Source organism: Pseudomonas sp. WC1 (assembly GCF_050586565.1).
In the GTDB taxonomy this organism is placed as follows: domain Bacteria; phylum Pseudomonadota; class Gammaproteobacteria; order Pseudomonadales; family Pseudomonadaceae; genus Aquipseudomonas.
On sequence record NZ_JBOBDQ010000008.1, the window covers coordinates 1 to 112,118 of the forward strand.

The following is a 112,118-nucleotide window of genomic DNA, read 5'->3' on the forward strand; positions in this document are numbered from 1 at the left end:
GGCCTGTACGGGCAACAAAAAGCCCACCGCGAGGGTGGGCTTGGTGCCGTTACCGGTCCAGTCAGCCTTTCGGTGTCTGGATCGAGGCTTGCTGCTGGGTCTGCTCGTACCAGCCGCCGCCGAGGGCCTTGTACAGGTTGACCTCGCTGACCAGCTGCGACAGGCGATCACCGATCAGCGACTGCTGGGCGCTGAACAGGTTGCGCTGTGCATCGAGGAAGGTCAGGTTGCTGTCGATACCGATGCGGTAGCGGCGCTCGGCCAGGCGGTAGTAGTCCTGGTTGGCGGCCACCAGGTCACGCTGGGCCTGCAGCTGCTCTTCGAACGTCTTGCGTGCGGCCAGGCCATCGGCGACTTCCTGGAAGGCGGTCTGGATGGTCTTTTCGTACTTGGCGACGTTGATGTCCTTCTGGATCTTCGAGTAGTCCAGGCTGGCCCGCAGGCTGCCGGCGTTGAAGATCGGCAGATTGATCTGCGGCTGGAACAGCCAGGTGCCCGAACCGCCCTTGAACAGCCCGCCCATGTCCGGGCTCAGGGTGCCGGCGTTGGCGGTCAGGCTGATGCTCGGGAAGAACGCTGCCCGCGCCGCGCCGATATTGGCGTTGGCGGCCTTGAGCAGGTGCTCGGCCTCCTGGATGTCAGGGCGGCGCTGCAGGATGTCGGACGGCAGGCCGGCCGGCACTTCGGCCAGCTGGTCGGCATTGAGCTCCAGCGGCTTGGGCAGGTTGGCCGGCACGCCGGTACCTACCAGCACGGTGAGGCTGTTCAGGTCCTGGGCGACCAGGCGCTGGTACTGTGACAGCTTGACGCGAGCGCCTTCGACGGCAGTGCGCGCCTGGCTCAGGTCCAGGGCCGAGGCGACACCCACCTCATTGCTGCGGCGGGTGAGGTTGTAGCTCTCTTCGTACGTCTTGAGCGTTTCCTCGGTCAGCTTCAGCAGCGCCTGGTCGGCCTGCCAGGTGTAGTAGGCGTTGGCCACGCTGGCCACCAGGCTGATCTGCGTGGAGCGGCGCGCCTGTTCGCTGGACAGGTAGGTTTCCAAGGCCTGCTGGGTCAGGCTGCGCACCCGGCCGAACAGGTCCAGCTCATAGGCGCTGACACCCAGGGTGGCCGAGTACTGGCTGCTGATGGTGGATTCGCCGGTCTGCGACATGTTCGCCGGCATCCGCTGGCGGCTGCCGCTGCCATTGGCGGAAACCGCCGGCAGCAGGTCGGCGCGCTGGATGCGGTACTGCGCGCGGTAGGCGTCGATGTTCAGCGCCGCGACCCGCAGGTCGCGGTTGTTTTCCAGCGACGTCTGGATCAGTTGCTGCAGTGCCGGGTCGTGGAAGAACTGGCGCCAGCCCTGTTCGGCCGCAGCGACGTCGGCCGATTGGGCCGGCGAGTACGCAGGGCCTTGCGGCCACTGCGCGGCCACCGGCGCCTCGGGCGTCTGGTAGTCGGGGATCAGCGAGCAACCGCCGAGGATGAAGGCGGTTACCGCCAGGGACAACAAAGACTTGGTCATTGCCCAGCCTCATAACGTGGAGTTTCAGGGGTGGCGTGTTCTTTCGGCTCTTTGCTGCCGAACAGCGACGACACTGCGACGAAGAATAGCGGTACCCAGAAGATGGCCAGCACGGTGGCGCTGATCATGCCGCCGATCACACCGGTGCCGATGGCGTGCTGGCTACCGGCACCAGCGCCGCTGGCGATGGTCAACGGTACCACGCCGAGGATGAACGCCAGCGAGGTCATGATGATCGGGCGCAGACGCATGCGGCAGGCCTCGATGGCTGCGTCGTACAGGCTTTTGCCCTGTTCGTGCAGCTCTTTGGCGAACTCGACGATCAGGATGGCGTTCTTCGCCGCCAGGCCGATGGTGGTCAGCAGGCCGACCAGGAAGTACACGTCGTTGGACAAGCCGCGCAGGCTGGTGGCGAGCAGGGCACCGATGATACCCAATGGCACCACCAGCACGACCGCGATCGGGATCGACCAGCTTTCGTACAGCGCCGCCAGGCAGAGGAACACGAACAGCACCGAGAGGGCGAACAGCGCCGGCATTTGCGAGCCGGAGAGTTTTTCCTCGTAGGACATGCCGGTCCAGGAGAAGCCGATGCCGGTTGGCAGTTCGCCGGCGATGCGTTCGACTTCGGCCATGGCCTCACCGGTACTGTAGCCCGGCGCCGGGGTACCGAGGATCTCGACCGCTTCCACGCCGTTGTAGCGCGACAGCTTCGGCGAGCCATAGCTCCATTCGCCCTTGGCGAACGAGGAGAACGGCACCATCTCGCCCTTGCCGTTGCGCACGTACCACTTCTGCAGGTCTTCTGGGCTCATCCGGGCGTTTGGCGCACCCTGGATGTAGACCTTCTTGACCCGGCCACGGTCGATGAAGTCGTTGACGTAGCTACCGCCCAGGGCGATCGACAAGGTGTTGTTGATGTCGGCGATGGTCACGCCCAGAGCACTGGCGCGTTCGTCGTCGATGGTCAGCTGGTACTGCGGCTCGTCGTTCAGGCCGTTCGGACGCACGGCGCTGAGGATCTTGCTCTGCGCGGCCTTGGCCAGGAACTGGTTTCGCGCTTCCATCAGTTTTGCATGGCCGACGCCGGCGCGGTCCTGGAGGAACACGTCGAAGCCGGTGGCGTTACCCAGTTCGAGTACCGCCGGCGGGGCGAAGGCGAACACCATCGCGTCGCGGAAGCTGAAGAAGTGCATCTGCGCGCGCTGGGCGAGAGCGAACACGCTGTTCTCCTTCGAGCGCTCGCCCCAAGGCTTGAGCATGATGAATGCCATGCCCGAGCTCTGGCCGCGGCCGGCGAAGTTGAAGCCGTTGACGGTGAACACGGATGCCACGGTATCGGCTTCCTTGTCGAGCAGGTACTCGCGCATCTGGTCGACCACCACCTGGGTGCGCTCGGCACTGGAGCCGGCCGGGGTCTGTACCTGGGCGAACAGCACGCCCTGGTCTTCCTCTGGCAGGAATGCGGTCGGAATGCGCGCGAACAGCCAGATCATGCCGACCACGATCAGCGCGTAGGCCAGCAGGAACGGGATCTTGTTGCGCAGGATGGTGCCGACGCTCCGCTCATAGCCGACGACGCTGCGGTCGAAATTGCGGTTGAACCAGCCGAAGAAGCCGCGCTTGGCCACATGGTGCTCGCCCTTCTTCAATGGCTTGAGCATGGTGGCGCACAAGGCCGGGGTGAAGATCAGCGCGACCAGCACCGACAGGCCCATGGCCGAGACGATGGTGATGGAGAACTGACGATAGATCACACCGGTGGAACCGCCGAAGAAGGCCATCGGCAGCAGTACCGCCGACAATACCAGGGCGATACCCACCAGGGCGCCCTGGATCTGCTCCATGGAGCGCTTGGTCGCCTCCTTGGGCGGCAGTCCTTCCTCGGACATCACCCGCTCGACGTTCTCCACCACGACGATGGCATCGTCCACCAGCAGGCCGATGGCCAGGACCATGGCGAACATGGTCAGGGTGTTGATGCTGAAACCGGCGGCGGCGAGGATGCCGAAGGTACCCAGCAATACCACCGGTACGGTCATGGTGGTGATGATGGTGGCGCGGAAGTTCTGCAGGAACAGGTACATCACCAGGAACACCAGGACCACCGCTTCGATCAGGGTGTGGATTACCCCGCTGATCGATTCGGTGACCACCGGGGTGGTGTCATACGGGAACACCGCCTTCACCCCCGGTGGGAAGAATGGCTCGAGGCCGCTGATGGTCGTGCGCAGCGCTTTGGCGGTATCCAGGGCGTTGGCGCCGGTGGCCAGCTTGACCGCCAGGCCCGAGGCCGGCTTGCCGTTGTACTGGGCGCTGATGGCGTAGTTTTCGCCGCCCAGGCCAACCTGGGCCACGTCGCCCAGGCGTACCTGGGAACCGTCGGCATTGACCTTGAGCAGGATCTTCTCGAACTGCTCGGCTGTCTGCAGACGGGTCTTGCCGATGATGGTGGCGTTGAGCTGGGTACCTGGCAGCGCCGGCAGGCCGCCGAGCTGGCCGGAGGATACCTGCACGTTCTGCGCGGCGACCGCGGTGCGCACGTCGACCGGGGTCAGCTGGAACTTGTTCAGCTTGGCCGGATCCAGCCAGATACGCATGGCGTACTGCGCACCGAACACCTGGAAGTCGCCCACGCCTGCGGTCCGCGAGATCGGGTCCTGCATGTTGGAGACGATGTAGTTGGCCAGGTCGTCCTTGGTCATGCTGCCGTCTTCGGACACCAGGCCGATCACCAGCAGGAAGTTCTTCACTGCCTTGGTGACGCGGATACCTTGCTGCTGCACTTCCTGCGGCAACAGCGGGGTGGCCAGGTTCAGCTTGTTCTGTACCTGAACCTGCGCGGTGTCCGAGTTGGTGCCCTGCTCGAAGGTGGCGGTGATGGTCATGCTGCCGTCGGAGTTACTTTCCGACGACACATAACGCAGGTTGTCGATCCCGTTGAGCTGCTGCTCGATCACCTGCACCACGGTGTCCTGCACGGTCTGCGCCGAGGCGCCCGGGTAGGTCACGGAGATGGCGATGGCCGGCGGGGCGATGCTCGGGTACTGGTTGATCGGCAGCTTCAGGATCGACAGGGCGCCGACCAGCATGATCACCAGGGCGATCACCCAGGCGAAGATCGGGCGATCGATAAAGAACTTCGACATGGTTTACTCCGCTTTGGCGTCAGCTTTGGCCGTGTTGGCCTGAGCAGCGCTGGCCGGCTTCTTGACGTTGGTGGCTTCGCTGACCTTGACCTCGACGCCTGGTCGCACGAACTGCAGCCCTTCGGTGATCAGACGGTCGCCCGGGTTCAGGCCTTCCTCGATCAGCCAGTCACTGCCCAGGGTGCGGCTGGCCTTGAGCTGGCGCAGTTCGACCTTGTTCTCCTGGTTGACCACCAGCGCGGTCGGCGCACCCTTGAGGTCACGGGTCACGCCCTGTTGCGGGGCCAGGATGGCGTTGGCGTTGACGCCGGCCTTGAGCCGCGCATGCACGAACATGCCGGGCAGCAGGGTGTGGTCGGGGTTGGGGAAGATCGCGCGCAGAGTGACGGAACCGGTGGTCTCGTCGACCGCGACTTCGGAGAACTCCAGGCGGCCCTGTTGCTTGAACAGGCTGCCGTCTTCCAGCACCAGCTGAACCTGGGCGGCGTTGTCGCCGGCCTTCTGCAACTGGCCGCTTTCCAGGTCACGGCGCAGCTTGAGCAGCTCGGCGGTGGACTGGGTGACGTCGACGTAGATCGGGTCGAGCTGCTGGATGGTGGCCATGGCGTTGGTCTGGCCGTTGTTCACCAGGGCGCCTTCGGTGACCGAGGAGCGGCCGACGCGGCCACTGATCGGGGCCAGCACCTTGGTGTAGCGCAAGTCGATCTGGGCGCTCTTGAGCGATGCCTCGGCCTGCAATCGTTTGGCATTGGCGTCATCGTATTCCTGCTTGGAGACGGCCTGCTCGTCGATCAGTTGCTTGTAACGCTCGGCCAGCGAGCGGGTAGCCTGCAGGTTGGCCTGGGCGTTGGCCAGGTTCGCCTCGTAGACGGCTGGGTCGATCTGGTAGAGCTGTTGCCCTTCCTTGACGTCGCTGCCTTCCTTGAACAGGCGCTTGAGAATGATGCCGTTCACCTGTGGGCGGACCTCGGCCACACGGTAGGCGCTGGTGCGCCCCGGCAGTTCCGAGGTCAGGGTGAAGGCTTGCGGTTGTACGGTCACGACGCCGACCTGAGGAGCCTGCGGCGCAGGCGCTGCTTCCTCTTTCTTACAGCCACTGAGCAGGGTTGCCAGGGCCACGGCGGAAACCAGGGCGGTTACGGCTGGCTTGAATTGCATGAGGATCCTCGGGTCGCAGGAGCAGGGGAGCTCAAGAATATAGTGGAAGTGCTTTGTCAGAAAAACGCTATCCGGTGGATAAATAGCTTGCTAAGGAATATACTTACATTCATGGTTGTTTGTAAATAGTGCCGGTGCGTCGTGGGTGACCACCGTCTATCGCCCAAATCCACCCGGGAGCGGCCCTGAAAGAGCCTGCCCCGGCCTGATTCCCGCCCGCAAGATTGAGCGCGCGGGGCCTGATGAGGTTGTACTGCCATGGTCCGTCGAACCAAAGAAGAAGCCCAGGAAACCCGCGCCCAGATCATCGAGGCGGCGGAGAAGGCCTTCTACAAGCGCGGGGTAGCGCGTACCACCCTGGCCGACATCGCTGAGCTCGCCGGCGTCACTCGCGGGGCGATCTACTGGCACTTCAGCAACAAGGCCGAGTTGGTGCAGGCGCTGCTCGACAGCCTGCACGAGACCCATGACCACCTGGCCCGCGCCAGTGAAAGCGAGGATGAACTCGATCCGCTTGGCTGCATGCGCAAGCTGTTGCTGCAAGTGTTCAACGAGTTGGTGCTCGATGCCCGAACCCGGCGTATCAACGAAATCCTGCATCACAAGTGCGAATTCACCGACGACATGTGTGAGATTCGCCAGCAGCGTCAGGGCGCGGTGCTGGACTGTCATCAAAGCATTGCCCTGGCCTTGGGTAATGCCGTACGCCGCGGCCAGTTGCCTGCCGAGCTCGAGATCGACCGGGCTGCGGTGGCCATGTTTGCCTATGTGGATGGTCTGATCGGCCGCTGGCTGCTGCTGCCGGAAAGCTTCGACCTGTTGGGCGATGTCGAGAAATGGGTCGACACCGGGCTGGATATGCTGCGCTTGAGCCCTGGCTTGCGCAAATGACACTTTGTTAACGATTGTGAGGAAGTGTTATCCCTTTTCGGTTAACGCAGGATTAATAACCTGGAAGCGGTCTTGCCCGGCAATGACAACCTTCAGGCCGTGATGTCGCCTGGGCGGACGCTATCGCGGGGCAAGCCCGCTGCCACGCCTTTCAGCGCCCGCGCAACTGTCTGTCCGGCAAGGCCAGCGCCGCCAACAGGCCGATCAGCGAAGCCCCGGCACTGACCAGCAACAGGTCGCGGAAGGTTTCCAGCAAACGCGCCTGGGTGTGCGGATCCGCCTCGCCCGCCTTGAGGCTGCCCAGCAGCGGGTTGCCCAGCACTTCGAAGCCACCCTGGTGCAACCACGCCAGCAACAGGCTGGACATGCACGCCACCCCCATCGCCCCGCCCAGCGAGCGGAACAGGTTGGTGGTGCTGGTCGCCACGCCGATGTCCTTGCTGTCCACCGCGCTTTGCGTGCCCACCAGCGAGGTGGGAAATTGCAGGCCGCAGGCAATGCCTGTCAGCAGCATGAACAGTGCGCTCTGTAACCAGGCTTGCGGCGGCGTCAGTGCCATGGCTGCGATGGCCATTGGCATCAACAGCGCGCCTGTGAGGATCTGTGGCTTGAAGCGCCCGGTGCGGCTGGTCATGCGTCCACCGGTAAAGGCGCCGATTGGCAGCCCCATGGCCAGCGGCAGCAAGTGCAGCGCCGCGCTGTCGGCGCCGGCACCGGTGATGCCCTGGTAGCGCAGGGGCATCAGCATGGTCAACGAGATTGACTGGAAGCTGGCAAAGAAGATCACGCACCAGCACAGCACCGCGACCCGGTTGCCGAACAGGCCCAGAGGCAACAGTGGCTCGCGACAGCGCCGCTCGTGGACTATGAACGCCGCCAGCCCCAGCAGTGCGCAGGCCAGCAACGCCAGGACCTCGGACGACCGCCAGGCATGCCCCTGGCCGACCAGGGTGATGCCCAGCAGCAGGCTACCCAGACCGAGGATCATCAGCGCCGCGCCGAGGTAGTCGACCTGTGCCTGGCGATGCTTGACCGGCAACCCGTCCAGCGCCCGGTGGATCACCCACAGCGCGATCAGCCCCAGCGGCAGGTTGATCCAGAACACCCAGCGCCAGGACAGGTACTCGGTCAGCCAGCCGCCCAGCACCGGCCCGGCGACGCTGGCCAGGGCATACATGCTGCTGAAATAGCCCTGGTAGCGGCCGCGTTCACGAGGTGGCACGAAGTCGCCGATGATTGCCTGGCTGACCGACACCATGCCACCCGCACCGATACCCTGGAGCACCCGCGCCAGCACCAGCTGCGGCATGTCCTGGGCCAGGCCGCAGGCCACCGAGGCCAGGGTGAACAGGGCGGTGCCGGTGAGGATCATGCGCCGCCGCCCATAAAGGTCACCAAGCTTGCCGTAGATCGGCACGGCGATGGTCATGGCGACCATGTAGCCAGAGATGACCCAGGCCAGCAGGCCGACATCGTCGAACTGGGCGGAGATCGCCGGCAGCGACACGGCGACGATGGTCTGGTCGAGGGCACCGAGGAAGATCGCCAGCATCAGGGCGGTAAGAACGCTGCGCAGAACGGTGGGGGGCAGGGCGGCGGTCACGGTGGATACCTTGTGGTCAGAGCTGGCGCGATCGCGAGGCATCGAGGGAGCGGGCTTGCTCCGTGATGGGCTCATTCGTGGTGGGGCATTGTACCCTGAGTTACATAGCTACCTATGTACTCCGTGCATCCCCTATGCAAGATCGGCATTGGCGCATTCATCCAGCGCTGCATGGCCGCGTGATATCGTGGCAGGGCCGCAGAGGCTGAAATTCGTGGCCTGCACCAGCTTGGTGCAACTATTTTCCACAGGTTTCGCGTCGCTGTATGTCCACGCCTTCTATTCCTCTGCCTGCATGTCGAGCATGACCGCCCTGATGGCGACGGTTGGAACAGTCAGGTAGACCCGATACAGGGGTCGGTTGTCAGCCGTTCACCATTTCTCATTACAAGCGGAGTGATCATGCCCAAGGCTTCCCACCACGATCTGCGTTTTGCCTTCCGCGAACTGCTTGCTTCAGGTTCGTGCTATCACACCGCGTCGGTCTTCGACCCGATGTCAGCCCGTATTGCCGCCGACCTTGGTTTTGAAGTCGGCATTCTGGGTGGTTCGGTCGCCTCGCTGCAGGTCCTGGCCGCGCCGGACTTCGCCCTGATCACCCTGAGCGAGTTTGTCGAGCAGGCTACCCGTATCGGCCGTGTCGCCCAGTTGCCGGTGCTTGCCGACGCCGACCACGGCTACGGCAATGCGCTCAACGTGATGCGCACGGTGATCGAACTGGAACGCGCTGGCGTTGCCGCGCTGACCATCGAGGATACCTTGCTGCCGGCCCAGTTCGGTCGCAAGTCCACCGACCTGATCTCGGTGGAGGAGGGCGTGGGCAAGATCCGCGCGGCACTGGAGGCGCGGGTCGATTCGGCCCTGGCGATCATTGCGCGCACCAATGCCGGCGTGCTGACCACCGAGGAAATCATCGTGCGCACCCAGAGCTACCAGAAGGCGGGCGCCGATGGTATCTGCATGGTGGGGGTCAAGGACTTCGAGCAACTTGAACAGATTGCCGAGCACCTGAGCGTGCCGTTGATGCTGGTGACCTACGCCAACCCGAGCCTGCGCGACGACGAGCGCCTGGCGCGCCTGGGCGTGCGTATCGTGGTTGACGGCCATGCCGCCTACTTCGCCGCGATCAAGGCCACCTACGACTGCCTGCGCCAGCAGCGTGGCCTGCAGCACAAGTCGGACAGCCTCGGTGCCACCGAGCTTTCGCACACCTACACCCAGCCCGAGGACTACATTCGCTGGGCGAAAGAGTACATGAGCGTCGAGGAGTGATCCGACCTACCTGACGGCGCTCAGCGTGGCGCTGTGGGGAACGCAATGCTCATGGACGCAACTGTTGGCCGTGTTGGGCTGGCTGCGTAGCAGCTCCACCCGCCAGCAGGCCGAGCCATAGAGCCCGGCTACCGCGAGCAGGGCGAAGACGAGGGCGCAACGCCTGGATTTGATACTCATGGTGCGGACCTCCTGTTGGTGCAACAGGTGATACCTTCAAGCATAGGCCCAATGCGCGTATCTGCACCGTCTTGACTCAGCTCAACCCCTTGTCCCACTCCGGTTCGTCGCCAAACCGCTGCGCGAGAAAGTCCAGCATGCTGCGCAATGTCGCCGGCATGTGCTTGCGCGAGGTGTACACCGCATTCAGGGTAAGTTCCCGCGGCTTGGCTTGCGGCAGCAATCGCACCAGCTCGCCACTGCGCAGTGCGGCTGCTGCCTGGTAGGTGGGCAGCATGGCGATGCCGGCATGGGCCAGGGCGGCTTTCTGCAGGGTCATGGCCTCGTTGGCGCTGATGTTGCCCTGCACCGGCACGGCGACGCTCTGCCCGCCCACCTCGAAATGCCACAGGCTGTGACCGAAGTAGGCGTGGGTCAGGCAGTTGTGCTGGCTCAACGCCTCGACCCGGTCCGGCGTACCGTGCTCGCGCAGGTAGGCGGGGCTGGCGCAGACCACCGAGCGGCACACGCTCAGGCGCCGGGCGATGAGGTTGGGGTCGACATCGTTGCTGGTGCGGATCGCCAGGTCGATGCGCTCGTCCACCAGGTTGACGGTGCGGTCGAGCATCTGCAGCTCAACCTTCACCCCGGGGTAGCGTTTGACGTAGGCCGCCAGCGCATCCACCAGCTGGGCTTGGCCGAACGAGGTGCTGACGCTGATGCGCAGCTCGCCACGGGGCGCGTCGTCCGGCTGGCGCACGGCGCTTTGCAGGTCGCCGGCCAGCTCCAGCATCTGCCGACAACGTGGCAAGGTCTCGAGGCCTGCCGCCGTCAGGCTGAGCTTGCGGGTGGTGCGTTGCATCAGGCGTGCCCCGACCCAGTCCTCCAGCTCCGCCAGGTAGCGGGATACCACGGGCCTGGAGAGTTCCAGGTGGTCCGCGGCGGCCGACTGGCTGCCCAGGTCGACGACGGTGACGAATACGCGCATGGCGTTGAGCCGATCCATGATCTGTCCGATTTCAGAAACAAACTATGTCGAAGCATCGCATTTTTTGTATTGGATCGGGCAACTAAGCTTGCACCCATCGTCCCACTCACAGGATCTTGCAATGTCTCTCTTCACGCCCCTTCGCGGCCTGCTGCTGGCCTGCCTTACCCTCGGCGGCCAGGCCATGGCTGCCGAACCGCTCAAGCTGGACGCCTACAACCCCGGTCACGCGGCGATCTTCCCGGTCAGCTCGGTGATCGTCAGCGGTGCCCACGACGCCATCCTGGTCGACGCCCAGTTCGGCAAGGCCCAGGCCGAGCAGGTGGTCGAGCGCCTGCGTGCCAGCGGCAAGCAACTGACCACCATCTATGTCAGCCATGGCGACCCGGACTTCTACTTTGGCCTGGACACCATCACCCAGGCGTTCCCCAAGGCCCGCGTAGTCGCCTCGGCCGCCACGGTCGAGCATATCCGCAAGACCATGGATGCCAAGCTGGCCTATTGGGGCCCGCAGATGGGCGCGGACAAACCGGCACGTCTGGTTGTACCGCAGGTATTGCAGGGTGATCGCCTGGAACTGGAAGGCCAGGCACTGCAGGTCGTCGGCCTGGACGGTCCGCAGCCGGACCGCAGCTTCGTCTGGATTCCCTCGATCAAGGCAGTGGTCGGTGGCGTGGTGGTTTCCGAGCACATCCACGTGTGGATGGCTGATACCCAGACCGCGCAATCCCACGCCGACTGGCTGAAGACCCTGGCGAACATCGAGCAGCTCGCGCCGCGCACGGTGATCCCGGGGCATTACCTGGGCGACAGCAGCCGTTCGCTGGACGCGGTGCGCTTTACCGCCGGCTACATTGGTGATTTCGACATCGAGACCGCCAAGGCTGCCAATGCCGCCGCGCTGATCGCGGCGATGAAGCAGCGCTACCCGAACCTGGGTGACGAGAGCTCCCTGGAATTGGGCGCCAAGGTCGCCAAGGGCGAGATGAAGTGGTAACCCCTTTCAACCTGTTGGAGTGTTTCCCATGAGCAAGATCGCAATCATCGGCGCCACCGGGCGCGCCGGCAGCCAGTTGCTGGAAGAGGCCCTGCGTCGGGGCCACAGTGTGGTGGCCATCGCCCGCAATCCGAGTGCGTTGCAAGGCCGTGACGGTGTGACGGTCAAGGCGCTGGATGCCAAGGACAGTGCCGCCTTGCAGGCGGCGGTGACGGGCTGTGACGCGGTGCTGAGCGCGGCGCATTTCTCGACCATCGAGCCTGGCGCGATCATCGAGCCGGTCAAGCGTGCCGGGGTCAAGCGCCTGCTGGTGGTGGGCGGCGCTGGCAGCCTGCTGCTGCCGTCCGGGCACCGGGTGATCGACAGCCCGGATTTCCCGGAAGCCTACAAGGCCGAGGCCAATGCCGGTGTGCGCTTCCTCGATACGCTGCGCCAGGAGCCGACCCTGGACTGGACCTTCCTGTCGCCGTCGGCGGAGTTCGTCGAAGGTCAGCGCAGCGGGCACTACACCCTGGGCAAGGATCACCTGCTGATCGGCGCCGACGGCAAGAGCTGGATCACCTTTGCCGACTATGCCATCGCCATGCTCGACGAGCTGGAGAAGCCGGCGCATTCGCGGGCACGGTTCACGGTCGGCTGCTGAGGCGTCTGCATCGCGGGGCAAGTCGGGGCCCCGCGATTGATGTCATGTGCGGGCACGCGCCTGCAGCCACTCCATCAACTCGACCAACCCCGTGGGCATGCTCTTCGACGGGCTGACCAGGTAATACCCCTTCCCGGTCGTCACCTTCAGCTCGAACGGCATGCACAAACGCCCGGCGCGCAGGTCGTCGCCTATCAGCGAGAAATCGCCGATGGCGATCCCGGTCCCCTGGGAGGCCATGGCCATCGCCATGTCCAGTGTCTCGAAGTGCTGCTTCGGTCCCTGGGGTTCGACGCCGGCATTGGCCGCCTGCAACCACAACCGCCAGTCGTGCTCGTCCCGAGAGGGGTGCAGCAGCATCTGCCGCGCCAGGTCCTGCAATTGCAAGGGGACGCTAGATATCGATGGTGCGCAGACCGGTGTCAGTTGTTCATCGAACAGCTTGCGTACCTGCAGCCCATGGTTCGGCACCGCGCCATACACAACGGCCGCATCGAAGCCCTCGCGGCGAAAATCCACGCCATGCTGCACCGTGGTGGTCAATTCCACCGGCACATCCGGGCGTAGCGCCTGCCATTCCAATAGCCGCGGCAGCAGCCAGCGCATCACGCAGGTCGGCGCCTTGAGCTGCAGTGTCGTACTGCGCCCGCCGACTTCGCGCACGCCTTGCTCGATCAGGGCGAAGACCTGCTGCACCCGAGGCAGCCAGTCCTGTCCTTCGCGGGTCAGGGCCAGGCCACGGGCCTGGCGCTGGAACAGCGCATAGCCCAGATGTTCCTCGAGCCCGGCGATCTGTCGGCTGACCGCGCCCTGGGTGATATGCAACTGTTGCGCGGCACGGGTGAAGTTGCAGTGCTGCGCGGTCACCAGGAAGGTGTGCAGAGCGGGGAGGGGCGGCAGGCGTTTCATTGTGACAAGCCATGATATGAGGTCATGGCTAGTATGTGTTTTTTTGCATTGTGGCGGTAGTCGGCACTTGGTTCCATGAGCACCAGTCTCAACAAGAATCGGGTACTCGATGATGGCAACCTGTGGCGAAGTGCTGGTCAAACTCCTCGAAGGCTATGGTGTCGACCATGTCTTCGGCATTCCCGGCGTGCATACCGTGGAACTCTACCGCGGCCTGGCTGCCTCCTCGATCCGCCACATCACCCCGCGCCACGAGCAGGGCGCCGGGTTCATGGCCGACGGCTACTCGCGTACCCGGGGCAAGCCTGGTGTGTGCTTCATCATCACCGGCCCGGGCATGACCAACATCACCACCGCCATGGGCCAGGCCTACGCCGACTCGATCCCGATGCTGGTGATTTCCAGCGTGCAGTCGCGCAGTCAGTTGGGTGGCGGGCGCGGCAAGTTGCACGAACTGCCCAACCAGGCCGGGCTGGTGGCGGGGGTGGCGGCGTTTTCGCATACCTTGATGAGTGCCGATGACTTGCCCGAGGTATTGGCCCGTGCCTTTGCCGTATTCGACGGTGGCCGCCCGCGCCCGGTGCATATCGAGATCCCGCTGGATGTGCTGGTGGAGCCCGCAGATCACCTGCTACCGGCCCGCCCGGTGCGCACCGCCCGGGCGGGCGCGGCGCCGCAGACCGTGCAGCAGATGGCCATGCGCCTGGCCAAGGCGCGCCGGCCGTTGATCCTTGCCGGCGGTGGTGCCCTGGACGCCGCCGCCGGGCTGGCCAGGCTGGCCGAGCACCTGCAGGCGCCGGTAGCGCTGACGATCAATGCCAAGGGGCTGCTGCCGGCCAACCATCCGCTGCAGATCGGCTCGACCCAGACTTTGCCGGCCACCCGTGCGCTGGTGGCCGAGGCCGACGTAGTGCTGGCCATCGGCACCGAGCTGGCCGAGACCGATTACGACGTGACGTTCAAGGGTGGTTTCGAGATTCCCGGCAGCCTCCTGCGGATCGATATCGACCCGGACCAGACGGTGCGCAACTACCCGCCCGAACTGGCCCTGGTGGCCGATGCCGCACAGGCGACCGAGGCCCTGCTGGTGGCCCTGCACATGCAGGCGCAACCACTGCGTGATGGTCACTGGGGCGCTGCTCGGGCCGCCCGACTGCGCCAGGAAAACGCAGCCACCTGGGACCAGCCGACCTTGAGCCAGACCCGTTTGCTGAACAGCATCCTGGAAACCCTGCCGGATGCCGTGCTGGTGGGCGATTCGACCCAGCCGGTCTACACCGGCAACCTGACCCTGGACATGACCCGGCCACGCCGCTGGTTCAACGCGTCAACGGGCTACGGCACGCTGGGCTACGCGTTGCCGGCGGCCATGGGCGCCTGGCTCGGCAGCGCCGAAGTGCGCGCCGCGCGTGCGCCCACGGTATGCCTGATCGGTGATGGCGGGCTGCAGTTCACCCTGCCCGAACTGGCCAGTGCAGTCGAGGCGCAGGTGCCGCTGATCGTGCTGCTGTGGAACAACCAGGGGTACGAGGAAATCAAGAAGTACATGGTCAATCGGGCGATCGAGCCGGTCGGTGTGGACATCCACACCCCGGACTTCATCGGCGTGGCGCGGGCGCTGGGGGCCGACGCCGAGTCGGTGGCTGACGTGGCGCAGTTGCAGGCGGCGCTGGGCCGAGCGGTGGAGCGCCCGGGGCCGACGTTGATCCAGGTGGATCAGGGGCAATGGCAGTTGGCGGTGCAAGGCTGACTGCGCCACGAGGGCTGTGCCCTCGATTCGCCGGCAAGCCGGCTCCCACCCCTATCGCGCCGCCTCAGGTTAAGCGCCATCCCTGTGGGAGCTGGCTTGGCAGCGATGAGGCCATTACAAACCACACAAGATAGTTGCTCCCTCAAGTGTGGTTGGTCACTCAGCTGGCGCTGGCGCGCAACCTTGCCACGTCGCGGATCGGCGGCGCGCCATACAACCGGCTGTATTCTCGGCTGAACTGGGACGGGCTCTCGTAGCCCACCCGGTAACCGGCCACGGCAGCCTCCAACCCCTCGTTGAACATCAGGCGTCGGGCTTCCTGCAGGCGCAGTTGCTTCTGGTATTGCAAGGGGCTCATCGACGTCACCGACTTGAAGCGGTGATGCAGGGTGGAGACGCTGAGGTTCACTTCCCGGGCGAGGTCTTCGATACGCAACGGCTGGTGATAATGGTTGTTGAGCCAGGTAATCGCCTGGCAGACCCGATGGGTCTGGCTGTTGGCCAGGGCGATTTCGTACAGACGGTAACCTTGGGGGCCGCGCAACAGGCGGTAGAAGATTTCCCGGCGGATCATCGGCGCGAGGATGGCAATGTCGCGTGGCGAGTCCAACAGTTTGATCAGGCGGATCAACGCGTCCAGAAGCTGCGGATCGCTTTTCTCCACGTACAGGCCGAGACCTGATGGCCGGTTGGGCACGACCATCGGGCTGCTCTCGGCGATCAGTTGGCTCAGTTGCGCCGGGTCGATGTCCAGGCGCAAGCCCAGCGCGGGATGCTCGGGACTGGCCTTGAGCAGGGCGCCGCTGATCGGCAGGGTGACCGACACCACCATGTAGTGCAGCGGATCATAGGCGTAATGTTCGTCGCCGAGGATCAGGGTCTTGCTGCCTTGGGCAAGAATGCACAACGCCGGTTGAGCCAGCGCGGGCATGCCGCGGATCTCCTCTTCGTAGCACGTAAGGTAAAGGTCCTCGATGGCCGACGCCGGGCCATGGGGCTGGCCGGCGTGGCGCTGGATCAGCGCGGCCAGTTCCTGGCGCTGCAGCTCAAGGGGCGAGTCGGGTGGCGGGAGCGTGGTCATGGCGTGGTTCCTCTACTGACCGGGCCAGCATAGGTATGGGCAATGTCGGGCGCTAGTCGAATGCTGTCGTTCGATTGCCTGATCCTGTCGCGCGGCAGGATCAGGCAATCGCTCGGCAGTAATGGCCTAACGTCGCGCGAGGGCAGGGCCCTAATCTTGGCAGCCTGTTTTCCCGTCCGTAGCGCTTCAAGGAGATCGTTCATGACCCAGCCTCAACCGGTCACTCACCTGGCTTTCATCCGCGCCAGCAACGGTCGTTCGGCGGAACTCGGCATGCGCCTGCGCGACCTGCTGGAGCCGTCGCTGCGGGCGCCCGGCTGCCTGAGTTTCAGTGTGCAGCGTTCGCAGGTCGATACCGATCTGTGGCTGCTCAGCGGCAGCTGGAGCGACCAGCAGGCGATGAGCGGCTATTTCGCCTCGCCCACCCTGGAGGTGTTTGGCGAGCTGGTCCAGGCGCAGGTGGTCAGCAGCCTTGACCTGCATACCTTCGCCTGATGTGTAGAATGCCGCCCCTACATCATTCAGGCGGAGTGCAGCATGGCACGTAAAGAATTCCCCCACTTCGAAGCGGTCTCGGCGATGGTCCCGGTGCAAGGCGGCGGCTACCACGCGGCGATCGCCGTGAAGGCCCTGGGCATGGGCGGTGCGCCGCGCTTTCACAAAGTGCTCGACGGGCAGGTGTTCCAGTCGGCGCTCGCGGCCGACGAGGCCGCTTGTGCTGAACTCGAACGCCTACAGGGTGTAGGCGAGGAAGGCGAACTGCTCTTCTGATCAGACCTGTGGACGGGCCATCTTGAACAGCTCGCCCAGCGCAAAGTAGTCGGCCGGGCCGCCGCCACGCAGGATCGGCTCGGCGGCGGCGGTGTCGTAGATGCCGTCCTTGAGCAGGTGCTCGGCAATGTGCACCGCCACTACCTCTCCGAGGATCAGCCAGCTGGGGACAGTTTCCTGGTCGGCGCGTTTGAGCTGGACGATCTGGCTGACCTTGCATTCGAAGCTCACCGGGCTCTCGCCCACACGTGGCACCTTGACCACGTTGGACAGGGCCGGGGTCAGGCCACTGAGCGCGAACTCGTCGATATCTGCCGCCACCGCGGCACAGCTCTGGTTCATCTGCTCGGCCAGCGGCCGGGTAGCCAGGTTCCAGACGAACTCGCCGGTCTGCTCGATGTTGTTCAGGCTGTCTTTGCGCCCGACGCTGCAGAAACCGATGATCGGTGGGATGTAGTTGAAGGCGTTGAAGAAGCTGTAGGGCGCCAGGTTCAGGCGGCCTTCGCGATCATGGCTGGAGATCCAGCCGATGGGCCGTGGGCCGACGATGGCGTTGAACGGGTCGTGGGGCAGGCCGTGGCCTTTGGCGGGTTCGTAGTAGTACATCTGCGCAAGGCCGCGAGGCCCTTCCTGGTGGGGGACGAGGCGCCTAGTGTGCCAAGGCTTGGCTCAACTGCAAATGATCAAGCCCGGCCGAAGCCGGGCTGGTAGCGCGCATCAGTGATCAGCTGATGCGGTGGCCGTTGGTGCGGTCGAAACCATCCTCTGCGAAGCGCTGGCCGCCAGTACGGTCGAAGCCGTCTTCAGCAAAGCGCTGGCCGCCGGTGCGGTCGAAGCCATCTTCGGCGAAGCGCTGGCCGCCGGTGCGGTCGAAGCCGTCTTCGGCGAAGCGCTGGCCGCCAGTACGATCAAAGCCATCTTCTGCGTAGTTGGCCGACTGGCTCTGTGCAGCGGCAAAGGTGTGGGCGTTGGTGCGATCGAAACCGTCTTCGGCGAAGGCGCCAGTAGCCAGTACCGACAGGGCGAGGGAAAGGATCAGTTTGTTTTTCATGGTCGTTGCTCCGATGAGTGCCAGGGGTTGTTGTTTCTATGGGTTTAATATTACGCCTGCAAATTTGATTAAAAAGCGCAAAAAATAATGGATAAAAATCTAATAATTAGATTGGTTTGGGCGTGAATGACCTTCAATGCAGTCTTCTGGCGCCCTGCTCGCCGATCAGCCCTGGAACTCAAGAATGAAAAGCGCAGACCGACGACAGGGCCATATCAGCATGTGCCCAGACAATTAATGGGAAATTAAGGCGTGGCGGCAGCGGTTCCTGGGGAGGCATGCACAGACCGCAAGGCGGCTTGCACTTGGTCCGGTAGCGTCATTTCGTGCAAGCGTCAGGTCGCTTGGGTGTTCACCGTATAGCGGGTACTTCGCCCGCCAGCGGGCAGACGAACCAGGCAGTTTTTCTGCAGCAGGTCGGCCAGGTGCCGGGTGGCCGTGGCCTTGGAGACCTTGGCCACGGCCTGGTACTGGCTGGCGCTGATGCCATCCTCGAAGCCGCTAGACCCGCCATCGAGCAGTCGATTGAGCACCTTGACCTGTTCGGGCAACAAACCATCGCCCCGATGGATCAGCCAGAAGCGCGACTTGGCCAGCACCCGGTCAATGCGCACCAGCGCCTGCTGGAGGCTGCGCAGCAAGGTGGCAAGGAACCAGGCTAGCCAGCGTGTGACGTCCAGATCGCCGCGCTGGCTGCTTTCAAGGGCTGCGTAGTAGCCGGAGCGATCTTCCAGGATACTGCTGGACATGGCGTAGAAACGCACCGCTCGCTGCTCGCCCTGGGCCAATGCCAGGTCTGTGATGGCGCGGGTCAGGCGGCCATTGCCATCGGCGAAGGGGTGCAGGGTGACGAACCAGAAATGGGCCAGGCCCGCACGCAGCAGGGGATCGAGTTGCCGATCATGGCGGCTGCTCTCGAACCAGTCGAGGAACTGCTGCACCTGCTGCTCCAGGCCGGCGCGTGGCGGTGCCTCAAAATGCACCTTGGGCTTGTCGATACGCCCCGATATCACCTGCATCGGGGCATGGTCGCGCCATGCGCCGATTGGCAGGAGAGGTGCGAGCGAGTCGTCGGTTTCGGGGAACAGCCAGCGGTGCCAGAGGAACAGGCGCGGCTGATCCAGTGGGCGAACATAGCCCATGGTCGCGTCCACCATCAGCTCGGCCAGGCCCTCGCTGCGTGTCGTGGTTGTTCCCGGCTCGGCAATGCCAAGCCGTCGGGCGAGGGAGGAGCGAACGGACTCCACATTCAGCTGTTCACCCTCGATGGCCGAGGACGTGACAATGTTCTGCAACAGGGTATCGAGCGTGTCCAGGTTGGCATTGGCCTCGGTCACTGCTCCCGCTCTGCCCAGCAGGCAACCCTGCGCCTGGACGCAGTCCCTGAGCAAGGGGGCAAGTTGCGACTCGTTCCAGCGAAAGCCGGGCCAGTCGGCCTGCTGCCACACCCAGAAGGTGTCTGCAGCGGTGTGCTGTTTTGAGGTCATGAGCCGAATAATAGCGCTATTCAGCTCATGTTGTGAGCCGAATAGCGCTATTGTTTGGGACACGCCTATTAAAAAGGGGCGCTCCGTCAACCGTAGCGCCCCTTTTTCACGTTTGGCGAGCAGGGATCAGTCAGTGGTGATCCGCGAATGCTGCTTGGTGTCCTTCATCGTCGCGTACACCAGCAGCGAGCAGGCGATGCAGGCGGTGACGTACCAGTAGAAACCGGTCTCCATGCCGTTGCTCTTGAACCACAGGGCCACGTACTCGGCGGTGCCGCCGAAGATCGACACGGTCAGCGCGTAGGGTAGGCCCACGCCCAGGGCACGGATCTCGGTGGGAAACAGCTCGGCCTTCACCACGGCGTTGATCGAGGTGTAGCCACTGACAATGATCAATGCGGCCATGATCAGGAAGAACGCGCCCCACCACGTCTGGATGGTGTGCAGGGTGCTGAGGATCGGTACGGTGAACAGGGTGCCGAGCACACCGAAGGCGATCAGGATCGGGCGCCGGCCGATCTTGTCGGACAGGCCGCCGATCACCGGCTGCAGGCACATGAACAGGAACAGCGTGGCCGCCGAGATGGTGGTCGAGTCGCTGATGCTCATGCCTACGGTGTTGACTAGGTACTTCTGCATGTAGGTAGTGTAGGTGTAGAAGGCCAGGGTACCGCCCATGGTCAGGCCGACCACGGTCATCAGTTCCTTGGGATGACGCATCAGGGTGCGCATCAGGTTCTCTTTGGACTTTTCCTTCTTGGTGAAGGAGGCGGTCTCTTCCATGCCACGGCGCAGGTACAGGGCGACCACCGCGCACAGCGCGCCGATCACGAAGGGTACGCGCCAGCCCCAGGCGTACAGCTCCTCGGTAGTCAGCGTGTTCTGCAGGACGATCAGCACCGCCAGGGCGATGAGCTGGCCGGAGATCAGGGTGACGTACTGGAAGCTGGAGAAGAAGCCGCGGCGCTCCTTGCTGGCCATCTCGCTCAGGTAGGTGGCCGAGGTGCCGTATTCACCCCCTACCGAGAGGCCCTGCATCAGGCGGGCGATGACCAGCAGGACCGGTGCGGCGACGCCGATGGTCTCGTAGCCCGGCGTCAGCGCGATGACCAGCGAGCCGGCGCACATCAGCAGCACCGAGGCCATCAGCGCCGCCTTGCGGCCCTTGCGGTCGGCGTACAGGCCCATCAGCCAGCCACCGATCGGGCGCATGAGGAAGCCCACGGCAAAGATTGCGGCGGTGTTGAGCAGTTGGGCGGTGGTGTCGCCGGCGGGGAAGAAAGCCTTGGCGAAGTACAGCGAGAATGCGGCGTAGACGTACCAGTCGTACCATTCGACCATGTTGCCGATGGAACCACTGAAGATCGATTTGAGGCGGCTGGCGGTGGACTTTTCCGCGGCGGGCGCAACGGCCGCCCCGGTGGGCAGAGTGCTGGCGTTATCCATCAGGGATACCTTCTCGTTGTTTTTGTGGAGCGCGCTCGGGGCGCAGCTTGAGAAGGGTTTTGCAGGAGGTGTGCCAAATGGGGGCTTGGTGGTCCATTTGGGGGCGTCTTGTGCCCTGTCGCTGGCAACCCAGCTCCCACCGTATCTGGCTTGCATGGTGCCTGGGGGGCGCTGGCTTGCCAGCGATGGGCTGCCAGGCAGTCCCGGCGATTCAGCATGCAGTGAGCGAACTTCCGCTCATTTGCCTGGACAGATAAGCGGAAATCCGCTCATTCGTTGCCGAGAAAGTCCTCACGCACCAGGCCATGGCGCTGCATCTTCTCGTTCAGCGTACGCCGCGGCAGTTGCAGCGCCTCCATCACCCCCTTGATCTCGCCCCGATGCTGGCGCAGCGCCGCACGCAAGCATTGGGCTTCGAACGCCTCCATCTGTTCGCCCAGCGACTGCCCGCCTGGCAGGCTCTCAAGGTTCTGCGAATCCAGCCCCAAGGCATGACGTTCGGCAGCATTGGCCAACTCACGCACATTGCCCGGCCAGTCGTGGGCCAGCAGCTGCGCCAATCGTCCTCCGCCGACCGGTGGGGCATGGCGGCCCAGGCGTTCGGCAGCGGTGCGAGCGAAGTGTTCGAACAGCAGCGGGATGTCTTCACGGCGCTCGCGCAGCGGTGCCAGGCGCAGCTCGGCAACGTTGAGGCGGTACGCCAGGTCTTCGCGAAAGCGCCCAGCACGGGCCTCTTCAAGCAGGTCCGGTTTGGTCGCGGCGATGATGCGCAGATCGACGGCGATGCTCTGGTTGGCCCCCAGGCGCTCAAGCCTCTGCTCCTGGATCACCCGCAACAGTTTGGCTTGCTGGGCCAGGGGCATGCTCTCGATCTCGTCGAGGAACACCGTACCGCCATTGGCGTACTCCAGCTTGCCGACGCGCTTGCCCTGAGCGCCGGTAAAGGCGCCGCTTTCATGGCCGAACAGTTCGGCTTCGAACAATGTTTCGGGGATGGCCGCGCAGTTTAGCGCGACAAAGGGTTTGTCGGCGCGCGGGCCGAAGTCGTGCAGGCAGCGCGCCACGCGCTCCTTGCCGCTGCCAGTTTCGCCACGGATCAGCACGTTGACCGGCAGGCTGGCCAGCTCCAGCACCTGTCGGCGCAGTTGCTGCAACCCCTGGGACATGCCCAGCAAGGTGTTCTCCAGCTGGGCCTTGAGGTCGGCCTGCTCATGCAGGCGGCGGTTTTCCAGGACCAGCTGGCGTTTTTCCAGGGCCCGGCGCAGGCTGCCCATCAGGTGCTGTGGGGTAAAGGGCTTTTCCAGAAAGTCGTAGGCACCGTTGCGCATCGCCTCCACCGCCATGGGCACATCGCCGTGGCCGGTGAGCAGAATCACCGGCAGGTCGGGGTCGGCCTGCTGGAGCCGGTCGAGCAATTGCAGACCGGACATGCCGGGCATGCGCACGTCGCTGAGGATCACGCCGGGAAAGTGCGCCGGGAGTTGCGCCAGGCACTCCTCGGCACGCTCGAAAAGCTGCACGTTGAAGCCTGACAGGCTCAGCCATTGTTCCACCGCAGCGCGGATGCTGGCTTCGTCATCGACAACGATCACTGAATTCAACATACCGTCTCCAGGTCGCGGGGCAGGGTGAGGCTGAAGCGGGCGCCCCCCGGCAGGTTCTCGACCTGCAGGTGGCCGCCGGCATCGATGACGATGCCGTAGGAGATGGCCAGGCCCAGGCCCAGGCCCTCGCCGACCGGCTTGGTGGTGAAGAACGGGTCGAAGACCCGGCAAAGGTCGGTGTCGAGGATGCCGCCACCGGAGTCGAGCACGCTCAGGCGCCACTGCGCATCGTCCGCCTCGATACGGATCTCCAGGCGTTTGTAGCGCTTGTCGGCCATGGCGTCGAGGGCGTTGCGCAGCAGGTTGATCAGCACTTGCTCCAGGCGGATCGCATCGCCACGGACCCAGGCCGGGCGCGCCAGGTACAGCGCCACCTCGACGTTTTCGGCGCGCATGCGAGTGTCCAGCAGGTGCAATGCCTGGTCGACCACGGTGGCCAGGTCCAGGCGTTCGCGCAGGCCTCCGGGGCTGTTGCGGGCGAAGGTTTTCAGGTGGCCGGTGAGCGCGGCCATGCGACTGAGCATCTGCTCGAGCGGTTCCAGGGCCTGGCGGGCTTCGTCATGACGGCCATGATCAAGCAGCAGGCGCAAGGTTTCCAGTTGCATGCGCTGGGTGGTAAGAGGCTGGTTGATCTCGTGGGCCAGCGCGGCCGACATCTGCCCCAGCGCCGCCAGCTTGGCCGACTGCACCAGGCCTTCCTGGGCCGTGCGCAGCTCGCGGGTACGCTCCTCGACCTGGCGCTTGAGCTCCTCGCGGCTGCGTTGACGCAGACGGGCCAGGCGCAGGCGCTGGCTGACGAACAGCGCGGCGAACACCAGGCTCAGCCAGATCGCCGCGGCGGCGAGGGCGGCGTTGCGCCCATCCTCGGCGACCTGCGGCTTGCGCAACAGGTGCAGGGTCCAGCCTTCGGCCTCCAGGGGCAGGCGCTCCCACAGGTACTCGGCGGTGCCATCCGGGCCTTGCACGCGGGTCAGGTGGCTGGTGTCGGTGAAGCGAGTCAGGGCCTGGTGCTGCAGGGGCACCAGCGGCTGCTTGTCGTACTGGCGGGTCTCCGCCAGCTCGGCGCGGTCGGCACCGGACAGCGGTTGCAGTTCGCGGTAACGCCAGCCGTCCTGGTTGGCAATGAAGGTGATGCCGCGGGCATCGCTGACCAGCAGGATGTCGTTGCCCTGGCGCCACTCGCGCTCGAGCTCCGGGAACTCCAGCTTGACCACCATGGCGCCGAGGAAGCGGCCATGTTCGTCGTTCACCGCGCTCGCCAGGAAATAACCTGGCACGCCGCTGGTCACGCCGACGGCGTAGAAGCGGCCACTGCCCTGGCTGCGGGTCTGTTTGAAATAGGGGCGAAAGCCGTAGTTGGAACCGACATAGGTGGTCGGCAGGCGCCAGTTGCTGGCCGCGATGGCCAGGCCCGTGCGGTCCAACAGCTCCAGGGTGGAAGAGTTGGCGGCGCCGTTGATGCGTTCGAGCTTGCGGTTCAGGGCGTCCTGCACCTGTTCGGTAACCGGGCCGCGCAGGGCGGCGATCAGTTCAGGGTCCAGCGCCAGTACCGCAGGCAATGCACGGTAGCGCTCGATCAGGGTATGCAGGGCGTTGGCATACAGGCCCAGTTGCTGGCCGGCCCGGCGGGCGTCGGTTGCCATCGCCTCGCGCTTGGCCTGGTGCATGGCCCAGCCGGCGCTGAGTGTGGTGCCGACCAGGATCAGCAGGATGATCAAACCCAGGCGCAGGGTGCGGAAGGATGAGGGCATGGGGCGGATCCGGGGTTGCGGTTGTCTGTGCCGGCCTCTTCGCGGGGCAAGCCCGCTTCCACAGCGTGATGTGTGGAAACGGGCTTGTCCCGCGATGGGGCCGGGTCTGGCTTACAGCAGCTCGAAGCTCTGCTGTTGCACCGCTTCGGAATCGAGGCCGACCTGCACGTTGAACTGGCCAGCCTCGGCAACGTGCTGCAGTTGGCCATTGTAGAACTTCAGATCCTGCTCACTGATGTCGAAAGTCAAGGTTCGCGACTCGCCGGCCTTGAGCATCAGCTTCTGGAAGTTCTTCAGCTCCTTCACCGGGCGGCTCATCGACGCGCTCTGGTCCTGGATATACAGCTGCACCACGGTCTCGCCGTCACGCTTGCCGGTGTTCTTCACGACGACCTTGGCCTTGAGGGTCGCGCCGCGCTTTAGCTCGGTCTGCGACAAGGTCAGGTCGGACAGTTCGAAGCTGGTGTAGCTCAGGCCGTAGCCGAACGGATACAGCGGGCCGTTTGGCTCCTCGAAGTACTGCGAGGTGTAGTTGCCCGGCTTGCCTGGGGTGAACGGGCGGCCGATGCGCATGTGGTTGTAGTACATCGGGATCTGCCCGACCGAACGCGGGAAGGTGATGGCCAGCCGCCCGGACGGGTTGTAGTCGCCGAACAGTACGTCGGCGATGGCGTTGCCGCCTTCGGTGCCGCTGAACCAGGTTTCGAGGATGGCGTCGGCCTGCTCGCGTTCCCAGGCGATCGACAGCGGACGGCCGTTCATCAGCACCAGCACCAAGGGTTTTCCGGTGGCCTTGAGCGCCTTGATCAGGTCGCGTTGTACCGCGGGGATCTCCAGGGTGGTGCGGCTTGAGGACTCGTGGGACATGCCCCGGGACTCGCCGACCACGGCCACGACCACGTCCGATTGCCTGGCGGCCTTGACCGCTTCGTCGATCAGCACCGCGGCCGGACGCGGGTCGTCGACGATTTCCGGGGCGTCGAAGTTGAGGAAGTTCAGGTAATCGAACATCGCCTTGTCGCCAGTGACGTTCGAGCCTTTGGCGTACACCAGCTTGGCCTTGCCTTCGACGGCGCGGCGCAAACCTTCACGCACGGTCACCGAGTGCTGCGGTTTACCGTCGGCGGCCCAACTGCCCATCATGTCGATCGGCGCATCGGCCAGTGGGCCGACCACGGCGATGGTGCCGGCCTTTTTCAGGGGCAGGGTCTGCTCGCGGTTTTCCAGCAGCACCAGGCCGCGGCGTGCCACGTCACGCGCGGCTTCGCGGTGCAGGCGGTCCTCGGCGTAGTAGTCCTTCAGGTCGGTCTCAGGCTTTGGAATGCGCACGTAGGGGTCTTTGAACAGACCCATGTCGTACTTGGCGCCCAGCACTTCACGCACTGCCTGGTCCAGTTCTGCCTGGCTGACCTCACCGGACTTCAACAACCCAGGCAGTTCTTCGCCGTAGAGGGTGTCGTTCATGCTCATGTCGATGCCGGCCTTGATCGCCAGCTTGGCGGCTTCGCGGCCGTCACGGGCCACGCCATGGCGGATCAGTTCCTGGATGGCGCCGTGGTCGCTGATGGTCACGCCCTTGAAGCCCCACTGCTTGCGCAGCAAGTCGTTCATCAGCCAGGTGTTGGACGTGGCCGGCACGCCGTTGATCGAGTTCAGCGCCACCATCACCCCGCCAGCACCGGCGTCGAGCGCGGCGCGGTAGGGCGGCAGGTAGTCGTTGTACATCTTCGGCAGGCTCATATCGACCGTGTTGTAGTCGCGGCCCCCTTCCACGGCGCCGTACAGGGCGAAGTGCTTGACGATGGCCATGATGCTGTCGGCATTGGCCGGGCTCGACCCCTGGAACGACTTGACCATCACCTGGCCGATCTTCGAAGTCAGGTAGGTGTCCTCGCCAAAGCCTTCGCTGGTGCGCCCCCAACGCGGGTCGCGGGCAATGTCGACCATCGGTGCGAAGGTCATGTCCAGCGAGTCGGCGGCCGCCTCGACGGCCGAGGTGCGGCCGACCTTGGCGATGGCGTCCATGTCCCAGGACGAGGCCAGGCCCAGGCCGATCGGGAAGATGGTGCGTTCGCCATGGATGGTGTCGTAGGCGAAGAACATCGGGATCTTGAGGCGGCTGCGCATGGCCGCGTCCTGCATCGGACGGTTCTCCGGGGCGGTGCGCGAGTTGAAGGTGCCGCCGATGCGTCCGGCGGCGATTTCCTCGCGGATCTTCGCGTGGGGCATCTCGGGGCCGATGCTGATCAGGCGTAGCTGGCCGATCTTCTCGGCCTCGGTCATCTGGCTGATCAGATGGTCGACGAACGCCTGCTTGTCCTGCAGGGGCGGGGCGATAGGGGCGGCAAGGGCCGCCTGACTGGCAAGGCCCATGGCCAGGCCCAGCAAAGACAGTTTCATCATCAATTCCGTTGTCGAGTGATAGCGGTGGGCCGAGACGTTTCGTATGCCTGTTGTTGTCGTGTCCGCTGGCCGTGTTGTGGATCATTCATCCATGATCCGACGCAGTCGCGGATTATGCCTTATATGAGGCATTTGTTGAGATACACTCTCGCCCACCCGATTGCCGGGATAACAACGATAAGAACGCTCGAGAGACGATGGCATGACCGAATACGAACAGCGCCAGATCGCCGAGGCGATTGCACGCGCCGAACGGCGCACCGATGCGGAGCTTGTGACCGTGCTGGCCCGCCGCGCCGATGATTTCCCCTACTTGCCGTTGATCTGGGCCGCCTTGCTGGCCTTGTTGATACCCGGCGCGTTGCATGTGTGGCTGGGTGGTATCGGCGTCAATGGCCTGTTGTTGGCGCAGATGCTGACCTTCATCAGCTTGTGCCTGGTGTTGCGCCATCCGCGCCTGGCTGCCTGGGTGGTGCCGTCGATGTTGCGCCGCCGGCGCGCTTCGGGCCTGGCCCGCCAGCAGTTTCTCGAGCTCAACCTGCAGCGTACCGCCGGGGCCACGGGCGTGCTGATCTTCGTCAGCGAAGCCGAGCGCCATGTCGAGATCCTGGTCGACGAGGGCATCGCCCGGCACCTGCCCGAGCAGGCGCGCGAGGCGATCGTCGCCCGTTTCACCGACCAGGTGCGCCAGGGCCATACCTTGCAGGGCTTCGTCGAATGCATCGAGGCCTGCGGCGAGCTGCTCAGCGAACATGTACCCCCGACCCATGCGCGCAACGAACTGCCCAACCGCCTGGTGATTCTCGACTGACCGTTGGCGAGCAAGGGCATGTTTCGCCAGGGGCATCATCGACGTAGAATGCCCGGCATTGCGCATCGCGCTCCCCGCATTTCGAGGCACCCGTTTCCATGTCTTCCCCTTCCTCCGCCCCTGGCGCGCCGGACGCGCGCGCCCAGTTCCTGAGCCTGCTCGCCGATGCGCTGGGCGACGGCAGCCTGAGCAAGCTGGTGCTGGCCCGCCATGTCGGTACCGACCAGACCCTGCAGCGGATCATCGCCAAGCAGGTGCAGATCAAGGGCCAGGCCTGCCTGTCGTTGGTCTACCGCCACCAGACTCGCGACATCACCCGAAACCTGGGGTTGGACGAGGCGCAGGTGCTGGTGGCTGAACTGCTGCCCGAGGGCTTTCGCAACGCGCACCTGTTCACCGCTGCTGGCGAGGTGCAACTGGAGTTCAGCAAGAAAGGCAAGCCGATGCTGCGCCGGCACCTGGCCCAGCAGACGCCCCGCGAGGCGGGCGCGGGTGGCCATGATCGGCAGAAGAAGCGTTACCTGGAGCTGTCGCGGCCGTTCCTGCGCGACCTGGGGGTGACTGACGCGCAGGGCGCGCTGATCCCGTCCATGTCGCGCAAATGGAAGCAGATCAACAAGTTCATCGAGGTCTTCGACCATGCCTTGAGCGACGCGCCCGTGAACCCCCAGCAGAGCCTGAAGGTCGCCGACTTCGGTTCGGGCAAGGGCTACCTGACCTTTGCCATGCATGACTACCTGCGCAACACCCTCGCCCGTGAGGCGCAGGTCACCGGTGTCGAGCTGCGCCCGGACATGGTCGAGTTGTGCAACGCCGCCGCCGTGCGCCTGGAGCACCCGGGCCTGGTGTTCGAATGCGGCGATGTGCGCAGCGTGGTGCCTGAGGCCATCGATGTGATGATCGCCTTGCATGCCTGCGACATCGCCACCGACTATGCCATCCACACCGGTATTCGCTGCAGCGCCGCGATCATCATGTGCTCGCCGTGCTGCCACAAGCAGATCCGCCCGCAGTTGCACAGCCCGGGGTTGTTGCAACCGATGCTGCAGTACGGGCTGCACCTGGGCCAGCAGGCCGAGATGCTCACTGACAGCCTGCGCGCCCTTTACCTGGAGGCTTGCGGCTACGAGACCAAGGTGTTCGAGTTCATCTCGCTCGAGCATACCAACAAGAACAAGATGATCCTTGCGGTCAAGCGTCGGCAGCCCCAGGACAATGCGGGTCTGCTGGAGAAAATCGCCGAGCTCAAGGCGTTCTATGGGGTGCGCGAGCATTGTCTGGAGACGTTGTTGAAGGCGGATGGGCTGATCGCTGGATGATCGACCTACAGCACTTTCACAAATTCAGTTAGGTCGTTTCCGAAGCGACCTTTTTGAGCCCGTTGCATCCCTCTTGGCACCTAGTCTGGCTTGTGATGACGCCTGTCGGCGTTGCGCGGTTGTCACTTGACAACCTCTTTCTCATATCCATACTGGAGCTCAACCGATGGTCCGTCCCCTCCATCCAAACAAGGAAGTCGAACAGTCCCTGACGCACGCCGAGGCGCGGGGCTGGAGAGTCTCCGTGCGAGGTGGCCATTGCTGGGGGCGGATCTATTGCCCTAACAACGACCGCGAATGCTGCTGCGGCGAGTTCTGCATCACCAGCGTGTGGAGCACGCCCAGGAACCCGGGCACCTTCGCCCGCCAGTTACGCCGGATCGTGGACAACTGTACGTCGACAAGCGCGATAGCCAATCAGTCAGTGGAGCGAAAGTGATGGAGTACGAGTTCACCCTCAAATACCAATTGACCGAGGACATGGACGTCGATGCGCTGATCGAGCGCCTGGGGGAGGCCGGTTGCGATGATGCAGTGGTCGGTAGCGGCCAACCGGGCCGTCTGGCCCTGGCCTTCGCCCGCGAGGGCGGCACGGCGCGGGAGGCGCTGCACAGCGCCCTGGCGGATGTGCGGCAAGTGTTGCCGGATGCCCGGCTGATCGAGGCCAGTCCCGACCTGGTCGGCCTGACCGATGTGGCGGAGCTGGTGGGGGTCTCCCGGCAGAACATGCGCAAGCTCATGCTCACCCATCACCGCACCTTTCCGGCCCCGGTGCATGACGGCACGCTCTCGCTCTGGCACCTCGCCGACATCCTGTCGTGGATGCAGGCGCGCGGCACGCATGCCGTCGCCCAGGCAGTCCATGAGCTGGCCATCGTGGCGATGCAGGTGAATGTCGCCAGGGCCCAGGAGCGGGTGGCGAACGGCAGGTGATGCACTCCGTTGCATCATTGCCAGCGGGCTCAGAAGAACCGGGTCACGCTGATCTTGGCATTGCGTCCCTGGGTATAGGCGTTCTCACCTGACAGCTCTGGCCGGATGGCCTTGTTGAACAGGTTGTCCACGGTCAGGTTGACCTCGGTGCCCTTGAGGTAGGGTTGTTGCGGCTTCCAGTTGGCGAACAGGCCATGTATCTGGTACTTCTCGTTGCCGAAGTTGTCGTAGTAGCGGTCACCGAGCGCGCTGGCCGGGCCCTCGAAGTACTTGTCGCTGGGCAGGTGGTGGGTGGCGCCGACGAACTGCGCGGTCCAGCCGACCCGGGCGTCCCAGGCCGGGATCTTCACGCCAAGGGTGGTGATCCATTTCGGTGCCGGTACATCCTTGGCCCAGACATCCGGCCCCCAGGGGTTGGTGTACGCGCCCTCGTGGCGACCCTCCATCCAAGAGTACGACAGCGCACCGAACCAATAGGTGGCGTCGTAGAAGGTCTCGACTTCGAAACCCTTGTAGGTCACATCGCCGATATTGCGGTAGTTGCCCATCAGCCCGTCGCCGCAGGTGTTGGCAATGGTGCCGCCGCTGACCAGTTGCTCCTGGCAGCCGATGCCGGTGGCCTTGAAGATCTCGTCAGTGACCTTGTTGTGGAATGCCATGGTGCGAATCTGCGCGCTGTCGCCTTGGCTGAACACATTGGTGAAGGTACTGATGCTGCCGACCCGCACACCGATGATGCGCTCGGGGTCGAGGTTGCGACTGGTGGCGGTGCGGCTGCCGACACCCTGCACTTCATACTGTTCATCCAGCACCGGGGCGCGCCAGGTCTTGCTGTAGTCGGCGAACAGCGCGGTCTGTTCGTTCATCTTCCAGAACAGCGACAGACGTGGCGACCAGCCGCTGTAGGTCTTGTCGCTGTAGTCGTGGCCAGCCTCCGGGTTGTTGTAGTACGGCGCCTGGTTGGGCTTGCCCTCGTTGGTCACGTGGTCGTAGCGCAACGATGGCGTGATGGTCAGGTCGCCCAGGGTGATGGCGTCCTGCAGGTAGTAGCCCTGGCTGTCGACCTGGCCGCTGGGCATGAAGTACGGTTGGTAGTGACCATAGTTGTACTTGGGTACTTCGTAGGTCTTGCCGGGCATCCACATCTGCGTGTCGCGGTCATGGCGACGCACCTGCACGCCTGCGGTGAGCGCATGTTCCAGGGGACCGGTGAGGAAGGTGCTGGTGTTCTTCACATCAAGCATGCGGTCCTTGTACTCGGTGTCCATCTTGCGCCCACCGGTGGCGGGCTGGAAGAACGCCGTTGCGTCGCGCTCATCGGTCTGCTTGGTGTCCGATTCGGAGTACTTCACCTGCAGGTCCACCCACGGGTTCTCGATCGGTTGGTACTTGTAGGTGGCCGACCAGGTGGTGTCGATGGTGCGGCGGTTGGCGAGGAAACGCTTGAGGGCAGCTTCGTAGCCGTACTTCTTGATATCCGCCGCAGTGGGGGGCGTGCTGAAGGCGGTCGATGAGAAGGTGGTCCAGCGCTGGCTTTCCGATTGTGCCCAGGACAGCCCCAGGCTGTGCTCGTCGGTGAAATGTATGTTGGTTTTTAGCAAAGCGCCGTCCAGGTCCAGGGCGCTGTAGGGGATGCGCTGGGGGTTGATCGGCCATTTGCCGGTGGGGTCGGGCAGGCTGTCGGCCATCTTCAGGTTGCCGCCGTCGCGCTTGGTGTAATACACCAGGCCGTCGATGCGACCGTCGTCGGTACGGCCGAACAATGCCGAGCTGTAGATCTGCTGGTGGTCGTTGCTGCCATAGCCGTACTTGAGCATCGCACCGCTGTTGCGGCCCTCTTGCAGCAAGTCGCCGGCGTCCTTGGTTTCCATATTGACGCTGCCGCCAAAGCCGCCGTTGCCGGTCTTGACCGAGTGCGGGCCTTTTTCGACCTCGATGTGCTTGATCAGCTCGGGCTCGATGAAGATGGTACCTTGCTGATAGCGCTCAAAGCCGCTCTTGGGCGCACCGTCGAGGGTCATCGGCACGTCCTCGGCGTCGCCAAAGCCCCAGATGTTGATGGTCTGGCCGCCGGGCTTGGACGAGCCGCCCATGTTCACCCCCGGCAGGGTCGCCAGCACGCTGGGAATGTTGCTGGGCTGGTAGCGGTCGATCTGCTCCTGGTCGAGCGTCGAGCGCCCGACGTTGCCAGCGTCGACCTGCTGCCCGTCACCCACGATGCTCACGGCACCGAGTTGCAGGCTGTTGTCGGCAGTCGGGTCGTCTTCGCGCAGGCGTACCACGTAGGTATTGCCCATGCGCACCACGTTGAAGCGGCTGCCGACCAGCAGGCGGCTGATAGCCACTTCGGCTTCGAAGTCGCCCTTGAGCGCCGGTGCCTGGGCACCGCCGAACAGGGCCTCGTCGAACAGCAGCTGGACCTTGGCCTGCTGGGCCAGTTGGCTCAGCGAGCGCGCCAGCGGTTGCGCCGGCAGGTCGAACGGTACCGGTGCGGCTTCGGCGGCCAGGCTCATGGCCAGGCACAGGGCCAGCAATGTGGGTCGGACAGGCAGGCAGTGCAATGGACGCATCGCGGACAACATGGTTTCCCCCAAACGGCAAAAGGCCGGAAAAAGCCCGCCATCACGCGGCAGGCGGGGAGGAAGACGCGATGTTGCGACAAAACCTCACCTGCGAATGATAAAAATTCTCAAATTATTTTTTTAGGGTCTGTACGAAATGTGTCTGCGCGAAGGCCAGACAAGGCGAAACGGGGGGAGGAACGGCCGGGGTCGCGCCCGACTGTACTGGAGTACATGAGCATTCCGAGCCCCGTTTCAACGCAGTATGGGCGAGTGCAGATATATTTCGTACAGAGCCTAGCGCCGCTCGATGCGCAGGCGCCCGTCCGCCAGCAAGGTGGTCTTGACCGGCAACAGGGCGGGCAGGGCATTGAGCAGGGCGTCCGGGTCGTGGACGTCGAGATTGCCGGACACCTTGTAGCGGCCAAGCGTCGGGTCGGCCAGCACCACCGGCTGCTGGCGATACAGGCCGAGCTCGTCAATCAGGCTGGCCAGTTCGCGGTTGCGAAAGCTCACATGGCCCTCGCGCCAGTCGGCCACCTGTTGTTCGCCCAGTTCACGGCGGGTCAGGGTGCCGCGTGCCAGGTCGTAGGTGGCGCCCTGGCGGGCACCGAGCAACAACGGCGGTTGTCGCTCGCCGGGGGTGTCGAACGCCACCTGCCCGTGGGCGACCGCGACCACCAGTTCGCGGTCGCCCCGGCGCACATCGAAGCCAGTGCCGACCACGCGCACGCGGCCGCTGCCCGCATCGACGAACAGCGGCCGCTCCTTGTCGGGTGCCACCTCGATATACAGCTGGCCATGTTCGAGCTGGATCAGCCGCTGTTCGGCGCTGAAGTCCAGGCGCAGGCGGGTCTGGGCGTTGACATGCAGCTGGCTGCCATCGGGCAGTTGCAGCACCTGCAGGGCCTGGCTGGCGCTGATGCGCTTGCTGAAGGCTTCGCTACCCGCGCCCAGATTGCCGGCCAGTATGGCGCAGAGCAGGGCCGCCGCCGTTGCCAGGGCCGGGCGCCAGCGCGGCGCCCGGCGTACCGGCAAGGGTACGGGGCGATTGGCTTGCTTGAGGGCGGCCAGGTCATCCCACAGCTGTTCGAACTGGCGATAGGCGCGGGTGTGCTCGGGCGTCTGCATCCACCGGGCGAATGCCTTGCGGTCTTGCCGTGACGGCTGGTTGCGGTTGCGGCTGAACCAACTCGCCGCCTGGGCGTCGATCGGGCGCGGGTCGAGCTCGTCGGTGGGGGTCATGGGAACTGCTCCGTGCCGTTGTCACTGTCCAGGCGTTGCTTGCATTGCAGCAGGGCGGCGGCGATGTGCTTTTCGACCATGCTGACGGAAATGTTCATGCGTTCGGCGATCTGGGCCTGGGTCAGGCCTTCGAAACGGTGCAGCATAAGGGCTTCGCGGCGTCGCGGCGAGAGTTCTGCGAGCACCTGACGCAATTGATCCAGCCGTTGTTGCTGTTGGGCATGGTCCAGGGGGTCATTGGCCGGCGCGCTCTGCTGCTCGGGCAGGGTGTCGTCGGCCAGCGCCGCATGGCGCACCTTCTGCCTGCGCCAATGGTCGCTCAGCAGGTTGCGCGCCACCTGGAACAGGAACGCGCGCGGCTGCTCCACCTTGGCCCGATCCCGGTAACCCAGCCATTGGGCGAACACATCCTGGGTCATGTCCGCCGCGTCACTGGCATTGTCCATGCGCTTGCGCAGGAAATGCAGGATGTCGGCATAGAAACCGTGGGCGACGGGGTCGGGTTTGGGGCGCTGCATGCACGCTTTCCGGGGCTGGCGGGGAGGAAAGGGTGCGGATCTTATCGAGAATTATTTACATTTGCAAAGTGTGCGGCTCAGCGCCGTCGATCCTGTGTGGCCGGAACGGGGATGGTCAGTTCAGCCAAGCCTAGGGGGTGGCTGGAGGCATCGAAAAAGTGCAGCGGAACCTGCGAAAGATCGCCAAAGCGATCAATGAAGTGCTGCTTCTGGTTGATGACCGAGGCCTCGCTTAGCGGCCGGATCGCGATGGCCAGGTGCTTGGGCCGAGCCAGGCGGATGGCGTCGAGCAGGTGCTGGTCGCTGGTGTCCAGATGCTGGCCGAACAAGCATAGTCCGTCGTGTTCGCGGGCCAGCTGTCCCAGGCTCCAGGACAGGTAGTCGGAGTTGCGGATGGCGCGCAGCTTGTCTTCGCTGCGGCTTTCGTTGACGAACAGCGGTACTTCGCCGGGAATGTTCACGGCGAAACCTTCGAGCAGTTCGGCCTGTTCTGCGCTGCGTCGGCGGGTACTGCCGTCAGGCAACTTGAGCAGGTGCATGCCGCCGTGCAGGTGCAGGATGCGGATACCGTCGGCCTGGCTGCGGCGCACGTCGAAGAAACCCTGTTCGTCGAACAGGTTGGCGAAACCTTGCGTATCCTCGGCCACGGCCCAGGGCAGGATCAGGTCGTAGTTGCTGGTGTAGACGCTGCGGTACTGGCGCAGCGCCTGGTTGATGGCCGTACGCGTCGCACTGGGGAAGCGCGGCCAGGGCAGGTGCACGGCGCGCACCGCGTGGATCAGCGCTTCCTTGATCGAGTAGTAGCGGTTCAGCGGCGCGGTGGAGTTGATCGCCAGCGCGGCGTTGGCCCGCACGGTGGTGTTCAGGGTGCTGAGCAGCGGCTCGAACAGCTCACTGCCCAGGGCCTTGAACAGTGCCTGGTCGCTCACCCCCAAAGCCTTGTGCCGCACCCGCTGGGCTTCCTCGAACAGCGAGAAGTAGCCGAACGGTTTCCACAGCGCGCGGCTGGCACCATTGCCCAGCAGCAGGGCGGTGCTGGGGTGGCGCTGGTTGAGGTCGGCCCAGGTGGGCAAGTGGGCGTCGAGTGCGGGCATGGGCGGTCCATTGGGTGGGGCGGAAAACGCCGGGGACTTTAGCATGTCATGCAGAGTGTGCGAGGCTTGCGCCCTCAAGGACTGCACCGTTGACCTTGCCGGCGTCTTCCAGGGGCCGGCCCCGATCTGCAAAGGACTACCCATGCACAAGACCCTTCTCCTGGCCACCTTGCTGGCGAGTACCGCGGCCCATGCCTCCGACGGCAAGGCCCTCGCCAAGGCCCAGGACATCCCGCATCCGGCCGTGATCGCTCACCGTGGCGCCTCGTTCGATGCTCCCGAGTCCACCACTCCCGCCTACCTGCTGGCCCGCGAACTGGGCGCCGACTACCTGGAAATGGACTTGCAGCGCACCCGCGATGGCGTGCTGGTGGTGGTCCACGACGATGTGCTGGCACGCACCAGCGACGTCGCCGAACGTTACCCCGAGCGCAAGGCGAGCCCGGTCAGCGCCTTCACCTTGGCCGAACTCAAGGCGCTGGACGCCGGCAGCTGGTTCAACAAGGCCTATCCAGAGCGTGCCCGCGAAGCGTTCAAGGGCCAGCGCATTCTGACCCTGGACGAAGTGATCAATATCGCCGAAGGCAACCCCGAGCGTCATCCGGGCCTTTACATCGAGACCAAGGAGCCGGCGCAGTTTCCCGGTATCGAGCAGGACCTGAAAAAACGCCTCGAGGCCCGTGGCTGGCTCGACAAGCCGGGCAAGGTGATCTTGCAGACCTTCGATCGCAACAGCCTCAAGCTGCTGCACGAGGTCATGCCGCAGGTGCCGAAGATCCTCTTGCTGTGGGTGGCCAAGGGTAGCATCGAGCCGGCTTCCGGGCAGGACTTCGCCGAATCCGGTGAGCAGGACAAGCCGGCCTTCTACGCCCGTCAGCAACCCAAGGACCGTGCCGAGTTCCAGCGCTGGCTCGACTATGCCAAGGCCGGCGGCGCCATTGGTACCGGCCCTTCGGCAATCCGTACCCACCTCGGCGAACAGAGCTACTCCGACCTGATCCAGCCGTGGATGAACCAGGCCAGCCACGACAAGGGGCTGCTGGTGCACGTATACACCCTCGACGAGGCGGTGGATTTCGACAAGGCGATGAAAGCCGGCGTCGACGGCATCTTCACCAACCGTGCCGGTGAGCTGATGCGTTTCTATAAACGACCGATGCCACAGAACGAAGAACAGTTGCTGCGCAAGCTGGGTTACTGATCGGCAACATGATGCTGGCGATGGCCGATTGACATGTGTGAGAATGATAGGAATTCCTATTAACGGCCTTCGCCACATCCGCAATGACCTCCCTTTCCAGCGTTTGGCACGCCCGGCCAGCTCTCAAGGCGGCCGTCGACGACCTGCTTGCCCATTACAGCGATCTGCGCCGCTACCTCTGCGGGCGGCTGCGCAACCCTGACGACGCCGCTGATATTGCCCAGTCCAGCTTCGCCCAGGCGTACGCCCATGCGCTCAACGCACCGGTAATCAATGCCCGGGCCTTACTATTCCAGGCGGCGCGCAACTTGTGCATCGACCAGCACCGTCGGCGTAGCACCGAACTGGCGGCGCTGGAAGACTGGCTGGTACGGGCCGACTGGCTCAGCCCCAGCGTGGAAGAGATCATGATCGCGCGCGAACAGCTGCAGCACCTGATTACCCGCATCGAACGCATGCCCAAACTTCGCCGCGAAGTGTTCGTTCGCGTGCGCCTGCACGGCCACAGCCACCGTGAAGTGTGCGAGGCCCTGGGGCTGTCGGCCAAGTCGGTCGAGCTGCATATCGCCCGGGCGGTCTTTGACCTGTCCGAACTGCGCCTGGCGAGCCGTCATGACTGAGCCGGCCGCGCCACGCAAGGTGCAGCAGGCGCTGGTCTACCTGGCTGCGCTGCAAGGGGATGATCCCGAACGCGTGCGCAAGACCCATGGCCTGGCGCAGCGCTGGCGCGGACGCAGCGCCGAGCATGAGCGCGCCTGGCTGGAGGCGGAGCAGCGCTGGCAACTGGTTCATCGCCTCGCTCCGCAACTGCGTGGCGTCTTGCAACCACAAGCTTGTGATGCGGGACGTCGGCGGGTGCTGCGCCAGGGCGGCACGCTGGCCTTGCTGCTGGCCGCAGGTGGCTGGCTGGGCTGGATGTACAAGCGCACCGCGCCGTTCCGGCAGGACCTGCAGACAGCCCACGCGCAAGCCCCGCAGGCCTTGGCATTGCCCGATGGCAGCCAGTTGCTGGTGGCGGCCGAAAGCAGTCTGCGCGTGCGTTTCGATCATGGCCAGCGCCAGGTCCTGCTACTGCACGGCAACGTCTTCTTCGATGTGGCCCATGAGCTGTGGCGGCCATTCCTGATCAGTACTCGCCTCGGCTTGGTGGAGGTACTGGGCACCGCGTTCACGGTCAGCGACCGTGGTGGCCAAGTCCAGGTGGCCGTAGCCAGGGGGCGGGTGCAGGTACGCGACCTGCAGGGCGGTGAACAGGTGCTGCTGGCTGGCGAGCGCATCTGCCTGGAGGGCGAAGGGCGGCTGGGCAGCCTGCGCGCCGGTGGCCAGTATGGGCCCGACCAGGCGCATTGGCAGCGCGGTTGGTGGTCGTTCACCGACCAGCCGCTGGTCGAAGTGATCGACGAGCTGAACGCCTATGTCGCGCAGGCCGTGAAGGTCGATCCCGGGCTGATCAACCTGCGATTGACCGGGAGTTTCCCCAGTGACCGGCCTGAGGTATTGCTCGATGCCTTGCCGGGCATCCTGCCGGTCAGCGTGCAGGCGTTGGATGGGCACCGTCTGATCGTGCCGCGCTGATCCTCTGAAAATCGTTTGAGGGGTAAACCGCCGCTGCCGCGTCATCAGCTGTGAATCCACCTCCTGCAAGGACTGATCATGTCGCTTTTCACCTCCCGCTTCCCCGGTCCCCTGCGGCGCCTGGCCCTGGCCTGCGCCCTGGGTGGCAGCGGCCTGGCCCTGGCTGATAGCCAGCCGCTGAACCTCGACTTGCCGGGCCAGTCGCTGGAGGCCACGGTGCATGCCCTGGCCCATGCCTCGGGAGTAGCGATCGCCGCCGACAGCCGTGTATTGGCCGGGCGTAGCACACCTGCCTTGCAGGGGCGCTACACAGTGCTGCAGGCGCTGAGCCAATTGCTTGCTGGCAGCGACCTGGTGGCGCTGGAGGAAAACGGCGTGATCATCTTGCGCGGCCCGACCGACCAGGGCGCCCTGACATTGGGGACGACCACGGTCAATGCCTCTGGCTTCAACAGCGACCTGCCGGAAAGCTACAGTGGCGGCCAGGTCGCCCGCGGCGCGCGCATCGGCATGCTGGGCAACCGCGACTTGATGGACACCCCCTTCAGCGTCACCGCCTACACCGCCAAGACCATTGAGAACCAGCAAAGCGGCACGGTCGGCGCAGTACTGCGCAACGACCCGTCGATCCGCTTCAGCACCGGCGAAGGGCATGCCTACGAGAACTTCATGATCCGTGGCTATGCGCTGGACTCCACCGAGCTGGCGCTGGGTGGTCTCTACGGTCTGGCGCCCGATGGCCATGTGCCGACCGAATTCCTCGAGCGCGTCGAAGTGCTCAAAGGGCCGGGTGCGCTGCTCAATGGCATGGCGCCCAACGGTGGCGTGGGTGGGGTGGTCAACCTGGTGCCCAAGCGTGCCGGCGACACGCCGCTTACGCGGCTGACCAGCAGCTACGTGTCCGATGGCTATGTCGCCGAGCATATCGATGTCGGGCGGCGCTTTGCCGAGGGGCGCTTCGGCATTCGGTTCAATGGTGTCTACGGCAGTGGCGACACCGGCGTCGACGAGCAGTCCAAGGACCGCACCTTGGCGGCGTTGGCACTGGATTACCGAGGGGACGACTTCAAGCTCGAGCTGGATGCCTACGAAAGCCACGAGAAACTGGAGAACGGCAGCCCGATGATGGCCGGCTTCAGCGGCCTCAATCAGGTAACCCGCGCACCCAAGCCAGACACCAACATCCTCGAAGGCATCCACGCCCGGCAGATCAGCAAGGCCGTGGTGGTGCGTGGCGAGTACCAGCTCGATGACAGCTGGACCGCCTACGCCAGCGTTGGGGGCGCCCGCACCCGCTACGATGGCTTCCTCAACGGCACCCGGGTGGTGGTGAACAAGGCCGACGGCACGGCGACGGGCGAAACCTACAACCAGGCCGGTTATACCCATAGCCTGTCGACCGAGGCCGGCCTGCGCGGTAACTTCATGACCGGTCCGGTCAGCCACCAACTGGTGCTCAGCACCACCTTGCTGCACCAGGACATCGGCCGTGCGCCGACGGTCACCGGTGCCAAGTACCCCACCAACATCTACCACCCGGGCAAGGCGATCATCGCGGGTGACCACGGCAGCAGCAGCAAGACCGGCGACAACACCCTGTCGAGCTTTGCCGTGGCCGATACCCTGGGCTTCATGGACGAGCGTGTGCTGCTCACCCTCGGGGTGCGTTCCCAGCGGGTGCGGCAAAAGATGAGCAACCCTTCGTACGACGAGCGCAAGCTGACCCCCGCCGTGGGTATCGTGCTCAAGCCCTGGGAGGCGCCGGTATCGCTGTATGCCAACTACATCGAAGGCCTGACCCAGGGTGGCATGGTCACCGACCAGAAGGCCGCCAACTATGGCGAGCAGTTCGCGCCCTATGTCGCCAAGCAGATGGAGGCCGGGGTGAAGTGGGACCTGGGCGACTTTACCCACACGCTGGCGGTGTTCCAGATCGACAAGCCCAGCATGATCTACGACAAGCCCAGCAATCGCTACACCGATGACGGCGAGCAGCGCAACCGTGGCGTGGAGTGGACGATGTTCGGCGAAGTCATCCCTAGCGTGCGCCTGCTCGGTGGCGTGACCTATACCCGCGCGGTGCTGAGCAAGACCGCCAATGGCGCCATGGACGGCAACACCGCCCGCGGCGTGCCGGCCTGGTCGGCCAACCTCGGCGCCGAGTGGGACCTGCCTGGGGTCGAGGGCCTGACCCTGACCGCCCTGGGTATTCACAGCAGTTCCCAGTACCTCGATTCCGCCAACCAGTTGAAGATCCCGCAGTGGACCCGCTATGACCTGGGCGCACGCTATGCGACCAAGGTGCTGAGCAAGGACGTGACCCTGCGCGCCAGCCTGGAAAACGTCGAGAACCGCGCCTACTGGGCCGGTGTGTTCAATGATGGTTATGCGACTGTCAGCGAACCGCGCACGCTCAAACTCTCCGCCAGCGTCGACTTCTGAGGTGAGCATGCAGCGATTGAAGCGCTTGGGCGGAGCATACCTGCTGGCCACGCTCTATTCGACTCTGGCCCTGGCGAGCACGTATGCCGATCTCGAGGTTGGAAAACCGGTTGCCGGCCAGGTCGGCGCAGCGTATCCGCCAGCCTGGCAATTGGCGCTCAAGGCCGGAGACCTGGTGCGTGGTCGGCTCGACGGTGACGTCAGCCTGCGCCTGCTTGATGCCGAAGGGCGTTCGTTGCGCCTGCTGATCGACGGCCTGGACCAGCCCCGCGAGTTCCTGTTCGTCGCGGCGCAGGATGGTCGTTACGCGGTGCGCGCCGAACCCCTGGAGATCCGCCCGGCGGCGCGTTTCAGCCTGAGCCTGGAGCAGGTCCTGCCTGCCGGCGAGCAACGTCGTACACCGGCGGCCCTGCTCAGCCCGACCCTGCGCGCCCTGCAGCAGCACCTGGCAACGGGTGGCACCAGCGAAGCCTTCTGGCAGGCCCGGGCCGTTGAGGGAACGCCGTTGGTCGAGGCCATTGCTGGGCAACCCGGCAAGCGCTTGGTCACCTTCCTCTGGCGCGGGGCACGGGACAACGTGAGGATGTTCGGTGCCCCCACAGGCAATCACGAACCGCTGTCCCGGCTGGGCGCGAGCGATGTCTGGTTCCACAGTTTCGAGGTACCTGCGACGACCCGCCTGAGTTATCAGATGGCGCCGGATGTGCCGGTGTCCGACGACCGCCGGGTGATCCTGGCCAGTACCCGGCGCGATCCGTTGAACCCGAATACCTTCGCCGACGGCAGTGGCGACGCCTGGTTGTCGCGTTCACGGCTGGAACTTGCGGATGCGCCGCCCCAGCCGTGGGTGGCCGAGCGTGCCGGGGTGGCCCGTGGCAGCCTGGAGCGCAGGCGCTTGGCCAGCGAGGTGCTGGGCAACGAGCGCGACATCTACCTCTACCGCCCGGCAGGTTGGCGCCGGGGCAAGGCCGACCAGGCCTTGCTGGTGCTGTTCGATGCCCATGCCTACACCCGTCAGGTGCCGACGCCGACGATACTCGACAACCTGATTGCCGACGGCCTGATCCCGCCCACCGCAGCGCTGATCATCGCCAACCCCAGCAGTGAAAGCCGCGAACGGGAGTTGCCGCCCAACCCACTGTTCGCACGGTTCATGGCCGAGGAGTTGATGCCTTGGGCCAGCCACCAGGGGCTCGCGGCACCAGCCTCGCGCACCGTGGTGGCAGGGTCGAGCTATGGCGGTCTGGCGTCGGCCTACCTGGGCCTCAGGCACCCGGAATTGTTCGGCAATGTGCTGAGCATGTCCGGTTCCTACTGGTGGCCGATGGCCGGTGACGAATCTGGTTGGCTAACCCGCGAGTACGTCAAGGCACCGCGCCAGCCGTTGCGGTTCTACTTGCAGTCGGGTCTGTTCGAAGGGCCGAAAATTCTCGACACCAACCGCCACTTGCGCGATGTGTTGCTGGCCAAAGGGTACCGGGTGGAACAGGTGGAGTTTCCGGCTGGACATGACTATTTGCAGTGGCGGGGGAGCCTGCCCTGTGGGTTGATCAGCTTGCTTGGGCAGGGGACACAGGCTGTTGCGGGGGCTTGTGTGCCGTAACGCAAGTGTTCAACGATGGATCGTCTGCGTCTATGAGATCGAGCGCCGCGCGGGCGGCGCTCGATCTTGAGAGCGCTGCAAGACCATCGCCTGGCACCCGCCCGCCCAAATGGGATCGCAAGCCCCCCCCTCCCTCAATCCGCAGCACCCTCCCGCCGAGCCCTGTTGCGCCATACCCGATACGCCCGAATCCCCGCCCGGACCGAGCCGAACAGCAGTTTCTCCTCCATCTCCCGCGCCATCCCGGAACGCACCAGCATGCGCAGGAAAGTGCCACGGGCGCGGGCGATGGCGAAATGGATGCCCTGGGCGGCGAGGGTGTCGCGTACCTCGCGCAGGGCGGCGATGCCGCTGACGTCGATGCTGGTCACCGCTTCGGCATCGAACAGCACCACCTGGGTTTTCTCCACGTTCTGCACGGCTTCGAGCAGGCGCATCTTGAAGTAGTCGGCGTTGAAGAACAGGATCGCATCGTCGAAGCGGTACACCACCAGGCCTGGCACGGTACGGGCATCCTTGTGCTGGCGCACGTCCACTTGGCCTTCGATGCCCGGCACCCAGCCAAGCACGGCGTCGGTGGGCTGATAGATGCTGTACAGCAGGCGCAGGATGGCCAGGGTCACGGCGAACACGATGCCCGGCAACACGCCCAGGCCGAGTACGCCGACCGTGGTCAGCAGGCACAGCCAGAACTCGAAGCGGCTGAGCTTGCGGATGGTCTTGAGTGACTTCACGTCGATCAACCCCCAACCGGCCATCAGCAGCACGGCGCCCAGCGCGGCCTGGGGAATCCAGGCCATGGGCGCGGTGAAGAACAGCAGGATCAAGGCGATCACCAGGGCTGCGATGATGCCCACCAGCTGGCTCTTGCCGCCGACCATGTCGTTGACCGCGGTGCGCGAGTCGGCGCCGCTGATGGCGAAGCCCTGGGAGATACCGGCGGCCAGGTTGCTCACACCCAGGGCGAGGAACTCGTGGTTGGCGTTGATCGCGTAGCCGTGGCGGGCGGCGAAGCTGCGGGCGGTGAGCATGGCGCTGCAGAAACTGATGGTGGCGATACCCAGGGCGTCGCGCAGCAGGCTCTTGGTTTCCGCCAGGGAGCTCTGTGGCCAGGCCAGCTCGGGAATGCCCGCCGGCACCGGGCCGAGGATCGCCACGCCGAAACGGTCCAGGCCGAACAGTCCGGCCAGGGCGGTGAATACCACCACGGTCACCAGCGCCGCCGGCAGCCGCGGATAGCGCCGTGGCAGCCAGATCAGCAGGCTCAGGCCGGCCAGGCCAATGGCTAGCGTCAGCCAGTGGATCTCGCCAAGGCGCTGGAAGAAGTTGATCAGGCTGAGGATGAAACCGTCGCCTTCGATCTTGAAACCCACCACTTTCGACAACTGCCCGGCGAGCAGGCTCAGGCCGATGCCGTTGAGGTAGCCGATGAGGATCGGCCGCGAGAAGAAGCTGGCGATAAAGCCGGCCCGCGCCACCCCGGCGGCGATCAGCATCACGCCCACCAGCACGGTGATGATTACCGACAGCTCGGCGATGCGTTGCGGGTCGCCCATGGCCAGCGGTGCCACGGCGCCGCCGATCATGGCGCAGGTGGCGGCGTCCGGGCCGACCATCAACTGCCGTGAGCTGCCGACCAGGGCATAGACCATCATCGGCAGCACGCAGGCATACAAGCCGTACTGTGGCGGCAGGCCGACGATCTGCGCATAGGCGATGGCGATGGGGATCTGGATCGCGGCCACCGACAGGCCGGCCTGCAGGTCAGCGTGGAACCACTCGCGGCGGTAGTGCAGCAGGTTGGCCAGACCCGGTAGCCAGCGGGAGAGAAACATGCGCAGTCCTTTGGAGGTGCTTCACAAAGCGTAGCGGTCAGTCGCCACGAACAATTGGGCATTCAAGCCAATCGGCGCGGCTATGGCCATGGGCCAGATCAACAAAGGCACGTTGGAAACGAAAAAAGGAGCCGAGGCTCCTTTTGACTGCGACGACGTTACTGGAACGTCGTACGGGGAATGCGAGATGGAGCGGGTAGAGGGAATCGAACCCTCCTCAATAGCTTGGGAAGCTATAGTTTTACCAATAAACTATACCCGCTTCGAAGCCAGACTTTTTACCAGAACCCTCCTCGAATGAGAAGCCCAAGGTTGTAAAAAAGCCTGTCGGCGGCCCGTAGCCTGCGGGTAGCGAGGGCTACAGGACGCCGATGCGCTCAGATCGCCAGTGCATGCTGGCTCGGTTCCTGTGCGTAGCGTTGGCGCGATTCTCGCTGGGCCGGCTTGAGGAAGCCGAGCATGGCATCGCGGGTGTCCTCGCAGGCGGTCTTGTGCTCCATGTCCAGGAAGTGGCCGGCGCCCTGGATCACGCTGAACTGGCTGCGTCCGACATGGCGGCTGAACTGGCGGGCATCCTCGACGGTGGTGTACTCGTCGCGGTCGCCATTGATGAACAACACCGGGATATCGATGTTGCGCGCTGCCTTCAGTGCCCGCTCCAGGTCGTGATCGAGCACCTGGTTGATGTGGAAGAGCATCTGCGCGTACTCATGGCTGTCCAGGCTGCTGACGTGCCGGTAGTTGAAGCGCTTGAACAACGACGGCAGGTACTTGCCGATGGTGTCGTTGACCAGGTTGCCCACCTGGTAGCGGTCGCAGGCGGCCAGGTACTGGCAACCACGGTCCAGGTAGTCGCGCATCGGTTCGTTGATCACCGGCGAGAACGAGCTGACGATAGCCTTTTTCACCAATCGCGGCTGGTGCGCCAGGGCCAGCAGGGTGCAGGCGCCACCCCAGGAGAACGACAGGACATGATCGGCACGGAAGTGCTCGATCAACTCGAGCAGGATATGCGCCTCGGCCTCCTTGGTCAGCAACCGTTCATGACGGTTGTGGGGTTTGGACTTGCCGGCATACGGCTGGTCGTACAGCACCACGTTGAACTGCGGATGCAGGCTGCGCACTGTCTGTGCAAAGGACGCCGTGGTGGCCAAAGAGCCATTGATCAGGATGATCGTCTTCTCGGCGCCCTGCGCGCGATGGAACTCCGTGTAAACCCGGTACTGCCCTTGGATATCAAGTACAGCGATTTCTGGCCTCATGTCATCGACTCCTGGCGCAAAAAGGGTATCCGCGTCACCTGGTGGCCTGCGTGGTCGCTTGGCGGGCTGGCGCCGAACCGACCGGACTGGCCATCAGGGTGCACGTGCTTTATGACAGGTAGGCATTCGCCTGGAACTGAAAACCGGTGGGCCCTTGTGTCGATCCTTGACGCTGGTGTCGACGGTATTGTTGTGGCGGGCGATTACCGTGCCCCAGGGCATCGAGACCCCGGGTGGCCGGTAAAGGGCGTCTTGGACTACGGCTGTGACTGGTTGGTCACATGCAGACCGACGAGTTAGCAGTCAAGCAGCGCGGTCAGGATCGCGCAAGTGCCGTTGGGACAATCTTTCGTGGGATACCGCCGAATGGTGATCGGCTCAGACCGAGGCGATTTCCTCGTCGGTCAGCGTCCTGAACTCTCCAGGATGCAATATCGGGTCCAGTGTGATCGACCCCATGCTTTCCCGATGCAGCCCCACCACCTTGTTCTGGAAGTGTCCGAACATCCGCTTCACCTGGTGATAGCGGCCCTCGACGATGGTCAGGCGCGCGCTGCGCGGGCCGAGGATATCCAGCTGCGCGGGCAGGGTGGTGAGGTCTTCGAAGGCGAAGTAGAACCCTTCACGGAACTTGTCGATGTAGTGCGCACCAATCTCGACCTCGGTGTGCACCAGGTAGGTCTTGGGCTGCTTGGTCCGTGGCTGGGTCAGGCGCCGCGACCACTGGCCATCGTTGGTCAGGATCATCAGTCCGGTGGTGTTGTAGTCCAGGCGCCCGGCGATGTGCAGCTCATCGCGCAGCGCCGCCGGCAGCAGGTCGAGCACGGTGCGGTGCTGCGGGTCCTGGGTGGCGCTGACGCAACCGCTGGGCTTGTGCAGCATCAGGTAGCGTGCCGGGCGCCCGGCCTGGTGTACCTGCTCGTCCACTTCGACGCGGCTGAATTCACGCACCTCCAACAGCGGGTCGGCGGTCGCCATGCCGTCCACGCGCACACGCCGTTGCGCCAGCAGCAGACGCACTTGCTGGCGGTTGTAGCAGGGCAGGTTGCCGAGGAATCGGTCGAGGCGCATGGTGGGCCGCTTGCAGGAAACCGGCGCGCAGTCTAACGGATCGTGCGCGCTTGCGCTGCCTTGAGCTGTGCGTCCACCTGTGCGCAGCGCGGGCACAGGCAGGCCTTGTTGCGCAGTTCGGCGGGCAGGGCTTCGATGACTGCCGAGTCGATGTCCACCTCGAAGCACCAGCAGCCTTGCATGGCGTTGCGCGGGTCGGCCAGGCCGCATTGGTTGAGGGCGCCGCAGGCGGGGCAGCGTTGCGGGTCAGGCATGGTCGGTTCCGGGCATCTCGTTGCAGACGCGGTTGCGTCCGCCTTGTTTGGCACGATAAAGGGCGTGGTCGGCGCGGGTCAGCAGACTGTGCAGGCTGTCGCCGCGCTGCAGGGCGGACAGGCCGATGCTCGCGGTCAGGCGCAGTGGCTGGTCGGCATAGCTGAAGGTCAGCTGCTCGGTGCGCCGACGGATCTTCTCCGCCACTTCGATGGCCTGGCGGCCTTCGGCTTCACGCAGCAGCACGATGAACTCCTCGCCGCCCCAGCGGCAGAGTATATCGGACTGGCGCAGGCTGCCCTGCAGCACATTGGCGAACTGGCGCAGCACTTCGTCGCCGGCCAGATGGCCGTGGGTGTCGTTGAGGGCCTTGAAATGATCGAGGTCGATCAGCAGGGCGACCAGCGGCGCGCTGTCGCGCTGGGCCTCGACCAGCGCCTGGCCGGCCAGCAGGTCGAAGCTGCGGCGGTTGGGCAGGCCGGTGAGGCTGTCGAGGGTGGCCAGCGCCTCGGCGTTGTCCTGGTGGCGCTTGACCATGGCGTTGAGCAGTGACAGCACGACCAGGGTGATCATCGCGCAGATCGCCAGGTTCAGGTACAGCGACTGGCGGATGCGCTCCAGGGCGCCGGTCTCGCGCTTGTCCACCAGCAGGTACCAGCCCAGCTCCGGCAGCAGGCGCACGTTGAGGAAGTGGCTGTGGCCGTCGTTGTCGGTGTACTCATGGCTGCCGGTGGCGGGTGTCGGCATGCGCGCCAGCAACGCCTGCCACTGGTTGCTGTCGGCCAATTGCTGGCCGGCGCGCAAGCCGTGGGGGCCACCGTCGGATCCGGTCAGCAGGACCTTGCCCTGGGCATCGGTGAACAGCACCGAACGCTGGTACCTGCGTTGATAGTCGTCGATCAGGCGTACCACCGACTCCACGCTCAAGCCCACCCCGGCGGCCCCGATGAAGCGTTGCTGGTAGTCGAGCACGCGGTGGTTGATGAACACGGTGAGCTTGTCCTGGTTGGCCATGTCCAGGTCGACATTGATCTCGTAGGGTTTGTTCGACTGGCGCAGGCGGAAGTACCAGGCGTCGCGCCAGGCATCGGGGCGTACCTGCTTGAGTACGCCCTTGGCCTGGTAGTAGGTGAGGCTGCGGTCGGAAACGAAGAAGCTGGTGCAGGTGACCTGGCTGCCCATCACTTCGCCCAGGTAGCGGGTGACGCGCGTGGTGTCCTGTTCGCCGCCCAGTACCCAGTCCCGCAGGAAGGTGTCCTGGGCCATCATCGATGAGATCAGCACCGGGCGAATCAGGTCTTTCTGGATTTCCGAATAGACCGTGTCGGAGGTCAGCGGCAGTTCGGTGTTGACGATCACGTCGCGGATCGCCCCGCGCGAGGCGTAGTAGCTCAGCAGCGAGGTGGCCAGGAAGCCGCAGGCCAGCAACAGCAGCAGGGCAAGGATCAGCGAGCGTTGCGAGAACAGGGCGGAGGGCGAAGGCATGATCTTCCCGTGAAGTGTGCCGGTGGCCACATTCTAGTGAGATGACCGAAAAATGACTGCATGTTTTTCAGGGTTATACGACCTGTTTCAATTTGTTGCAGAAATGGCACCGAACCCTGGCGCGACTGTCTTATCCAGTGTCGATGAACGCATTGCCGTCGACGCCCGCCAGCGCCGCTGTGCCGGGCACCCCTGCGGTCCAGGAGGCCGCCATGTACCCACGAATCCTGCTCATCGTCCTGCTTGGACTGCTGACATCCGCCTGCGCCCCTTACTATGCGGGCGACGGCTACTACCGCCGTGACTACTACACCAGCGATCGCTATGTTTACCCTGGCTACTACCGTCAGGATCGCTACGATGTGGCGCCGCAGCCACGCTATTACTACCAGCCCGCGCCGCGTTACTACCGGCCCGCACCAGTGCCACAGTACCGCCCGTATCCGGCACCCGGCGTGCAGCCGCGCTGGCAAGGCAACCCGCGCTACGACTATGGCAACCGCCAGCGCTACGACTATGGGCGCGATCGCGACCGCCACGACTATCGCAATGATGATCGCCGAGGTGATCGCTGGCATTCGAACGGGCAGGGTAATCGCGACCGTCGACCAGACGGCGGGCGAGGTGGCGAGCGGGGCTGGTCGCGTTGACCGAGTGCGGACACGCCCCGCGATGCGTCATCCCAGTTCCGCCAACGGATGCCGCCCCTCCCAGACCTTGCTGAAATGCGCCTCCACCACCGCCGCTGGCACCTGCGCCACATCCGGCCAGTGCCAGTGCGGGGTGTTGTCCTTGTCCAGCAGGCGCGCGCGCACCCCTTCGCTGAACTCCGGGTGACGGCAACAGTTCAGGCTCATCGTGTACTCCATCTGGAACACCTGGGTCAGCGAAAGGTACCGAGCCCGACGGATCTGTTCCCACACCAGGTGCGCCGTCAACGGGCAGCCCTCATGCAGGCGTTGACCCGCCGCCGCCAGCAACGGATCGGCATGCCGGGCCAGGCCGGTCAGAGCGCGCCAAGCCGCGACGGGGTCGGCCACGTCGAGCACTTCGTCGATCACGGCCCGACGTGCCAGCCATTGCCCTTCGGGCAGCTCCACGCAGGCACGGTGTTGTTCGGCCTTGAGCAGGCTGTTGAGCTGCAGGGCGGTCTGCTCCTGCCAGTTCAACTGCAACAGCTCTTCGATCAGCGCCTCCTGCTGATGCTCGCCCAGGAAGCGGTCGGCGAGGCCCATGTCCAGCGCGTCGCGGGCATTGAGGGGCGCGCCGGTGAGCCCCAGGAACAGGCCAAGCTTGCCGGGCAGGCGGGCCAGGAACCAGCTGGCGCCAACGTCGGGATACAGGCCGATACTGATTTCGGGCATGGCCAGGCGGCTGCTGGGAGTGACGATGCGCACCGCGGCGCCTTGCAGCAGGCCCATGCCGCCGCCCAGCACATGACCATGGCCCCAGCACAGCAGAGGCTTGGGATAGGTGTGCAGGTGATAGTCGAGACGGTATTCACGGGCGAAGAAGGTCGCAGCCAGCGGTGGCACGCTACCGGGGTGTTCGCGGCAGGCCTGGACCAGGGCCCGCACGTCGCCGCCGGCACAGAAGGCCTTTGGCCCGTTGCCGCGCAGCAGCACGCAGACGATCCCGGGGTCGCTGGCCCAGCCGCGCAGCCGTTCGTCGAGCACTTCGATCATGGGCAACGTCAGGGCATTGAGCGCCTTGGGCGCGTCCAGGGTGGCGATGCCGATACGGGCGCCGTCGGCGCCGGTCAGTACCTCGCATTGAATGGACATGGGCTACCTCGCGCAAATCATCCCCTCAGTATGGCCTGCCGCGCCGAAGCTGCCGGTCGTCGGTCGGATCGATTGACAAGCCGGCCAGGCTTTCCTAGTGTCGCGGCACTTTGCTTTTGGATGCCCCCATGACCGACGATGATCGCATCAAACTCGAGCCCAGCTGGAAATCCGCGCTGCGTGCCGAGTTCGACCAGCCCTACATGCATCAGCTACGCGAGTTCCTGCGCGGCGAATACGCCGCCGGCAAGGAGATCTACCCGCCCGGGCCATTGATCTTCAACGCCCTCAACTCCACGCCGCTGGAGCAGGTCAAGGTGGTCATCCTCGGCCAGGACCCGTACCACGGTCCGGGCCAGGCCCATGGCCTGTGCTTCTCGGTGCAGCCGGGCATCGCCACGCCGCCGTCGCTGGTCAATATCTACAAGGAGCTGCAGCGCGACCTCAACCTGCCGATCCCCAGCCACGGCTACCTGCAAAGCTGGGCGGAGCAGGGCGTGTTGCTGCTCAATACCACCATGACCGTGGAGCGGGCCAATGCGGCTTCGCATGCGAAGAAGGGCTGGGAGTTCTTCACCGACCGGATCATCCAGGTGGTCAGCGAGCAGTGCCCGAATGTGGTGTTCCTGCTGTGGGGCGCGCATGCGCAGAGCAAGCAGAAGCTGATCGATGCCAGCAAGCACCTGGTGCTCAAGTCGGTGCACCCGTCGCCGTTGTCGGCCTACCGTGGGTTCTTTGGTTGCGGGCATTTCAGCCGCACCAACAGCTTCCTCGAGCAGCGCGGGATGGCGCCGATCAATTGGGCGTTGCCGCCGTTGTGAGCTGAAAAAGAGGGCTGCGAAGCGGCCCTTCCTGCTCAGAGCCTGGCCCACTGCCGGAACAACGGCTCGGCCAGGAACAGCACGAACAGCAAGCGCATCACCTGCAGCGCCGTTACCAGCGGCACCGACAGTTGCAAGGTCTCGGCCGTCAGGCTCATCTCGGCGATGCCCCCGGGCATCATGCCCAGCGTCAGCGAGCGCAGGTCCAGGTGCGTCAGCAGGCTCAGCGCCCAGGCCGCGCCGGCGGCGATCAACATGCACAACGCCGTGGCCAGCAGGGTGCGCCCCAGGAACGACGGCGCCCGGCGGAAGAACGCGCGGTTGAAGTGGCAGGCCAGGCCACTGCCGATCAACCACTGGCCGATCTGGCTGGCGCCGTTGGGCAGGCCGATCTGCAGGTTACCCGCCAGGCTTGCGCCGGCAGCCACCAGCAACGGCCCGAACAGCCAGGGGTTGGGTTGGCGCAGGCGTTGCCACAGCAGTGCCATGAGCACCCCAAGCGGCGCAATCAACGCCAGCCAGCCCCAGCTTACGCTGCCCGCATGGTTCAGCGGCACGCCGTCGCCCAGCAGCAGTTTGAACAGCGCCGGCACGCACAGCACCACCGCCAGCACCCGCAGGCTCTGCGCCGCGGCCACCTGGCTGAGCACCGCGCCATTGCGCGCGCCGAGGTTGACCATCTCGCCCGAGCCGCCCGGCATGCTGGCGAAGAACGCCGTCGCCCGGTCTTCACCGGTGCGCCGCAGCAGCCAGACACTGATTACGCTGGACAGCGTGGTGAACAGCGCGCCGAAGAAGATCAGCGCGAAGTGGCCGGCCACCTGTTCGATCACCGCCGGTGTGAAGTGCAGGCCGATGCCGATACCGATGATCCATTGCCCGCATTTGCGGCCATTGGGGATTTCACTGAGCTGCCAGGGGGTCAGGCAGCGCACCAGGATGATCGCCAGCAAGGAGCCGACCATCCAGGGCAAGGGCCAGCCGACCTTGCTGGCGGCAAAACCGCCCGCAAGGCCGACCAGCCCGGTGGCCCAGAACAGCGGCAACGACCGGTCAGGCATCGGCCATGGCCCGGCGCTGCAGGGCACGTTTGCGCCAGCTGCGCAGCAGCGGCAGGCTCAGCATGCACACCACCAGCACCCACACGCCCATGCTGATCGGGCTCGACCAGAGGATGCCCAGTTCGCCGTTGGAGATCGACAGCGCGCGGCGCAGGTTCTGTTCCATCAAGCCGCCGAGGATGAAGCCCAGCAGGATCGGCGACAGCGGGAAGTCCAGCTTGCGCAGGATGTAGCCCATGATGCCGATGCCGACCATCAGGAACAGGTCGAAGGTGGTGGCATGCACCGCGTACACGCCGATCGCGGTGATGATCGCGATCACCGGCACCAGTGCCCAGTTCGGCACGGCGAGGATGCGGGTGAAGATGCGGATCATCGGGATGTTCAGGACCACCAGCATGATGTTGGCGATGAACAGCGAGGCGATCAGGCCCCAGACGATGTCCGGTTGCTGTTCGAACAACAGCGGGCCGGGGGTGATGTTGTACAGCGTCAGGGCGCCGATCATCACCGCGGTGGTGCCCGAGCCTGGCACGCCCAGGGTCAGCATCGGTACCAGGGCGCCGCAGCAGGAGGCGCCGATGGCGGTTTCCGGGGCTGCCAGGCCACGTGCGTCGCCCTTGCCGAACTTGCCTTTGTCGCCGGCGATGCGTTTCTCGGTCATGTACGCCACGGCACTGGCCAGCGTCGCGCCAGCGCCCGGCAACACGCCCATGAAGAAGCCGAGCAGGCCGCAACGAACGTTGACGAAGAATACCGAGGCCGCTTCCTTGAAGTTGAACAGCATGCGCCCGGTGGCCTTGACCGCCACATGGCCATGGTGGGTCTTCTCCAGCAGCAGGAGGATCTCGCTGATCGAGAACAGCCCCAGCACCAGCACCACGAACTGGATGCCGTCGGCCAGGTGCACGCTGTCACCGGTGAAGCGGTACACGCCGCTGTTGGCGTCGATGCCCACCGCCGAGAGGAACAGGCCGATCAGCGCGGCGATGAACGTCTTCAGCGGTTTGTCGCCGGCCATGCCGCCGAGGGCGACGATGGCGAACACCATCAGCACGAAGTACTCCGCCGGGCCGAAGGCGATCGCCCATTTCGCCAGCAGCGGGGCGAACAGCACCATGCCGCAGGTGGCGATGAGGGCACCGATGAACGAGCTCCAGGCCGACAGCGACAGGGCCACGCCGGCCAGGCCCTGGCGGGCCATGGGGTAGCCGTCGAGGGTGGTCATCACGGTGGAGGCTTCGCCCGGGATGTTCAGCAGGATCGAGCTGATCCGTCCGCCGTACTCGCAGCCCAGGTACACCGCGGCCAGCAGGATCAGCGCCGACTCCGGCGGCAGGCCGAGGGCGAAGGCGATGGGGATCAGCAGGGCAACGCCGTTGATCGGGCCCAGGCCCGGCAGCAGGCCGACCACGGTGCCGATCAGGGTGCCGGTCAGGGCGGTGACCAGGTTGTACGGGCTCAGGGCGACGCCGAAGCCCTGGCCCAGGTAGCTCAAGGTATCCATGTGTCAGTTCTCCAGTACGTCGAGCAGGCCGAGGGGCAGGGGGACGTCCATCACCCGGTCGAACAACCAATAGAGGAAGATGCTCATGCCCACCACCACGATGGCGCTGTGCAGCCAGCGGCCACCGTACAGGCGGGCCATGGGCAGGCCGACCAGGATGGCGCTGAGGATGAAGCCCAGCGCCTCGAAGGTGGCGGCGAAGACGATCAGCAGCCCGACGCAGGCGGTGATCTTGATCAGGGTCTCGCGGTCCAGCTCCGGTTCGTCGTCCTTGCGCACGATGGGCGTGGGGCGAATGGCCAGGTACAGCAGGCCCAGGCTCATCAGGCCGAGCATCAGCAGCGGGTAGGCGCGTGGGCCCACCGGTTCGTAGGAGAAGGCGGCCTGGTAGGGCCAGGCCATCACGGCCAGCACGGCGCACAGCGCCAGCAGGACGAGGGCGAAGAGGCGTTGCAGGATCATGGAATAAATCCTCATGGTCGAAGAGCGGGGCGTGGGAGCGGGCTTGCCCCGCGATGGGGCATCGCGGGGCAAGCCCGCTCCCACGGGGTCGATGCTTACTGGATCAACCCGAACTCACGGGCCAATGCCTTGTAGTCAGCCACCTGCTTCTTCACATAGCCGTCCAGCTCTTCGCCGGTCATGGCGAACGGGAACAGTTCGCGCTGGTCACGCAGCTTGGCGAACTCCTCCGAGGCCAGCAGCTTGTCGAACGAGGCCTTCCACCAGGCATAGTCCTCGTCGCTGACCTTCGGCCCGAGGTAGAAACCGCGCACCACCGGCCAGACGATGTCGTAGCCCTGCTCCTTGGCGGTGGGGATGTCTTTCATCTCCGGCTCGTCCAGGCGGTTCTCGGAGAACACCGCGAGGATGCGCATGTTGCCGCTCTGGATGTGCGGCATGGAGTCGGAAATATCGGTGGAACCCACCTGGATATGCCCGCCGAGCAGCGCGGTGGCGATCTCGCCGCCGCCTTCCAGGGCCACGTAGCGCAGGTCGCGTGGGTTGATGCCGGCGGCCTTGGCGATCAGCGCGGTCTGCATCCAGTCCTGGCTGCCGACGGTGCCGCCGGAGCCGATCACCACCTTGCTCGGGTCTTTCTTCAGGGCCGCGACCAGGTCATCGAGGGTCTTGTAGGGCGAGTCGCTCTTCACCGCGATGGCGCCATAGCTGGTGCCGACCGCCGCCAGCCATTTCACTGCGTTCTCGTCGAAGCGGCCGAACTTGCCCTGGGCCAGGTTCAGCAGCGAACCGCTGGACCAGGCCACCAGGGTGCCGGCATCGCCTGGCCGCTGGGCAACCACGGCGTTGTAGGCTACCGCGCCGACACCGCCGGGCATGTAGGTCACGCGCATGGGCTTGCTGAGGATCTTCTCGTTGACCAGGGCGCTCTGCACCAGCTTGCAGGTCAGGTCGAAACCGCCGCCGGGCGAGGCCGGCGCGATGCATTCGGGGCGTTTGGGTTCGGCGGCCAGGGCGTTGCCGGCCAGCAGCAGGCAGCCGGTGGCCAGGACGAGGCGGCGCAGTGAAAATGTCATCGTCTATCTCCGTGAGCGTTGTTGTTATGGGTTACCACAGAGCCACGCTGTAGCTCACCAGCAGCCGCACTTCGTCCGCGTCACGGGCGAAGTTGGAGCGGAAGGTGGCGTTGCGCAGGCGCACGGCGACGTTTTTCAACGGGCCGCTTTGTACCACGTACTTCAGTTCGGTGTTGCGTTCCCACTCCTTGCCCTCGCCGCCGGCGGCGCGGCTGACGTTGTCGCCGCTGATGTAGCGGGTCATGAAGGTCAGGCCGGGGATGCCGAGGGCGGCGAAGTTGTAGTCGTAGCGTGCCTGCCAGGAGCGCTCGTCGGCACCTGCGAAGTCATTGATCTGGACGAAGTTGACCAGGTAGGGGTCGGCGCCGTCGACGTAGGGGAAGGCGCTGTCGCCTGTGAGCTGCTGCCAGGCGCCGCTGACCTTGTGCCCGCCCAGGGTGTAGCTGAGCATGCCGTTGAAGGTGGTGTTGTCGATCTTGCCGGCCTTGGCCGCGCCGGCATCGTCGCTGATCGCCAGGCGCAGGTCGGCGCCCAGGGTGCCCGGGCCCCAAGGCTGGGTGGCGAGCATGCCGATGAAGTGCTGGCGGTAGATGTCGTCGAGCTGGGCGAAGTGGTAGCTGCCGGTGATGCGGTCGGTAAACTGGTAGTCCAGGCCGCCGGTGTCGAAATGGTCGGCGCTGAAAGTGCCGCCGAAGCGACTGTTCTTGTTGTTGAGGGCCAGGTCTTCCCAGTTGGTGTCGTTGCGGTCCTTGGCTTTTTCCAGGCGGGCGCCGGTGAAGGTCAGGCCTTTGATCTCCTTCGAGGTGACCAGGCCGCCTTCGAAGGTCTGCGGCAGGATGCGCCCGTCGTTGGGCTGCAGCGTGGGCAGCTCGGGGATCAGCGTGCCGACCTTCAGTTCGGTCTGCGAGACCTTGACCTTGCCGGTCAGGCCGAGCTTGGAGTATTCGTCGGCAGCCTTGCCGTTGTCGTGGGTCGGCAGCAGGCCGGTGTCGGTGCGGTCCTTGCTGGAGTCGAGCTTGACCCCGAGCATGCCCAGCGCGTCCAGGCCGAAGCCCACGGTGCCTTCGGTATAGCCGGACTCGAAGTTGAGCATGAAACCCTGGGCCCATTCGTCGCGCTTGGATTGCTGCGCGCTGGTGCCGTCGCGGAAGTCGCGGTTGAAGTACATGTTGCGGGTTTCGAAGGTGGCCGTGCTGTCTTCGAAGAAGGCGGCCTGGCTCATGGGCGCGACACCGGCAAGGGCGAAGGCGCTGGCGAGGGCTGAAGGTCGGGCGGCGAGGGAACGGATAGGCGCGTACGCCTGCGGCTGCATGGACAGCATCGTCGGTGACTCCATTTATTGTTCTTATGTGTTTGCACCTTGCTGGTGCTTTTTGCGGCGCGCGGGGCAGCCGTGGTGCGATGCTAGGTAACCAACCTTTCGCTAACCTTTCAGCGTGAAAGGTTTGTTGCGAGGGCTTCACAGCACTCGCCACGGCGGTACACTCCGCGCAAAAAGCCCACCCGAACAGGGAGAATCCGATGCGTGTGCTGCTGGTCGAAGACCACCTGCAACTGGCCGAAAGCGTGGCCCAGGCCCTCAAGAGCCAGGGCCTGACCGTGGACGTGCTGCATGACGGCGTGGCCGCCGACCTGGCCCTGGCCAGCGAGGACTATGCCGTGGCGGTGCTGGATGTCGGCCTGCCGCGCATGGACGGCTTCGAGGTGCTGGCGCGTTTGCGCGGGCGCGGCAAGACCTTGCCGGTGCTGATGCTCACCGCCCGCAGCGATGTGAAGGACCGGGTGCATGGATTGAACCTCGGTGCTGACGACTACCTGGCCAAACCCTTCGAGCTGACCGAGCTGGAAGCAAGGGTCAAGGCCTTGCTACGCCGCAGCGTGCTCGGCGGCGAGCGCCAGCAGCGTTGCGGCCCGCTGGTCTATGACCTGGATACCCGGCGCTTCGGCCTGGATGGCGAGCCGCTGACCCTGACCCAGCGCGAACAGAGCGTGCTCGAGGCGCTGATTGCCCGCCCAGGCCGGGTGATGAGCAAGGAGCAGCTGGCGGCCCAGGTGTTCGGCCTCGACGAGGAGGCCAGCCCCGACGCCATCGAGATCTACATTCACCGCCTGCGCAAGAAGCTCGACGGTCACCCGGTGGCCATCGTCACCTTCCGTGGCCTGGGCTACCTGCTCGAGCACCGCGATGCGTGACAACGGCAGCCTGCGCGGGCGCCTGCTGGGCAACCTGGCGTTGCTGCTGGTGGTGCTGATGCTGGCCAGCGGCCTGAGCGCTTACTGGAATGGCCGCGAGGCCGCCGACACCGCCTATGACCGGACCCTGCTGGCGTCGGCGCGGACCATCGCTGCCGGCCTGTCGCAGCGCGACGGCACCCTCAGCGCCGATGTGCCCTACGTGGCCCTGGACACCTTCGCCTATGACAGCGCCGGGCGCATCTACTATCAGGTGCTGGACATCCACCAGAAGCTCATCTCCGGCTACGAGCACCTGCCCCCGCCACCGCCGGGCACGCCGCGCACCGACGACTATCCGGCACTGGCGCGTTTCTACAATGCCACCTACCTGGGTCAGGACGTGCGTGTGGTCAGCCTGCTCAAGGCGGTGAGCGAACCGAACATGAACGGCATGGCCGAGATTCGCGTGGCCGAGACCGAGGAGGCGAGGGTGCGCATGGCCCGCGGGCTGATGGCCGACACCCTGCTGCGCCTGGGGATGCTGGCCTTCGGCGCGCTGATGATGGTGTGGTTCGCGGTGAGCGCCGCCCTGCGTCCCCTGGAGCGCTTGCGCACGGCGGTGGAAGAGCGCCAGCCGGACGACCTGCGCGCCTTGCCGGTGGTACAGGTGCAGCGCGAACTGGGGCCGCTGGTGCGTGCCCTCAACCATTTCACCGAGCGGCTGCGTGGCCAGTTCGAGCGCCAGGCGCAGTTCATTGCCGATGCCGCCCATGAGCTGCGCACGCCGCTGGCGGCGCTCAAGGCGCGAGTCGAGCTGGGGCTGCGTTCACGGGAGCCGGAGGAGTGGCGAAAGACCCTGGAGGCGGCAGCCCTGGGCACGGATCGGCTCACCCACCTGGCCAACCAGCTGTTGTCGTTGGCGCGGGTGGAGAACGGCGCCCGGGCCATCGCCGAGGGCGGTGCGCAACGCCTGGACCTGAGCCAGCTGGCCCGCGAGCTGGGCATGGCCATGGCGCCGCTGGCCCATGCCCGCGGCGTTGCGCTGGCGCTGGAGGCCGAGGCGCCGGTATGGCTCAAGGGCGAGCCGACCTTGCTCAACGAGCTGCTCAGCAACCTGGTGGACAATGCTCTGGCCCACACCCCGCCAGGCGGTGACGTCGTGCTGCGGGTGCTGGCGCCGGCGGTACTTGAAGTCGAGGACGATGGGCCAGGGATTCCGCAGGATGAGCGTGAGCGGGTGTTCGAGCGCTTCTACCGGCGCAGCGCCCAGGGCAGCGGGCTGGGGCTGGCCATCGTCGGCGAGATCTGCCGGGCGCACCTGGCGCAGATCAGCCTGCATGACGGCGCGCGCGGCGGGTTGAAGGTGCGGGTGAGTTTTATCGCGGATTGATGTCGGCTATCGCGGGGTTTGTCCCGCGATCAGCCCTGTCGATTCAGCGCAACATGCTCCGCGCATCCAGCAGTTCGGCGATATCCAGCTCGGTGCCATAGGGCAGCCCCAGATGCCGGTAGGCGGGCAGGGCGGCCAGTGGCCGGATGCGCTCGCGCTGGCAGATGCAGCGGGCGATCTGGACGATATCGATGTAGTCGATCTGGTCGGTGCGCCGGTCCAGGTCCTGCACCTGGCTGGGCAGGCTGACCAGTTGCTCGGGAAACTCCCAGGCGCTAAGAATCTTGTCGCCCAGCACCGGCTGGATCTGTTCGATCACGAAATGCAGGCAGATCGGGTCGGAGAGCAACTCGTTGTGCTCCTCGGCATAGATCAGCACCGGCAACGCGCCGATCTGGTGCACCAGGCCGCCGAGGGTGGCCTGGTCGGGCTTGAGCTGGGTGTAGCGTCGGCACAGTTCATAGCTGATGCCTGCCACATCCAGGCTGTTGGCCCAGATATCACGCAGCTTGTGTTCAACCGCCGGGGCGCGGGCATGGAAGATCTGCTCGATCACCAGGCCGATGGCCAGGTTGCAGCTGTAGTTGATGCCCAGGCGCGTGATCGCGGTGTGCAGGTCGGTGACTTCGACGGCGGCGCGCAGCAACGGGCTGTTGACCACCTTGATCAGGCGTGCCGACAGGGCGGCGTCGCGGCCGATCACCTTGCTCAAGGCGGACACGCTGATCTCGCTGTCTTCGGCGGCTTCGCGAATGCTCAGGGCGACTTCCGGAAGCGTCGGCAGGACCAGGTCGTCCCGGTCGATGGCGGCGAGCAATTGCGCTTGGACCTTCTCGGCCAGCTTGTTCATGGACTTCTCTACGGCAAAGGTGGTGCAGCCCCGGCGTAACGCCGGGGCGGGCTGGTCAGCGCTGGATTTCCCGGTCGCGGTCCAGTTCGTAAGGCAGGTCGAGCAGCGTCAGGCGCGGGCCTTCCAGGCTGTCCAAGTGCAGGTTGTCGTCCGCCACGGCATCGGCGCTGAGCACGGCCAACAGTTCGACGGCGCTGCCGGTGCTGGCAGCGATCACCACCTCGCCGACCGACGAGCCGTGTGTCGGCGAGAAGATCTCGGCGCCCGGCTCGGGTACCGCTGTCTCGGCCAGCGCCAGGCGATACTGGCGGCGTTTGAGCTTGCCCAGGTACTGCATGCGGGCGACGATCTCCTGGCCGGTGTAGCAACCCTTCTTGAAGCTCACGCCATCGACGGCCTGCAGGTTGATCATCTGCGGGATGAACAGCTCGCGGGTCGGGCCCATGACCTGGCCGATGCCGGCGCGCACCTGGCCAAGCAGCCAGTCGTTGAGCGTGCCCTCTGGCAGCGCGGCGGCGAGCGTCCCGCGCACGGCGCTGGCCCGGTCGGCAGGCGCCCACAGTTCGACCCGCCCGGCCGAGGCGCGGATGGCGATCAGGCCATCATGACGTGCGGTCGCGCCGGCCTCGTCCGCCACGCTCAGGCTCAGCGCCTGCAGGGCCGCGTCGCCGTGCTGCAGGCCGAAGCGCACCCAGGCGGCGCTGTCGTCGCTCAGCGTGGCCTTGGAGAACACCGCGTACTTCTTCAGGTCGGCCAGTTGCGCCTCGAGCAGCTCGCTGGCCATGGCCAGCAGGTAGCCATTGCCCTCGGGCAGGATACGGAAACTAGACTGCATGCGGCCCTTGACCATGCAGCGGGCACCGAGGCTCGCATGGGCTTCGCTGAGGTAGCTGATATTGCAGGTCAGTTGACCCTGCAGGAACTTGCCGGCGTCGGAGCCGCGGACGGCGAGGATGCCCTCATGGGAGAGGGAACAGAAGAAAGCGGAATCGGCCATGGGTCATCGCGGTAGCTAAAGACTGGCGGCCATCATAGAACGCCGGTAACAAAATAGGTAGGTGAGTAGACCAACGCCTTGTGCCGCTTCATTCGCTGCGCGGTATACTGCGCGACCATTCGAGGAGGGCCCCATGGTCGAACAAACTGAACTCAATCGGCTTTTCTGGCACAGCCGTCGCGGCATGCTGGAACTGGACGTGCTGCTGGTACCGTTCACCCAGGAGGTCTACCCGAGCCTGAGCGAAGCGGACCGCGAGCTGTACCGTCGCCTGCTGACCTGCGAGGACCAGGACATGTTCGGCTGGTTCATGGAGCGCAGCGAGTCCGAAGATCCGGAGCTGCAGCGCATGGTCCGCATCATCCTGGACCGTGTCCAGCCCAAGTGAAGCATTCGAGTGCCGTTGGCAGGGCTCGCGCCTGCTGCTGACGGCCTATCTCGCCTGCCAGGCGCTGGCGCTCATCGCCAGCGTTGTGGTCACGTTGCCCGGTTGGCCAAAGGGCCTGCTGGTCATTGCCTGTCTTGCCCACGCCTGTTGGGCCATCCCCCGCCGCATCTTGCTGTCCCACCCTGACGCCGTCACCGGCCTGCGTCGGGAACCGCGTGGCTGGCATATATACAGTCGTGCCCGGGGGTGGCAGCCGGCGCGCCTGTGCCGTGACAGCGTTGCCTTGCCCGCAGTGGTAGTGCTGCGCTTCGTGCGCAAGGGGCAATGGTTCAGCCAGAGCCAGTGCATCCCCAAGGACGCCCTGGCGCAGGAACAGCATCGAAGGCTGCGGGTGCGGCTGAAGTTCAGCCGGCGCCGCTGGGCCGCGCCGGCCTGAAGGGTCAGACCCCCTGCGGGATCTCTTCGCCGCCGAGTGCTTCGAACAGCACCGGCAGGAACTCGGTGAAGGTCATCATCATCAGCAGGAAGCTGGCGTCGAACTGTTGCTGGGCTTCGTCACCACCATCCTGCTCGGCCTGCTCTTGCAGCAGCTCCTCGAACTTCAGGCGCTTGATCACCATCTTGTCGTCGAGCACGAACGACAGTTTGTCCTGCCAGGCCAGGGCCAGTTGGGTGACCACCTTGCCGGTGCTCAGGTGCAGCTGGATTTCCTCGCCGGTCAGGTCCTGACGCTTGCAGCGCACGATGCCACCGTCTTCGGCGGTGTCGCGCAGTTCGCATTCGTCGAGGACATAGAAGCCTTCGGCGGCCTGTTGCGACTTGACCCAGTCGGTCATGGTCGCGCTTGGCGCGATCTTCACGGTGGCCGGGCGCACCGGCAGCGAACCGATCACTTCACGCAGGGTCGACAGCAGGTCCTCGGCGCGCTTGGCGCTGGCCGAGTTGACCAGGATCATGCCCAGGCGCGGGGCGATGGCGGCGAAGATCATCGAACGACGAATGAAAGCGCGCGGCAGGAAGGCCTGGATGATCTCGTCCTTGATCTGGTCGCGTTCCTTCTTGTAGACCTTGCGCATCTGCTCGGCCTCGATCTCCTCGACCTTCTCCTTGACCGCGTCGTTGACCACGCTGCTGGGCAGGATGCGCTCTTCTTTACGTGCGGCGATCAGCATGAATTCGCCACTGACGTGAACCAGGGGGGCATCCTCGCCCTTGCCGAACGGTGCGACGAAACCGTAGGTGGTCAGTTCCTGGCTGGCGCAGGGGCGGGCCGGCTTGCTGGCCAGGGCGGCCTCCAGGGCCTCGGCCTCGAACGGTACTTCCTGGGTCAGGCGATAGGACAGCAGGTTCTTGAACCACATGAGGGGGAATCTCTCCTTAATACATAAGGCGGGCATTATTCTCCGAGCGACGGTTCCAGGCCAACCCTGTCAGAGGGCCAGCAGTCCTATATAGAGGAAGAAAATCGCGGCGCGGCTAGGTCTTTGAAAGGCCTGGAAATTTTTTTCAAATATTTTGAAAAAAGTGCTTGCCAGGGTAGGAGGTCCTCCGTAGAATGCGCGCCACACCGAGACGAAGGGTGATTAGCTCAGCCGGGAGAGCATCTGCCTTACAAGCAGAGGGTCGGCGGTTCGATCCCGTCATCACCCACCACTCGATGTATAGCGCGGCGGTAGTTCAGTCGGTTAGAATACCGGCCTGTCACGCCGGGGGTCGCGGGTTCGAGTCCCGTCCGCCGCGCCATATTAAGCTTCCAGGGCCCACTGAACACCCGGAAGCAACAGAGAAAGCGACCTTAGGGTCGCTTTTTTTGTTTCTGGCGTTGCGTCAGAATCCCCTGTCCGCCGCAAGTGGCCAGCAGGCCTTGCGCCGGTTCCTACTGCAAGCAAGAGACCGACCATGCAGGATGCCAGCCTCTCTCCCGCTCCGACACACACCACTCCCTTGCTGGGAATCGACCTGGGTACCACCAACAGCCTGATCGCCGTCTGGCAGGATGGCGAAGCGCGGCTGATCGCCAATGCTCTGGGCGAGGTGCTGACGCCGTCGGTGGTCAGCGTCGATGACGATGGCAGCATCCTCGTCGGCCAGGCCGCCCGGGCGCGCCTGACCACGCACCCTCAACGTACCGCCGCGGCGTTCAAGCGCTTCATGGGCAGCGACAAGCGTTACGCCCTGGGCGAACACCGTTTCACCCCTGAAGAGCTGTCGGCGCTGGTGCTGGGTTCGCTCAAGCAGGACGCCGAGGCCTATCTGGGCTGCCCGGTGAGCGAGGCGGTGATCTCGGTGCCGGCCTATTTCAGCGACGAGCAGCGCAAACGCACGGTGTTCGCGGCCGAACTGGCCGGGCTCAAGGTCCAGCGGCTGATCAACGAACCCACCGCCGCCGCGATGGCCTATGGCCTGCATGAGCAGAAGTTCGAGCGCACCCTGGTGTTCGACCTGGGCGGCGGCACCTTCGACGTCACGGTACTGGAGTACGCCCTGCCGTTGATCGAGGTGCATGCCTCTACCGGAGACAACTACCTGGGCGGCGAGGATTTCACCGAGGCGCTGCTGCAGGCCTGCCTGCGTGACTGGAGTCTCAAGGCCGAAGACCTGGAGCCCCAGGCCCTGGCCAGCCTGCACGACGCCATCGAGCAGCTCAAGTGCGAAGTGGGCGAGGGCAGTCGCACCTTTGCCTGGAGCATGGATGGCCAGCCCCGCGAGTGGCAGCTGGACGACCAGAAGCTGCAGGCGATCTGGGCGCCCTTGCTGGCACGGGTACGCACTCCCATCGAACAGGCCCTGCGTGATGCCCGCTTGAGCCCGCGCGAGCTGGACAGCCTGGTGCTGGTCGGCGGCGCCACGCGCATGCCGCAGGTGCAGCAACTGGTGGCCAAGCTGTTTGGGCGCCTGCCGTACCGGCACCTGGACCCGGATACCATCGTTGCCCTCGGCGCCGCCAGCCAGGCGGCGTGCAAGGCCCGCGACGCGGCCATCGACGAACTGATCCTGACCGATGTCTGCCCCTACACCCTTGGCGTGGCCTCGTCCCGGGGCGAGGATGTCACTGGTGCCTTCTCGCCGATCATCGAGCGCAATACGATCATCCCCACGTCCAAGGTGCAGCGTTTCTACAGCAGCCACCCGGAACAGAAGTTCGTGCGCATCGCCGTGTACCAGGGCGAGCGGCCATGGGTGCGGGACAACATCCTGGTGGACAGTTTCGAGATTCCGTTGCAGCCGACCGGCGAGATCCAGTCGCTGGACGTGCGCTTCAGCTACGACATCAACGGCCTGCTGGAAGTGGACGTGACCTTCCTCGAGAGCGGCCAGAAGCACAGCCACAGTATCGACCGCAGCCCCACCGGGCTGGATGCGCAGGCACGCCAGGCCAGTGAGGAACGCCTGGCAAAATTGAAGATCCACCCACGTGACACGCTGCCCAACCGCACTTTGCTGGCCCGCCTGGAGCGAGCCTGGATGCAGAGCCTGGGCGACGAGCGCGAGCTGATCGGCAGCTGGCTGGACGCCTTCAATGCCGTGCTGGCCGGGCAGCAGGCCGGCGAGATCAGCCGTGAGCGCCAGGCATTGAGCCAGGCGCTCGACGAGCTGCGTTACTGAGCGTTGAGCCGGCGCAGGGTGGCCTGCAGGCCGCCTTCCAGCGGCTGCCCTTTGCCCGGTACCGGGCCGTAACGGTTTGGCAGCTTGTCGCCGGGCAGGCCCAGCAGCACCAGTGACGAGAACGGCAGCACGCGGGTCAGCACCATCACCAGCAGCAGTGCCGGCACGCCGTGGCCGAAGTCGCGCAGGCGACGCAGGAAGCCGCTGATCGACAGGATGCTGATCGCCACCAACATCGCCGGGATATGGAGCATCAGGCTGGCGCCCAAGGCGATGATTGCCACGTGCACGGCCAGGCCCGTACGGTTCAGTCGACTCTTGAGCTTCCAGAACGCCCACATCGGCGCCGGCGGTTCCTTGATCATGTCCAACAGCAGGCGTTCGCTCCATGACAGCACGGCCATGATCGCGCAGCGCAGGCCGGGGTCCTGTTCCGGGTCGTCCTTGACCTTTTGCAGGGCGCGCAGCAGCCGGGTCTTGGGTGGGGTGCAAGTGTTCAGCAGGCGGTGCAGCGCATCCAGTACGTCGTCGACCGTGCGGCTGTCGAGGCCTTGCGCGCGTACCGCGGCAGCCGGCGGATGCTTGGCCTGGCCGTTCAGCAGCCCCCGGCGCAGCGCTTCGAACCAGTCGTCTTGCAGGTCCAGCGCCTGCATGCGGTCGCGCAACGCGCAGCGCTGTGGTTCGTCCAGCGACGGATCATGGTGCAGCACTGCGCAGAACAGCAGGTAGCCCAGCGGATAATCGGTACGCAGTCCGCCGTCGTCGTTGTCCAGGCAAGCGAGCAGTTGCACGGCGTTGGGCAGGCGCATGCTGTTGAGCGCCTGCTGCAAGGTCAGCAGGCGTGCCGAGATCAGGGCTTGTACCGGATCGCGGATATCCAGGCTGCCGAGCAGTCCACTGGCGCCTTCGGGGCTGGTCAGCAGTTGACAGAGCAGGGCGTGTGTCGGAGCGAACGGATGCTCGGCCGGGTAGTGCAACTGCCCGGGCAAGGCCGGATCGATCAGTGCCAGCCAACGTGAAGGTTGCTCCAGCAGGGCCAGCATGAACAGCTGCTGGCGGTGCCACTGCCACAGTGCCTCGCCCTCGGGCATCGAAGGTAAAAGAACTCCGGCTTCGGCCAGGCGGTCTTGCAGTTGCAGGCCGAACGGGGTGGTGAACAGGCGGCGCATGTCGAACTGACGGTTGAGCGTGTGCAGGGCATGGGCCGGATAGACCCGCATGCGCCGCAGCCATTCACGGCAGACCGGGCGAATGGCATCCTCGGTCAGGGCCTCGGGCAAGGTAGCCGCCGGATCATCGCTGGCGCTGAGTTGCGTCAGCGCCTGGACCACGGGAGCCTGATCGAGCCAATGCAACTGCTGGCTCGCCTGGCGCTGGAAGCCCTCGAGGATCAGCGCGTCGAGGGCGTCCTCGGCCGGTGGCTGGGCGAGGACCAGGCGCAGCAAACCGGCCTCGCCGCGCTGCAGGGCCCAGGCATGCCAATACAAGCGGTGCAGATTCTGCTCCGGCTGCTCCTGCAGCAGCCAGGCCAGCAGCGGCAGTTCGTCGTCACCGTCCAGATGCCAGTCGACGAAGGTGTTGGCGATGCCGTCCAGCTTCAGGCGCGAGGCTTCGGACCACCGCGCCAGGGTCTGCGGTGACTGCCCCGGGCTGCCCAAGGCCTGGGCCGGGTCGCCGAGGTTCTCGGGCCAGCCGGCTGGCGTATGCAAGCAGTCGAAGGCCTGGATCAGCAAGGGCAGACGCTGGGGTTGATGGCGGGCGCAGAGGTCGATCAGCCAGCGCTCGGCCTGTGGATGCTGGTGTTGGCGGTACAGCCGCAACCAGCAGTCCAGCGCTTGTTGCTCGGCCCCCAGGGCATCGGCCTGGCGGGCCAGCAGGTAGAGCAGGTCGGCATCGTCCGGGGTTTGCGCTTGTTGTGCCTGGAGCAGTCCGTGGAAGGTCCGGCTGGCGATGCCGGCCTGGCTGAACTGCACCAGCAGGCGCTGTACCAGCGCCGAGTCGTCCGGGATCGCCAGGCAGGTATGCACGCTGGCGAACTGCTCGTACTCGAACAATGGGCGGTGCTGGTAACAGTACTCGAGGCTGCGGAAATACCACAGGCTCTCCATCTGCGCCGGGGCTGGCCAGTCGCGCATGCATGCGGTATCGAAGGGGTCCGGCTGCGCGAGACGGTCGAGGAAGGCTTCCACTTCGTGGGGGTTGTCCAGGCGCAGCAACTGGTCGGCCCAGCCCAGGCGCCGGGCTAGCAGGCCCGCGCAGTGATGGGACAGCGGCCCGCAGTCTCGCAGGGTGTGCAACAGCTGCCAGCCGAGGTCGTCCAGTTCGTCCAGTGGCAGTTCGTCCAGCTCGGCGATGAAGCCCTGCCAGGCTTGCGGGTCGAAGCGCAGCGACGGCTCCTCGAGCAGGCGATGGAAGTGCTGCAGTGTCGGATGTGGCGTGTCCTCGGCGACCGTTGGCTCGGCCTCGTGGGTTTCCTGCTCGCGGGCCAGGCGCAGCGCTTCCTCGTAGGCCGCGCGCAGGGCCTGGAAACCTTCCGGGTCGGTTTCCGGGTGGTGCGTGGGCAGGCGGCCGCGATAGGCCAGGCGGATGGCGTCGAGGTCCTGGGTCGGTTCGATCCCCAGGCGAATCCAGCAACTCATGACCAGCAGTCCTCTTCCAGGGTGGCGGGGCGCGGCGGCTCGGGCAGGTCCATGTCCCAGGGCAACCCGGCCAGCAACTCATGGGCGCCGAGGCGCAGGTTAAGCAGGATGCAGCGGTTCCAGTGCTCGCTGCCCTGGCGCTCGAGATCGGCGGCCAAGGTCTCGTCGCTGCTGTCGCTGACATTCCATAGCGCCTTGCCGAACAGGTAGCCGGCCAGGTAACAGTCCCAGCGGTTGTAGTAGTGGCGTGCGCGCAGAGCCAGGCGGTAGTGCAGGTAGAGGCTTTCGTCGCGGTCGATCAGGCCTTTCTTGACCCCGGCGCGCAGCAGGAAGCTCATGCGCCCCAGGTCCCAGGCCCGGGTGCCGCCCGGGCCACAGTCGGGGAAGGTGCGGGCGGCGTATTCGTGGCGGATGCGTTCGCGTGGGGGCAAGGTGTCGAGCAGGGCCTGCCACTGGCTGGGCAGGCAGCGCTGGTACTGCCAGTAGGCTTCGCTCATTTCGGTGGCGTGGCCGTTGTCGGCCATGTTCAGCATGTCCAGCAACTGGGCGCGGTCGCTGATCCCCCACCAGCGCTCCAGATCGGTCTGGTCTTCCCCTTCGAAGTAGTCGGGGGCGGTGTAGCTGGCGCCGTTGAGGGCGGCCATGGGGGCGGAGAGGGCATGCAGCCAGTGCTGCGCGGTTTCGTCCATGAAAGAGGTCCTGGAGGCGCTGGTAACTGGCGTGGATTGTATAGGAATCCGCGCGTCGGGTTGTCAGGGGTATGTCCCAATCCGGTAAGCTTCGGCGACCTCCCGGAGCACCTCGCACAACCACTGCGCTGGCAGGCTCTGCGCCAAGGCCGCATTGCGGCAGATGCCCACCGAGCCGCCCGGCTCACGCACACCCAGGTCGAGTTCGACCAGTTCTCCCCGCCCGAGGTCGATCAGCACGGCATCGCGCGGCGCCACCCAGACCGCCTCGCTGCCCAGCACGTAGCGCCTGCTCAAGGCCAGCGACAGAGTCTCCAGGCGCTGTGCCGGCAGCTGGATCGCGCATTGCACGAACAGGCTGTCGGCATGCCGGCGAATGGTCGTGCCTGGCGGTGGCAGCACCAGTGGATAGGCACCGACCTGCGTGCGATCAATAGGCTGAGCCGCCAGCAGCGGATGTCCGGGTCGCACCACCAGGGTCATCGACTCGCTGTACAGGTGCTCGAACGACAGCCCTTGGATCTGCGGGCTGTCGGTCATACGGCCTATCACCAGTTCCAGCTCGCCAAGGTGCAACTGCCCGAGCAGCTGGGCGCTGGCCCCGGTCACCACGCTGATTACCAATGCCTCGTGCTGCTGGTGCAAGCGGCACAGCACCTCGGGCATCAGTAACCCTTCGACAGTCGACAGCACGCCAATACGCACCTGCGACGGCGCCCGCGCTTCCCCTCGCACGCTGCCGACCCCGTCACGCAGCGCTTGCACGCTGGGGCCGGCATAGCGCATGAAGCGGGTACCGGCCGGGGTCAGGGCGACGCCCTGGTGGCTGCGCTCGAACAGGCGAGCTTCCAGCAGATCCTCCAGCTCCTTGAGGGTCTTGGAGATCGCAGGCTGGCTGATCGCCAGCACGTCGGCGGCCCTGGCCAGGCTGCCCTGTCGGGCAATCTCCAGGAAGCACAGCAGATGGCGGAACTTGATGCGGGTATCGAGGTTCATGCCGGGCAGTGTATCCGTGCGGGCCAGACCTGCAACGTCCGGGTGATCTTCGTCGGCGGACGGCGGTTCCTCCCTTGCAGGCAAAGCCCCGAACCTTTAGCGTGTGCCGCTTCGATGCATGGAGCTGCGCAATGGCCGCCTACCTGACCCAGGACCTGGTCCTTGAACTGGGCGATGAAACGCCCGAAGACACCACCATGAACATGCTGACCTTCCGTCAGCGTGGCACCACCCTGGTGATCGCCCGCAGTCCGCTGGCTGCCGGGCAGACGCTGGAGGCGCTTTACCAGCAGCAACTGGCGCAGTTGCGTGAGCGCCTTGGGGCGGTCATCAGCGACCCACTGCCGGTCAGCGCCGGCGTCGATCGTGCCATTCACGGCTTGGAAGTCAGCCTGCAGTTCAAGCGCGGCGAAGTGGTCTCGTATCAACGTCAGTTGGCCTACACGCCAAGCGGGCAGGCCCGTTTCGTGGCGGTCAGCTATAGCAAGGAAACACCGCTGGAAGCGGTCGATCTTGCCCATTGGGAAGCCATCAAGGCAGGCTTGCGGCTGAACTGACCCGGGCGGATTCGAGGCTGTACCTTGATCTCACTGACGTCGGGTGATCGAGCTGTACCTGGCCGTGTCATATGAGCCTCAGCCCCAATTCGACCGTCGCCCCACGGATACGCACCGGCCACACTGGCAAGTGCTGTGTCGGATCCTCCAGGCACGCACCGTCCTGCAGGCAGAAATGCTGCTTGTAGAGCGGTGCCACCACCACCACCGTTGCTCCCAGGCTGGCCAGCAGTCCACGGCCGATGGTGTTCGCGCCTGAGCGTGGATCGCGGTTGCCGACGGCATACAGCTCCCGCCCTTGTCCCGGCACGTAGAACAACGCCACCTGCTCGCCCTCATGCCACACCACCACCCCGGAGTCGGCGACCAGGTCGCTGGCCTGGCACACCGCCTGCCAGCGGGTTTCACTTGCTACAGCCGTGCTGGACAGGTTCATCACATTGCCTCCTCATGGGTGGGAATCAACTGCAGGGGCGCCGCCGGCCGGCGTTGGCCACGCTCGCGCACGAAGTGCACATCGGGATCGGCGCGTTGGTCATTGACGAAGGTGCGGAAGCGCTTGAGCTTTTCCGGATCGCCCAAGGCGTTGGCCCATTCGCATTCGTAACGGTCGACCACCTGCTGCATCTGCGTCTCGAGTTCGCGGGCCAGGCCCAGGCTGTCGTCGATTACCACCTGTTTGAGGTAGTCGAGCCCGCCCTCGAGGCCCTCGCGCCACACCGAGGTGCGCTGCAGTTTGTCGGCGGTGCGGATGTAGAACATCAGCACGCGGTCGATCAGGCGCACCAAGGTCTCGTCGTCCAGGTCGGTGGCGAACAGTTCGGCGTGGCGTGGGCGCATGCCGCCATTGCCGCACACGTAGAGATTCCAGCCCTTGTCGGTGGCGATCACGCCAATGTCCTTGCTTTGCGCCTCGGCGCATTCGCGGGTGCAGCCAGACACCGCGAACTTGAGCTTGTGCGGCGCGCGCAGGCCCTTGTAGCGGTCCTCCAGGCGCAGCGCCATGGCCACGCTGTCCTGCACGCCATAGCGGCACCAGGTGCTGCCGACGCAGGATTTCACCGTGCGCGTCGACTTGCCGTAGGCGTGCCCGGTCTCGAAGCCGGCGGCGATCAGCTCGCCCCAGATCAGCGGCAGTTCGTGCAACTGGGCACCGAACAGGTCGATGCGCTGGCCGCCGGTGATCTTGGTATAGAGGTCGTACTTCTTTGCCACCTGGCCGATCACGATCAGTTTTTCCGGGGTGATCTCGCCGCCGGGGATGCGCGGCACCACCGAGTAGGTGCCGTTCTTCTGCATGTTGGCCATGAAGGTGTCGTTGGTGTCCTGCAGCGGTACCAGCGCCGGGTCCATGATCGGCTGGTTCCAGCACGAGGCGAGGATGTTGCCCACCGCCGGCTTGCAGATGGCGCAACCCACCTGGCCTTTGCCATGGCGTTCGAGCAGCTCGTTGAAGGTGCGGATGCCTTCAACCCGCACCAGCCCGTAGAGCTCCTGGCGGGTGTAGGCGAAGTGTTCGCACAGGCTCTTGTCGACGGTCACGCCGCGGGCGCTCAGTTCGTGCTCGAACACGTGCTTGAGCAGCGCCGCGCAACCGCCGCAACCGCTGGCGGCCTTGGTGCATGCCTTGACGGCGGCGAGGTCGCCGCAGCCACTGTCGATGGCGGCGCACACCGCGCCCTTGCTGACGTTGTGGCACGAGCAGATGGTCGCGCTGTCGGGCAAGGCATCGGCGCCCAGCGCCGGCGCGCCGCAGCCCTGGGGCAGAATCAGCGCGGCCGGGTCGGCCGGTAGCTTGATGCCGTTCTGGGCGTATTGCAGCAGGGTGTCGTAGTAGCTGTTGTCGCCGACCAGCACCGCGCCAAGCACACGCTTGCCGCTGGCATCGACCACCAGGCGCCGGTAGGAGGCCGTGGCTTCGTCGATGAAGCGATAGCTGCGCGCCCCCGGCGTGACGCCCTGGGCATCGCCGATGGAGCCAACATCCACACCCAGCAGCTTGAGCTTGGTCGACATGTCGGCGCCGCTGAACTCGCTTGCCGACTCGCCCATCAACAGGGCTGCCAGGTTACGTGCCATGGCGTATCCCGGGGCGACCAGGCCGAACGCGCTGCCGTTCCACGAAGCGCATTCGCCGATGGCGAAGATGCGCGGGTCGCTGGAGCGGCACTGACCGTCGATCACCACGCCGCCGCGGGGGGCGATTGTAAGGCCGCAGGTTCGGCCCAGGGCATCCTGCGGGCGGATGCCGGCGGAGAACACGATCAGGTCGGTTTCCAGGTGTTCGCCGCCGTCGAAATTCATGCGGTAGCGGTAGTGTTCGCCTGTGCTGATCGACTGGGTGGCGCGGGCCAGGTGCACGCCTACGCCCAGCGCCTCGATGCGCGCCTTGAGCGCCGCGCCGCCCTCGCTATCCAACTGGACTGGCATCAGCCGCGGCGCGAACTCCACCACATGCGCTTGCAGGCCTAGCGACTTGAGGGCGTTGGCGGCTTCGAGGCCGAGCAGGCCGCCGCCGACCACCACGCCGCGGCGGGCGCTGCCGGCGGCGGCGCGGATCGCATCGAGGTCTTCGAGGGTGCGATAGACCAGGCGCGCATTGCCGCTGGACCCTTCGATGGGCGGCACGAACGGATAGGAGCCGGTGGCCAGGATCAACTGTTCGTAGCCGAGGCGGCCTTCGGCGGTGATCACTTCCTGGCGTTCGCGATCAATATCCACTACCGCCTCGCCCAGGTGCAGGTGCACGCCGTTGCTCGCATAGTAGTCGCGGTCGCACAGGGCCAGGGTTTCGGCGCAACTGCCGGTGAAGTATTCCGAGAGGTGCACCCGGTCGTAGGCGCGCTGGCGCTCCTCGGCGAACACGTGCAGCTCGAAGCGCGCGCTGGCGCCGCGTTCGATCAGCTGCTCGACGCAGTGATGGCCGACCATGCCGTTGCCGACGATGACCAGTCGCGCTCGTTGTGCTTCGTTCGCTGTTGCCTGCATAGCCGATCCTCGATCACGGAAAAACGAAAAAGGCGCCTGGAGCCGAAGCTCCAGGCGCCTTTGCCTGTACTCATCAGTGTGAGGCCCCTGGACGATCGCCGTTGATCGAGGGGCTGTTGTACTTCGTTGAAAAGCAGGGAGTGTGCCAAGCGGCCACCCATCGGTAGCCTTCACGGGACTCACCGCCGGCAAGCCGGCTCCCACCGGGCTGCGGGCCCGTTTGCGGCGTATCCTTGTGGGAGCCGGCTTGCCGGCGATGAGGCCGTTCGGGGCACAACAAAGGTGCAAGCCTCACCACCGTGGTGCATCAATACACATCTCGCAGGTAGCGCTTGTCCCGCCCCAACCCCTCGACATACGCCGCAGCTGTGGTCTCGTCCAGGCCGCCGTGCTCCGCCACGAGCTGGCGCAAGGCCGTGTCCACATCCCGGGCCATATGCCGGGCATCGCCACACACATACACATGGGCACCCGCCTGCAGCCATTGCCACAGTTCGGCGCCGTGTTCCAGCAGGCGATGCTGTACATAGACTTTTTCCACCTGGTCACGGGAGAACGCCGTGCTCAGGCGCACATGCCCGCAGGCCTCCCAGGCCTGCAATTGTTCGCGGTAGTAGAAATCGCAGGCGGCATGCTGTTCGCCGAAGAACAGCCAGTTGCGCCCTGGGGCCCCACGTAGTTCGCGCTCTTCGAGGAAGGCGCGGAAGGGGGCGATACCGGTACCGGGGCCGATCATGACGATAGGCACCCCGTCGTCCTCGGGCAGGTGGAAATGTTTCGATGGCTGCGCAAATACCCCCACCTCCAGCGCCGCTGCCCGGTCCGCGAGGAAGCTCGAACAGACGCCCTTGCGCTGGCCATGGCGCACGATGGAGACGGTCAGGTGTACCTGGCCGGGATGAGCCCGGGGGCTGGAGCTGATCGAGTACAGGCGCGGCTGCAAGGGTTTCAGCAGCGACAACCAGTTGCCCAGCGGCATGACCTGGGGGTACTCGCGCAGCACGTCGGCCAACTGGCGGCCCCACAGCCATTCCTTGAGTTCGTCCTTGCATGCTGGCAGCAGCAGGCGTTGCAGGCCGCTGGCGTGCTGGCTGAAGACTTCGAGTTGCTGGCGGCTGACCTGGGTGATGTCCAGGTGCCGCTCAAGCGCGGTTCGCAGGGGCATTGGGGCATGGCCCTCGAGTTCGATCTCGGCCTGGCCGTCCAGCTGCATCAGCATCAGCAGCTCGTCGACCAGGCCCGGGCAATTGCGCGGCCATACGCCCAGGGCATCGCCGGGTTGATAGCGCAGGTCGCTGCCGGATAGGTCGAAGACCAGTTGGCGAGTCTCCTTGGTTGAATCCGGGCCGCTGAGGAGGCGGTTCTCCCGCAAGGTGGCAGGCAAGGGCTGGTGTTTGTCGCGGGCGGTGGCCGATGCGGTGGTGGTAGCCGTCGGGATACTGCCAAGCTTGGGCAGCAGGGCATCGAGCCAGGCGCCGAAGGCCGCTTCGCAATCCGGCTCGCAGTCGACCCTGGCCAGCAGACGCCGGGCCCCCAGCTCGGCCAGGCGTTGGTCGAGCTTGCGACCGAAGCCGCAGAACTGGTCGTAGCTCGAATCCCCCAGGGCCAGCACGGCGTAGGGCAGCGTGGCACAGTTGGCGCCTTCTTCGTCCTGCAGGGCTCGCCAGAACGTGGCGCCGCTGTCCGGCGCATCGCCGTCGCCGAAGGTGCTGGCGATCAGCAGCAGGCTGGCGGCGTCTCGCAGTTGGGATGGGCGCACCGCCTCCATGCAACTGAGCGCGACCACCAGCCCCGCGTCGCGCAGGTGCTGGGCGCAGCGTTCGGCGAGGTGCTCGCCATTGCCGGTCTGCGAGGCCCACAGCACGTGGTGACGAGGGCTTTCGAGCGCTGCTTGCGACGCCGGCGCGGGCCGGGCGAACAGGCCGGCCAGCAGGCCGTTGACGAACAGGCGTCGCTCCGGCGCCAGGGGCGCATCGGGCGGCAGGCAAGGCACGTTTTCGGTGCGGGCCTGGCTCAGGCCGAGCAGGAAACCTTGCAGGTAATGGCGTTCTTGCTCGGCCAGGATCGGAGCCGGCAATGTCTCTAGGCCGAGCAGGCGGGACAGGGTGGCGGTGGGCATGGCGATGGGGTCCGGGGGAAGCGTCAGTTCAAGGGTGTCGATGCGCTCGCCGGCGACCCGTTCCAGGGCCACGGCACAGTGCTTGAGGGCCGGCTGCAGCGAAGTCGGGTCCACCGCGTCGCAGGTCACCGCGTTGATTGCCAGTTGCTCGCCGTACAGATCGTTCCAGTGAAACGGGGCGAAACAGTTGCCCGGCAGCACCCGCTCGCTGAGTCGCGCCGGCAGCACGGCCTGGCCGCGGCGCGAACGGATCGCCACCTGGTCCTTGTCCGCGATACCCAGGCGCCGGGCGTCGTCGGGGTGGATCTCGACAAAGGGACCGGGCTCCAGCTTGTTGAGGCTGGGTACCTGGCCGGTCTTGGTCAGCGTGTGCCACTGGTGCTGCAAGCGGCCGGTGTTGAGCACGAAGGGGAAGGCAGCGTCGGGCAGCTCCACCGGCGGCAGCCAGGGGCGGGCGAAGAACCGGGCCTTGCCGGTGGGCGTCGGAAACACCGGCGTCTGTGGGGCGTCTGGCGCGACATAGCGCTGGGGGCTGCGAGCGTCCTTGCGCCCCGGCGCGCTTGGCCACTGCCGCGGGCCCTGGCGCAGGTCGGCATAGTCGATGCCGCGCAGGTCGTAGCCGGTGTCCGGGTTGTGGAAGCGGCGGATCTCATCGAACACCGCTTCGGCGTCGGGGTAGTCGAAGGCGTGCGCATAACCCAGGGCACAGGCGATGCGCGCGATCAGGCGCCAGTCCTCGAGGCTTTCGCCGGGCGCCTCGACGGCGCGGGGCATCAAGGTCAGGTTGCGCTCGCTGTTGATCATCACCCCTTCGCCCTCGGCCCACAATGACGCCGGCAGCAGGATGTCGGCGTAGCGGTTGGTCTCGGTGTCGAGGAAGGCGTCCTGGCTGATCACCAGCTGTGCCTGGCGCAGGCCGTCGATCACCTGCTGGCGGTTGGCGACGCTGGCCACCGGGTTGCTGCAGATGATCCAGCAGGCTTTCACCTCGCCATGCTTGAGCTGCTCGAACAGTGCCACGGTGCCTTCGCCCCCTTCACTGCGCAGGGTGCCGGGGGGCAGTTGCCATTGCGCTTCGACGAAGGCGCGGTCGGCTGCCACCTGCGCCGAACGCTGGCCCGGCAGGCCCGGCCCCATGTAACCCATCTCGCGGCCGCCCATGGCATTGGGTTGGCCGGTCAGCGAGAACGGCCCGCTGCCGGGGCGGCAGATGGCGCCGGTGGCCAGGTGCAGGTTGCACAGGGCATTGCTGTGCCAGGTGCCGTGGATGCTCTGGTTCAGGCCCATGGTCCAGCAGCTCATCCATTCGCCCGCCTCGCCGATCAGGCGGGCGGCTTCGCGGATGTCGGCCTCGGCCAGTCCGGTGATGGCCGCGACGCGTTCGGGGGGGTAGTCCGCGAGAAACGCCGGCAGTGCCTCCCAGCCTTCGGTGTGGCGGGCGATGAAGTCCGCGTCGGTGTGGCCATTGGCATGCAGCAGGTGCAGCAGGCCATTGAGCAGGGCCAGATCGGTACCCGGGCGCAGTTGAAGGAACAGGTCGGCCTTGTCGGCGGTGGCGCTGCGCCGGGGGTCGACGACGATCAGCCTGGCACCGGCCTTGAGGCGGTCGAGCAGGCGCAGGAACAGGATCGGGTGGCAGTCGGCCATGTTCGCGCCGATCACCAGGAACACCTCGGCGCGCTCGAAATCCTGATAACTGCCGGGCGGGCCGTCGGCGCCCAGCGATTGCTTGTAGCCGCTGCCGGCACTGGCCATGCACAGGCGTGAGTTGGACTCGATATGGCGGGTGCGGATGAAGCCCTTGGCCAGTTTGTTGGCCAGGTACTGGGCCTCCAGCGACATTTGCCCGGAGACATAGAAAGCCACGGCATCGGCGCCGTGGGTATCGATGATCGTGCGCAGGCGCCCGGCCGTCTCGGCGATGGCGGTCTGCAGCGGGCGACGGGCTGGCTGCTGGCTGCGCTGGTCACGGACGAACGCGTGAGCCATGCGCCCGGCCTCCAGCGGCACATGGGCGGTCAGCCCCTTGGTGCACAGGCGCCCGAAGTTGCTGGGGTGCTGCTTGTCGCCGCTGACTTTGACGATCTTGCCTTCACTCACGTGCATGACGATGCCGCACCCGACTCCGCAATACGGGCAAACACTGCGCACTTCACTGCCGCTCATCACGATCTCCTGCTGACGAAACGACAAAGGCGCCGGCTGCCCGGCCTGCAAGTGGCAAGCGGGGCAACACGGCGCCTTCGTCGTGGAGGGAGGACCATCGGCGTTGATGGCCTCGATGCCTTGCCGGCAGCAAATCCCGGGCCATATCACGGCGGGGCGCGTCTCTGCGGTGTGAGTGGGCTCGCCCGGGAGGGGCGCGCGCACCGATATGGGGAACGGTGCACCAGCGAATGGCGCCAGCTGGCTTATGGATATATGATTCGCATACGTTTCATATATAGGTAATCGCACATGGGCATCGTCAAGATCGCCGACGACCTCCACGAAGACCTGCGCGTGGCCAGCGCCGCGCTGTCGCGCTCGATCAACGCCCAGGCCGAGCACTGGATCCGCATCGGCATGCTGGCCGAGTTGCACCCGCAGGCCACCTACCAGGAACTGCTGCGCCAGTTGCTGCGCCAGGAGCAGGCCAATCTCAAGGAGCTGCTGCAATGAGCAAGGTCATCCTCAAGGACGCCGCCCAGCTCGAATTGATGCGCCGTGCCGGCCAGTTGCTGGCCCGGGTGTTCGCCGACCTCGACGGTTTCATCCGCCCCGGCGTGACTACCATGCAGATCAACGACCGCGCCGAGGCCTTCATCGTCCAGACCCTCAAGGCGCGGCCGGCGAGCAAGGGCCAGTATGGTTTTCCCTTTGCCCTGAACACCTCGGTGGACCATGTGGTCTGCCATGGCATGCCCAAGGCCGACGAGGTGCTGAAGGAGGGTTCGATCGTCAACGTCGACATCACCCTGGAGCAGGGCGGCTATATCGCCGATTCGTCGAAGATGTACAGCATCGGCCAGATCAGCGAAGAGGCCCGGCGGCTGGTGGACACCACCTATGCCGCGCTGTGGAAGGGCATCGAGCAGGTGCGCCCCGGCGCGACCCTCGGTGATATCGGCCACGCCATCCAGGCCCACGCCGAGGCCGCCGGCTACAGCGTGGTGCGCGAGTATTGCGGGCACGGCATCGGCACGCAGATGCACGAGGCGCCGGAGGTGCTGCACTACGGCCAGCGTGGCACGGGCATGAAGCTGCAACCAGGGATGGTGTTCACCATCGAGCCGATGATCAACCAGGGTGGGCGCGGGACCCGCGGTTTGCGCGATGGCTGGACGGTAATTACCCGTGACCGGAGCCTGTCGGCGCAATGGGAGCACACCGTGGCGGTGACGCAGAGTGGCGTCGAGGTGCTGACCTTGCGCGAGGAGGAACGAGCGGCGCAGGGCGATGGGCGAACGCCCCTCGGAGCCATGGTCTAGGCTGAAACCTACCGGTACCGGCCCACGCCCCACTACAAATGCCGGCCCGGCAACCATTGGAGTCCCTGGGAGGTGCGCCATGAGCCTGCTGCTCGAACCCTACACCCTGCGTCAGCTGACCCTGCCCAACCGTATCGCCGTTTCCCCCATGTGCCAGTACTCCGCCGTCGACGGCCTGGCCAATGACTGGCACCTGGTGCACCTGGGCAGCCGCGCTGTCGGTGGCGCCGGCCTGGTGATCAGTGAAGCGGTCGCGGTCACCGCCGATGGGCGCATCACTGCAGAAGACCTCGGCCTGTGGAACGACGCGCAGATCCCCGCGCTGCAGCGCATCACCCGCTTCATCACCGCCCAGGGCGCCGTCCCCGGCATCCAGCTGGCCCATGCCGGGCGCAAGGCCAGCACCCACAGGCCGTGGCTGGGCAAGCACGGCAGCGTCAAGCTCGAAGACGGCGGCTGGCAGCCGGTAGGACCCTCCAGGATTGCCTTCGACCCCGAGCACACCGTCCCCCATGAACTGAGCAAGGACGAGATCCAGCAGGTCGTCAGCGCGTTCGTCGCCGCCACCGAGCGGGCCTTGAAGGCCGGCTTCAAGGTCGTCGAGATCCACGCTGCCCACGGCTACCTGCTGCACCAGTTCCTCTCGCCGCTGAGCAACCAGCGCCGCGACGAGTACGGCAGCTGCTTTGAAAACCGTATCCGCCTGACCCTGCAAGTCGCCGAGGCGGTGCGCCAGGCCTGGCCACAGGAGCTGCCGCTGTTGGTGCGGGTGTCGGCCACCGACTGGGTCGAGGATGGCTGGAACCCGGACGAGACCGTGGAGCTGGCCCGCCGGCTACGCGCCCTGGGCGTCGACTTGATCGACGTGTCGTCGGGAGGGACCTCGGTCAATGCAGAAATCCCCACTGGCCCCGGCTACCAGACCCGTTTCGCCGAGCGGGTGCGCAAGGAGTCGGAGATCGCCACCGGCACCGTCGGCATGATCACCGAGCCGGCCCAGGCCGAGCATATCCTGCGTACCGGCCAGGCCGATATGATCTTCCTGGCCCGCGAACTGTTGCGCGACCCTTACTGGCCATTGCACGCCGACGACGACCTGGGCGGCAACAAGGCGACCTGGCCGGCGCAATACCAACGCGCGACAAGCCGGGCCAACCCGATCCACGAATCGGACCTGCGCGACTGACTCAGCCGCAGGCGGTTTGGCGGATATCGCGGTGCGTTGCAACAACAGCCGGTGGGTGTTTTGCCCCCACCGGCTATTGGTGCATCAGTGCTTGAACATCACATGGCGCACACAGGTGTAGTCCTCCAGCCCGTACATCGACATGTCCTTGCCATAGCCGGAATGCTTCTGCCCGCCGTGCGGCATCTCGCTGACCAGCATGAAATGCGTGTTGACCCAAGTGCAGCCATATTGCAGCCGTGCGGCGAGGCGGTGGGCGCGTCCGCTGTCACGGGTCCACACCGACGAGGCCAGGCCATACTCCGAGTCGTTGGCCCACTCCAGCGCCTGGGCTTCGTCGCTGAAGCGGGTGACCGACACCACCGGGCCGAACACCTCGTGGCGGACGATTTCATCGTCCTGCAGCGCATCGGCCAGCACGGTCGGCGCGAAGAAGAAGCCATCACCGGGCAGTGCCTTGCCACCGGTGACCAGGCGGATGTGCGGCTGGGCGATGGCACGGTTTACCAGGCCGGCGACCTTGTCGCGATGCTGGGCGCTGATCAACGGGCCGAGTTCGGTGTCGGCCGCCTGCTGCGGGCCTGGCTTGATGCTCGCCACCGCCGCGCCCAGGCGTTCGACGAAGCGTTCGTAGATGCCGTCCTGCACGTACAGCCGGCAGGCGGCGGTGCAGTCCTGCCCGGCGTTGTAGAAGCCGAAGGTGCGGATGCCATCGATGGCAGCGTCGAGGTCAGCGTCGTCGAACACCAGCACCGGTGCCTTGCCGCCCAATTCCATGTGCATGCGCTTCACGCTGTCGGCGGTGGCGCCAATGATGTGCGCGCCGGTGGGGATGGAGCCGGTCAGCGACACCATGCGCACCTTGGCATGGGTGACCAATGGGTTGCCGACGGTCTGGCCACGGCCGAAAAGGATATTGAGCACGCCGGCCGGTAGCAGCTCACCGACCAGCTCACCAAGACGCAGGGCGGTCAGCGGGGTGAGCTCCGATGGCTTGATGACCACGGTGTTGCCGGCGGCCAACGCGGGGGCAATCTTCCAGGCCAGCATCATCAGCGGGTAGTTCCAAGGCGCGATGGAGGCGACCACGCCCAGCGGGTCGCGGCGGATCATCGACGTGTGCCCGGGCAGGTACTCGCCCGCCGCCAGGCCACCCAGGCAGCGTGCGGCACCGGCGAAGTAGCGGAACACATCGGCGATGGCCGGGATCTCGTCGCCGAGCGCCGCGGCATAGGGCTTGCCGCAGTTGTCCGATTCCAGCCGGGCCAGTTCCTCGCCGTGTCGTTCGATGACCTCGGCAATGGCCAGCAATGCGCTGGCGCGCTCCTTCGGCGTGCTCTGCGACCAGTGCTCGAAGGCTTGGTCGGCGGCGCGCACGGCGATGTCGACCTGGGCCTCGGTGGCTTCGTTGATCTGTGCCAGGGCACTGCCCTTGGCCGGGTCGAGCACGGTCCAGGCCGGGCCTTCGCCGTTCACCAGGTGACCGTTGATCAGCATTCGGGTTTGCATGGAGCGGTTCTCCTTGTGGTACTCGAGCGCACTGTGCCGCAGTGACGCTACAGATTAGAAGCGACTGGCCGTGGCAACAAACCGAGGAGGGCAACATTCGGATGCAAATGCGTTAAGCGAGGCTTCAGCTTGTCGGCCTACTCTGGGGCCTTCTCAACCGTGAATGTTTGCGAGGCCTGTCAGATGAACACGCGTGGTCTGCTCGATCAGCTTTTGATAACCGGTCAATCCCTGCTGCAGAACCAGCAGGGCAAGGGCGTCAGCGACAAAGGTTCGGGGAACCTTGGCAGCCTGTTGTCCGGTGCGGGCGGTGGCGCGTTGGCAGCGGGGGCCATGGGCTTGCTGCTGGGCAACAAGAAGGCCCGCAAATACGGCGGCAAGGCCCTGACCTACGGCGGCCTGGCCGCGCTCGGGGTGCTGGCCTACAAGGCCTATGGCAACTGGCAGGCACGCCAGGGCGCCGGCGATCAGCAGCCGCAGACGCTGGATCGCCTGCCGCCGGCCCAGGTCGAGCAACACAGCCAGGCAGTGCTGCGGGCGCTGGTGGCGGCAGCCAAGTCCGACGGCCATATCGATGACCGTGAGCGGGCCCTGATCGAAGGCGAGTTCACTCGCCTGGACAGCGACCGCGAGTTGCAGCACTGGCTGCACGCCGAACTGAACAAGCCGCTGGATCCGGCCGAAGTGGCCCGCGCCGCGCAGACGCCGGAAATGGCCGCCGAGATGTACCTGGCCAGCGTGATGATGGTCGACCAGGAGAATTTCATGGAGCGCGCCTACCTCGACGAACTGGCGCGCCAGCTGCGTCTGGACCCTGCCTTGCGCCTGGAGCTGGAGAACCAGGTCAGGCTTGCCGCGGATCAATGAGCCTGCAATTGGCCATATCAATGGGCACGGAGGCCTGAATACAGCAGCATTCAGCCGCAAATACGTAGGAAGCCTGGGCTATACTTCGGCGATTTTTCCCGCTCGTATCGAATTCCTGAGGGCTGAATGTGAAGAACTGGACCTTGCGCCAACGGATCCTGGCAAGTTTCGCCGTGATCATCGCCATCATGCTGCTGATGATCGTGGCCGCCTACTCGCGGCTGGTGGCGATCGAGTCCAGCGAGGAGGCGGTAGGGTCCGACAGCATTCCCGGGCTCTACTACAGCTCGATGATCCGCAGCGCCTGGGTCGACAGCTACGTGACCAGCCAGCAACTGGTCGGCCTGTCGAACCACCGCGAGTTCACCACGACCGATGCCGAGTTGTTCAAGAGTTTCGACGACCGTCTGAAGCAGCATATGGCCAGCTACCAGGGCACTATCCGCGACCCGGCCGACCAGGCCGCGTTCGACGATTTCACGCGCCAGGAAGAGGCTTACGTCAAGATCGTCGATCAGGTCCTGGAAACCTATCGCCAGAAGAACTACGCCGAAGCCCAGCGCTTGATCGCCGAGGTGCTGACGCCCGCCTGGAGAGAAGGGCGCCTGCATCTGAACGAAGTGATCGAGCGCAACCGGGAGTCGGCCGACAACGCCACCAATGAAATCGTCAGCGCCGTGGCCACCGCCAAAGGCAGCATGATCGTCTCGCTGCTGTTGGCAATCGTCGCCGCCGGCATTTGCGGCCTGCTGCTGATGCGCGCGATCACCGCCCCCATGCAACGCATCGTGCACGCCCTCGACGGCCTGCGTTCGGGCGACCTGAGCATGCGCCTGAGCCTGGACCGCAAGGATGAGTTCGGCGCGATCGAGGGTGGCTTCAACGAAATGGCCGAATCCCTGGCCAACCTGGTGTCGCAAGCCCAGCGCTCGTCGGTGCAGGTGACCACCTCGGTCACCGAGATCGCCGCCACCTCCAAGCAGCAGCAGGCCACCGCCACCGAGACAGCCGCCACCACCACCGAGATCGGCGCCACCTCGCGGGAAATCGCCGCGACCTCGCGGGACCTGGTGCGCACCATGACCGAAGTCACTTCGTCGGCCGACCAGGCCTCGAGCCTTGCCGGTGCCGGCCAGCAGGGCCTGGCGCGCATGGAGGAGACCATGCACCAGGTGATGGGCGCCGCCGACCTGGTCAACGCCAAGCTGGCGATCCTCAACGAGAAGGCCAGCAATATCACGCAGATGGTGGTGACCATCGTCAAGGTCGCCGACCAGACCAACCTGCTGTCGCTCAACGCCGCCATCGAGGCAGAGAAGGCCGGTGAGTACGGTCGCGGTTTCGCCGTGGTCGCCACCGAAGTACGCCGGCTGGCCGACCAGACCGCCGTGGCCACCTATGACATCGAGCAGATGGTGCGCGAGATCCAGTCGGCGGTGTCGGCCGGGGTGATGGGCATGGACAAGTTCTCCGAGGAAGTGCGCCGCGGCATGTTCGAGGTGCAGCAAGTGGGCGAGCAGCTCAGCCAGATCATCCATCAGGTACAGGCGCTGGCGCCGCGGGTGCTGATGGTCAACGAGGGCATGCAGGCCCAGGCCACCGGCGCCGAGCAGATCAACCAGGCACTGGCCCAGCTCAGCGATGCCAGTACCCAGACCGTGGAATCGCTGCGCCAGGCCAGCTTCGCCATCGACGAACTGAGCCAGGTAGCCGCCGGGCTGCGTGGCGGTGTTTCGCGGTTCAAAGTCTGACGACGATGAACGAACCGTCCCCTCGCGAGGATCGCGAATCAGCCGGCAAGGGCGTGCTGTACCTGCAATTTCGCATCGCCGACCAGCGCTTCGCCCTGGACGTGCGTGAGGTGATCGAAGTGCTGCCGTGTCGTACCCTCAAACCCATCGCCCAGGCGCCGGGCTGGGTGGCCGGCGTGCTCGCCCACCGTGGTGCGTTGGTACCGGTGATCGACCTGTCGGCGCTGAGCTTCGGCATGCCGGCACAGTCGCGCAGCAGTACGCGGATGGTCCTGGTGCACTATCGCGCTGACCCGCGCCGTCCTGACCTGCAACTGGGGCTTGTCCTGGAGCAGGCCACCGATACGCTGCGCTGTGCCCCCGAGGAATTCCAGCCATACGGCCTGGACAATGCCGACGCGCGCTATCTCGGGCCGGTGCGCCAGGACGCCCGCGGTTTGTTGCAGCGCATCCAGGTGAACGACCTGTTGTCGGACGCGGTGCGTGAGCTGCTGTACCCCGTCGAGCCCGGGCAGGAGCCAGCATGAGCGAGCAACGTTTCTTCCGTTTCCTGCAGGAACGTATCGGGCTGGACGTGGAGTCGGTCGGCACAGCGATGGTCGAGCGCGCACTGCGCCAGCGCTGCACGCTCGTGCAGGCTGCGGATCTCGACGACTATTGGCTGCGTTTGCAGCAGTCCAGCGATGAGCAGCAGGCCTTGATCGAGGCGGTCATCGTTCCGGAGACCTGGTTCTTCCGTTACCCCGAATCCTTCACCGCGCTGGCGGGGTTGGCGCACAAGCGTGCGGCAGAACTTGCCGGCGCACGGCCCTTGCGCATCCTCAGCCTGCCGTGCTCGACGGGCGAGGAGCCCTACTCGATCGCCATGGCCTTGCTCGACGGTGGCCTGAGCCCGGGCGCTTTCCGCGTCGATGGCATTGATATCAGCCCCAGTTCGGTGGCCAAGGGCGAGCAGGCGCTATACGGGCGCAACTCCTTCCGCGGCAGCGAGCTTGCCTTTCGCGAGCGGCACTTCAGCCCAAGCGGCGATACCCATCGCCTGGATGAGCGGGTGCGCCAGCAAGTCAGCCTGCAGGCGGGCAACGTGCTCGACCCGGCGCTCAAGGCGCGTGAAGGGTTGTACGATTTTGTGTTCTGCCGCAACTTGCTGATCTACTTCGATGTTCCGACCCAGCAGCGAGTGTTCGAGGTACTCAAGCGCCTGATCCACGCTCAGGGCGTGCTGTTCATCGGCCCCGCCGAGGGCAGCCTGCTGGCGCGCCTGGGCATGCGGCCGCTGGGGATTGCCCAGTCATTCGCCTATGTGCGCCAGGATGATGCCCCACCGCCTGTTGCCAAGCCGTTGCCGGTTGCGCGCCAGCCGGTCGCGCCGCCGCCGCCGCGTCTCGTGGCACTGCCGCCCCGAGCCGCCAGGTCGAGCGCCGTGCCAGCGGCGCCGGTCCCGGCGCAGGGCGAAGCGCAGTTGCTGGCCCTCATTGCCCGGCAGGCCAATGCCGGTGAAAACCAGCAGGCCAGGGCGGACTGCGAACGCTATCTGCGCCAGTTCGCCCCCAAGGCGCAGGTCTACTACTGGCTGGGGTTGCTCAGTGACACCGAAGGCGATGCCGCGCAGGCCATCACCCATTATCGCAAGGCGCTATACCTCGAGCCGCAGCACCCTGAGGCACTGATGCACCTGGCCATGCTGCTGGCCGCGCAGGGGGATGATGCCGGTGCCCGGCGCCTGCAGGAGCGTGCCGCCCGAGCTGGCAGGGAGTCTGAACGATGAGCGGCGGATACCATATGCAACTGATCGCCAATGACGACCAGCCCATCGATGATTGCTGGAACCGCATCGGCGTGCATGGCGACAAGCAGTGCCCGTTGCTGGAGCGGCATGTGCACTGCCGCAATTGCGAGGTGTATGCCGACGCGGCCACGCGCCTGCTGGACCGCTATGCGCTGGTCCAGGACGAGCAGGTCGAAACGGCCATCGTGGAGGAATGCGCGGTCGGCCGCTCGATGCTGCTGTTCCGCCTGGGCGAGGAGTGGCTGGCCCTGGCCACCGCCTGCCTGGCCGAGATCGCCCCGGCGCAGCCGGTGCACTCGTTGCCGCACCAGCGCTCGCGGGTGTTGCAGGGCGTCGCCAATGTGCGCGGTGCGCTGGTGCCTTGCCTGTCGCTCGCCGACCTGCTGGGCGTGCCGACGCAGGCGGGCGCGGAGCGCACCGGGCGGAGCATGCCGCGCATGCTGATCCTGGCGGCCGAGGGCGGGCCGGTGGTGGTGCCGGTGGACGAGATCGACGGCATCCATCGGCTTGACCTTGCGGGCCAGGACAACGGCCGCGATGCGGCGCATTTCACCGCTGCCGTGTTGCAGTGGCGAGGGCGCAGCGTGCGAGTGCTGGATGAACAACACCTGATGTCAGCCGTGAAGCGGAGCCTGTCATGACCCCGGAGCAAATGCGCGATGCGTCGCTGCTCGAGCTGTTCAGCCTGGAGGCCGAGGCCCAGACCCAGGTGCTCAGCGCCGGCTTGATGGCGCTGGAGCGCAACCCTGCGCAACCCGATCAACTCGAGGCCTGCATGCGTGCGGCGCACTCGCTCAAGGGGGCGGCGCGCATTGTCGGCATCGATGCCGGGGTCAGCGTCGCCCACGTCATGGAAGACTGTCTGGTGGCCGCTCAGGAGGGCCGCCTGCTGCTGCGCCCGGAGCATATCGACGCCTTGTTGCAAGGTACCGACCTGTTGATGCGTATCGCGACCCCTGGAGATCAGGGCGGCGAAGCCGCCGTGGCGGTGTTCCTGGCACAGATGACCGCGTTGCTCGACCCTTCTGCGCCCGCGCAGGCTGGCGTTCCAAGCGTGCCGCCCGCTGTCATGCCAGCGCGGCCGGAACCCGAGCCAACGCTCCAGGCCCCCACGGAGCCTGAACCGGAAGCTGAGCCCGTGCCTGCCCGCAAGGCCGGCAAGCGTGGTGGCGAGGGGGGAGAGCGGGTATTGCGGGTGACTGCCGACCGTCTGAACAGCCTGCTGGACCTGTCGAGCAAGTCGCTGGTCGAGACCCAGCGGCTGAAACCCTACCTGGCCACCTTGCAGCGCCTGAAGCGCATGCATGGCCAGGGCATGCGCGGCCTCGATGGCCTGAAGGTCCAGCTGGAAGAGAGCGGGCAGGGGCCGGAGGTGCTGGAAGCGCTGGCCCAGACCCAGCAGTTGCTGGCTGAAACCCAGCAGATCCTCTTGCAGCAGGCGGCCGATCTCGACGAATTCGGTTGGCAGGCCAGCCAGCGCGCGCAACTGTTGTACGACACGGCGCTGGCCTGTCGCATGCGTCCGTTCGCCGATGTGCTCACCGGCCAGAGCCGGATGGTCCGCGACCTCGGGCGCTCGCTGGACAAGCCGGTGCGCCTGTTGATCGAGGGCGAGAAGACCCAGGTCGACCGTGACGTGCTGGAAAAGCTCGAGGCACCGCTGACGCACCTGCTGCGCAACGCGGTCGATCATGGCATCGAACTGCCCGAGCAGCGCTTGCTGGCCGGCAAACCGAGCGAGGGCACCGTGCGCCTGCGCGCCTCGCACCAGGCCGGGCTGCTGATCCTCGAACTGTCTGACGACGGTGCCGGCATCGATCTGCAGCGCTTGCGCGAGAGTATCGTCGAGCGCGCATTGTCACCGGCCGAGACGGTGGCGCAGATGAGCGAGGCCGAGCTGCTGACATTCCTGTTCCTGCCGGGTTTCAGCCTGCGCGACACGGTCACCGAAGTGTCCGGGCGCGGTGTCGGCCTGGATGCGGTGCAGCACATGGTCCGTGAGCTGCGCGGCTCCATCGAGTTGACTCAGGTGGCCGGCCAGGGATGTTGCTTCCATGTGGAAGTGCCGTTGACCTTGTCGGTGGTTCGCAGCCTGGTCGTCGAGGTGGGCGGCGAGGCCTACGCCTTCCCGCTGGCGCATATCGAGCGCACCGTCGACGTGGCGGCCGAGGCCATCGTGCAGATCGAAGGGCGGCAGCACTTCTGGCACGAAGGGCGACACATCGGCCTGGTGGCCGCCAGCCAGCTTCTCAACCGGCCGGCGGCACAGGGCGACGAACAGAGCCTGCGGGTGGTGGTGATCCGCGAGCGCGAGCAGCTCTATGGGGTGGCCGTCGAGCGGCTGATCGGCGAGCGGGTGCTGGTGGTGATGCCGTTGGATCCCCGCCTGGGCAAAGTCCAGGATATCTCCGCCGGGGCCTTGCTCGACGACGGTTCGGTGGTGCTCATCGTCGATGTCGAGGACTTGCTGCGCTCGGTGGACAAGCTGCTCAGCACCGGCCGCCTGGAGCGTATCGAGCGCGGTGGGCGGGGCGCCAAGGGTGCGGTGCGCAAGCGCATCCTGGTGGTCGACGACTCGCTCACCGTGCGCGAGCTGCAACGCAAGCTGCTGGGCCACCGCGGCTACGAAGTGGCGGTGGCCGTGGATGGCATGGACGGCTGGAACGCGCTGCGCAGCGATGATTTCGACCTGTTGATCACCGACATCGACATGCCGCGCATGGACGGGATCGAGCTGGTCACCCTGGTGCGGCGCGACAACCGCCTGCAATCGCTGCCGGTGATGGTGGTGTCCTACAAGGATCGCGAAGAAGACCGGCGTCGTGGACTGGATGCCGGTGCCGACTATTATTTGGCCAAGGCCAGCTTCCATGACGATGCGTTGCTGGATGCGGTCGTGGAGCTGATCGGAGGTGCCCAGGGATGAGAATCGCCATTGTCAACGACATGCCCATGGCCGTCGAGGCCCTGCGCCGGGCGTTGGCATTCGAGCCTGCGCACCAGGTGATCTGGGTCGCCGGCAACGGCGCCGAGGCGGTGCGCCTGTGCGCCGAGCAGACGCCGGACCTGATCCTCATGGACCTGATCATGCCGGTCATGGACGGCGTGGAAGCGACCCGGCGCATCATGGCCGAAACCCCCTGCGCCATCGTCATCGTCACCGTGGATCGCAAACAGAATGTGCACCGGGTGTTCGAGGCCATGGGCCATGGCGCCCTGGATGTGGTCGACACCCCGGCATTGGGCGCGGGCGATGCACGCGAGGCAGCCGCGCCACTGCTGCGCAAGATCCTCAATATCGGCTGGCTGATCGGCCAGCAGCGGCCCAGCGCGCCTCGGGCGGTTAGCGTGCCGCTGCGCGAGGCCTCGCAGCGCCGCGCACTGGTGGCCATCGGCTCGTCCGCGGGTGGGCCGGCCGCCCTGGAAGTACTGCTCAAGGGGCTGCCGCGCAGTTTTCCGGCGGCCATCGTGCTGGTCCAGCATGTTGACCAGGTATTCGCCGCGGGCATGGCCGAGTGGCTCAGCAGCGCCTCCGGCCTGCCGGTGCGCCTGGCCCGCGAGGGTGAGCCGCCGCAGCCGGGGCAGGTGCTGCTGGCCGGCACCAACCACCATATCCGTCTCCTTAAGAATGGCGAGCTGGCCTACACTGCCGAGCCCGTCAACGAAATCTACCGGCCCTCGATCGATGTGTTCTTCGAGAGCGTGGCGCGTTGCTGGTCCGGCGATGCGGTGGGCGTGCTGCTCACCGGCATGGGGCGCGACGGCGCCCAAGGCCTGAAACTGATGCGCCAGCAGGGCTTCCTGACCATCGCCCAGGACCAGCAGAGCAGCGCGGTGTACGGCATGCCCAAGGCCGCCGCGGCGATCGACGCGGCGGTGGAAATACGTCCGCTGGAGCGAATCGCCGGACGACTGATGGAAATCTTTCCGAAATGACGATATGTATTGAGTCGCGCCGCGTGGCCGGCAGTGGACGGGTGATTACGCATGAATGATCTACCGATCGAAGGTTTCACGACCATCAACGAAAGTGCGGCGATGGTCCTGCTGGTCGACGATCAGGCCATGATCGGCGAAGCGGTGCGCCGTGGCCTCGCCCACGAAGAGAACATCGACTTCCACTTCTGTGCCGACCCGCACCAGGCGGTGGCCCAGGCCATGCGCATCAAGCCCACGGTGATCCTCCAGGACCTGATCATGCCGGGCCTCGATGGCCTGACCCTGGTGCGCGAGTACCGCAACAATCCGACCACCCAGGACATTCCGATCATCGTCCTGTCGACCAAGGAGGACCCGCTGGTCAAAAGCGCGGCCTTCGCCGCCGGGGCCAACGACTACCTGGTCAAGTTGCCGGACACCATCGAGCTGGTGGCGCGTATCCGCTACCACTCGCGCTCCTACCTCACCCTGTTGCAGCGCGACGAGGCCTACCGCGCACTGCGCGTGAGCCAGCAGCAGTTGCTCGACACCAACCTGATGCTGCAGCGGCTGATGAACTCGGACGGCCTGACCGGGTTGTCCAACCGCCGTCACTTCGACGAGTACCTGGAGCTGGAATGGCGCCGGGCGATTCGCGAGCAGCAGCAGTTGTCGCTGCTGATGATCGACGTCGACTATTTCAAGGCGTTCAACGACAGTTTCGGCCACCTGGCCGGCGACGAGGCCTTGCGCAAGGTGGCCGAGGCCATTCGTGGCTGCTGCTCGCGTCCTACCGACCTGCCGGCGCGTTATGGCGGCGAGGAGTTCGCCCTGGTGCTGCCCAACACCTCGCCCGGTGGCGCGCGCCTGGTGGCCGAAAAACTGCGCCAGACCATCATGGGCCTGAAGATCGCCCATACCGTGCCCGAGGCGGCGTCGCACCTGACCGTGAGCATCGGCCTGGCGACCCTGACCCCAAGTGTCGGCAGCCATTGCCGGCAGCTGATCTCGGCGGCGGACAAGGGGCTGTACCTGGCCAAGAACAGTGGGCGCAACCAGGTCGGGATCGCCTGAGTCAGTTCCTGAAAGGGCAACGGTGTTTTCTGTGGGAGCCGGCTTGCCGGCGAGAGGCCGCGACAGCAATCGCAAGACTGGAGCCTCACCTGCAAAAGCGTGCTACGACTCGTGAAACAGCGTGAATACTGGCCAAAGGCTGCCTGTGCGACCATGAACAAGCTTTCACCCAGGAACTTCCTGCCCCCAACCCGCTCTTATGCCGGTAGCCATTGGTCGCGGCCGCCTGCTAAGCTCGCGGCTTTACCCTGATTGCCCTCATGGCGCATGAACAAGGAAATTACATGAAACAGCATCGTTTGGCGGCCGCGGTTGCCCTGGTAGGCCTGGTCCTCGCCGGTTGCGACGCCCAGACCAGCAGCGTCGAGCTGAAGACCCCAGCACAGAAGGCCTCCTACGGTATCGGCCTGAACATGGGCAAGAGCCTGGCCCAGGAAGGCATGGACGACCTCGACTCGAAAGCCGTCGCCCAAGGCATTGAGGACGCTGTTGGCAAGAAGGAACAGCGCATCAAGGACGAAGAACTGGTCGAAGCCTTCACCGCCTTGCAGAAGCGCGCCGAAGAGCGCCTGACCAAGGCCAGCGAGGAAGCAGCTGCCGCCGGCAAGAAGTTCCTCGAGGAGAACGGCAAGAAACCTGGCGTGATCACCACCGCCTCGGGCCTGCAGTATGAAGTGGTGAAGAAGGCCGATGGCCCGCAACCCAAGCCGACCGACGTCGTCACCGTCCACTACGAGGGCAAGCTGACCGACGGCAAGGTATTCGACAGCTCCGTCGAGCGCGGCAGCCCGATCGACCTGCCGGTCAGCGGTGTGATCCCGGGTTGGGTCGAAGGCCTGCAACTGATGCATGTCGGCGAGAAGTACAAGCTGTACATCCCGGCCGAACTGGCCTACGGCGCCCAGAGCCCGAGCCCGCTGATTCCGGCCAACTCGGTCCTGGTGTTCGACCTGGAACTGCTGGCCATCAAAGACCCGGCCAAGGCTGGCGAAGCACCGGCCAAGTAACTGCCGTCGTGTTGCATGAAGACGCCCCGTTTCGACGGGGCGTCGTCGTTTTCAGCAGTGCTTGACGCGAACCGTTGGCGTCATTCACTGTCGCAAGCAGTGCCCGGCCTGAATACAGGTGCCTTTGTCGCAAAACGTTTGCGCGCTTGAAACGGTTGTGTAAAAAACGCCCGATTCGTACCCGGCCCTTGCCCGGTGGGCACCACGCGGCGTCAATGCCGCCCTGTTCACAAGGTTATCCACAATAAATGTGGATAACCTCCGGCTCCTGTGGAGGCCCCATGAGCGCACCTTGGAATTTCACCCGCTTCCTGCCCCTTGCCGAACGCTTGCTCAGCCGCGGCCGGCTGCCGGCATTGCTGTTCGCAGTGGCCCGCAAAGGGCCGAGGCTGGGCCAGCTGCGCGAGGACCTGCGCCTGATGCAGGCGCTTTGCCTGGCCTGGTGGCGTGGCGAGTACCGCGCCGTCAGCCCCAAGGCACTGGTGACCATCGTCGCCGGGCTGCTCTACTTCGTCAGCCCACTGGATGCCATCCCCGACTGGCTGCTGGGTGTCGGCCTGCTCGATGACATCGCCGTGCTGGGCTGGGTGCTCAAGACCGTGGCTGATGAGCTGGGCCGCTTCAAGGCCTGGCGCGACAGCCAGGCGCCGGAGCGGCTGCGCGTGGTCGAACGGTTGCCGGAAACCCCCGAAGCGCTGCGCCTGGAACGGCCCGGTAGCTGATTCCGCACAGACCCCCGAGGTTGGTAATATAATTGGCATAAGGGTTATGCCTACGGATTACATGCCGTAATCCAACGTCAAGGGGGTTGTATGGGTATTCAGGTCATCAGCCGGGACGGTCAGCCCGAGTACGCAGTGGTTCCCTGGGAGCAGTATCAGGCGTTGCTCGCGGCCGCAGGCCAGGCACCGGCTAGCGCACCCGTCACCGAAAGCAATGTTGCCAGCACTCAACCAAGCGCCAGCCTGTCCTCACTGGCTGAGCTGGCGTCCTTGCGTCAGGCCAAGGGGCTGGCGCCGGAGCAGCTGGCACGCAGTGTCGGCATCAGCCCGGCATACCTGGCCATGATCGAGTCCGGGGAGCGCCGCCCCGACGCGGCCATTCTGCGCAGCCTGGCCTGGCACCTGGGCGTGGCCGGCTGGAGCGAGCCATCATGAGCCAGGTCAGGATCAGCCGTCAGCAATGGCAGGGCCTGCTGAGCGAGCTCGACCTGGCCCGCCGGCAACGCCATCTGCTGACCTACCGGGCACTGCTTGAGCGTTTGCAATTGCCCAGCCCGGCCATGCAGACCTTGACCGCGGCCCTTGAGTACCTGGCGGTGCTCGACGCCCGCGCCGAGCAGCCGCTGCGCAGTTCGCTGGTGATCAGCCAAGGCGCCAGCCGCCTGCCACGCACCGGGTTTTTCGAGTGTGTCGAGCGCCTGGGACGGTTTTCCGGGCCGGTGGACGGCATGGAGGCGGCGTCCTGGCATGCCTCGGAAGTGGTGCGGGTGTTCGAGTATCGCTACCCGGAAGAGGCCTGAAACCGGGGGAGAGGGCTACCTGGCGCGGTAGCGGTTGCCGGAGCCTGCCAGGGTTTACTCCAGTACCGTTGTGTCGATCAGGCTCAGGCTCGCCCCGCCGGTTTCCTTGGCCTTTCTTTTCGCCTGTGAGGCGAGCTCGGCCAACTGGCCGGCATCCAGCCCTGCGCAGCTTCCCGGCGCGAGCCAGACTACCCCGATCGACAGCGACAGCAATTCGAAGGTTTCCCGTTGACCCTGACGGTTATGGGCAATAAAACAGCCGGCCTCCAGGTGTTCACCGCGATAGAAGCGTCGACATTGCCGGACGAAGGCCTCCAGCAGCAGTTCAAGCCGCGCTCGCCAGTCTGCCGATCCCAATACCAGCATGAAATCATCCCCACCGATATGGCCGACGAAATCCCTGCTGGGGTCGACGCAGTCGCTCAGGCACTGCGCCAGGCACAGCAGCACTTCGTCGCCACGGGCATAGCCATAGATATCGTTGAAGGGTTTGAAGTTGTCGATGTCCACGTAGCATACGGCGGCCTCGCGCCGTTGTAGCAGCAGGCGCGCCAGGCATTGCTGGATCGGCACGTTGCCGGGCAGCAGGGTGAGTGGGTTGGCGTGCCTGGCCTGCTGGATCTTCTGTTCGGTGATCAGCTTGAGTACGTCGATCACCCGCCCCAACCCCAGATAACGCCCACTCTGGGTGATGATGAAGTCTTCCTCGATACGCTGGCGGGCTCGGCTGGTAAGCAGCCGGCTGACCTGCTGCAGCGACTGGCTGCGCTCAACGGCGAGAAAGTCCTGGCTCATCAACCGGCTGATCGGTTTGCGGGCGTACAGGTCGGTGCCAAAGGGCTTCAGCAGGGCATCGGCAAGTGAATGGCGGTGGACGATACCGCATGGTTTGCCACGTTCGTCCAGTACCGCGAGCGAATTGAGGTTGGCCTGGCGGTGGAACGCCTCGAGCACTTGCTGAATGGGTGTCTCGCGCGTGACCGAGGGTTGCAGGATGAGCAGGGCGCTGAGATCGCTGCTGTCCTCATCCAGCGCCACAGCGGTATCCGGCGCCGGGGGCAGCAGGCCGAGGCTGTCACCTGGGGGAAACTCCTGGGGGCGCCCCAGCAGGTAGCCCTGGACCAGGTCCACGCCCATGTCGCCCAGTATGGCCAGTTCCTCGGCCAGTTCGATGCCTTCGGCGATCACCTGGGCGCGCGAAGCGCGGGCGATCTGCAGGATCGAGCCGACGAACTCACGCTTGAGCGGGTCCTGGTGGATGCCATCGATGAAATGGCGGTCGATTTTCACGTAGTCCGGGCGCAGCTCCGACCACAGTCGCAGGCTGGAGTAACCAGCACCCAGGTCATCCAGGGCGATGGAAAAACCCATGTCGCGGTAATGGTGCAGGGCGTTGTACAGCAGCTGGAAGTCTTCGGTGGGCGTCTGCTCGGTCAGTTCGATGACCACCCGGCTGGGGGCCAGGCCGACCTGTTCGAGCATTTGCAGGGTGCGCCCGGAAGGGTAGTTGGGTTCTACCAGGGACTCGGGCGAGACGTTGAGAAACAGCTGGCCCGCCAGGTTCAGCTCGCTGAAGCGTCGGCAGGCGGTTTCCCTGCACAGCACTTCCAGTTCACCCAGGCGACCGGCCTGGCGGGCGATGGCGAACAGGTTCAGGGGGGAGTGCAAAGGGCTGTTGGAGGGGCCGCGGCTCAGGGCCTCATAGCCGAGGATGCGCCGTTCGGAGAGGCAGACGATGGGTTGGAACAGACAGTGGATGCTGCGTTGAGCCAGGATGGCACTCAATGCGCTGAGCTGTTCGGTGACGGTCATGGACTGCTTCCTGAATTGAAAAGGGCCAAACGCTTGCACGTTCGGCCCTTCCATTTCACGACAGTCCGATGACTGTTTGATGACAGGTCACATTATTTTGCCATCACTTCAGTGCTTGGCCACCGAGGTGCTGAGGCTCAGGTAGTCGAGCAGGATGCGACCGGTCTCGGACAGGTAGGCATCGTCCTCGGGCTTGGTGTCGTCCGGCTCGGCGGGCAGGGCGTCCTCGTCCTCTTTCTTCAGTTCCTTGAGCGGCTCTTCGCCCTTGGCCTTGCGCCGGATGTTCTCCAGCGCCAGCTGCTTGGCTTCGATCTCGTCGTGGCGGGCGCGACGCTGCTGCTCGTTGAGGCTGACGGTCTTCTCGTTCATCAGCTTCTGGGTCAGTGCCAGGCGGTCGCGGATGTAGACGAACTCGGCATCCTTGTCGCTGCGCGCCTCATGCTGCGCTTTGAGCTGGGCGAGGAACGGCTTGAACGGATCGGAGGCAGGCTTGACCACTGGACGGATGGTGTCCCACGGCATGGCTTCAGGCAGGGCGCTTTCACCGATTTCCTTGGTGTCGATGATCGACGGGTAGGCGATGTCCGGCAGCACGCCCTGGTGCTGGGTGCTCTGCCCGGAGACACGGTAGAACTTGGCCAGCGTCAGCTTGAGTTCGCCATGGTTGAGCGGCTGGATGGTCTGCACGGTGCCTTTGCCGAAGGTCTGGCCACCGATGATCAGCGCACGGTGGTAGTCCTGCATGGCGCCGGCGAAAATTTCCGAGGCGGACGCCGACAGGCGGTTGACCAGCAGTGCCAGCGGGCCTTTGTAGAAGGCGCCGGGGTTCTCGTCCTCGAGCACGTCGACGCGCCCGTCGCTGTTGCGCACCAGCACGGTCGGGCCCTTCTCGATGAACAGGCTGGTCAGCTCGGTGGCTTCCTGCAGCGAGCCGCCACCGTTGTTGCGCAGGTCGATGACCACGCCGTCGACTTTCTCTTTCTGCAGCTCGGTGAGCAGCTTCTTCACGTCGCGGGTGGTGCTCTTGTAATCCGGATCGCCAGCGCGGTATGCCTTGAAGTCCAGGTAGAAAGCCGGGATCTCGATGATGCCGAGCTTGTAGTCACGGCCATCCTGCTTGAGCTTGAGCACCGACTTCTTCGCCGCCTGCTCCTCGAGCTTGACCGCTTCGCGGGTGATCGAGACGATCTTGCTGGTCTGGTCGTTCGGCGCGTTGCTGGCCGGGATGACCTCCAGGCGCACCACCGAGCCTTTCGGGCCGCGGATCAGCTTGACCACTTCGTCAAGGCGCCAACCGACCACGTCGACCATTTCCTTGTTGCCCTGGGCGACGCCGATGATCTTGTCGGCCGGCGCCACCTGTTTGGTCTTGGCGGCCGGGCCGGCCGGTACCAGGCGTACGATCTTGACCTGGTCGTTGTCGCTCTGCAGCACCGCGCCGATGCCTTCGAGCGACAGGCTCATGTTGATGTCGAAGTTCTCGGCGTTGTCCGGCGACAAGTAATTGGTATGCGGGTCGTAGGACTGGGCGAAGGTGTTGATGTAGGCCTGGAAGATGTCTTCCGCGCGGGTCTGGTCCAGGCGCGCCAGCTGGTTCTTGTAGCGCTTGGTCAGGGTTTCCTGGATCTGCTTGGGATCCTTGCCGGCAATCTTCTGGCGCAGCACTTCGTCCTTGACGCGCTTGCGCCACAGGTCGTCGAGCTCGGTCTGGTTCTTCATCCACGGGGCGTCCTTGCGGTCGACCAGCAGGTCTTCCTTCACCGTGAAGTCGATCTTGTCGGCACCCTTGGCCAGCTCCGCCAGGGCGAAGTCCAGGCGCGACTTCACGCGGTCCAGGTAGCGCTTGTAGATGGTGAAGCCCGGCTCGAGGTTGCCACTTTTCAGGAAGTCGTCGAACTGGGTCTTCCATTTGTCGAATTCGGCGATGTCGGCTGCGGTGAAGTAGCTGCGCGAAGGGTCGAGCAGCTTGATGTAGCTGTCATAGATGATGACCGAACGGGCGTCGTCCAGCGGCGGCTTGCTGTAGTGGTGGCGCTTGAGCAGCTCGACGATGTTGAGGCTGGCGACCACTTCGTCGCGGTCCGGCTGCAGGCTGTCCCACTTGTTGGCGGCGGCCGCATTGCCACCGAGCGTGAGGCTGCCCAGGCCGATCATGAGGGCGAGGGCGGTGCTGGGGAGGAAATGCTTCATGCTGATTCGACGTGGAGGCAATTGATCACGCATAGTAGGCCGTCTTATCCGTTCGCCGGTTCCATCGGAGCCGGACGCATACTGCAAAAAGCCTGGGACTTGGCGTGCCCAGGCTCGGTCATATGATTCAACTATGGAGGCACTGTGAAGGCATTGCAAGGCGTTGACGGACATGTGGCGTGGGTCGAGGCCGAGCGCCCGGCCTGCGATGCCGGGCAGGTACGTATCCGTGTGGCCGCCGCGGGCCTGAACCGCGCCGACCTGCTGCAGCGGGCGGGGCTGTACCCGCCGCCTCCTGGTGCCAGCCCTTATATGGGGCTGGAATGCGCCGGCGTCGTCGAGGAAGTCGGAGCGGGTGCCGATTGGCGTGTGGGCGACCGGGTCTGTGCATTGCTCGCCGGTGGTGGCATGGCCGAGGAGGTGGTGGTCGACGCCCGTCATGTGCTGCCGGTGCCCGAAGGGTTGAGCCTGCAGGAAGCCGCTGCGATTCCCGAGGTGTATGCCACGGCCTGGCTGAACATCTTCCAGCTGGGGGCATTGAAGGCTGGCGAGAAGGTATTGGTGCATGCCGGGGCCAGTGGTGTGGGCTCGGCGGCGATCCAGCTGTGCAAGGCCTTCGGCAACCCGGTGTGGGTCAGCGTCGGCTCGCCGGCGCGGCTGGCCTACTGTGAGTCGCTGGGGGCCGCAGGTGGCGTGGTGCGCAATGGCAACCTCGATGACCTCAAGCAGCTTGGTCCATTCGATGTGATTCTGGACCCGGTGGGCGCCAGTTATGCGCCGCTCAACCTGCAGCTGCTGGCCCGTGACGGGCGTTGGGTGATCATTGGCCTGATGGGCGGACGCAAGGTCGAGCTGGACCTGGCGCTGGTGTTGGGCAAGCGCCTGGAAATCACCGGCTCCACGCTGCGCAACCGTGATGACGGGTTCAAGGCCGAATTGTTGCGCGAATTGCGCCAGCAGGTGTGGCCGTTGTTCGCCGAGGGGCGACTGTCGCCACAGTTGGTCGATACCTATCCGGTCGAATTCGCCGAAGCGGCCTATGCGGAACTGGCAAGCAACCAGGTTTCCGGGAAGCTGGTGCTGGTGATCGATCCAGCCCTCGTTTGATGGCGGTTCGTGGGAGCGGGCTTGCGCCGCGATGACGATACAGAGGCTGTCATCCCTTCGCGGTGCGAGCGCGCTCCTGCGCCTGTCCAGGCCTTACTCGTGGTTCGGTGGCACCAGGATCGTGTCCCTGGCCTCAGGCAGCATCCCTGGATAATCCAAGGTGTAATGCAGGCCCCGGCTTTCCTTGCGCTGCATAGCCGAACGGATCATCAACTCGGCCACCTGCGCCAGGTTGCGCAGCTCGATCAGGTCACGGCTGACCTTGTAGTTGCTGTAGAACTCGTCGATTTCGTCCAACAGCATGCGCACCCTGTGCTCGGCCCGTTGCAGGCGCTTGCTGGTGCGCACGATGCCGACATAGTCCCACATGAAGCGCCGCAGTTCGTCCCAGTTGTGCGCGATGATCACGTCCTCGTCCGAATCGGTGACCTGGCTTGCGTCCCAGCAGGGCAGGGCGCGGGGCATGGCGACCTGGTCCAGGCGCGCCTCGATGTCGGCGGCGGCGGCGCGGCCATAGACGAAGCATTCGAGCAGCGAGTTGCTGGCCATCCTGTTGGCACCATGCAGGCCGGTGAAACTGGTTTCGCCGATGGCGTACAGGCCAGGCACGTCGCTGTGGCCGTGCTCGTCGATCATTACCCCGCCACAGGTGTAATGGGCCGCAGGCACCACCGGGATAGGCTGGCGGGTGATGTCGATACCGAAGGTCAGGCAGCGTTCGTAGACCGTTGGGAAATGGCTCTTGATGAAGTCGGCCGGCTTGTGGCTGATATCCAGATAGACGCAGTCCACCCCCAGGCGCTTCATCTCGTGGTCGATGGCGCGGGCGACGATATCCCGTGGCGCCAGCTCTTCACGTGGGTCGAAGCGCGGCATGAAACGCTCGCCGTTGGGCAGGCGCAGCAGGGCACCCTCACCGCGCAGGGCCTCGGTGATCAGGAAGCTCTTGGCCTGCGGATGGTACAGGCAGGTTGGGTGGAACTGGTTGAACTCCAGGTTGGCCACCCGGCAGCCGGCGCGCCAAGCCATGGCGATGCCGTCGCCGCAAGCACCGTCGGGATTACTGGTATAGAGGTAGACCTTGGCCGCGCCGCCGGTGGCCAGCACGGTGAAACGGGCACCGAAGGTGTCCACCTCGCCGGTGTTGCGGTCCAGGACGTAGGCGCCAAGGCAGCGATCTCCGTCCAGGCCCAGGCGCCGCTCGGTGATCAGGTCGACGGCCACGCGCTGTTCCAGCAATTGGATGTTCGGCCGCTTGCGCGCCTGCTCCAGCAACGTGGTGAAGATAGCGGCACCGGTGGCGTCGGCGGCATGGATGATGCGCCGGTGGCTATGGCCCCCTTCGCGGGTCAGGTGGAACTCGAAACCACCGTCGTCGACGCTGTAGTGTTCGTCGCGGGTAAACGGCACGCCTTGCTCGATCAGCCACTGGATGGCCTCGCGGCTGTGCTCGACGGTGAAGCGCACGGCATCTTCATGGCACAGGCCGCCACCGGCGTTGAGCGTGTCCTCGACATGCGACTGCACGGTATCTGTGTCATCGAGCACCGCGGCGACACCGCCCTGGGCCCAGAAGGTAGAACCGTTGGCCAGGTCGCCCTTGCTCAGCACGGCAATGCGCAGGTGGCCGGGAAGGTTCAGTGCCAGGCTGAGACCGGCGGCACCGCTACCGATCACCAGGACATCATGTTGGAATTGTTGGCTCATGTCGGGACACTAGTAATCTTTGGAGGGGGCACGGCACAATAGTCGGGCGCCGATGGCATTGTGAAACTATCGTGAAACCGGGTCGGGGTGCCTTTATAGCAGCCCCGGGCGCCTGATTTCCAATGGCACTTGCGGGTGGGTGGCGATCTTTGTGGGAACTTTCCGATACCCCTGGAAATCCTATACAGGCTGCCCGTACGCCACAGGTTGCTGCGGCGACGCAAGGCGCCGGCTCTATTCTGGGCTGGCACCTGCGTAACGAAAACTGATTATCGGCGCAGCCGGCCGTGACCGCGTTGCGTCTTCCGTGCGAGCCGACCAAGGGCCGCAGGAAACTTGCTTGGAGGGGAGAACTTTTGCGAAAAGCCCGAGTCTATGGTTGCAAGCCTGAACGATGGCTGTTGCAACGCTCCTTCGAGATCACTGAGGAGTGTTCATGCTAACCCAGGAAGAGGATCAGCAGCTTGTCGAGCGCGTGCAGCGTGGCGACAGGCGAGCGTTCGATCTGTTGGTGCTGAAGTATCAGCACAAGATTCTCGGGTTGATCGTGCGTTTCGTACACGACACCCATGAAGCGCAGGACGTGGCGCAGGAAGCCTTCATCAAGGCATACCGTGCGCTTGGGAATTTTCGCGGTGACAGTGCGTTCTACACCTGGCTGTACCGCATCGCCATCAATACGGCGAAGAACTACCTGGTATCCCGTGGAAGACGGCCACCAGACAGCGATGTGAGCTCCGAGGATGCGGAGTTTTACGACGGCGATCATGGTCTCAAGGATCTCGAGTCCCCAGAGCGCGCGTTGTTGCGGGATGAAATCGAAGGCACTGTCCATCGAACCATCCAGCAACTGCCCGAAGACTTGCGCACGGCACTGACCCTGCGCGAGTTCGACGGACTGAGTTACGAAGACATTGCCAGTGTCATGCAATGTCCGGTGGGTACCGTGCGCTCTCGAATCTTCCGCGCTCGGGAGGCCATAGACAAAGCCCTGCAACCTTTGTTGCAGGAAACCTGAGACAGCGGCGATAGCCAAGAGAGGAACCGCCATGAGTCGTGAAGCTTTGCAGGAATCGCTGTCCGCGGTGATGGATAACGAAGCGGACGAACTGGAACTGCGTCGCGTGCTGAACGCCGTCGACGATGCCGAAACCCGTGCCACCTGGTCGCGTTACCAGGTTGCCCGTGCAGCCATGCACAAGGAGCTGCTGTTGCCCAAGCTGGACATCGCCTCGGCGGTTTCCGCGGCGCTGGCCGACGAGGCCGTGCCGGCCAAGGTCAAGCAGGGCCCGTGGCGCAGCATTGGCCGTCTCGCCGTGGCCGCTTCGGTGACCGTTGCCGTACTGGCGGGCGTGCGTTTCTACAACCAGGACGAGATCACTGGCGCCCAGCTGGCCGCCCAGCAGCCAGCCCAGCAGGGCCTGAGCATGCCGCAGGTGCAAGGCCCGGCCGTATTGGCAGGCTATAGTGAAGGCAACGAGCAACCGACCGGGCCGATGGCCAACGGTGTGCTGCAGAACCAGGCCGGCTGGGATCAACGCCTGCCAGGCTACCTGCGCCAGCACGCCCAGGAGTCCGCGCTGAAGGGCAACGAAACCGCACTGCCTTACGCCCGCGCCGCCAGCCTGGAAAACCGCTAAGTAAGGAGGATCATGCGCGCGCTACCTCTCCTGTCGCTGCTGCTTGGCAGCAGCCTGACGGTACAGGCCCTGGCCGCCAACTCTTCGCCCGAGGCGAGCGAGTGGCTCAACAAGCTGGCAAGGGCCGAGCAGCAGCAGAGTTACCAGGGTTCCTTCGTCTACGAACGTAACGGCAGTTTCTCATCCCACGATATCTGGCATCGCGTCCAGGACGGCAAGGTCAGCGAGCGGCTGCTGCAGCTCGACGGCTCGGCCCAGGAAATCGTGCGGGTCGACGGCAAGGTGCAGTGCGTCAGTGGCAACTTGGTCAGTAGCGTGAGCGCCGCGCCGGACACTGCCGCGCGGGTGCTCGATCCCCTGAAACTGATGAGCTGGTATGATCTGAGCGTGGCAGGCAAGTCACGCGTCGCCGGGCGCGACGCGGTGATTGTCTCGCTCACCCCGCGTGACCAGCATCGCTATGCCTTCGAATTGCACCTGGATCGGCGTACCGGCCTGCCTCTACGCTCGTTGATGCTCAACGACAAGGGCCAGTTGCTCGAGCGCTTCCAGATGACCCGCCTGGACACCGACGACGTGCCGACCGACGCCGACCTCAGCGCCGGTGCTGCCTGCAGGCCGGTCGAACAGGACGCCTCCGGCACCTCCGAAAGCGCTGCCGGGTGGCGTTCCGACTGGTTGCCGCCGGGTTTTGAGCTGGTCAACAGCTCGGTGCGGCGCGACCCCGAGCGCAAGAGTACCGTCAGCAGCCTGATGTATGACGATGGCCTGGCCCGTTTTTCGGTGTTCCTCGAGCCGATCGGCAACGAGCCCGGTATCGATACCCGTGCCCAGCTCGGCCCTACTGTCGCAGTGTCGCGGCGCCTGACCACGCCCAAGGGCAAGGTGATGGTCACGGTGGTCGGCGAGATTCCGCTGGGCACTGCCGAGCGTGTCGCCTTGTCGATGCGGGCCCAGGATGCCCAGGCGCGTCAATGACTGAGCAGTGCCCTGACAGCTCTTGTTACACAGAGCTGACATGAAATTAAGGCATTGTCATTTGCAATCCTGCCGCAAATTTTCTATAGGTCAGGCTTCTCGGAGTCTGGCCTTTCCTGCGTCTGCGGGAACCTTACTGCTAACTACGCTCGTTGTGACGGGAGCCGTATGTCAATACCACGCTTGAAAACCTACCTATCGATGTTCGCTGCCGTGCTGATGCTCGGCCAGGTGCTCAGTGCCCAGGCCGAGGAGTCCCTGCCGGACTTCACCACCCTGGTCGAGCAGGCCTCGCCGGCGGTGGTCAACATCAGTACCAAGCAGAAGCTGCCGGACCGCCGTGTCGCCGCCGGGCAGATGCCCGACCTGGAAGGCCTGCCGCCGATGTTCCGCGAGTTCTTCGAGCGCAACATGCCGCAGCAGCCGCGTTCGCCGCGCGGTGATCGCCAGCGTGAGGCGCAGTCGCTGGGGTCGGGCTTCATCATTTCCAGTGACGGCTACGTGCTGACCAACAACCATGTGGTGGCCGACGCTGACGAGATCATCGTCCGCCTGTCCGACCGCAGCGAGCTGCAGGCCAAGCTGGTGGGTACCGACCCACGCACCGACGTGGCGTTGCTCAAGGTCGACGGCAAGAACCTGCCGACCGTCAAACTGGGCGATTCGGAAAAGCTCAAGGTCGGTGAATGGGTGCTGGCCATCGGTTCGCCGTTCGGCTTCGACCACTCGGTGACCAAGGGTATCGTCAGCGCCAAGGGCCGCACGCTGCCCAACGACACCTATGTGCCGTTCATCCAGACCGACGTGGCGATCAACCCGGGCAACTCCGGTGGGCCGCTGTTCAACATGAAAGGCGAGGTGGTGGGCATCAACTCGCAGATCTTCACCCGTTCCGGCGGCTTCATGGGCCTGTCGTTCGCCATCCCGATCGACGTGGCGATCGATGTATCGAACCAGTTGAAGAAAGACGGCAAGGTCAGCCGCGGCTGGCTGGGCGTGGTGATCCAGGAGGTCAACAAGGACCTGGCCGAGTCGTTCGGCCTGGACAAGCCGGCCGGTGCCCTGGTGGCCCAGGTCCTGGAAAACGGCCCGGCAGCCAAGGGCGGCCTGCAGGTGGGCGACGTGATCCTGAGCATGAATGGCCAGCCGATTGTCATGTCCGCCGACCTGCCGCACCTGGTGGGCAGCCTGAAAGATGGCGAGAAAGCCAAGCTTGAGATCATCCGCAATGGCAAGCGCCAGAACCTGGATGTGACCATCGGCGCATTGCCCGAGGATGACGCCGACATCGGCATGGGTGCGGGTGCCGATGGCAGCGCCGAGCGCAGCAGCAACCGTCTGGGCGTATCTGTCGCCGACCTCAGTGCCGAGCAGAAAAAGTCGCTCGAACTCAAGGGTGGGGTGGTCATCAAGGAAGTCCAGGATGGCCCGGCGGCCATGATCGGCCTGCGTCCGGGCGATGTGATCAGCCACCTGAACAACCAGGCCATTGCCTCGGCCAAGCAGTTCACCGAGATCGCCAAGGAATTGCCGAAGAACCGTTCGGTGTCCATGCGCGTGCTGCGCCAGGGGCGTGCCAGCTTCATCACCTTCAAGCTGGCTGAATAAGCGGATTGCAAGGTAGGAAAGGGCAGCCTCGGCTGCCCTTTTTCTTGAGCAAGCAGGAGTAAAGGTCCTGCGTGGGAGCGGGTTTGCCCCGCGATATTGTCAGATCAGGCAACAATTTCAACTGATCGGACGCCATCGCGGGGCAAGCCCGCTCCCACGCTAACCGATAGGCAGGTGACAAGGGTTCTCCCATATCCCTGCGGCTTGAGGTACAATTCCCGGCTATTTTTCGGCGGGCGTCCGGCTCGCAGCCTTTTCGAGTGTTGACCTGTGAGTGATTTGAGTCATATCCGCAATTTCTCCATCATCGCCCACATCGACCATGGCAAGTCGACGCTGGCCGACCGTTTCATCCAGATGTGCGGTGGCCTGTCGGCGCGCGAAATGGAAGCCCAGGTCCTCGATTCCATGGACTTGGAGCGCGAACGCGGTATCACCATCAAGGCCCACAGCGTCACGCTGCACTACAAGGCGCAGGATGGTAAAACCTACCAGCTGAACTTCATCGACACCCCCGGCCACGTTGACTTCACCTATGAAGTCTCGCGCTCGCTGGCGGCGTGCGAGGGCGCGCTGCTGGTGGTCGATGCCGGCCAGGGCGTCGAGGCGCAATCGGTGGCCAACTGCTATACCGCCATTGAGCAGGGCCTGGAAGTCATGCCCGTGCTGAACAAGATGGACCTGCCCCAGGCTGACCCGGACCGCGTCAAGGACGAGATCGAGAAGATCATCGGCATCGACGCCACCGACGCCGTGGCTTGCAGTGCCAAGAGCGGCATGGGCGTCGACGAGGTGCTCGAGCGCCTGGTACATACCATCCCCGCTCCGACCGGTGAGATCGACGCCCCGCTGCAGGCGCTGATCATCGACTCCTGGTTCGACAACTACCTGGGCGTGGTCTCGCTGGTGCGTGTGCGCCAGGGCCGCGTCAAGAAAGGCGACAAGATCCTGGTCAAGTCCACCGGCAAGGTGCATCTGGTCGACAGCGTTGGTGTGTTCACCCCGAAACACACCCAGACCGCTGATCTGAAAGCCGGTGAAGTGGGCTTCATCATCGCCAGCATCAAGGACATCCATGGTGCGCCGGTGGGCGACACCCTGACCCTGTCCAGCACCCCGGAAGTCGAAATGCTGGCGGGCTTCAAGAAGATCCAGCCGCAGGTTTACGCGGGCCTGTTCCCGGTCAGTTCCGACGACTTCGAGGACTTCCGCGACGCCCTGCAGAAGCTGACCCTGAACGACTCGTCTCTGCAATACATGCCGGAAAGCTCCGATGCCCTGGGCTTCGGCTTCCGTTGCGGCTTCCTCGGCATGCTGCACATGGAGATCATCCAGGAGCGCCTGGAGCGCGAATACGACCTGGACCTGATCACCACCGCGCCAAGCGTGATCTACGAGCTCGAGCTCAAGACCGGTGAGACCATCGTCGTCGACAACCCATCGAAGCTGCCGGACGTCTCGTCCGTCACCGACTTCCGCGAGCCGATCGTCACCGCGACCATCCTCGTGCCGCAGGAGCACCTGGGCAACGTCATCACCCTGTGCATCGAGAAGCGTGGCGTGCAGCGCGACATGCAGTTCCTCGGTAGCCAGGTGCAGGTGCGCTACGACATGCCGATGAACGAAGTGGTCCTGGACTTCTTCGACCGGCTCAAGTCCACCAGCCGCGGCTACGCGTCGCTGGACTACCATTTCGACCGCTACCAGTCGGCCAACCTGGTCAAGCTGGACGTGCTGATCAACGGCGACAAGGTCGATGCCCTGGCCCTGATCGTGCACCGCGACAACGCCGCCTACAAAGGCCGTGCGTTGACCGAAAAGATGAAGGAACTGATCCCTAGGCAGATGTTCGACGTGGCGATCCAGGCAGCTATCGGCGGCCAGATCATTGCGCGGACAACCGTCAAGGCGCTCAGAAAGAACGTACTGGCCAAGTGCTACGGTGGCGACGTCAGCCGTAAGAAGAAGCTGCTGGAGAAGCAGAAGGCTGGTAAGAAACGCATGAAGCAGGTAGGTAACGTGGAGATTCCACAGGAAGCCTTCCTCGCTGTGCTCAGGTTGGATAGCTAGGTCCTATGTCGCTAAATTTCCCGCTGTTGCTCGTCATCGCCGTCGCTGTCTGCGGTCTGTTGGGTCTGATCGACCTGCTGTTCCTGGCCCCGCGCCGGCGGGCGGCGATCGCCAACTACCAGGGCAGCGTCAGCCAGCCTGAAATGGCCGTGGTCGAACGCCTGAACAAGGAACCCTTGCTGGTTGAATACGGCAAGTCGTTCTTCCCGGTGCTGTTCATCGTGCTGGTACTGCGTTCGTTCCTGGTCGAGCCGTTCCAGATCCCCTCGGGGTCGATGAAGCCGACGCTGGAAGTGGGCGACTTCATCCTGGTGAACAAGTTCTCCTACGGCATTCGCCTGCCGGTGATCGACAAGAAGGTCATCGAGGTGGGGGATCCGCAGCGCGGGGATGTGATGGTGTTCCGCTACCCGAGCGACCCCAACGTCAACTACATCAAGCGTGTGGTCGGCCTGCCGGGCGACGTGATCCGCTACACCGCCGACAAGCGGCTGTTCGTCAATGGCCAGGCGATTGCCGAGCAGTTGGTCGGCAGCGAGCCGGGCACCCTGGGCAGCGCTGAGCTGTACAAGGAAAAGCTCGGTGAAGCCGAGCACCTGATCCGCAAGGAAATGACCCGCTATCGCATGCCGCCGGACCAGCAGTGGACCGTGCCGTCCGGTCACTACTTCATGATGGGTGACAACCGCGACAACTCCAACGACAGCCGCTTCTGGGATGATCCGAACATTCCCAAGGAACTGCATGGCATGGTTCCGGACCGGAATATCGTCGGCAAGGCCTTTGCGGTCTGGATGAGCTGGCCAGAGCCGAAACTCAGCCACTTCCCGAACCTGTCGCGGGTCGGGCTGATCCATTGAGTAACGACGGCGCTGTCCACGGACGGCGCCGATTGCATTTCTGACATAGGCTGTGTTCTCAGGGAGCGAGGCTTTCGCCGTTTCCGGCGTCTGACCACAGTCAAACCGTCTTTCAGGATGTTGATTTGAACAACGCGTTGAACATTGCCGGGGTGGCCCCATGAGTGGTTCCCTTGCACGCCTGGAGCGCAAGCTCGGCTACACCTTCAAGAACCAGGACCAGATGCTGCTGGCCCTGACCCATCGCAGCTACGCCGGGCGCAATAACGAGCGCCTGGAGTTCCTTGGCGATGCCATCCTCAACTTCGTGGTCGGCGAGGCGCTGTTTGAGCGCTTCCCGCAGGCGCGTGAGGGCCAGTTGTCGCGTCTTCGCGCCCGTCTGGTCAAGGGCGAGACCCTGGCGCGGCTGGCCCGCGGCTTCGACCTGGGCGAATACCTGCGCCTGGGTTCGGGTGAGCTGAAAAGCGGTGGCTTCCGTCGCGAGTCGATTCTTGCCGACGCTCTCGAGGCCCTCATCGGTGCGATCTATCAGGACGCCGACATGCAGACCGCACGCGAGCGAATCCTCGCCTGGCTGACCGACGAGTTCGATGGCCTGACCCTGGTCGACACCAACAAGGACCCCAAGACGCGCCTGCAGGAGTTCCTGCAGTCGCGTGCCTGCGAGTTGCCACGTTACGAAGTGGTGGATATCCAGGGCGAACCGCATTGCCGGACTTTCTTCGTCGAATGCGAAGTGGTCCTGCTGAACAAGAAAAGCCGCGGCCAGGGCGTGAGCCGGCGTATCGCCGAGCAGGTCGCCGCCGCCGCCGCATTGATCGCCCTGGGCGTGGAGAATGGCAATGACTGAGAATACTTCGACCCGCTGCGGCTATGTGGCCATCGTCGGTCGCCCCAACGTGGGCAAGTCCACGCTGCTCAACCACATCCTCGGCCAGAAGCTGGCGATCACCTCGCGCAAGCCGCAGACCACCCGCCACAACATGCTCGGCATCAAGACCGAGGGTGACGTGCAGGCGATCTACGTTGACACCCCCGGCATGCACAAGGCCAACGACAAGGCCCTGAACCGCTACATGAACCGCAACGCCTCGGCGGCCTTGAAGGACGTCGACGTGGTGATCTTCGTGGTCGACCGCACCAAGTGGACCGACGAGGACCAGTTGGTGCTGGAGCGCGTGCAGTACGTGACCGGCCCGTTGATCATTGCGGTCAACAAAACCGACCGCATGGAAGAGAAGGCCGAGCTGATCCCGCATCTGCAATGGCTGCAGGAACAACTGCCGAACGCCGAAGTGATGCCGATTTCCGCGCAGCAGGGGCATAACCTCGAAGCGCTGGAAGCCCAGATCGCCAAGCACCTGCCCGAGAACGATCACTTCTTCCCGGAAGACCAGATCACCGACCGTAGCAGCCGCTTCCTGGCCGCCGAGCTGGTGCGCGAGAAGATCATGCGTCAGCTCGGTGCGGAGCTGCCGTACCAGATCACCGTGGAGATCGAGGAATTCAAGCAGCAGGGCCATGTGCTGCACATCCATGCGCTGATCCTGGTTGAGCGCGACGGCCAGAAGAAGATCATCATTGGCGACAAGGGCGAGCGCATCAAGCGCATCGGCTCCGAGGCGCGCAAGGACATGGAAGTACTGTTCGACTCCAAGGTCATGCTCAACCTGTGGGTCAAGGTGAAGGGCGGCTGGTCCGACGACGAGCGCGCCCTGCGTTCGCTGGGTTACGGCGACCTGTAAACCCTTCGGCGGCACTGCCTCGGCTCGTGGGAGCGGCGATGCGGCGGCCCGACTTGCCCCGCGATTGTTTACAGCGTTAGCGCTTGTTCTTGATCATTTCGAGGAATGCCGGCATCGCCGCGTCCTTGTCCGCCACGATCCGCGCCATGTGCGGGTTCTCACCCAGCAATTGCAACAGCTTCTTCGCTTCCGTGAAGTCCTCCAGGAAGTCGATGTTCAGCACCTTCTTGCCCACCGCGCAGGCCAGGTCGACCGAGAAACAGAACATCAGGTCGGCGATGGTCAGCTGCTCACCGGCCACATACGGCGCGAACCTGCCATTGCGCCTGAGGGTGGCAAAGCCCGCCAGCAGATCCACCCGCGCCCGCTCCTTGATCAGCGGCTCCACCGCCGCGCCGAAGAACGCCTCGGCGTAGCAGGTACGCGCTGGCAGCTCGATATACAGCTCGATTTCCCGCAGCAGCTCGCGCACCTTGGCCTGCCCGAAGGCATCGGCCGGCAGCAGCGCCTTGCCCGGCTGGGTCTGCTCGATGTAGTCGAGGATGACCCCGGTCTCGCTGATGAAACCGTGCTCGGTCTGCAGCACCGGCACCTTGCCACGGGGGCTGATGGCCAGGGCTTGAGGCAACTGGCCGCCGAAGAACGGCACCTCTTCGAAGGGCACGCCTTTCTCCAGCAAGGCCAGCTTGACCATGTTGTAGTAGTTGCTGACCGCGAATCCATGAAGCTTGAGCATTGAGACAGCCTCCAAGGCCGTATGGGGTTGGCCCGGCTGTTATAGCTCCCTTGCCCACCCTTGGCCAGTGCCATGCCCGGCGCTGATGGCCGGGCATTGCCAGCGCAGGCGTGGCACACTGTGCGCCTTACCACAGGAGCACCGCCATGAGCGAACCCCAAGACATCGACAGCAATGATGAAGAAGACTTCGCCGAGGCCACCCTGACCCAGGCGATCGAGAACCAGATCGAAAGCGGCGAGCCGCCGGCCGCCAAGGCCACTTTCAACAAGCTGACACTGGTCGGCTACGAGCGTGAAGACATCCTCAACCTCATGGCCCACGTGCTGGCCATCGAGATCGACGCCATGCTCGACGAAGATCGCCCGTTCGATACCGAGTGGTACGAAACCGCCCTGCGCGCCCTGCCGGAGCTGCCACCTGAGGCGGATCAAGGCGACATCGAATAAGCCTGACTACACTCCTGACTTCCATCCTTGTCTCGAAGTCAGGAGTTGCCCATGCCTTTTACCCCCGAACTGATCGCCGAACTGGAAGTCCTTTCCCAGTTCAACCTGGACAACCACCAGGAAGGCATCAAGGTTAGCAGCGACGCCTCCCCCGCCCTGGTCGCCGCCGCCAAGCGCCTGCATGACAAAGGGCTCACCGACCAACCCGATGGTGGTTACCTGACCAGCCTCGGTAACGATGCCGCTGAAAGCGTCCGGCTTTTGCTAACCATCCTCAAATCGAAATCCGCCCAGCCAGCCTGAACCCGTGCTCCCGCTCCTGCAGCTCGGCAGACCTGCAGGAGCGGGCTTACCGTCGATGGCTGGCACAGGCGTTGCCAATCTGACGTCAAAAAGCCAGCAACCCCTTATCCGACCGCGCCACTCAGGCTAAACTCGCCAGAGCTTCCCCCGGCCTGCCTGAGCGCGCAATGAACCACCCCCACGAAATCCGCCCCGACCTGGATCAAGGCATCGACCGCAAGGAGCTGGCCAAGCTGCGCGCGCGCTTCCTGAAGATCAACCAGGGCCGCCTGGCACGGGCGATGGAAGGGTTATCCACACGCCAACAGCAGGTCATCACGCTGCTGACACTGTTCTTCCACGTCAATCATCCGCTGCTGCCAGGCTATGTTTCCGGCACCACCCCCGCCGGCGTCTCCGGTTTCGAGCCCGACGGCGAGCTGCTCGCCGAAGCCCAGCGCCTGACCCGCTCGTTCACCTACAAGCCACGCCACGGCAATCCACCGCAGCCGATCCACGGCCTGTTTCTGATGGGCAGCCTCGGCACGCTGGCCCAGGCCGAGCAGAGCGACATGGACCTCTGGGTGTGCCATGCACCGGACCTGGACGAGCAGGCCGTGGCCGACTTGCGACGCAAGTGCCAGCTGCTCGAAACCTGGGCGGCCAGCCAAGGCGCCGAAGCTCATTTTTTCCTGATCGAACCCCGGGGCTTCGTCCAGGGCGAGCGCGATGGCCAGCTCAGCTCCGACGACTGCGGCACCACCCAGCATTACCTGCTGCTCGACGAGTTCTACCGCACCGCCATCTGGCTGGCCGGGCGCACGCCGCTGTGGTGGCTGGTGCCGGTCTACCAGGAACACAACTACCGCGACTACACCCAGACCCTGCTGTCCAAGCGCTTCATCCGCGCCCAGGACGATCTCGACCTGGGCCACCTGGCGCACATTCCGTCGGGCGAGTTCGTCGGCGCCGGGCTGTGGCAGCTGTTCAAGGGTATCGACTCACCCTACAAGTCGCTGCTCAAGCTGCTGCTCACCGAGGCCTACGCCAGCGAGCACCCGCAGGTGCGCTGCCTGAGCCTGGACTACAAGCGGGCCGTGTTCGCCAACCAGCTGGATCTGGATGAGCTCGACCCCTACGTGATGGTCTACCGCCGCATCGAACGCTACCTGCTCCTGCGCGGCGAGCCGGCACGCCTGGAGCTGGTGCGGCGCAGCCTGTACCTGAAGGTGAACAAGAAGCTCGGCGACCAGGGCCGTACACGTAGCGGGGGCTGGCAACGCCAGCTCCTGGGGCGCCTGACCGAAGAATGGGGCTGGGACGAGCGCCAACTGGCACTGCTCGACAGTCGCAGCCAGTGGAAAGTGCGCCAGGTGGCGGTCGAGCGCCGCGAACTGGTGGCAGAGCTGAACCACAGTTACCGCTTCCTGACCCAGTTTGCCCGCCAGCAGAACGCCAACAGCCGCGCCGACCAGCGTGACCTCAATGTGCTTGGCCGCCGCCTCTACGCCGCCTTCGAGCGCCGGGCCGGCAAGATCGAGGTGATCAACCCGGGCATCGCCCCGGACTTGGCCGAGGACACCCTGACCCTGGTGCAATCACCCAACCGCAAGGAACCGGGCACACACCACTGGGGGTTGTACAACGGCAACCTGGCCGTACACGAGTGGGAGCACTTCAGCCCGATCAAGCGCTGCCGCGAACTGCTCGAGCTGCTCACCTGGGCCCACCGCAATGGCGTGATCGACAGCAGCACGCGCCTGGCCCTGCACCCAGGTGTCAGCGACCTGAGCGAGTTCGAGCTGTTCAACCTGATCGGCAGCCTGCAGCAGAGCATCCCCCTGCCCCTGGAGACAGTCAGCGAGGTGCGCCTGCTGCAGCCGAGCGTGGCCAACGAGATCCTGCTGTTGGTGAATGTCGGCGTCGACCCGCTGCGCCATCAGCGCGACCTGAACATTCTGATGACCACTGAGCGCACCGACTCGCTGAGCTACGCCGGGGTACGCGAGAACCTGGTGCTGACCCTCGACCAGATCACCCTCAACAGCTGGAACGAGGTGCTGGTGCAACGCTACGACGGCGAGCATGCGCTGGCGCGCTGCCTGCGCGACTTCCTCAACAGCCTGGACCAGCGCAGCCACCGCCCGCGGGTGCGGGTACGCTGCTATTGCCACAACCGCGCCCAGGCCATCAGCCAGCGGGTCGAGGAGATCTTCGACACCGTGCAATTGCTGCTCGACCAGGGCCTGAATCACCGTTACCTGCTGCAGGTGGCCCAGCACACCCACATCCTCGACCTGCAGCCCGGGCAGGTGACCCTGGCCAGCCTCGCCGACCACGACGCGGTGCTGGCGGCCCTCGGCGAGGAGCGCGGCAGATACAGCCCGTTGCACCTGGACACCCACGCCCTGCAGGACCACGACCTGCCGCTGGTCCTGGCCCAGGGCCAGCCCGGCTGCATCCAGGTGTTCTACCGCCTGTTCGAGGGCTGGGCCGACCTGTACGTGCTCGATGAGCACAACGCGCTCTGGCAACAACGGCTGCCACTGCAGGACGAGCCGCACCTGCTGCTGCCGCTGCAACGCTTCCTGCAATCGATGCTGATGCGCCGCGACGCCCAGTTGCCACTGGACAGCCTGCCGCTGGCATCGCTGCGCATCCTCTATTACCAGTTGCTGCCCTCAGGCATCGGCAAGGCACGCAGCCTGGAGCCAAGACCGGCACCTTCGGACAACCAGAACCAGGCGTATTTCGAAGTTCAGGCGATCCTCCAGGCCGGCACGGGCGAAGAGGTGCATGTCACCCTTTACTGCGACCAGCAGGAGTTTTCCGAACTGGAGCATGGCGACCAGCTGTATGCCGTGGTCGCCCGGCAGATCCTGCGCCAGCGCCGCGGCAGCGGCAGTTAC

At 65.0% G+C, this 112,118-nt stretch carries 95 protein-coding genes and 3 tRNA genes (1 of these 98 running past the window's edge); 53 read left to right on the forward strand and 45 right to left on the reverse strand.

The features are described from left to right. Nucleotides 1-61 precede the first annotated feature (61 nt). From ACQ4OD_RS05340 to ttgA, 3 genes are read right to left on the reverse strand one after another with little or no spacing between them, the layout of a single operon-like run. Nucleotides 62-1,507 carry an AdeC/AdeK/OprM family multidrug efflux complex outer membrane factor gene (locus ACQ4OD_RS05340; RefSeq protein WP_430943990.1) on the reverse strand — a complete coding sequence of 482 codons (1,446 nt, stop codon included), beginning with the start codon at nt 1,505-1,507 and terminating at the stop codon, nt 62-64. Beyond that, nucleotides 1,504-4,656 (reverse strand): multidrug efflux RND transporter permease subunit TtgB, encoded by a 3,153-nt coding sequence (gene ttgB / locus ACQ4OD_RS05345; RefSeq protein ID WP_102682767.1) that lies wholly within the window; start codon nt 4,654-4,656, stop codon nt 1,504-1,506. Before ttgB ends, ACQ4OD_RS05340 begins: the two co-directional genes overlap by 4 nt. 3 nt (nt 4,657-4,659) lie before the next feature. Continuing rightward, entirely contained in the window at nt 4,660-5,814 is a 1,155-nt protein-coding gene (ttgA, locus tag ACQ4OD_RS05350; protein ID WP_102682766.1) for a toluene efflux RND transporter periplasmic adaptor subunit TtgA, read from the reverse strand. 258 nt (nt 5,815-6,072) lie between these two features. Here ttgA and ttgR point away from each other — a divergent pair, with 258 nt between their 5' ends. Beyond that, entirely contained in the window at nt 6,073-6,705 is a 633-nt protein-coding gene (gene ttgR / locus ACQ4OD_RS05355) for an efflux transport transcriptional regulator TtgR (protein WP_023630222.1), read from the forward strand. Between the two features lie 151 nt (nt 6,706-6,856). Here ttgR and ACQ4OD_RS05360 read toward each other — a convergent pair whose 3' ends face one another. Continuing rightward, nucleotides 6,857-8,308 carry an MDR family MFS transporter gene (locus ACQ4OD_RS05360; RefSeq protein WP_430943991.1) on the reverse strand — a complete coding sequence of 484 codons (1,452 nt, stop codon included), beginning with the start codon at nt 8,306-8,308 and terminating at the stop codon, nt 6,857-6,859. A gap of 402 nt (nt 8,309-8,710) precedes the next feature. On the opposite strand from ACQ4OD_RS05360, the gene ACQ4OD_RS05365 reads away from it, so the two are divergent. Then, nucleotides 8,711-9,580: an isocitrate lyase/PEP mutase family protein gene (locus tag ACQ4OD_RS05365; protein ID WP_139669439.1), complete on the forward strand. Its 870-nt coding sequence runs from the start codon at nt 8,711-8,713 to the stop codon at nt 9,578-9,580. Between the two features lie 6 nt (nt 9,581-9,586). Here ACQ4OD_RS05365 and ACQ4OD_RS05370 read toward each other — a convergent pair whose 3' ends face one another. Both ACQ4OD_RS05370 and ACQ4OD_RS05375 read right to left on the reverse strand, forming a co-directional pair. Further along, a complete protein-coding gene (locus tag ACQ4OD_RS05370) occupies nt 9,587-9,760 on the reverse strand; it encodes a hypothetical protein (RefSeq protein WP_173862428.1) in 174 nt (57 codons plus the stop codon). 76 nt (nt 9,761-9,836) lie between these two features. After that, a complete protein-coding gene (locus ACQ4OD_RS05375; RefSeq protein WP_102682765.1) occupies nt 9,837-10,745 on the reverse strand; it encodes a LysR family transcriptional regulator in 909 nt (302 codons plus the stop codon). A gap of 103 nt (nt 10,746-10,848) precedes the next feature. On the opposite strand from ACQ4OD_RS05375, the gene ACQ4OD_RS05380 reads away from it, so the two are divergent. Together ACQ4OD_RS05380 and ACQ4OD_RS05385 are read left to right on the forward strand one after the other, a co-directional pair. Further along, a complete protein-coding gene (locus ACQ4OD_RS05380; RefSeq protein ID WP_139669441.1) occupies nt 10,849-11,724 on the forward strand; it encodes an MBL fold metallo-hydrolase in 876 nt (291 codons plus the stop codon). Nucleotides 11,725-11,752: 28 nt separating this feature from the next. Next, the gene (locus ACQ4OD_RS05385; protein WP_430943992.1) at nt 11,753-12,367 is read left to right on the forward strand and encodes an NAD(P)-dependent oxidoreductase; all 615 of its coding nucleotides are present in this window, start codon (nt 11,753-11,755) and stop codon (nt 12,365-12,367) included. 42 nt (nt 12,368-12,409) lie between these two features. Here ACQ4OD_RS05385 and ACQ4OD_RS05390 read toward each other — a convergent pair whose 3' ends face one another. Then, complete coding sequence (locus tag ACQ4OD_RS05390) at nt 12,410-13,276, reverse strand: LysR substrate-binding domain-containing protein (protein ID WP_139669444.1); 867 nt, start codon at nt 13,274-13,276, stop codon at nt 12,410-12,412. A 112-nt stretch (nt 13,277-13,388) separates the two neighbouring features. On the opposite strand from ACQ4OD_RS05390, the gene ACQ4OD_RS05395 reads away from it, so the two are divergent. After that, on the forward strand, nt 13,389-15,026 hold the full coding sequence (locus tag ACQ4OD_RS05395; RefSeq protein WP_110698195.1) for a 5-guanidino-2-oxopentanoate decarboxylase: 1,638 nt from the start codon (nt 13,389-13,391) through the stop codon (nt 15,024-15,026). A gap of 160 nt (nt 15,027-15,186) precedes the next feature. Here ACQ4OD_RS05395 and ACQ4OD_RS05400 read toward each other — a convergent pair whose 3' ends face one another. After that, nucleotides 15,187-16,107, reverse strand: a complete 921-nt coding sequence (locus ACQ4OD_RS05400; protein WP_139669446.1) for an AraC family transcriptional regulator — start codon at nt 16,105-16,107, stop codon at nt 15,187-15,189. Between the two features lie 201 nt (nt 16,108-16,308). Between ACQ4OD_RS05400 and ACQ4OD_RS05405 the strand changes: the two genes are divergently transcribed. Further along, nucleotides 16,309-16,602, forward strand: a complete 294-nt coding sequence (locus ACQ4OD_RS05405) for a putative quinol monooxygenase (protein ID WP_198755312.1) — start codon at nt 16,309-16,311, stop codon at nt 16,600-16,602. A 42-nt stretch (nt 16,603-16,644) separates the two neighbouring features. Then, complete coding sequence (locus ACQ4OD_RS05410) at nt 16,645-16,878, forward strand: hypothetical protein (RefSeq protein WP_102682761.1); 234 nt, start codon at nt 16,645-16,647, stop codon at nt 16,876-16,878. On the opposite strand, the gene ACQ4OD_RS05415 is transcribed toward ACQ4OD_RS05410, so the two are convergent. The 7 genes from ACQ4OD_RS05415 to bglX form a co-directional block, all read right to left on the reverse strand. Next, a complete protein-coding gene (locus ACQ4OD_RS05415) occupies nt 16,879-17,484 on the reverse strand; it encodes a flavin reductase family protein (RefSeq protein WP_139669450.1) in 606 nt (201 codons plus the stop codon). A 118-nt stretch (nt 17,485-17,602) separates the two neighbouring features. Further along, nucleotides 17,603-17,929, reverse strand: coding sequence for a hypothetical protein (locus ACQ4OD_RS05420; RefSeq protein WP_139669452.1), 327 nt, complete (start codon nt 17,927-17,929; stop codon nt 17,603-17,605). Between the two features lie 335 nt (nt 17,930-18,264). Next, nucleotides 18,265-19,416: a Fic family protein gene (locus ACQ4OD_RS05425; protein ID WP_430943993.1), complete on the reverse strand. Its 1,152-nt coding sequence runs from the start codon at nt 19,414-19,416 to the stop codon at nt 18,265-18,267. A gap of 126 nt (nt 19,417-19,542) precedes the next feature. Continuing rightward, nucleotides 19,543-20,862 (reverse strand): MFS transporter, encoded by a 1,320-nt coding sequence (locus tag ACQ4OD_RS05430; protein WP_110697667.1) that lies wholly within the window; start codon nt 20,860-20,862, stop codon nt 19,543-19,545. A 269-nt stretch (nt 20,863-21,131) separates the two neighbouring features. Next, nucleotides 21,132-22,466, reverse strand: a complete 1,335-nt coding sequence (locus ACQ4OD_RS05435) for a sigma-54-dependent transcriptional regulator (RefSeq protein ID WP_102682756.1) — start codon at nt 22,464-22,466, stop codon at nt 21,132-21,134. Further along, complete coding sequence (locus ACQ4OD_RS05440; protein WP_102682755.1) at nt 22,460-24,217, reverse strand: ATP-binding protein; 1,758 nt, start codon at nt 24,215-24,217, stop codon at nt 22,460-22,462. Before ACQ4OD_RS05440 ends, ACQ4OD_RS05435 begins: the two co-directional genes overlap by 7 nt. A gap of 111 nt (nt 24,218-24,328) precedes the next feature. Next, on the reverse strand, nt 24,329-26,620 hold the full coding sequence (gene bglX, locus ACQ4OD_RS05445) for a beta-glucosidase BglX (RefSeq protein ID WP_110697672.1): 2,292 nt from the start codon (nt 26,618-26,620) through the stop codon (nt 24,329-24,331). Nucleotides 26,621-26,822: 202 nt separating this feature from the next. Between bglX and ACQ4OD_RS05450 the strand changes: the two genes are divergently transcribed. The 4 genes from ACQ4OD_RS05450 (at nt 26,823) to ACQ4OD_RS05465 (ending at nt 29,683) form a co-directional block, all read left to right on the forward strand. Continuing rightward, entirely contained in the window at nt 26,823-27,431 is a 609-nt protein-coding gene (locus ACQ4OD_RS05450; RefSeq protein WP_102682753.1) for a TPM domain-containing protein, read from the forward strand. A 98-nt stretch (nt 27,432-27,529) separates the two neighbouring features. Next, nucleotides 27,530-28,750: a class I SAM-dependent methyltransferase gene (locus ACQ4OD_RS05455; protein ID WP_430943994.1), complete on the forward strand. Its 1,221-nt coding sequence runs from the start codon at nt 27,530-27,532 to the stop codon at nt 28,748-28,750. A gap of 166 nt (nt 28,751-28,916) precedes the next feature. Beyond that, nucleotides 28,917-29,189, forward strand: a complete 273-nt coding sequence (locus tag ACQ4OD_RS05460) for a hypothetical protein (RefSeq protein ID WP_232968132.1) — start codon at nt 28,917-28,919, stop codon at nt 29,187-29,189. After that, the gene (locus ACQ4OD_RS05465) at nt 29,189-29,683 is read left to right on the forward strand and encodes a helix-turn-helix transcriptional regulator (RefSeq protein WP_102682750.1); all 495 of its coding nucleotides are present in this window, start codon (nt 29,189-29,191) and stop codon (nt 29,681-29,683) included. Before ACQ4OD_RS05460 ends, ACQ4OD_RS05465 begins: the two co-directional genes overlap by 1 nt. 29 nt (nt 29,684-29,712) lie before the next feature. Here the strand turns inward: ACQ4OD_RS05465 and ACQ4OD_RS05470 are convergent, their stop codons facing one another. From ACQ4OD_RS05470 to ACQ4OD_RS05485, 4 genes are all read right to left on the reverse strand, one after another. Beyond that, nucleotides 29,713-32,265 carry a TonB-dependent hemoglobin/transferrin/lactoferrin family receptor gene (locus ACQ4OD_RS05470; RefSeq protein WP_430943995.1) on the reverse strand — a complete coding sequence of 851 codons (2,553 nt, stop codon included), beginning with the start codon at nt 32,263-32,265 and terminating at the stop codon, nt 29,713-29,715. Between the two features lie 276 nt (nt 32,266-32,541). Then, entirely contained in the window at nt 32,542-33,489 is a 948-nt protein-coding gene (locus ACQ4OD_RS05475; RefSeq protein WP_430943996.1) for a FecR family protein, read from the reverse strand. After that, a complete protein-coding gene (locus ACQ4OD_RS05480) occupies nt 33,486-34,007 on the reverse strand; it encodes an RNA polymerase sigma factor (RefSeq protein ID WP_102682747.1) in 522 nt (173 codons plus the stop codon). Before ACQ4OD_RS05480 ends, ACQ4OD_RS05475 begins: the two co-directional genes overlap by 4 nt. A 77-nt stretch (nt 34,008-34,084) precedes the next feature. Next, complete coding sequence (locus ACQ4OD_RS05485; RefSeq protein WP_198755319.1) at nt 34,085-35,101, reverse strand: DUF4917 family protein; 1,017 nt, start codon at nt 35,099-35,101, stop codon at nt 34,085-34,087. A 142-nt stretch (nt 35,102-35,243) separates the two neighbouring features. Here ACQ4OD_RS05485 and ACQ4OD_RS05490 point away from each other — a divergent pair, with 142 nt between their 5' ends. The 5 genes from ACQ4OD_RS05490 to ACQ4OD_RS05510 all read left to right on the forward strand — a co-directional run bounded on the left by ACQ4OD_RS05490 (nt 35,244) and on the right by ACQ4OD_RS05510 (nt 41,922). Then, entirely contained in the window at nt 35,244-36,302 is a 1,059-nt protein-coding gene (locus ACQ4OD_RS05490) for a glycerophosphodiester phosphodiesterase family protein (protein WP_430943997.1), read from the forward strand. Nucleotides 36,303-36,385: 83 nt separating this feature from the next. After that, nucleotides 36,386-36,922, forward strand: a complete 537-nt coding sequence (locus ACQ4OD_RS05495; protein ID WP_139669465.1) for an RNA polymerase sigma factor — start codon at nt 36,386-36,388, stop codon at nt 36,920-36,922. Next, complete coding sequence (locus ACQ4OD_RS05500) at nt 36,915-37,877, forward strand: FecR family protein (protein ID WP_139669467.1); 963 nt, start codon at nt 36,915-36,917, stop codon at nt 37,875-37,877. The genes ACQ4OD_RS05495 and ACQ4OD_RS05500 overlap by 8 nt, the downstream gene beginning before the upstream one ends. 78 nt (nt 37,878-37,955) lie before the next feature. Beyond that, nucleotides 37,956-40,319, forward strand: a complete 2,364-nt coding sequence (locus ACQ4OD_RS05505; RefSeq protein WP_430943998.1) for a TonB-dependent siderophore receptor — start codon at nt 37,956-37,958, stop codon at nt 40,317-40,319. A gap of 7 nt (nt 40,320-40,326) precedes the next feature. Further along, nucleotides 40,327-41,922: an alpha/beta hydrolase-fold protein gene (locus ACQ4OD_RS05510; RefSeq protein WP_430943999.1), complete on the forward strand. Its 1,596-nt coding sequence runs from the start codon at nt 40,327-40,329 to the stop codon at nt 41,920-41,922. A gap of 134 nt (nt 41,923-42,056) precedes the next feature. Here the strand turns inward: ACQ4OD_RS05510 and ACQ4OD_RS05515 are convergent, their stop codons facing one another. The 6 genes from ACQ4OD_RS05515 to ACQ4OD_RS05540 all read right to left on the reverse strand — a co-directional run bounded on the left by ACQ4OD_RS05515 (nt 42,057) and on the right by ACQ4OD_RS05540 (nt 47,827). Next, complete coding sequence (locus tag ACQ4OD_RS05515) at nt 42,057-43,757, reverse strand: SulP family inorganic anion transporter (RefSeq protein WP_139669473.1); 1,701 nt, start codon at nt 43,755-43,757, stop codon at nt 42,057-42,059. A 188-nt stretch (nt 43,758-43,945) separates the two neighbouring features. Beyond that, nucleotides 43,946-44,019 (reverse strand) — tRNA-Gly (locus ACQ4OD_RS05520). A 115-nt stretch (nt 44,020-44,134) separates the two neighbouring features. Beyond that, a complete protein-coding gene (locus ACQ4OD_RS05525) occupies nt 44,135-45,019 on the reverse strand; it encodes an alpha/beta fold hydrolase (protein ID WP_139669475.1) in 885 nt (294 codons plus the stop codon). A gap of 378 nt (nt 45,020-45,397) precedes the next feature. After that, nucleotides 45,398-46,090, reverse strand: a complete 693-nt coding sequence (locus ACQ4OD_RS05530) for a pseudouridine synthase (RefSeq protein ID WP_430944000.1) — start codon at nt 46,088-46,090, stop codon at nt 45,398-45,400. Between the two features lie 32 nt (nt 46,091-46,122). Continuing rightward, the gene (locus ACQ4OD_RS05535) at nt 46,123-46,344 is read right to left on the reverse strand and encodes a cysteine-rich CWC family protein (RefSeq protein WP_198755325.1); all 222 of its coding nucleotides are present in this window, start codon (nt 46,342-46,344) and stop codon (nt 46,123-46,125) included. Then, a complete protein-coding gene (locus tag ACQ4OD_RS05540) occupies nt 46,337-47,827 on the reverse strand; it encodes a sensor domain-containing diguanylate cyclase (protein ID WP_430944001.1) in 1,491 nt (496 codons plus the stop codon). The genes ACQ4OD_RS05535 and ACQ4OD_RS05540 overlap by 8 nt, the downstream gene beginning before the upstream one ends. 212 nt (nt 47,828-48,039) lie before the next feature. Here ACQ4OD_RS05540 and ACQ4OD_RS05545 point away from each other — a divergent pair, with 212 nt between their 5' ends. After that, nucleotides 48,040-48,477: a hypothetical protein gene (locus tag ACQ4OD_RS05545; RefSeq protein ID WP_139669481.1), complete on the forward strand. Its 438-nt coding sequence runs from the start codon at nt 48,040-48,042 to the stop codon at nt 48,475-48,477. 27 nt (nt 48,478-48,504) lie between these two features. Here the strand turns inward: ACQ4OD_RS05545 and ACQ4OD_RS05550 are convergent, their stop codons facing one another. Continuing rightward, on the reverse strand, nt 48,505-49,611 hold the full coding sequence (locus tag ACQ4OD_RS05550; protein WP_139669483.1) for an enoyl-CoA hydratase/isomerase family protein: 1,107 nt from the start codon (nt 49,609-49,611) through the stop codon (nt 48,505-48,507). A gap of 128 nt (nt 49,612-49,739) precedes the next feature. Between ACQ4OD_RS05550 and ung the strand changes: the two genes are divergently transcribed. Next, the gene (ung, locus tag ACQ4OD_RS05555) at nt 49,740-50,432 is read left to right on the forward strand and encodes a uracil-DNA glycosylase (protein ID WP_139669485.1); all 693 of its coding nucleotides are present in this window, start codon (nt 49,740-49,742) and stop codon (nt 50,430-50,432) included. Between the two features lie 35 nt (nt 50,433-50,467). On the opposite strand, the gene ACQ4OD_RS05560 is transcribed toward ung, so the two are convergent. The 5 genes from ACQ4OD_RS05560 to ACQ4OD_RS05580 all read right to left on the reverse strand — a co-directional run bounded on the left by ACQ4OD_RS05560 (nt 50,468) and on the right by ACQ4OD_RS05580 (nt 55,859). Further along, on the reverse strand, nt 50,468-51,493 hold the full coding sequence (locus ACQ4OD_RS05560) for an AbrB family transcriptional regulator (protein ID WP_110697708.1): 1,026 nt from the start codon (nt 51,491-51,493) through the stop codon (nt 50,468-50,470). After that, on the reverse strand, nt 51,486-53,000 hold the full coding sequence (locus ACQ4OD_RS05565) for a tripartite tricarboxylate transporter permease (protein WP_110697710.1): 1,515 nt from the start codon (nt 52,998-53,000) through the stop codon (nt 51,486-51,488). The genes ACQ4OD_RS05560 and ACQ4OD_RS05565 overlap by 8 nt, the downstream gene beginning before the upstream one ends. 3 nt (nt 53,001-53,003) lie before the next feature. Then, on the reverse strand, nt 53,004-53,462 hold the full coding sequence (locus ACQ4OD_RS05570) for a tripartite tricarboxylate transporter TctB family protein (RefSeq protein ID WP_102681581.1): 459 nt from the start codon (nt 53,460-53,462) through the stop codon (nt 53,004-53,006). A 95-nt stretch (nt 53,463-53,557) separates the two neighbouring features. Continuing rightward, a complete protein-coding gene (locus ACQ4OD_RS05575; RefSeq protein ID WP_046856875.1) occupies nt 53,558-54,538 on the reverse strand; it encodes a Bug family tripartite tricarboxylate transporter substrate binding protein in 981 nt (326 codons plus the stop codon). Nucleotides 54,539-54,569: 31 nt separating this feature from the next. Beyond that, nucleotides 54,570-55,859 carry an OprD family porin gene (locus tag ACQ4OD_RS05580; protein ID WP_198755782.1) on the reverse strand — a complete coding sequence of 430 codons (1,290 nt, stop codon included), beginning with the start codon at nt 55,857-55,859 and terminating at the stop codon, nt 54,570-54,572. Between the two features lie 200 nt (nt 55,860-56,059). Between ACQ4OD_RS05580 and ACQ4OD_RS05585 the strand changes: the two genes are divergently transcribed. Both ACQ4OD_RS05585 and ACQ4OD_RS05590 read left to right on the forward strand, forming a co-directional pair. Further along, complete coding sequence (locus ACQ4OD_RS05585) at nt 56,060-56,731, forward strand: response regulator (protein WP_038705540.1); 672 nt, start codon at nt 56,060-56,062, stop codon at nt 56,729-56,731. After that, nucleotides 56,724-58,103 (forward strand): sensor histidine kinase, encoded by a 1,380-nt coding sequence (locus tag ACQ4OD_RS05590; protein WP_430944002.1) that lies wholly within the window; start codon nt 56,724-56,726, stop codon nt 58,101-58,103. The genes ACQ4OD_RS05585 and ACQ4OD_RS05590 overlap by 8 nt, the downstream gene beginning before the upstream one ends. A 43-nt stretch (nt 58,104-58,146) precedes the next feature. Here the strand turns inward: ACQ4OD_RS05590 and ACQ4OD_RS05595 are convergent, their stop codons facing one another. Together ACQ4OD_RS05595 and ACQ4OD_RS05600 are read right to left on the reverse strand one after the other, a co-directional pair. Continuing rightward, on the reverse strand, nt 58,147-58,953 hold the full coding sequence (locus ACQ4OD_RS05595) for an HDOD domain-containing protein (protein ID WP_102681585.1): 807 nt from the start codon (nt 58,951-58,953) through the stop codon (nt 58,147-58,149). A gap of 55 nt (nt 58,954-59,008) precedes the next feature. Next, nucleotides 59,009-59,950: a YgfZ/GcvT domain-containing protein gene (locus ACQ4OD_RS05600; protein WP_139669492.1), complete on the reverse strand. Its 942-nt coding sequence runs from the start codon at nt 59,948-59,950 to the stop codon at nt 59,009-59,011. 133 nt (nt 59,951-60,083) lie between these two features. Between ACQ4OD_RS05600 and ACQ4OD_RS05605 the strand changes: the two genes are divergently transcribed. Both ACQ4OD_RS05605 and ACQ4OD_RS05610 read left to right on the forward strand, forming a co-directional pair. Continuing rightward, complete coding sequence (locus ACQ4OD_RS05605) at nt 60,084-60,338, forward strand: succinate dehydrogenase assembly factor 2 (RefSeq protein ID WP_028690159.1); 255 nt, start codon at nt 60,084-60,086, stop codon at nt 60,336-60,338. Next, nucleotides 60,322-60,774 carry a protein YgfX gene (locus ACQ4OD_RS05610; RefSeq protein WP_198755785.1) on the forward strand — a complete coding sequence of 151 codons (453 nt, stop codon included), beginning with the start codon at nt 60,322-60,324 and terminating at the stop codon, nt 60,772-60,774. The genes ACQ4OD_RS05605 and ACQ4OD_RS05610 overlap by 17 nt, the downstream gene beginning before the upstream one ends. A gap of 4 nt (nt 60,775-60,778) precedes the next feature. Here the strand turns inward: ACQ4OD_RS05610 and rdgC are convergent, their stop codons facing one another. Further along, the gene (gene rdgC, locus ACQ4OD_RS05615; protein WP_023631647.1) at nt 60,779-61,699 is read right to left on the reverse strand and encodes a recombination-associated protein RdgC; all 921 of its coding nucleotides are present in this window, start codon (nt 61,697-61,699) and stop codon (nt 60,779-60,781) included. Between the two features lie 216 nt (nt 61,700-61,915). Between rdgC and ACQ4OD_RS05620 the strand changes: the two genes are divergently transcribed. The 3 genes from ACQ4OD_RS05620 to ACQ4OD_RS05630 all read left to right on the forward strand — a co-directional run bounded on the left by ACQ4OD_RS05620 (nt 61,916) and on the right by ACQ4OD_RS05630 (nt 63,944). Beyond that, nucleotides 61,916-61,991: transfer RNA gene (locus ACQ4OD_RS05620), tRNA-Val, on the forward strand. A gap of 13 nt (nt 61,992-62,004) precedes the next feature. Beyond that, nucleotides 62,005-62,081, forward strand: a tRNA-Asp gene (locus ACQ4OD_RS05625). Between the two features lie 156 nt (nt 62,082-62,237). Then, the gene (locus tag ACQ4OD_RS05630; RefSeq protein WP_139669496.1) at nt 62,238-63,944 is read left to right on the forward strand and encodes a molecular chaperone HscC; all 1,707 of its coding nucleotides are present in this window, start codon (nt 62,238-62,240) and stop codon (nt 63,942-63,944) included. Here ACQ4OD_RS05630 and ACQ4OD_RS05635 read toward each other — a convergent pair. From ACQ4OD_RS05635 to pcaQ, 3 genes are all read right to left on the reverse strand, one after another. Then, nucleotides 63,938-66,583, reverse strand: coding sequence for a molecular chaperone DnaJ (locus ACQ4OD_RS05635; protein WP_430944003.1), 2,646 nt, complete (start codon nt 66,581-66,583; stop codon nt 63,938-63,940). The two genes, ACQ4OD_RS05630 and ACQ4OD_RS05635, sit on opposite strands and share 7 nt — an antisense overlap. Then, entirely contained in the window at nt 66,580-67,272 is a 693-nt protein-coding gene (locus ACQ4OD_RS05640; protein ID WP_102681590.1) for a DUF1266 domain-containing protein, read from the reverse strand. The genes ACQ4OD_RS05635 and ACQ4OD_RS05640 overlap by 4 nt, the downstream gene beginning before the upstream one ends. Before the next feature lie 63 nt (nt 67,273-67,335). Then, nucleotides 67,336-68,268 (reverse strand): pca operon transcription factor PcaQ, encoded by a 933-nt coding sequence (pcaQ, locus tag ACQ4OD_RS05645; RefSeq protein ID WP_139669499.1) that lies wholly within the window; start codon nt 68,266-68,268, stop codon nt 67,336-67,338. A 131-nt stretch (nt 68,269-68,399) separates the two neighbouring features. Between pcaQ and ACQ4OD_RS05650 the strand changes: the two genes are divergently transcribed. Next, nucleotides 68,400-68,825 (forward strand): DcrB-related protein, encoded by a 426-nt coding sequence (locus ACQ4OD_RS05650; RefSeq protein WP_102681592.1) that lies wholly within the window; start codon nt 68,400-68,402, stop codon nt 68,823-68,825. A 67-nt stretch (nt 68,826-68,892) separates the two neighbouring features. Here the strand turns inward: ACQ4OD_RS05650 and nirD are convergent, their stop codons facing one another. The 3 genes from nirD to ACQ4OD_RS05665 all read right to left on the reverse strand — a co-directional run bounded on the left by nirD (nt 68,893) and on the right by ACQ4OD_RS05665 (nt 76,098). Then, a complete protein-coding gene (gene nirD, locus ACQ4OD_RS05655; protein ID WP_430944004.1) occupies nt 68,893-69,261 on the reverse strand; it encodes a nitrite reductase small subunit NirD in 369 nt (122 codons plus the stop codon). Next, a complete protein-coding gene (gene nirB / locus ACQ4OD_RS05660) occupies nt 69,261-71,813 on the reverse strand; it encodes a nitrite reductase large subunit NirB (RefSeq protein ID WP_430944005.1) in 2,553 nt (850 codons plus the stop codon). The genes nirD and nirB overlap by 1 nt, the downstream gene beginning before the upstream one ends. A 307-nt stretch (nt 71,814-72,120) precedes the next feature. After that, complete coding sequence (locus ACQ4OD_RS05665; RefSeq protein ID WP_430944006.1) at nt 72,121-76,098, reverse strand: molybdopterin-dependent oxidoreductase; 3,978 nt, start codon at nt 76,096-76,098, stop codon at nt 72,121-72,123. A 291-nt stretch (nt 76,099-76,389) separates the two neighbouring features. On the opposite strand from ACQ4OD_RS05665, the gene ACQ4OD_RS05670 reads away from it, so the two are divergent. The 3 genes from ACQ4OD_RS05670 (at nt 76,390) to ACQ4OD_RS05680 (ending at nt 78,588) form a co-directional block, all read left to right on the forward strand. After that, the gene (locus tag ACQ4OD_RS05670; RefSeq protein ID WP_046856862.1) at nt 76,390-76,593 is read left to right on the forward strand and encodes a ParD-like family protein; all 204 of its coding nucleotides are present in this window, start codon (nt 76,390-76,392) and stop codon (nt 76,591-76,593) included. After that, complete coding sequence (map, locus tag ACQ4OD_RS05675) at nt 76,590-77,402, forward strand: type I methionyl aminopeptidase (protein WP_198754685.1); 813 nt, start codon at nt 76,590-76,592, stop codon at nt 77,400-77,402. Before ACQ4OD_RS05670 ends, map begins: the two co-directional genes overlap by 4 nt. 79 nt (nt 77,403-77,481) lie before the next feature. Then, on the forward strand, nt 77,482-78,588 hold the full coding sequence (locus tag ACQ4OD_RS05680; protein ID WP_139669510.1) for an NADH:flavin oxidoreductase/NADH oxidase: 1,107 nt from the start codon (nt 77,482-77,484) through the stop codon (nt 78,586-78,588). Nucleotides 78,589-78,672: 84 nt separating this feature from the next. Here the strand turns inward: ACQ4OD_RS05680 and ACQ4OD_RS05685 are convergent, their stop codons facing one another. Further along, a complete protein-coding gene (locus tag ACQ4OD_RS05685; protein WP_258701093.1) occupies nt 78,673-80,097 on the reverse strand; it encodes a gamma-aminobutyraldehyde dehydrogenase in 1,425 nt (474 codons plus the stop codon). Between the two features lie 183 nt (nt 80,098-80,280). Here ACQ4OD_RS05685 and ACQ4OD_RS05690 point away from each other — a divergent pair, with 183 nt between their 5' ends. From ACQ4OD_RS05690 to ACQ4OD_RS05745, 12 genes are all read left to right on the forward strand, one after another. Then, complete coding sequence (locus ACQ4OD_RS05690) at nt 80,281-80,964, forward strand: tellurite resistance TerB family protein (protein WP_430944007.1); 684 nt, start codon at nt 80,281-80,283, stop codon at nt 80,962-80,964. A gap of 128 nt (nt 80,965-81,092) precedes the next feature. Further along, complete coding sequence (locus ACQ4OD_RS05695; RefSeq protein WP_139669513.1) at nt 81,093-82,715, forward strand: methyl-accepting chemotaxis protein; 1,623 nt, start codon at nt 81,093-81,095, stop codon at nt 82,713-82,715. Between the two features lie 5 nt (nt 82,716-82,720). After that, complete coding sequence (locus ACQ4OD_RS05700) at nt 82,721-83,242, forward strand: chemotaxis protein CheW (RefSeq protein ID WP_102681601.1); 522 nt, start codon at nt 82,721-82,723, stop codon at nt 83,240-83,242. After that, complete coding sequence (locus ACQ4OD_RS05705; RefSeq protein WP_139669515.1) at nt 83,239-84,483, forward strand: CheR family methyltransferase; 1,245 nt, start codon at nt 83,239-83,241, stop codon at nt 84,481-84,483. The genes ACQ4OD_RS05700 and ACQ4OD_RS05705 overlap by 4 nt, the downstream gene beginning before the upstream one ends. Beyond that, on the forward strand, nt 84,480-85,145 hold the full coding sequence (locus ACQ4OD_RS05710) for a chemotaxis protein CheW (RefSeq protein ID WP_256591220.1): 666 nt from the start codon (nt 84,480-84,482) through the stop codon (nt 85,143-85,145). The genes ACQ4OD_RS05705 and ACQ4OD_RS05710 overlap by 4 nt, the downstream gene beginning before the upstream one ends. Then, nucleotides 85,142-87,430 carry a hybrid sensor histidine kinase/response regulator gene (locus ACQ4OD_RS05715; protein ID WP_430944008.1) on the forward strand — a complete coding sequence of 763 codons (2,289 nt, stop codon included), beginning with the start codon at nt 85,142-85,144 and terminating at the stop codon, nt 87,428-87,430. The genes ACQ4OD_RS05710 and ACQ4OD_RS05715 overlap by 4 nt, the downstream gene beginning before the upstream one ends. Then, nucleotides 87,427-88,440 (forward strand): chemotaxis response regulator protein-glutamate methylesterase, encoded by a 1,014-nt coding sequence (locus tag ACQ4OD_RS05720; RefSeq protein WP_038705558.1) that lies wholly within the window; start codon nt 87,427-87,429, stop codon nt 88,438-88,440. Before ACQ4OD_RS05715 ends, ACQ4OD_RS05720 begins: the two co-directional genes overlap by 4 nt. A 51-nt stretch (nt 88,441-88,491) precedes the next feature. Continuing rightward, nucleotides 88,492-89,496 carry a response regulator gene (locus ACQ4OD_RS05725; RefSeq protein WP_102681604.1) on the forward strand — a complete coding sequence of 335 codons (1,005 nt, stop codon included), beginning with the start codon at nt 88,492-88,494 and terminating at the stop codon, nt 89,494-89,496. A gap of 284 nt (nt 89,497-89,780) precedes the next feature. Beyond that, the gene (locus ACQ4OD_RS05730) at nt 89,781-90,503 is read left to right on the forward strand and encodes an FKBP-type peptidyl-prolyl cis-trans isomerase (RefSeq protein WP_038705560.1); all 723 of its coding nucleotides are present in this window, start codon (nt 89,781-89,783) and stop codon (nt 90,501-90,503) included. Nucleotides 90,504-90,784: 281 nt separating this feature from the next. Further along, the gene (locus ACQ4OD_RS05735) at nt 90,785-91,225 is read left to right on the forward strand and encodes a YkvA family protein (RefSeq protein WP_102681605.1); all 441 of its coding nucleotides are present in this window, start codon (nt 90,785-90,787) and stop codon (nt 91,223-91,225) included. A gap of 90 nt (nt 91,226-91,315) precedes the next feature. After that, complete coding sequence (locus tag ACQ4OD_RS05740) at nt 91,316-91,660, forward strand: helix-turn-helix domain-containing protein (RefSeq protein ID WP_110697750.1); 345 nt, start codon at nt 91,316-91,318, stop codon at nt 91,658-91,660. Continuing rightward, nucleotides 91,657-92,025, forward strand: coding sequence for a hypothetical protein (locus ACQ4OD_RS05745; protein WP_023629774.1), 369 nt, complete (start codon nt 91,657-91,659; stop codon nt 92,023-92,025). Before ACQ4OD_RS05740 ends, ACQ4OD_RS05745 begins: the two co-directional genes overlap by 4 nt. Before the next feature lie 54 nt (nt 92,026-92,079). On the opposite strand, the gene ACQ4OD_RS05750 is transcribed toward ACQ4OD_RS05745, so the two are convergent. Further along, nucleotides 92,080-93,837: a bifunctional diguanylate cyclase/phosphodiesterase gene (locus ACQ4OD_RS05750; RefSeq protein ID WP_198754680.1), complete on the reverse strand. Its 1,758-nt coding sequence runs from the start codon at nt 93,835-93,837 to the stop codon at nt 92,080-92,082. Between the two features lie 108 nt (nt 93,838-93,945). After that, nucleotides 93,946-96,027, reverse strand: coding sequence for a carboxy terminal-processing peptidase (locus tag ACQ4OD_RS05755; protein ID WP_198754679.1), 2,082 nt, complete (start codon nt 96,025-96,027; stop codon nt 93,946-93,948). A gap of 144 nt (nt 96,028-96,171) precedes the next feature. Here ACQ4OD_RS05755 and ACQ4OD_RS05760 point away from each other — a divergent pair, with 144 nt between their 5' ends. Continuing rightward, a complete protein-coding gene (locus tag ACQ4OD_RS05760; protein ID WP_198754678.1) occupies nt 96,172-97,134 on the forward strand; it encodes an NAD(P)H-quinone oxidoreductase in 963 nt (320 codons plus the stop codon). A gap of 93 nt (nt 97,135-97,227) precedes the next feature. Here the strand turns inward: ACQ4OD_RS05760 and nadB are convergent, their stop codons facing one another. Further along, complete coding sequence (gene nadB / locus ACQ4OD_RS05765; protein WP_046856844.1) at nt 97,228-98,841, reverse strand: L-aspartate oxidase; 1,614 nt, start codon at nt 98,839-98,841, stop codon at nt 97,228-97,230. 436 nt (nt 98,842-99,277) lie between these two features. Between nadB and rpoE the strand changes: the two genes are divergently transcribed. The 8 genes from rpoE to era all read left to right on the forward strand — a co-directional run bounded on the left by rpoE (nt 99,278) and on the right by era (nt 107,742). Further along, nucleotides 99,278-99,859 (forward strand): RNA polymerase sigma factor RpoE, encoded by a 582-nt coding sequence (gene rpoE / locus ACQ4OD_RS05770; RefSeq protein ID WP_010220971.1) that lies wholly within the window; start codon nt 99,278-99,280, stop codon nt 99,857-99,859. Between the two features lie 31 nt (nt 99,860-99,890). Then, nucleotides 99,891-100,481 carry a sigma-E factor negative regulatory protein gene (locus tag ACQ4OD_RS05775; RefSeq protein WP_102681609.1) on the forward strand — a complete coding sequence of 197 codons (591 nt, stop codon included), beginning with the start codon at nt 99,891-99,893 and terminating at the stop codon, nt 100,479-100,481. Between the two features lie 12 nt (nt 100,482-100,493). After that, the gene (locus ACQ4OD_RS05780; protein WP_430944009.1) at nt 100,494-101,459 is read left to right on the forward strand and encodes a MucB/RseB C-terminal domain-containing protein; all 966 of its coding nucleotides are present in this window, start codon (nt 100,494-100,496) and stop codon (nt 101,457-101,459) included. A gap of 201 nt (nt 101,460-101,660) precedes the next feature. Then, complete coding sequence (locus tag ACQ4OD_RS05785; protein ID WP_371918089.1) at nt 101,661-103,067, forward strand: DegQ family serine endoprotease; 1,407 nt, start codon at nt 101,661-101,663, stop codon at nt 103,065-103,067. 270 nt (nt 103,068-103,337) lie between these two features. Next, a complete protein-coding gene (lepA, locus tag ACQ4OD_RS05790; RefSeq protein WP_038705563.1) occupies nt 103,338-105,137 on the forward strand; it encodes a translation elongation factor 4 in 1,800 nt (599 codons plus the stop codon). Between the two features lie 5 nt (nt 105,138-105,142). Beyond that, a complete protein-coding gene (lepB, locus tag ACQ4OD_RS05795) occupies nt 105,143-105,997 on the forward strand; it encodes a signal peptidase I (RefSeq protein WP_110697764.1) in 855 nt (284 codons plus the stop codon). A 160-nt stretch (nt 105,998-106,157) separates the two neighbouring features. After that, nucleotides 106,158-106,847, forward strand: a complete 690-nt coding sequence (gene rnc / locus ACQ4OD_RS05800) for a ribonuclease III (RefSeq protein ID WP_023630413.1) — start codon at nt 106,158-106,160, stop codon at nt 106,845-106,847. Next, entirely contained in the window at nt 106,840-107,742 is a 903-nt protein-coding gene (era, locus tag ACQ4OD_RS05805) for a GTPase Era (protein ID WP_031315023.1), read from the forward strand. Before rnc ends, era begins: the two co-directional genes overlap by 8 nt. Before the next feature lie 76 nt (nt 107,743-107,818). Here the strand turns inward: era and ACQ4OD_RS05810 are convergent, their stop codons facing one another. Next, nucleotides 107,819-108,478 (reverse strand): glutathione S-transferase, encoded by a 660-nt coding sequence (locus tag ACQ4OD_RS05810; protein WP_198754951.1) that lies wholly within the window; start codon nt 108,476-108,478, stop codon nt 107,819-107,821. A gap of 146 nt (nt 108,479-108,624) precedes the next feature. On the opposite strand from ACQ4OD_RS05810, the gene ACQ4OD_RS05815 reads away from it, so the two are divergent. From ACQ4OD_RS05815 to ACQ4OD_RS05825, 3 genes are all read left to right on the forward strand, one after another. After that, on the forward strand, nt 108,625-108,927 hold the full coding sequence (locus tag ACQ4OD_RS05815) for a hypothetical protein (protein WP_046853681.1): 303 nt from the start codon (nt 108,625-108,627) through the stop codon (nt 108,925-108,927). Nucleotides 108,928-108,978: 51 nt separating this feature from the next. After that, entirely contained in the window at nt 108,979-109,230 is a 252-nt protein-coding gene (locus ACQ4OD_RS05820) for a TIGR02647 family protein (protein WP_028688612.1), read from the forward strand. A 167-nt stretch (nt 109,231-109,397) separates the two neighbouring features. Continuing rightward, nucleotides 109,398-112,118: the 5' portion of a class I adenylate cyclase gene (locus tag ACQ4OD_RS05825; RefSeq protein WP_430944010.1), read on the forward strand. 144 nt of this gene lie beyond the right edge of the window; only the first 2,721 of its 2,865 coding nucleotides appear in the window; the start codon lies at nt 109,398-109,400; its stop codon lies off the right edge, out of view.

What these genes read in the sequence shown, in the direction of transcription:
- ACQ4OD_RS05340 (WP_430943990.1), bottom strand. Translation starts at nt 1,507, where the DNA reads ATGACCAAGTCTTTGTTGTCCCTGGCGGTAACCGCCTTCATCCTCGGC.
- ttgB (WP_102682767.1), bottom strand. Translation starts at nt 4,656, where the DNA reads ATGTCGAAGTTCTTTATCGATCGCCCGATCTTCGCCTGGGTGATCGCC.
- ttgA (WP_102682766.1), bottom strand. Translation starts at nt 5,814, where the DNA reads ATGCAATTCAAGCCAGCCGTAACCGCCCTGGTTTCCGCCGTGGCCCTG.
- ttgR (WP_023630222.1), top strand. Translation starts at nt 6,073, where the DNA reads ATGGTCCGTCGAACCAAAGAAGAAGCCCAGGAAACCCGCGCCCAGATC.
- ACQ4OD_RS05365 (WP_139669439.1), top strand. Translation starts at nt 8,711, where the DNA reads ATGCCCAAGGCTTCCCACCACGATCTGCGTTTTGCCTTCCGCGAACTG.
- ACQ4OD_RS05370 (WP_173862428.1), bottom strand. Translation starts at nt 9,760, where the DNA reads ATGAGTATCAAATCCAGGCGTTGCGCCCTCGTCTTCGCCCTGCTCGCG.
- ACQ4OD_RS05375 (WP_102682765.1), bottom strand. Translation starts at nt 10,745, where the DNA reads ATGGATCGGCTCAACGCCATGCGCGTATTCGTCACCGTCGTCGACCTG.
- ACQ4OD_RS05380 (WP_139669441.1), top strand. Translation starts at nt 10,849, where the DNA reads ATGTCTCTCTTCACGCCCCTTCGCGGCCTGCTGCTGGCCTGCCTTACC.
- ACQ4OD_RS05385 (WP_430943992.1), top strand. Translation starts at nt 11,753, where the DNA reads ATGAGCAAGATCGCAATCATCGGCGCCACCGGGCGCGCCGGCAGCCAG.
- ACQ4OD_RS05390 (WP_139669444.1), bottom strand. Translation starts at nt 13,276, where the DNA reads ATGAAACGCCTGCCGCCCCTCCCCGCTCTGCACACCTTCCTGGTGACC.
- ACQ4OD_RS05395 (WP_110698195.1), top strand. Translation starts at nt 13,389, where the DNA reads ATGGCAACCTGTGGCGAAGTGCTGGTCAAACTCCTCGAAGGCTATGGT.
- ACQ4OD_RS05400 (WP_139669446.1), bottom strand. Translation starts at nt 16,107, where the DNA reads ATGACCACGCTCCCGCCACCCGACTCGCCCCTTGAGCTGCAGCGCCAG.
- ACQ4OD_RS05405 (WP_198755312.1), top strand. Translation starts at nt 16,309, where the DNA reads ATGACCCAGCCTCAACCGGTCACTCACCTGGCTTTCATCCGCGCCAGC.
- ACQ4OD_RS05410 (WP_102682761.1), top strand. Translation starts at nt 16,645, where the DNA reads ATGGCACGTAAAGAATTCCCCCACTTCGAAGCGGTCTCGGCGATGGTC.
- ACQ4OD_RS05415 (WP_139669450.1), bottom strand. Translation starts at nt 17,484, where the DNA reads ATGTACTACTACGAACCCGCCAAAGGCCACGGCCTGCCCCACGACCCG.
- ACQ4OD_RS05420 (WP_139669452.1), bottom strand. Translation starts at nt 17,929, where the DNA reads ATGAAAAACAAACTGATCCTTTCCCTCGCCCTGTCGGTACTGGCTACT.
- ACQ4OD_RS05425 (WP_430943993.1), bottom strand. Translation starts at nt 19,416, where the DNA reads ATGACCTCAAAACAGCACACCGCTGCAGACACCTTCTGGGTGTGGCAG.
- ACQ4OD_RS05430 (WP_110697667.1), bottom strand. Translation starts at nt 20,862, where the DNA reads ATGGATAACGCCAGCACTCTGCCCACCGGGGCGGCCGTTGCGCCCGCC.
- ACQ4OD_RS05435 (WP_102682756.1), bottom strand. Translation starts at nt 22,466, where the DNA reads ATGTTGAATTCAGTGATCGTTGTCGATGACGAAGCCAGCATCCGCGCT.
- ACQ4OD_RS05440 (WP_102682755.1), bottom strand. Translation starts at nt 24,217, where the DNA reads ATGCCCTCATCCTTCCGCACCCTGCGCCTGGGTTTGATCATCCTGCTG.
- bglX (WP_110697672.1), bottom strand. Translation starts at nt 26,620, where the DNA reads ATGATGAAACTGTCTTTGCTGGGCCTGGCCATGGGCCTTGCCAGTCAG.
- ACQ4OD_RS05450 (WP_102682753.1), top strand. Translation starts at nt 26,823, where the DNA reads ATGACCGAATACGAACAGCGCCAGATCGCCGAGGCGATTGCACGCGCC.
- ACQ4OD_RS05455 (WP_430943994.1), top strand. Translation starts at nt 27,530, where the DNA reads ATGTCTTCCCCTTCCTCCGCCCCTGGCGCGCCGGACGCGCGCGCCCAG.
- ACQ4OD_RS05460 (WP_232968132.1), top strand. Translation starts at nt 28,917, where the DNA reads ATGGTCCGTCCCCTCCATCCAAACAAGGAAGTCGAACAGTCCCTGACG.
- ACQ4OD_RS05465 (WP_102682750.1), top strand. Translation starts at nt 29,189, where the DNA reads ATGGAGTACGAGTTCACCCTCAAATACCAATTGACCGAGGACATGGAC.
- ACQ4OD_RS05470 (WP_430943995.1), bottom strand. Translation starts at nt 32,265, where the DNA reads ATGTTGTCCGCGATGCGTCCATTGCACTGCCTGCCTGTCCGACCCACA.
- ACQ4OD_RS05475 (WP_430943996.1), bottom strand. Translation starts at nt 33,489, where the DNA reads ATGACCCCCACCGACGAGCTCGACCCGCGCCCGATCGACGCCCAGGCG.
- ACQ4OD_RS05480 (WP_102682747.1), bottom strand. Translation starts at nt 34,007, where the DNA reads ATGCAGCGCCCCAAACCCGACCCCGTCGCCCACGGTTTCTATGCCGAC.
- ACQ4OD_RS05485 (WP_198755319.1), bottom strand. Translation starts at nt 35,101, where the DNA reads ATGCCCGCACTCGACGCCCACTTGCCCACCTGGGCCGACCTCAACCAG.
- ACQ4OD_RS05490 (WP_430943997.1), top strand. Translation starts at nt 35,244, where the DNA reads ATGCACAAGACCCTTCTCCTGGCCACCTTGCTGGCGAGTACCGCGGCC.
- ACQ4OD_RS05495 (WP_139669465.1), top strand. Translation starts at nt 36,386, where the DNA reads ATGACCTCCCTTTCCAGCGTTTGGCACGCCCGGCCAGCTCTCAAGGCG.
- ACQ4OD_RS05500 (WP_139669467.1), top strand. Translation starts at nt 36,915, where the DNA reads ATGACTGAGCCGGCCGCGCCACGCAAGGTGCAGCAGGCGCTGGTCTAC.
- ACQ4OD_RS05505 (WP_430943998.1), top strand. Translation starts at nt 37,956, where the DNA reads ATGTCGCTTTTCACCTCCCGCTTCCCCGGTCCCCTGCGGCGCCTGGCC.
- ACQ4OD_RS05510 (WP_430943999.1), top strand. Translation starts at nt 40,327, where the DNA reads ATGCAGCGATTGAAGCGCTTGGGCGGAGCATACCTGCTGGCCACGCTC.
- ACQ4OD_RS05515 (WP_139669473.1), bottom strand. Translation starts at nt 43,757, where the DNA reads ATGTTTCTCTCCCGCTGGCTACCGGGTCTGGCCAACCTGCTGCACTAC.
- ACQ4OD_RS05525 (WP_139669475.1), bottom strand. Translation starts at nt 45,019, where the DNA reads ATGAGGCCAGAAATCGCTGTACTTGATATCCAAGGGCAGTACCGGGTT.
- ACQ4OD_RS05530 (WP_430944000.1), bottom strand. Translation starts at nt 46,090, where the DNA reads ATGCGCCTCGACCGATTCCTCGGCAACCTGCCCTGCTACAACCGCCAG.
- ACQ4OD_RS05535 (WP_198755325.1), bottom strand. Translation starts at nt 46,344, where the DNA reads ATGCCTGACCCGCAACGCTGCCCCGCCTGCGGCGCCCTCAACCAATGC.
- ACQ4OD_RS05540 (WP_430944001.1), bottom strand. Translation starts at nt 47,827, where the DNA reads ATGCCTTCGCCCTCCGCCCTGTTCTCGCAACGCTCGCTGATCCTTGCC.
- ACQ4OD_RS05545 (WP_139669481.1), top strand. Translation starts at nt 48,040, where the DNA reads ATGTACCCACGAATCCTGCTCATCGTCCTGCTTGGACTGCTGACATCC.
- ACQ4OD_RS05550 (WP_139669483.1), bottom strand. Translation starts at nt 49,611, where the DNA reads ATGTCCATTCAATGCGAGGTACTGACCGGCGCCGACGGCGCCCGTATC.
- ung (WP_139669485.1), top strand. Translation starts at nt 49,740, where the DNA reads ATGACCGACGATGATCGCATCAAACTCGAGCCCAGCTGGAAATCCGCG.
- ACQ4OD_RS05560 (WP_110697708.1), bottom strand. Translation starts at nt 51,493, where the DNA reads ATGCCTGACCGGTCGTTGCCGCTGTTCTGGGCCACCGGGCTGGTCGGC.
- ACQ4OD_RS05565 (WP_110697710.1), bottom strand. Translation starts at nt 53,000, where the DNA reads ATGGATACCTTGAGCTACCTGGGCCAGGGCTTCGGCGTCGCCCTGAGC.
- ACQ4OD_RS05570 (WP_102681581.1), bottom strand. Translation starts at nt 53,462, where the DNA reads ATGATCCTGCAACGCCTCTTCGCCCTCGTCCTGCTGGCGCTGTGCGCC.
- ACQ4OD_RS05575 (WP_046856875.1), bottom strand. Translation starts at nt 54,538, where the DNA reads ATGACATTTTCACTGCGCCGCCTCGTCCTGGCCACCGGCTGCCTGCTG.
- ACQ4OD_RS05580 (WP_198755782.1), bottom strand. Translation starts at nt 55,859, where the DNA reads ATGCTGTCCATGCAGCCGCAGGCGTACGCGCCTATCCGTTCCCTCGCC.
- ACQ4OD_RS05585 (WP_038705540.1), top strand. Translation starts at nt 56,060, where the DNA reads ATGCGTGTGCTGCTGGTCGAAGACCACCTGCAACTGGCCGAAAGCGTG.
- ACQ4OD_RS05590 (WP_430944002.1), top strand. Translation starts at nt 56,724, where the DNA reads ATGCGTGACAACGGCAGCCTGCGCGGGCGCCTGCTGGGCAACCTGGCG.
- ACQ4OD_RS05595 (WP_102681585.1), bottom strand. Translation starts at nt 58,953, where the DNA reads ATGAACAAGCTGGCCGAGAAGGTCCAAGCGCAATTGCTCGCCGCCATC.
- ACQ4OD_RS05600 (WP_139669492.1), bottom strand. Translation starts at nt 59,950, where the DNA reads ATGGCCGATTCCGCTTTCTTCTGTTCCCTCTCCCATGAGGGCATCCTC.
- ACQ4OD_RS05605 (WP_028690159.1), top strand. Translation starts at nt 60,084, where the DNA reads ATGGTCGAACAAACTGAACTCAATCGGCTTTTCTGGCACAGCCGTCGC.
- rdgC (WP_023631647.1), bottom strand. Translation starts at nt 61,699, where the DNA reads ATGTGGTTCAAGAACCTGCTGTCCTATCGCCTGACCCAGGAAGTACCG.
- ACQ4OD_RS05630 (WP_139669496.1), top strand. Translation starts at nt 62,238, where the DNA reads ATGCAGGATGCCAGCCTCTCTCCCGCTCCGACACACACCACTCCCTTG.
- ACQ4OD_RS05635 (WP_430944003.1), bottom strand. Translation starts at nt 66,583, where the DNA reads ATGAGTTGCTGGATTCGCCTGGGGATCGAACCGACCCAGGACCTCGAC.
- ACQ4OD_RS05640 (WP_102681590.1), bottom strand. Translation starts at nt 67,272, where the DNA reads ATGGACGAAACCGCGCAGCACTGGCTGCATGCCCTCTCCGCCCCCATG.
- pcaQ (WP_139669499.1), bottom strand. Translation starts at nt 68,268, where the DNA reads ATGAACCTCGATACCCGCATCAAGTTCCGCCATCTGCTGTGCTTCCTG.
- ACQ4OD_RS05650 (WP_102681592.1), top strand. Translation starts at nt 68,400, where the DNA reads ATGGCCGCCTACCTGACCCAGGACCTGGTCCTTGAACTGGGCGATGAA.
- nirD (WP_430944004.1), bottom strand. Translation starts at nt 69,261, where the DNA reads ATGAACCTGTCCAGCACGGCTGTAGCAAGTGAAACCCGCTGGCAGGCG.
- nirB (WP_430944005.1), bottom strand. Translation starts at nt 71,813, where the DNA reads ATGCAGGCAACAGCGAACGAAGCACAACGAGCGCGACTGGTCATCGTC.
- ACQ4OD_RS05665 (WP_430944006.1), bottom strand. Translation starts at nt 76,098, where the DNA reads ATGAGCGGCAGTGAAGTGCGCAGTGTTTGCCCGTATTGCGGAGTCGGG.
- ACQ4OD_RS05670 (WP_046856862.1), top strand. Translation starts at nt 76,390, where the DNA reads ATGGGCATCGTCAAGATCGCCGACGACCTCCACGAAGACCTGCGCGTG.
- map (WP_198754685.1), top strand. Translation starts at nt 76,590, where the DNA reads ATGAGCAAGGTCATCCTCAAGGACGCCGCCCAGCTCGAATTGATGCGC.
- ACQ4OD_RS05680 (WP_139669510.1), top strand. Translation starts at nt 77,482, where the DNA reads ATGAGCCTGCTGCTCGAACCCTACACCCTGCGTCAGCTGACCCTGCCC.
- ACQ4OD_RS05685 (WP_258701093.1), bottom strand. Translation starts at nt 80,097, where the DNA reads ATGCAAACCCGAATGCTGATCAACGGTCACCTGGTGAACGGCGAAGGC.
- ACQ4OD_RS05690 (WP_430944007.1), top strand. Translation starts at nt 80,281, where the DNA reads ATGAACACGCGTGGTCTGCTCGATCAGCTTTTGATAACCGGTCAATCC.
- ACQ4OD_RS05700 (WP_102681601.1), top strand. Translation starts at nt 82,721, where the DNA reads ATGAACGAACCGTCCCCTCGCGAGGATCGCGAATCAGCCGGCAAGGGC.
- ACQ4OD_RS05705 (WP_139669515.1), top strand. Translation starts at nt 83,239, where the DNA reads ATGAGCGAGCAACGTTTCTTCCGTTTCCTGCAGGAACGTATCGGGCTG.
- ACQ4OD_RS05710 (WP_256591220.1), top strand. Translation starts at nt 84,480, where the DNA reads ATGAGCGGCGGATACCATATGCAACTGATCGCCAATGACGACCAGCCC.
- ACQ4OD_RS05715 (WP_430944008.1), top strand. Translation starts at nt 85,142, where the DNA reads ATGACCCCGGAGCAAATGCGCGATGCGTCGCTGCTCGAGCTGTTCAGC.
- ACQ4OD_RS05720 (WP_038705558.1), top strand. Translation starts at nt 87,427, where the DNA reads ATGAGAATCGCCATTGTCAACGACATGCCCATGGCCGTCGAGGCCCTG.
- ACQ4OD_RS05725 (WP_102681604.1), top strand. Translation starts at nt 88,492, where the DNA reads ATGAATGATCTACCGATCGAAGGTTTCACGACCATCAACGAAAGTGCG.
- ACQ4OD_RS05730 (WP_038705560.1), top strand. Translation starts at nt 89,781, where the DNA reads ATGAAACAGCATCGTTTGGCGGCCGCGGTTGCCCTGGTAGGCCTGGTC.
- ACQ4OD_RS05735 (WP_102681605.1), top strand. Translation starts at nt 90,785, where the DNA reads ATGAGCGCACCTTGGAATTTCACCCGCTTCCTGCCCCTTGCCGAACGC.
- ACQ4OD_RS05740 (WP_110697750.1), top strand. Translation starts at nt 91,316, where the DNA reads ATGGGTATTCAGGTCATCAGCCGGGACGGTCAGCCCGAGTACGCAGTG.
- ACQ4OD_RS05745 (WP_023629774.1), top strand. Translation starts at nt 91,657, where the DNA reads ATGAGCCAGGTCAGGATCAGCCGTCAGCAATGGCAGGGCCTGCTGAGC.
- ACQ4OD_RS05750 (WP_198754680.1), bottom strand. Translation starts at nt 93,837, where the DNA reads ATGACCGTCACCGAACAGCTCAGCGCATTGAGTGCCATCCTGGCTCAA.
- ACQ4OD_RS05755 (WP_198754679.1), bottom strand. Translation starts at nt 96,027, where the DNA reads ATGAAGCATTTCCTCCCCAGCACCGCCCTCGCCCTCATGATCGGCCTG.
- nadB (WP_046856844.1), bottom strand. Translation starts at nt 98,841, where the DNA reads ATGAGCCAACAATTCCAACATGATGTCCTGGTGATCGGTAGCGGTGCC.
- rpoE (WP_010220971.1), top strand. Translation starts at nt 99,278, where the DNA reads ATGCTAACCCAGGAAGAGGATCAGCAGCTTGTCGAGCGCGTGCAGCGT.
- ACQ4OD_RS05775 (WP_102681609.1), top strand. Translation starts at nt 99,891, where the DNA reads ATGAGTCGTGAAGCTTTGCAGGAATCGCTGTCCGCGGTGATGGATAAC.
- ACQ4OD_RS05780 (WP_430944009.1), top strand. Translation starts at nt 100,494, where the DNA reads ATGCGCGCGCTACCTCTCCTGTCGCTGCTGCTTGGCAGCAGCCTGACG.
- ACQ4OD_RS05785 (WP_371918089.1), top strand. Translation starts at nt 101,661, where the DNA reads ATGTTCGCTGCCGTGCTGATGCTCGGCCAGGTGCTCAGTGCCCAGGCC.
- lepB (WP_110697764.1), top strand. Translation starts at nt 105,143, where the DNA reads ATGTCGCTAAATTTCCCGCTGTTGCTCGTCATCGCCGTCGCTGTCTGC.
- rnc (WP_023630413.1), top strand. Translation starts at nt 106,158, where the DNA reads ATGAGTGGTTCCCTTGCACGCCTGGAGCGCAAGCTCGGCTACACCTTC.
- era (WP_031315023.1), top strand. Translation starts at nt 106,840, where the DNA reads ATGACTGAGAATACTTCGACCCGCTGCGGCTATGTGGCCATCGTCGGT.
- ACQ4OD_RS05810 (WP_198754951.1), bottom strand. Translation starts at nt 108,478, where the DNA reads ATGCTCAAGCTTCATGGATTCGCGGTCAGCAACTACTACAACATGGTC.
- ACQ4OD_RS05815 (WP_046853681.1), top strand. Translation starts at nt 108,625, where the DNA reads ATGAGCGAACCCCAAGACATCGACAGCAATGATGAAGAAGACTTCGCC.
- ACQ4OD_RS05820 (WP_028688612.1), top strand. Translation starts at nt 108,979, where the DNA reads ATGCCTTTTACCCCCGAACTGATCGCCGAACTGGAAGTCCTTTCCCAG.